This is a genomic window from Billgrantia hypersalina (genome assembly GCF_052584175.1).
Map to the genome: position 1 here is coordinate 224,838 of NZ_JBMIQI010000017.1, position 115,343 is coordinate 340,180.

Below are 115,343 nucleotides of genomic sequence, written 5' to 3' on the forward strand. Positions count from 1 at the left end.
GGTGCGGCTGCCCTGCAGGCAGAGCGCGGCGGCAACCGGCTGGTCGTCGAGGCGCGCCTGAATCAGCAGCAGAACCTCCGGCATCGTGCGGTACAGGCGACGAAAGAAATCGAGATTGAGATAACCATGCCGCCCTCGCTCGAGGTAGGTGATCTCGTAGCAGCGGAAGAAGTGCTCGATGTCGCGCTCGCTGATCGCCTCGCCCGTCAGGCGATGCAGACTGAGCCCCTGTTCGGCGACCCGCCGACGCTCGCGTCGGATCGTCTTGCGTCGCTTCGCCGTGAGTGAGGAAAGGAAACCCTCGAAGTCGCCGTAGCCGCCATCGTGCCACTGGAACTGCACGCCGTGACGCACCAGCAGATCGGGGCGCGCCGCGAGCCAGGCATCGACGTCGTCATCCTCGGCAAACAGCAGGTGCCAGCTCGACAGCGAGCGATCTTCCCACGCTTCGGCCAGCAACTCGCGCGCCGCCAGCGGGTCGATGTCGGCAGCCAGTCCTAGCCGCGGCCCCGGCACTGGGGAAAAGGGGATCGCCGCGAGCCCCTTGGGGTAGTAACGCCCCCCGGCCCTTTCCCAGGCATCGGCCCAGCTCCAGTCGAACACATACTCGCCGTAGGAATGGAACTTGTGGTAGTGCGGCATGACACCCACCAGCGCTTCGCCACGCCACAGCGTCAGGTGGCGCGGCACCCAGCCGGTCGAGGCGCTGACGGCCCCGCTCGCCTCCAGGGCATGCAGGAATTCGTGGCGTAGAAAAGGGTGATCGTCGCCGATCAGCGCATTCCATTGCGTGGCCGCCACCGCCTCGATGGCAGGCAGCGGCTTGAGAATCAGCTCGGACATGGTGTTCCTGTCGGAAGGTAACCGAAGCGCCAGCCTGACAACTGGCCGGCGGCCGCCTACATTGTGCCCAGACCCACCCAACCTTTTCCATCGCTGTAATAAAACTACGCACTTTCGGCAAGCTGCCTTCAATTTTGCCATGCGATGGGAGACAATTGTGTAAACTTACATCCTCACCCAACGACGCGAGGTGCTACCATGGCTCGCCCCACCGCACTAAATACCACCGTCGAGCAGGTGACCGCCCGCATTCGCGACCGTTCACGCGAGCGCCGCAAGCTCTACGAGGCCCACATGGCCGCGCAGCACCAGCATGGCGTGCATCGCGGCGAGCTCTCCTGCGGCAACCTGGCCCACGGCTTCGCCGGCTGCGACCACGCCGGGGACAAGGACCGCCTCAAACTGACCAACAGCGCCAACCTGGGGATCGTGTCGTCCTATAACGACATGCTTTCGGCCCATCGGCCGTTCGAGAACTATCCCGAGATCCTCAAGCAGGCCGCCCGCGGCATGGGTAGCACCGCCCAGTTTGCCGGTGGCGTACCGGCCATGTGCGACGGGGTTACCCAGGGCATGCCGGGCATGGAGCTGTCGCTGTTCTCGCGTGACGTCATCGCCATGGCCACCGCCGTGGCACTGTCGCACAACATGTTCGATGCCGCCCTCTACCTGGGCATCTGCGACAAGATCGTGCCGGGACTGTTCATCGGCGCCGCCCGCTTCGGCCACCTGCCGGCCGTCTTCGTACCCGGCGGCCCCATGCCCAGCGGGCTGCCCAACGACGAGAAGGCCCGCGTACGCCAGCTGTATGCCGAGGGAAAGGTGGGCCGCGAAGAGCTGCTCGAGGCCGAATCGCGCTCCTATCACAGCCCGGGCACCTGCACTTTCTACGGCACCGCCAACTCCAACCAGCTGATGATGGAAATGATGGGCCTGCACCTGCCCGGCGCTTCCTTCGTCAACCCGGGCACGCCACTGCGCGAGGCGTTGACCCGCTACGCCGCCGAACAGGCAGTGCGCAATACCGAGCAAAGCGGCAATTATCGTCCTTTCTACCGCCAGGTCGACGAGCGCGCGATCGTCAACGCCATGGTCGGCCTGCTGGCCTCGGGCGGCTCGACCAACCATACGCTGCACCTGGTGGCGATGGCTGCTGCCGCGGGCGTCACCATCGACTGGGACGACTTCACCGCGCTCTCGGCGGTGGTCCCGAGCCTGACGCGGATCTACCCCAACGGCAGCGCCGACGTGAATCACTTCCAGGCCGCCGGCGGCATGAGCCTGCTGATCCGTGAGCTGCTCGGCGCGGGGCTGCTGCACGGGGATATCCCCACCGTGTTCGGCACCGACCTGACCGCCTATACCCAGGAGCCCTTCCTCGAGGAGGGCAAGCTCACCTGGCGCGAGGGGCCGACCGAAAGCCTCGACCGCGACATCCTGCGCCCGGTCGAGGACCCCTTCGCCCCCACCGGCGGGCTGGTGGTGCTCGACGGCAACCTCGGCCGCGGCGTGATCAAGATCTCGGCGGTCAAGCAGGCCCATCGCGTGGTGGAGGCGCCGGTGCGCATCTTCGACGATCAGAGCCAGGTCAAGGCCGCCTTCGAATCCGGCGAGCTCGATCGCGACGTGGTGGTCGTGGTGCGCTTCCAGGGCCCCAAGGCCAACGGCATGCCCGAGCTGCACAAGCTGACCCCTTTCCTCGGCGTATTGCAGGACCGTGGCTACAAGGTAGCCCTGGTCACTGACGGGCGCATGTCCGGTGCCTCGGGCAAGGTGCCGGCGGCCATCCACGTCACACCGGAGGCGGTGGACCGCGGCCCGCTGGCGCGGCTGCGGGACGGCGACGTGGTGCGCCTGGACGCCGAGCGCGGCGAGCTGACCGCTATGATCGACGCGCGCGAGTTCGCCAGCCGCAGCATCATCGAGCCCAACCTGGAGCGCTACCACTTCGGCATGGGTCGCGAACTGTTCGGCGGTTTCCGCCACCTGGCGGCTGCCGCCGAGCTGGGTGCCGGCGTATTCGGCGGCTTTGAGGCCGAGGTCCTGTCGCGGGAACTGGAAAAGATCGAGCAGGAGGACCAGTGACCCGCCCGGCCCTGATCGGCGATATCGGCGGAACCAACGCCCGCTTCGCCCTGGTCACTCCCGGCGAGTTCGCGCCCCAGGACATCCAGGCACTCCCCTGCGCCGACTATCCCGGCCTGGTCGAGGCCGTGCGCGACTATCTGGCCCGGGTCGGGGTCAAGGCCGAGACAGCGCCGCGAGAGGCCTGCCTGGCCTTCGCCTGCCCTATCGGCGACGACCGCGTGACGATGACCAACAATCACTGGTCGTTCTCACGCCGCGACGCGCAAGCGGCGCTCGGCCTCGACCGGTTCAAGGTGATCAACGACTTCACTGCCCAAGCCCTGAGCGTGCCGCACCTCGCAGCCGACGAACTGGTCGAGGTCCAGCGGGGAACGCCGCACGAGCACGCCGCCTGCCTGGTCATCGGCCCGGGTACCGGGCTTGGGGTAGGCGGTATATTCCCTGGCCGGCGGGCCTGGATTCCGTTGCCCACCGAGGGCGGTCACGTCACTTTTGCCCCCACGGACGAGCGCGAGCAGAACCTGCTGCGCCACTTCCGCAACCGCTACGGTCGGGTCTCGGTGGAACGCATCCTGTGCGGCCAAGGGCTGCTCGACCTCTATCTGGCTCACTGTTCGCTGAAGGGCGTCAACCCGGCCTACCAGGCACCGGCCGAGGTGACCGCGGCTGCCACGGGCGGCGATGCCATCGCCCGTGATACCCTGCTACGGTTTCTCAAGATCCTCGGCGATGTCTGCGGCGATGCCGCCCTGACCATGGGGGCACGGGGCGGCGTCTACCTGTGCGGCGGTATCCTGCCGCGACTACTCGAGTGGCTGCCCCAGAGCCGCTTTGTGGCGGCCTTCACCGACAAGGGCCGGATGAGCGACTATAACCGCACCATCCCGGTGCGCGTGGTCACCGCACCCTGGCCGGGACTGCTGGGCGCCGCCGAGGCCCTGCGCAACGAAGAAGTGGAATGAAGTGAAGCAAGGATAAGGAGAGCGAATGATTCCCCAAAGCCTGCGCACCCTGCTCGACGAGACCGTGGGCCAGCGCGAATCCGAGTGGGCCGGCCGCCGCGTGTGGCTGGCTCGCGAGCCCTGGGGCGAGCTGGCCGTCAGCCTGCAGGGTGCCCAGGTGCTTCATTATCGTTCCGCGGCCACCTCCGCGCGAGCTGAAGAGGCCTTACCGGCATCTGAGGCCACGCCGCTCTCTAACACGCCCGAAGCCATGGGCGGTGGGGAAGAGGCGCTGGTACCCGGCGGTTGGCTGTGGGTCACGCCCACGCCCCAGGCGCTGCCTGGGGCCATTCGCGGCGGCATCCCGCTGTGTTGGCCCTGGTTCGCCGATGAGCGCGGCGCCGACGAGAGCCCGGATCGCTCCGGCCCCATGCACGGCACGGCACGCAAGGCGCTGTGGCAACTGGAAGCGGTCGACGAGCACGAGGGTGGCGTCGAGCTGCACCTCTCCCCCACCGAACGTCTGCACAGCCAACTGGCCCCCCGCGCCGTGATCCAGGCCAACGCGCAACGCCTTCACGTGGAACTGCTCACCGAACACGTCGGCGAGACACCGGTCAAGCTCAGTGGTGCCCTGCATAGCTACCTGGCTGTTTCCGACAGCTTTGCCTGTCGTGTCGAGGGGCTGGCCGGCGCACGCTACCTGGACAAGCTGGCCGGCTTCGCCGAGCGCGAGCAGCAGGGTGAACTGGCCGTGCGCGGTGAACTCGACCGCATCTACCACAGCAACGCCGAAGTGATCCTCGACGATGACAACCGCCGCCTGCGCATCGCCCGCCAGGGCAGCGACTCAGCGGTCGTGTGGCACCCGGGCAAGACGCTACCCGACGACACCTCACCGGCAGCCGCCCGTCGTTTTCTCTGCGTGGAATCGGCCAATACCCGCCTCGACCCGGTATGGCTGGTGCCCGGCGCCCAGCACCTGCTGGGCACCACGCTCTCACGGGAGAACGCCTCATGACGCCCGTGATCGCCTTCGGCGAAGCCCTGGTCGACATGCTCTCAAGCTGCCTCGGAGAGGCGACCACCGAGGCCCCGGAAACCTTCACGCCTTATGCCGGCGGCGCCCCGGCCAACGTGGCAGTAGCCTGTGCCCGCCTGGGCGTACCCAGCCGTTTTCTCGGCATGCTCGGGGCCGACCACTTTGGCGACTTCCTTGCGTCAGAGCTTGCCGCGCACGGGGTCGACCTTTCCGGTGTGGTACGCACGCACGAGGCGCGCACGGCTCTGGCCTTCGTCTCACGGGATGCCCATGGCGAGCGCACCTTCGACTTCTATCGCCCCCCGGCAGCCGACCTGCTCTACCGCCTCGAGCATCTGCCAGCCGGCGTGTTTGCCGAACCCGCCATCGTACACTTCTGCAGCAACAGCCTGACCGAGCCGGAAATCGCCGACACCACGCTGGCCCTGGCCGACATGGCAGGCCGCGCCGGCTGTCTGGTCAGCGTCGACGCCAACCTGCGCCATAACCTTTGGCCTGGCGGCAGCGCCGACATCGCCTTGGTTACTCAACTCATCGATCGTGCCGCTTTGGTCAAGCTGTCGAGCGATGAACTTGAGTACCTGCGCGCCGGCCATCCCGCCGACGCCTGGCTCGCCGAGCGCCTCGCTTCCGGCGTCAGGCTCGCGGTGATCACCGACGGCCCCGGCGAAGTCCGCGCCGTTGGCGTGGGCAAAGCGCTGTACCACATGCCCCCGGCGGTCGAGGCAGTGGATACCACCGCCGGCGGCGATGCCTTCATCGGCGGGCTGCTTGCCGAGCTGGCCACCCGCCTCGAAGAACAGGGCTTGGAGGGAGACTGGCACCAGGACGTCGCCTTCCTGCGCCGCGCCCTGGCCACTGCCGCCAACTGCGGTGCCCACGCCGTGACCCGCCCCGGCGCCTATGCCGCCCTGCCCGATCGGGAGGATCTGGCCAGGCTGCGCGGCTAACGGTTCATGTGACGAATCGGAGCGGCAATCTCCGCCTGAGACTGCGCGGCACGACCTGCTGCCCCACCCGATAGTCGCCCTGCGAGGCTGCCAGGGCGCAGGCCAGTGCCATCGAGGCCATGCGGTCATGGTCCTGTACCGCCGAATTCACCGGCAACGGAAGGAAGTCGAGCAGTCGGTTGTCGCCGAACGTCGCCATGCGCAGCGTTTGCGGCAGCCCCCCCTCCTCGACGAGTACATCGAACACGCCATCGAGGAGAGTATACGAAGCCGTGACCACGGCGTCGGGCAGGCCATGACGGTCGAGCAGCTCCCGCATCCGTTGGGCGCCATCGGCCCGGTCATAGCGCTCGGCGCCATAGACCAGCGGCTCAGCCGCATAACCCGTTGCTGCCTTCAGGAAGCCGGCCCTCCGCTCACGACTGATGGAGAGTGCCGGCACCGCATCGAGCCAGGCGATACGTCTCACCGAGTCGTCGAGCACCGAGCGGGTCAACTGCTCGGCGGCCTCGCGATCATTACTCACCACGCTGGCGAAGTACTCCGGGTCGAAGCCGCGGTCCACCGCTACTACCGGCAGGCCACCATGTAGCAGTTCCCCATAGAAGGGATCGTCCACCGGCAGACAGCTGGCGGTGATCAGCACCTCGCAGCGCTGGGCACGCAGCGACAACGCCAGATCGCGCTCGGTATCCGGCTGGTCACCAGAACCGACGATCAGCAATTGGTAGCCTTGCTCACGCGCGCCGCGCTCCAGCCGCTTGGCCAGACGCGCGTAGCTGACGTTTTCCAGGTCGGGAACGATCAGTCCCAACGTGCGGCTCGAGCCGCGTCGCAGCGCCGCGGCCTGGGCATCGACCCGGTAGTCGTGCTCGCGGACGACTGCCATTACCCTGTCCACGGTATCCTGGCTGATGCGACGCTCGGCGGCCTTGCCGTTGATGACGTAGCTGGCGGTAGTCCGCGACACCCCCGCCAGGCGGGCGATTTCGGCGAGTGTCATGTGAGCCCTCTTTGGTGTTGGGCCGATTCTACGGCACTGCGCGCCACCTTGCCCCCTGCGAAAGTCTAAGAACCGATGTCTTGCGCACGGCAATGAATCGATCCAGCATCTCAAATATGCTAGCTGACACGATTCAGCCACACAGAACATGTCGCCTTTGAGGCTGCATGTCGCTAATGCGACCGGGAGATCATCGATGCTCATCCTACGCCCCGAGGACATTCGCCTCGACTGCCAGGCGACCGACTGGCGCGCTGCGCTGGATCAGGCCGCCGAGTCGCTGCACCAGGCGGGGCTGACCGACGCCGCCTATCGCGACGGCCTGTTCCATCGCGAGGCCCAATCCTCCACCTACCTCGGCAATGCCATCGCCATCCCCCACGGCACGCCCGAGAGCCGTGAACACGTGCGCACGACCGGCGTGCGTGTGCTGCAGTTCCCGGCCGGCGTCGAGTGGCACGACGGCCAGCGCATCCATGTGCTGGTCAGTATTGCCGCCCAGAGCGACGAACATCTCGGCATCTTGCGCCAGCTCACCCATGTGCTCGATGACGACAGCGTCGGCCAGCGCCTGGCCGAAGCCCGATCCACCACGGAAGTGGCCACGCTCCTGTCGCAGACAGCGATAGAGGCACGCCTGGACGCCGAGACCCTGTGCCTGGGCTTTCCCGCTCGAGATATCAACGAACTGGCCCTGGCCGGCGCTGCCCGGCTAAGACAGCTCGGCTGCGTCGGAAGCCACTTTGTCGCTGCGGTGGCTGAGAGCGAGCCCGTCCGGCTCGGCCAGGGGCTATGGCTGGCCTCGAACGAGCAGGGCGTGGAGATACCGGCTCTGGCGCTGGCCACTCCCGAGGGGAAGCTAGAGCATGCCGGTGAAAGCGTGACGGGCGTATTCAGCCTGGCCGCCAAGGGGAATGCCCACCGCAGCCTGCTGGAGCGCATCCTGGCCCTTCTCGACAGCGGCACTGCAGCGGAGCTGCCCAACGCCGATGCCGCTACCGTGCTGGCGCGCCTGGCCGGTGAATCGGCAAACGCCCATACGCGGTTCGCCCGGGTGCTCAACGCTCACGGCTTGCATGCTCGTCCGGCCAAGCAGCTGGTTCAGGTGGCTCGCCAGCAGGGCCTGGCTATCCATGTGCGCCTGGCCGAAGGCGGTGGTGCGGCGGTACCTGCCACCAGCCTGACCAAGGTAATCAACCTCGGTGCCCGGCGCGGCCAGCAGCTGGCCTTCTCCGCCGAGGGAGAGCAAGCCGAGGCGGCCCTCGACGCCGTGTGCCGGGCCGTGGCGGACGGCCTCGGCGAGCAGGTGCTGCCGTTCGACGAGAGCCGTGAACGCAAGGTGCCACTGGAAAATGCCGCACCTGTCGAACCGCTGCCCGACGACACTCCCCACCAAGGCGTGGCGGCCTCGCCGGGGCTCGCCATCGCTCCGGTCTTCGTGCTGCAGACGCCGCGCTTCGCCTATCCCGAGCATGCCACCGACCCTGCCGAACAGCAGCGCCGCCTGGAGGCTGCCATCGCGGAGGCCATCGCCCAGCTCGAGATGCTTGAACACGAGGCCCGCGGCGGCGAGGTGGCTCAGATTCTCTCGATGCACGAGGAGATGCTGCGTGATCCCGAGCTGTTCGAGGCGGCCCGCGAGGGCATACACGAGGAGCGCTCCGCCGAGGCCGCCTGGTGGGAGGCCATCGAAACCGCCGCCCACGCTCAGGAGATGCTCGCCGACCGGCTGCTCGCCGAGCGCGCCGCCGACCTGCGCGACGTTGGCCGCCGCGTGCTCGGTAATCTGTGCAACGTGAGCCTGCCGGATCCGCCGGAAACGCCTTACATTCTGGTAACCGACGATATCGGCCCCTCCGACGTGGCACGGCTCGACACGCGTCGGGTACGTGGCCTGCTCACCGCCCGTGGTGGTGCCACCGCGCATAGTGCGATCCTGGCCCGGGCACTGGGTATCCCCGCCGTAGTGGGCGCCGGCGCCAGGGTGCTGACCCTTGCCAACGGCGCTGAGCTGATCCTCGATGGCGAACGCGGCCGAGTGATTCCGGCACCTTCTGCCGAACGTCGCGCCGCTGCAGAGCAGCGCCTGGCCGAGCACCGACAACGCGAGGCCGAGGCGTGGGAAGCGCGCTTCGAGGAGGCGCGGTGCCGCGATGGCCATCGTGTCGAGGTGGCCGCCAACCTGGGGAACACGACACACGCCGCCGACGCCGTGGAACGCGGCGCCGAGGGTATCGGCCTGCTGCGTACCGAATTCCTGTTCATGGCCCACGCCAAGCAGCCTGACCTCGATACCCAGATCGCTGAGTATCGCGAGGCCCTGAACGCCTTGGATGGCCGCCCACTGGTGGCTCGCACCCTGGACGTCGGCGGCGACAAACCGTTGCCTTACTGGCCGGTGCCGAAGGAGGACAACCCCTTCCTCGGCCTGCGCGGAATTCGCCTGACGCTGACCCGCCCCGAGGTGCTCGAGACCCAGCTGCGCGCGCTGCTGATGGCCGCAGCGCCCGACGCGGAAGGGACGCCAAGACCGCTGCGCATCATGCTGCCGATGGTTAAGGACGTAGGTGAATTCCGCACGGCACGGACCATCTTCGAGCGACTGCTGGTAGAGATTCCCGAAGCCGAGCGCACCACTGACGTGCAGCTCGGCGTCATGATCGAAGTGCCTTCGGCCGCCCTGCTGGCGCCGAGCCTGGCCGCCGAGGTGGATTTCTTCTCGGTGGGCACCAACGACCTGACCCAATACGCACTGGCGATCGACCGTGACCACCCCGCCCTTTCTGCCCAGGCCGATGGCCTGCACCCGGCGGTGCTGCGGCTGATCGAAATGACCGTTGCCGCGGCACACATTCACGGCAAGTGGGTTGGCGTATGCGGCGAGCTGGCGAGCGACCCCATGGCCGTGCCGGTATTGGTCGGCCTCGGCGTCGACGAGCTTTCGGTGAGCGCGCGTCAGGTACCGCTGGTCAAGGCACGGCTGCGCGAGTTCGACCTGGGCGAAGCCCGCGCCCAGGCCGAGCTGGCCCTGGCCCAGGCCACCAGCGAGGCGGTCCGTGACGCCCTGGAGGTGCGCTGATGGCACGCGTACTCACTCTCACTCTCAACCCCGCACTGGACCTCTCGGTGAGCCTGGAGCGCCTGGTACCCGGTGAGGTGAACCGTACCCGCGAGACCCACCTGACGGCGGCCGGCAAGGGGGTCAACGTCGCCCGAGTGCTGGCCGATCTCGGCCACGACGTCACGCTGTCCGGTTTTCTCGGCACCGATAATGACGGCCCTTTCCTGCGCGCCTTCGAAGCCATGGCCGTGGAAGACGCCTTCCTGCGCATCCCCGGCGAGACCCGCATCAACGCCAAGCTCGCCGAGGCCGACGGCCGTGTGACCGACATCAACGGGCCCGGTGCCACCATCGACGCCTCGGCCTGGCAGCGCCTGCTCGACGGCCTGGCTACGCGGATCGGCGACCCGCGCCGCCGACCCGAGGCCGTGGTGATCGCCGGCAGCCTGCCGCCCGGCGTGACGCCGGACGATCTCGCCGAGCTCACCGCTCGCTTGCGTGGGGCCGGGCTCCCAGTGTGGATCGACACCAGCGGCGAGGCATTGACTCGCGCCATCGAGGCCCGCCCCACCGCCGTCAAGCCCAACGAGCAGGAGCTCAGCGCCTGGGCCGGCGAAAGCTTGGAAACCGCCGAGGCGCGTCTGAAGGCAGCGCTGCTGCTCTACGCCGCCGGCATCGAGGAGTCCATCGTCTCAGCCGGCCCCGCCGGGGTGCTCTGGGTCAGCTGCCGCGGTGCCTGGCAGGCAACGCCGCCGCGCCTGACGGTCCATAGCACCGTGGGCGCCGGCGATACCCTGCTCGCCGCTCTGCTGCATGGTGTCCTCTCGGGTCACCCTCCCGAACAGACGCTACGCCTGGCCACCGCCCTTTCCGCCGAATCGGTTCGTCACCTGGGTGTGGGCGATGTCCACGCCGACGACTTCCCGCAACTCCAGCAACAGACCCGCGTTCGTCGCCTCAATGACGTGGACGCAGGGGGAGCTCTCGCATGAACGTGATCCTCGTTACCGCCTGTCCCAGTGGCATGGCGACAACCTTCCTCGCTGCCCGTCGCCTTGAACAGGCCGCCCACCGCCTCGGCTGGCAACCCAGCGTCGAGATGCACAGCCAGCTCGAGGCCGTCGAGCCCGTCTCGACCTCGGCCATTGCCGACGCCGAGCTGATCGTGGTCGCCGCCGACCAAGTCCCCGCCGCCGAACGTTTTCGCGGCAAGCGTCTGTTCCAGGCTGCCATCGGCGAGGCACTGCCCGACCCCGAGGCCTTTCTCGCCCGCGCCCAGCGCGAAGCCGGCGACTACACGCCGCCTGCCACGAGTGCGGCCCCGAGCGACGCAACTGCAGCCGGGGGCAGCCGCATCGTCGCGGTGACCGCCTGCCCCACCGGCGTGGCCCATACCTTCATGGCCGCCGAGGCGCTGAGCGAGGCGGGCAAGAGCCTGGGCCACGCCATTCGCGTCGAGACCCAAGGTTCCGTCGGCGCTCAGGACAAGCTGACCGACGAGGAGATCGCCGCGGCCGATGTGGTGATACTTGCCTGTGACATCGAGGTCGACCCGACCCGATTCGCCGGCAAACCCCTCTACCGCACCTCCACCGGAAATGCGCTGAAGCAGCCGCGCCCCACTATCGAGGCGGCCCTGTCGCAGGCCGAGGTGGAAGACGCCTCCGCCGCCCCGCACCAGGGTGGCGAGGCGAAGAAGAGCCTCAAGGAAAAGGGCGTCTACAAGCACCTTCTCACCGGCGTCTCGTTCATGCTGCCCATGGTCGTGGCCGGGGGGCTTCTGATCGCGCTTTCCTTCGTCTTCGGCATCGAGGCCTTCGAGCAGGAAGGCACACTCGCCGCGGCGCTGATGCAGATCGGCGGCGGCACCGCCTTTGCCCTGATGATCCCGGTGCTGGCCGGCTACATTGCCTATTCCATCGCCGATCGTCCCGGCATCGCCCCGGGGATGATCGGCGGCATGCTGGCGTCGGAGATCGGGGCCGGCTTCATCGGCGGGATCCTCGCCGGCTTCCTGGCCGGCTACGTGGCGCTGGCGGTGACCCGTCACGTCCGGCTGCCGTCGAGCGTGGAGTCGCTCAAGCCGATCCTGATCATCCCGCTGATCGCCAGCCTGGTGACCGGGTTGACCATGATCTATGTGATCGGCGAGCCGGTGGCAGCGCTCCTCGAAGCCCTGACCGGCTTCCTGGCCGCGATGGACTCGACCAATGCCATCCTGCTTGGCATCCTGCTCGGCGCCATGATGTGCTTCGACCTGGGCGGCCCGGTCAACAAGGCCGCCTATACCTTCGGCGTCGGCCTGCTTTCCACGCAGACCTACGCCCCGATGGCGGCGATCATGGCTGCCGGCATGGTACCTGCCATTGGCATGGGCATTGCCAGCTTCGTCGCCCGGCAGAAGTTCTCCGAGCCCGAGCGTGAGGCGGGGAAGGCCTCCTTCGTGCTGGGCCTGTGCTTCATCAGCGAGGGAGCGATCCCCTTCGCCGCCAAGGATCCGCTGCGAGTGATCCCCGCCTGCATCGTCGGCGGCGCGGTGACCGGTGCGCTCTCGATGCTGGTCGGGGCTAAGCTCATGGCGCCCTATGGCGGTATCTTCGTGCTGCTGATCCCCAACGCCATCACGCCGGTACTGCTCTACCTCGGGGCCATCGTCGTCGGCTCACTGATCACTGGGCTGGGCTATGCGGCGCTCAAGCGCGGCGCCGCGCCGGTCGCGGTTGCGGCAAACGCCTGACCGATCCGCTGGCGCGGCCCACGATGACAGGCCGCTCAGCCAGGCAATGCCCCGGTGATCGAGCCCCAGGTCCGGACGCCACAGTGGTTAGCTGCCGCATGCCCCCTCTCCCGCAAGGACGAACCGATAAAAAAAGCCCGGCCAGTGGCCGGGCACAACGACAGCAACTGGCTGCCGAGAGAGCACAAGAAGAGGTTCGGCGAAGCCGCTCAGCGATGAAAACGCTCAGCGACCTCCCTGGCGAGCTGGCGAATGCCGTTCCAGTCCTCGGCTTCGACCAGCGACTTCGGCGTCAGCCAGGAACCACCCACGCACATCACGCTCTTCAGCGCCAGGTAATCCTCGGCGTTGTCGAGGTTGATTCCCCCGGTGGGGCAGAAGCGCGCTTCGGGTATGGGACCGGCAAACGCCTTGAGGGCCTTGACGCCGCCACTGGCTTCGGCGGGAAAGAACTTGAAGCGGCGATAGCCGTACTGCCAGCCGGTCATCAGTTCGGATACGGTGGCAACCCCCGGCAGCATCGGTACCGGGCTGCTGACACCGTAGCGGTAGAGCGCTTCGGTGGTACCCGGGGTCACTACGAAATCGGCACCCACCTGCTCGCTCTGGCGATACTGGGCCGGCGTCAGCACGGTGCCCACGCCAATGCTGGCCTGGGGCAGTGCCTCCTTGAGGCGGCGTATCGCCTCGAGGGCGCAATCGGTGCGCAGGGTCACTTCAAGCACGGTGAGCCCGCCTTCGACCAGGGCGCGGCCCAGCGGTACGGCATCCTCCACCCGCTCGATGGCCAGCACGGGGATGACCTCGGCCTTGTGGCAAATGCTGTCGAGTTCGGTGGTACGCGTGGACGGCAGCTGTTTCTCGATGGTCATGATCAGACTCCTGTCAGGGGGCCCAGTAGACGGCCAGCGGGCAAGAAAGGAAGGCGCGGATGGGCAATTCGCGCGAGTCGTCGCCGGACATGGCGCGAGCCATCACGCTGCGCTTGTCGTCACCGGTGATGTGCAGTACATGGCGCCGCGCCTGGTGCAACCGATCGGCGCTCAGCGTTATTCGCGCCTGGGGCTGGCTGGGCGTGCGCACGGCCAGCACCGGGGCGTCGGTGGTGAGGCCCAGTTCCAGCTCGCGGCTGTCGGGAAACAGCGAGGCGGTGTGGCCATCGCCGCCCATGCCCAGCACCACCAGGCTGGCGGGCCAGGTCAGCGCCTCGATGCGTCGGGTAACCGCCTCGACGCCCTGCTCCGGCGTCTCGTCGTCGGTGGTCAGGGAGACGAAGCTGGCCGCGGCCGCCTTGTCGCGAAGCAGGTGGCGTCGCACCAGGCGAGCATTGCTCGCCTCGTTCGTTTCGGCCACCCAGCGTTCGTCGGCGAGCGTCACGTCAACCCGCGACCACGGTAGCGCCTGCGTGGCCAAGGCCTCGAAGAAGGGAACCGGCGTCGAGCCGCCGGAGAGCACCAGCAAGGCGCGCTCCTGCTGCGCCAGATCCTGTCGCAGCGCTTCGGCCACCGCCTCGGCGAGCTGCTCGGCGAGTTGCTCGCGCGGCTTGGCATTCAGGTTCGTCATGTCAGTAGTCCTCGTACCAGCTGCGCCCATCCTGCGTGATCATGGCAATGGATGCCACCGGCCCCCAGGAGCCGGCCGGGTAGCGCCGCGGCGGCTCGCCCATCTCCCTCCAGGCGGCCACGAGACTGTCACACCAGTGCCAGGCATGCTCCACCTCGTCGCGGCGTACGAACAGGTACTGGCGCCCTTTCATGACTTCCAGCAGGAGACGCTCGTAGGCGTCGGGAATACGCTCTTGGGGAAAGGCGCTGCTGAAGTCCAGGTGTAACGGCCCCCGGCGAAGGCGCATGCCGCGATCCAGGCCGCTGTCCTTGGTCAACACTTCCAGGGCGATGCCCTCGTCGGGCTGCAGACGGATGACCAACTTGTTGGCTGCGAGGTTGCGCTGGTCGGGGTCGAAGATGTAATGCGCCTGCTGGCGGAAATGGATCACGATCTGCGAAAGTTTCTCCGGCATGCGCTTGCCGGTGCGCAGGTAGAACGGCACGCCGGCCCAGCGCCAATTCGAGACGCCGGTCTTCATGGCAACGAAGGTTTCGGTCTCGCTCCCGTGGTTGGCTCCCTCCTCCTCGAGGTAGCCGGGCACGCCCTTGCCATCGATGGTGCCGGCAATGTACTGGCCACGCACCACGTCGCGGTGGAGCCGGGCTTCGCTGAACGGCTGCAGCGCCTTGAGCACCTTGACCTTCTCGTCGCGAATGGCATCGGCATCGAGATTGGCCGGCGGGTCCATGGCGATCAGGCAGACCAGTTGCAGCAGGTGGTTCTGCACCATGTCGCGCAGCTGGCCGGCACGGTCGAAGTAACCCCAGCGGCCCTCGATGCCGACCTTCTCCGCCACGGTGATCTCCACGTGGGAGATATGATTCTGGTTCCACTGGGTACCGAACAGCGGATTGGCGAAGCGCAGCGCAATCAGGTTCTGTACGGTTTCCTTGCCCAGGTAGTGATCGATACGATAGATGCGGGATTCGGGGAAGACGTCGCCGATGGCGTCGTTGATCTCGCAGGAAGAATCGTAGTCGTAGCCGATCGGCTTCTCGACCACGACCCGGGAGAGCTCGTCCAGACACTCACCGGCGTTCAGGTTGCGGCAGATGTCACCGTACAGGCTCGCCGGGACGGCAAGGTAGACGACCAGCGGGCAGACGACGGTGTCATGGCGTACCGCCTTGCGCCATTCGGCAATGCCCCGATAACCCTCGGCGTCGGCGAAGTCGAGCTCGAGATAGTCGAGACGTGCGATAAAGCGCTTGATGGCCTCGCGGTCGTACTCGGCGGGCTTGACATAGGTCTGCAGGGTTTCGGTGACTCGCTGGCGGAAGGCCTCGGTTTCCAGCGCTTGGCGAGCCAGCCCCAGAATCCGCGTATCGTCATGCAGCAGGCCCTCGCGGTCGAGGTGATAGAGCGCCGGAAAGAGCTTGCGTAGCGACAGGTCACCCAAGGCGCCGAACAGGGCAAGATCGATGACCGGTTGACTATCGTCCTCTGTCCGTCTGCTTGCGTTCATGCCCGCCCCCATCTGGTTAAATTACACAAAAAATACGGAAAAACGGCTCTCCCAGCAACTAATATTTGTAATATTACTCGCAAAACAACCTCTCCCGTCACCTCGATTCGCACCGCCCCCGCCTCCGCGATAGGATAGCGACGATTATGTCGTTAAATCACTACATCACCTATTTAGGAGAGTCTCAACCGCCATGGCCCACGACCTGCTGCAGCGAATTCGTCAACGTCTCGATGAGCTCAACCGCTCCGAGCGCAAGGTAGCAGACGTCATCCTGGCCGACCCGGCCCGGGCCACCGGCCTGAGCATTGCCAGCCTTGCCCAGGCAGCCTCGGTCAGTGAGCCCACCGTGAACCGTTTCTGCCGCAGCTTCGATGCCAAGGGCTACCCCGATTTCAAGATCAAGCTAGCGCAGAGCCTGGCAGGGGGCACACCCTATGTCAGCCAGTCGGTAGAGCCCGGCGATTCGGCTGCGGATTACACGCGCAAGATCTTCGGCGCCACCATCGCCGCCCTGGACGAAGCCAGCCGCACCATCGACCCGACCCGCATCGAGCGGGTGGTGGACTACCTGATCCAGGCCAAGCAGATTCACTTCTTCGGCCTGGGAGCCTCAGGTGCCGTGGCCCAGGATGCCCAGCACAAGTTCTTCCGCTTCAACCTGCCGGTCACCTCCTACGTGGACGTGCTGATGCAGCGCATGATCGCCTCGGCCTGCCATACCGGGGACGTGGTGGTGGTGATCTCCTGGACCGGCCGCACCCGGGAGCTGGTCGACATTGCCCAGCTGGCACGCGAAAGCGGCGCCGTGGTGCTGGGCATTACCGCCCCGGGCTCGCCGCTGACCGCGGAGTGCACCGAGACGCTCGAGGTTCCCACCCCCGAGGACACCGACGTCTATATGCCGATGACCTCGCGCATGATCCAGCTCGCCCTCATCGACGTGCTGGCCACCGGCGTCACCCTGCGCCGCGGTGAAGGCTTCCTGCCTCACCTCAAGAAGATCAAGGACAGCCTGCGCGAGACTCGCTACCCGCCGGGCAAGCGCGACTGAACGTCACTTGTCTGCTTCAATTCCTGCGGCCTGCCAGGCCGCTACCAGCGCTCTGGCCTGCTGACCCACCTGAGCGGGCGACTGCCCGGGACGGTACAGCGCGCTGCCCAGCCCGGCACCGTTCACCCCGGCGCCACGCCAGGTCGCGAATTCGTCCGCTCCGATGCCGCCAACGGCATAGAGCCTTGTCCCGACGGGGAGCACCGCTCGCAGCGCCTGCATCCCTGCGATGCCCATCTGCACGGCGGGGAAGAGCTTGAGGCCGGAGGCACCGGCATCCAGGGCATCGAAGGCTTCCGAAGGCGTCAGCACGCCGGGCCAGCTCTGCATGCCGAGGCGCCGGGTCTCCTCGATAACCGATGGGCGGCAATTGGGCGACACCACCAGGCGCCCCCCGACGGCATGGACAGCGCGCACCTCGTCCACGTTGAGCACGGTACCCGCACCCACCACAGCGCGGTCGCCCAGGGCCTCGACCAGCCGATGAATGCTGGTAAGTGGATCAGGGGAATTGAGCGGGACTTCCAGCGTCGTGATACCGGCAGCAATGGCGGCTTCGCTCACCGCCACTGCCTCCTCGGGGGTGACACCGCGCAGAATGCCGATCAGGGGTAGGGTCATAGTCGTCTCCATAAGTCGTCACGCACCGGCCCGTGCCAATCCCAGGCCGGCCAGTACCGCCGCTTCGCCATCGAGACGCCGGCTGGGGTGGCCGAGCGCCTCCAGGGCCAGGGCATAGCGGGTGCACAGCGCCTCGCTGCCGACCAGGGTGATGGGCGCTTTCGATAGCGCTCTGCGCATGCCGGCAAGTTCCATGCCGATGACCATGCCCGAAAGGTGGGCCCCCAGCCGGGAATGCCGCGCCTCGCCTGTGGGCAGCGAGTCATCGAGCAGGTCAGCGGCACGCAGGCCGAACAGCCGCTGGCCGAAGCATTCGGGCGCGTCGCTGGCCTGACGCACCGCGGCGACGAACGCTTCGCGGTGGCCGGGCTCGGCGAGCTCGGCATCGGTCACGGAGTGCTTGAGTACGGACTGGGTGGCCAGCAATCGATAGAGTTCGCCGGTGAGATGGGTCGCGAAGCGTGTCACGGCGCCCTCCTCCAGCCAGACCCACTTGGCATGGGTCCCCGGTAGACAGACCACTCCCGTATGGTCGGGCTGCCGTGCCACCAGCCCGGCCAGCTGGGTCTCCTCACCGCGCATCACGTCGAAGGCGCGCTCCGCCGCATCGGCATACTGGCAAAGCCCGGGCAGCAGGCGTACCTCCAGGCGCGGGTCACGGACGTCAGGCATCACGGCACCCAGCGCCAACTCCCCCAGGCGCGCCGGCACCGGCAGGTAGGCCGCCTCGCGCCAGCCCTGACGGGCACCGGCCATGCCGCATACCCACACCGGTACGCGGCCGGAGGCGGGCAGCCAATCACCAATCGTCTCGAGTAGCGCAGGTTCGTAGGCTTCCGGCACCAGGCTCAGCATGCCCATGTCGCTGCCATTCTGCGCCAGTACCTCGTCGCGCCCTCCCATGGCCCAGGCGCGTAGGTTGCTCGAGCCCCAGTCCACGGCGACCCATGCCAGACGTTCCCTCACCTCGTCGCCCATGTTCGCTCTCCTCACCACTCGGCGATGGAGCCGTCCTCATGGCTCCAGACCGGGTTGCGCCAGCGATGTCCTATCCTGGCCCGCTCCTCGACGAAGGCCTCGTCGATCTCCACGCCGAGCCCGGGGCCCTGGGGAATGGCACAGAAGCCGTTCTCGATGGCCAGCGCCGACTTGTCGACCAGGTAGTCGAGCACATCATTGTCGCGGTTATAGTGGATGCCCATGCTCTGCTCCTGGATGAAGGCGTTGTGGCTCACCGCATCGAGCTGCAGCGAGGTCGCCAGGGTCAGCGGGCCGAGCGGGCAATGCGGTGCCATGGCCACGTCATGGGCCGAGGCAAGCGCGGCGATCTTGAGACCTTCGCTGATACCGCCGCAGTGGGAAAGGTCGGGCTGGATGATGTCGATCATGCCGTCGGCGAGCAGGTCGCGGAATTCGAAGCGGGTGTGCAGCCGTTCGCCGGTGGCAAGCGGGTAGCCAAGTCCGCCGGCGATGTGCTTGAGGCTGGGCAGATGCTCGGGTGCCACCGGTTCCTCGACAAACATGGGATGGTAGGGCTCCAGTTCCCGTAGCAAGGCCTTGGCCATGGGGCGATGCACCCGGCCGTGGAAGTCGATGGCGATACCCACCTCGGGCCCTACCGCCTCGCGCGCCTCGGCCACGCGCGCCACCGCCTCGTCGACCTTGCGGTGCGAGTCGACGATCTGCACCTCGGCGGTGCCGTTCATCTTGAAGGCGGTGAAGCCTCGCTCCACCAGCGCCCTGGCTCCCGCTCCCACGTCGCTTGGCCGGTCGCCACCCGTCCAGGCGTACATGCGCATTCGATCGCGCACCGCGCCGCCCAGCAGCTGGTGCACCGGCACGCCCAGGTCGCGCCCCTTGAGGTCCCAAAGTGCCTGGTCGATACCGGCAATGGCGCTCATCAGAATCGGTCCACCGCGGTAGAAGCCGGCGCGGTAGAGCGTGTTCCACAAGTGCTCGATGCGGTGCGGATCCTGCCCCACCAAGTAGTCGGCGAGTTCATGCACCGCCGCCTCGACAGTGGCGGCACGCCCCTCGATGACCGGCTCACCCCAGCCATAGCAGCCCGCGTCGGTCTCGATCTTGAGAAACAGCCAGCGCGGCGGTACCTGCCAGGTCTTGAGTCGTGTGATTTTCATTCCGAACGCTCCTTGGCGTGATTGTCATTTCCGGCCTGCCGCATATTGGCCAGGCGGGATTCCCCTTCGCCGGCGATACCCAGGTCTACGGCAGTACGCCGCAACACCGCAGCGGCGGCCGCTTCGGCGGCATCCGCATCACGGCCCCGGATCGCCTCGAGCAGGCGGCCATGGCGTGCCAGGCTATCGTCCAGCTCATGCTCAAGCGGCTGGAGCCGTGCCTGGGAGCGCTGGATCAGGGCAATGATCGAGGGACGCAGCAGGTGCCCCATCTGGCGCCACACCAGGTTGTGGCTGGCTTGGTAGATCGCCTCGTGAAAGGCCACGTCATACTCCGCATGCTGGGCGCTGGCATTCGGCTTGTCTGCCGTGCGCTGCATGCCGGCGTAGGCCGCCTCCAGGCGCACGATATCCTCCGCCTCGGCCGCCCGGGCCGCCAGCCGGGAGACGGTCGGTTCCGCCGAGTAGCGAAAGGCAAAGATCTCGCGCAAAAGCTGCGTATCGGGCGTGTCGATATCGGCCATCCAGGCACTGACCAGCGGATCGAGCAGGTGCCACTCGCCGATATCACAGACCACGCTGCCACGTCCCGCCGTGCGTTCGACCAGGCCGATGCCCACCAGTGTCGCCAAGGCGTTGCGCACCTGATTGCGGCTGACCGCGAAGTGCTCGCAGAGGTCGCGCTCGCGCGGGAACGTCTCACCGGGCTGCCAGTGGCCGGCCAACAACGCTTGACCCAGCAGCCTGGCCAGATCCTCGGCACCGCCGTGGTGTCGTGGCAGCGAAGCCAGTGTCATGCCACTCTCTCCCGAAAAGAAATGTCTGACATTTCATGTCTCAGCATGATAGTCCATCTACCTGTCCGTGTCCCAGGGGAGTAAAGCGGACCTGACATCCAGGCCCGCCCGGAGCGCGGCTAGCTGCCCGCGAATGCCGCGTAGATCAGGACTACCAGGACCACCAGCACGAAGCCGACGGGCACGGCACCCCGCCAGGGCGTGAGATCGACATCCCCCGAATATTCATGGACCCAGTCGGTCTCGCGCGGGCGCAGCTTGCCGATCCAAAGCATCAGGGCGACCAGCAGCACGAACACCCCGGCGACGAAGTGAAACTCGTGCATGACCATCGGCAGCCGGTTGAACGGTGGCACGAAGTAGCCGGCGGCGATCAGCAGGCAGCCCCCTACCAGGGCGATCTTGGCCGCCATGGGCGGCACGCGCTTGGTGAGCAGGCCGACGATCACCACCGCCAGGATGGGGATGAAATAGATCGCGTTCATCTTCTGCAGGTAGTCGAACAGGCTCTCCTGCCCGGCCAACAACGGCGCGATGGTCATGGTGGTGAAGGCCATGATCCAGCCGAATACCTTACCCGACCTGACGACTTGATCTTCGCTGGCCTCCTTGTTGAGTACGCCTTTGTAGAGGCCCAAGCTGAAGATGGTAGTGGTGCTGTTGAGCGCCGAGTTGAATGACGACAGGATGGCACCCACCATCACCGCGGCGAAGAAGCCGGTAAGATAGGGTGGCAGCACGTGAAAGACCAGATGGCCGTAGGCTTCGTCGGCCTGCACGCCCTGGTCGGCGTAGAGGTGGTAGGCAATGATGCCAGGCAGCACCAGGTACAGCGGGCCGAGCAGCTTGAAGAAGCCGGTCAGCAGGACCCCCTTCTGTCCTTCGGCGAGGTTCTTGGCGGCGAAAGTACGCTGAATGATCTGCTGGTTGGTGGTCCAGTAGAAGAGGTTGATCAAGAACACGCCGGTAAAAAGCGTGGAGAACGGCACCTGCTGGTCGGCACTGCCGATGGAGTTGAGCTTGTGCGGATCGCTCTCCTTGAGGATATTCCAGCCCTCGAGCAGGCCGCCGTCACCGCTGACCGCCTGCAGGCCGAAGTAGACGATGATGAAACCGCCGACCAGCAGGCCGACGCCGTTCAGCGTATCCGATACGGCAACCGTCCGCAGCCCGCCGAACAGGGCGTAGATGGAGCCGATGAGGCCCACGACCCATACCGTGAGCCACAGCAGCAGCGTCGGCGACTCGATGCCGGTCAGGCCGGAGAGATCGAGCATGCCCTGCAGCCCCATGGCGCCGGAATAGAGGATGATCGGCAGCAGGATCACCGCATAGGCAAGAAGGAAGATGACGTTGCAGATCAGCTGGGTGCCGGCATCGAAGCGGATGGCCAGCAGCTGCGGCAGGGTAGCGATACCGCTGCGCAAGAAACGCGGCAGGAAGAACAGCGCCAGGGCCACCAGGGCAATGACGGCCACCACTTCCCAGGCCATGACACTCAAGCCATCGCTGTAGGCCGATCCGTTGAGCCCCACCATCTGCTCGGTGGAGAGATTGGTCATCAGCAGCGAACCGGCGATCAGCGGGAAGGTCAGCGAGCGACCGGCGAGAAAGTAGCCGCTGGTGCTCGCATGATCGTCGCCGCGAGTCAGGCGCCAGGTGATCAAGGCCACCAGACCGGTGAAGAACAGGAACGACAGCAGGGTCAAGGCATGCATGAAGTTACACTCCCTTGCGTTTGGCCGGCAATCCTTCATGCCAGCAACAAAATGTCAGACATTGATGAATTCACGACATTCTAGGCAAGCGAAGCGTAACATGCATGCGACTTTGGTCGTGTTTCATGACGAGAATTTGGAATTATTACATCACTCGTTCAGGACATGACCCGACTGGCTCCGCGGTCGCGCTGGGGTTGCCAGCAGGACGCCTCGGCACAACAATAGCGGCTTCGTCGTCGCCCCCCTGCCGAAGGAGCCCTCATGCGCCGGATCGCACTGACTGCTGTTGCCCTACCCGCCATCGCCTTGACCCTGTTCGCTCAGGGCGCGGTTGCCGAGACCTTCCGCTTCACCGCCATTCCCGACGAGGACCAGGCCCGCCTGGTGGAGCGTTTCTCCCTGGTCGCCGACTATCTGGAGGCGCGTCTCGGCGTCGAGGTGGAATACTTACCGGTGAAGTCCTACAGCGCTGCGGTCACCGCCTTCCGCAACGACCAGGTGCAGCTGGCCTGGTTCGGCGGGCTCTCGGGGGTGCAGGCACGGCGCCTGGTGCCGGGCTCCCAGGCACTGGCCCAGGGCAGCGAGGACAATGCCTTCGTCAGCTACTTCATCGCCCATGAATCGACCGGGCTCGAGCGCGCCGACGAATTGCCCGACGAACTCGAGGGCATGAGTCTGACCTTCGGCTCGCGTACCTCTACCTCCGGTCGGCTGATGCCCGAGCACTTCTTCCGTGAGCGCTTCGACGGCACCGACCCGGAGGATTTCTTCTCCCGGGTGGGCTACTCGGGGGATCACTCCCGCACCATCGCCCTGGTGGAAGCCGGCACCTACGATATCGGCGCGGTCAACTACACCGTATGGGACGCTGCGGTGGAGGACGGCCGGGTGGATACCGGCAAGGTCGGCGTGATCTGGGCGACACCGCCCTACCCGGACTACAACTGGACCCTGCGCGGCGATGCCGACGAGCGCTTCGGCGAAGGCTTCAGCGACAAGGTCCAGGCCGCTTTCCTGGAGATGGACGACCCGGCGCTGCTCGCCACCTTCCCCCGCGAGGCGTTCATCCCTGCCGATAACGACCTCTACGCCCCTATCGAGGAGGTGGCCGAGGAGCTCGGCCTGCTGCGCTGATGGAGGGAGAGCAACGTCGCCCGCTGGTTCGCTTCGACGCCGAGGATCTCGGTCACGGCGCGCGGGTCGTCCTGCGGCGTCTCACACTCGCCCTGCAGGAGGGCGAACGGGTCGCGCTGCTCGGCCAGAGCGGTGCCGGCAAGTCGACGCTGCTCGGCGAGCTACGCCGCAGGCTCGGACGCCAGGCTGCCTGGTGCCCCCAGCATCATGGCCTGGTGCCGCAGCTTGCCGTTTATCACAACGTCTTCATGGGCCGCCTGCCGGAGCATTCGGCGCTGGCCAACCTGTGGAACCTGGTGCGTCCGCTACAACGCCCCTGGCACGAGGTCGCCGCGCTGTGCGACGAACTGGGCCTGGCCGGCCTGCTGCGCCGGCCAGTGGGGGAACTTTCCGGTGGCCAGCGCCAGCGCGTGGCCATCGCAAGGGCACTCTACCAGGCCAGGCCGCTGTTTCTCGGCGACGAGCCGGTAGCCAGCGTCGATCCCCACCAGGCATTTCGCCTGTTGGGGCTGATCGACACCCGCCACACCACCTCCGTGATAGCCTTGCACCAGCGCGAGCTGGCGCTGACCCACTTCGACCGTGTCTGGGGGCTGCGTGAGGGCCGCCTCGTCATTGACGCCCCCGCCACCTCGCTCACCCTGGCCGAGCTGGATGCCCTCTACCCCGACGCCGATGCCATGGGCAGCGACCCGGCAGCAGCTGACAGCGGCCCGGACGTGCCCGATCCCGAAGCCCTACCCTGTGCCCGGGGGCGGCCATGAGCAAGGGCCTGACGCAGCACCGCGAAGGTGCGGCGTCGATCTGGCGGCGCGGCGACTCGCCCGGCCTGCGCCTGGCCCGTCACGCCCTGTGCCTGGTGGCCCTGGCTGTCCTGCTCGTCCCCTTTGCCGACCTGGCCGTTCACACCCGCGACCCCTGGAGCGAACTCGGACGCATGGCAGCCGGCCTGGCCTGGCCCGCCTGGGGTGCGCTGGAATCTCCCTTCTCGGCGCTCGGCCTGACCGTGGCGGTGGCCCTGTGGGGCACCCTGGCCGGGGTGATGCTGGGCTTCCCCCTGGCGCTGCTGTTCGCCCGCTCGCGGCTGGTGCGCGCCGGCTGCGCCTTCGTGCGCGCCATCCACGAGCTGTTCTGGGCACTGTTGTTCCTGCAGGTCTTCGGGCTCTCGGCGCTCACGGCGCTGGCGGCCCTGGCGATTCCCTACGCCGGCATCTTCGCCAAGGTCTATGCCGAGATCCTCGAGCAGACCCCGAGCGCGCCGCGCGATGCCCTGCCCCCCGGCAGCGGAAGGCTGGCGCGCTTCGTCTACGCCGAGCTGCCGCTGGCGTGGACCCAGCTCGCTGCCTATACCCGCTACCGCTTCGAGTGCGGCCTGCGCGCCAGCGTACTGTTGGGCTTCGTCGGCCTGCCGACGCTGGGCTTCCACCTCGAGACGGCCTTCCGCGAAGGCCACTATCACGAGGCAGGTGCCCTGCTGTGGCTGTTCTACCTATTGGTCGCCAGCTTGCCGTGGTGGGGCCACAAGCGGCTGATTCCGCTCTTGCTGATGGGCGGTGCCTGGCTGCTCGGCCCCTGGCCGAGCGTCGATGGCACGCTGCTGTGGCGTTTCGTCTCCGCCGACGTCTGGCCTGCGGCACTGCTCGCCGGCGACTGGGCGGGGTTGGTGGAGTGGTTGGCGCGCATCCCGGCGCTGGGGCCGGCCATCGGCAACACCCTGCTGCTGGGCTTGCTCGGCACCGTTGGGGCGCTATTGGTCGCGATGGTGCTATGGCCGCTGGCGAGTCGCCACTTCGGCAACCGAGGTACCCGCCTGGTCGGGCAGGGTCTTCTGGTCTTCCTGCGCTCGACGCCGGAGCTGATGCTGGCGTTCGTCTTTCTGCTGCTGCTCGGCCCTTCGCTGCTGCCCGCCTGGCTGGCACTGGCGCTGCACAACGGCGCGCTGATCGCCTACCTCGTGGCACGACACGCCGACGCCATCACGCCTGGCATGCCGGGGCTTCCCGCCAGTGGCAGGCTCGCCTACGAGCTGCTTCCGCGGGTCTTCCCGGGACTCCTGGCGCTGCTCTACTACCGCGCCGAAGTGATCCTCCGCGAAACGGCGATTCTCGGCATGCTGGGGGTTGCCACCCTGGGTTACTACATCGAGGAGGGCTTCGACTACCTGATGTTCGACGTGGCCTTCTTCCTGCTTCTCGTGACTGCCGCGCTCAACATTGCCGTGGACGCCCTCTCGCGACGGCTGCGGCCGCGAGAGGGGCCACTCGAGGATCCCTGCGTGCGTTGAACGTGTCAGACGCCGCCAGCGACGACTGCAGCCGCAACAGTGATTTCCACCCTGAGTTCATCGGCGGGCATCGGTGCGCAGACGCAGGTGCGCGCCGGCGCGTGCCCGGTCGGCACCCAGGCGTCCCACACCGCATTCATGGCGGCAAAATCACTGCCGTCCTTGAGGTAGATCGTCGCCGTGAGCAGATGTTCGCGATCGGAACCCACCTCGGCCAGCAGCGCATCCACCCGCGCCAGCATACTCTCGGTTTGTTCGGTGATGTCGCCTTGGCGCGCCTCGGGGCCGGCCACCTGGCCACACAGGTAGGCAATGCCATTGTGAATGACGGCGCGGCTCATGCGCGCCTTGGTGTCGTGACGAACGATGGTCATTTCTTCTCTCCTGAAACCGCCATGTACTGCGAAAGGGCTGCTCATAAGCAACAAGCCAGCCGATTCTACCGCATCAAGAAGTGCTGATGACGTCACGCCATGCGGCGAAGCTGCTATGATGCCGGGCTTCGATTCTGCCATTCATCTTGCCATCGCTCAGGGAGGGCGTCATGGGCTATCGCACGCTGCTGCGGGATCACCGGGGTTTGCTGGGCATCTGCTTCCTGGCCATGTTCACCTCGAGTCTCGGCCAGAGCTTTTTCATCGGCCTGTTCCAGGCGCCGATCAGCGAACGCCTCGGGTTCACTCCCGGACAGTTCGGCACGGCCTATGCCCTGGTCACGCTGTGCGCCGGCTTCGCCGTGCTGCGCCTGGGCCCCAGCCTCGACTGGGTGCCGCCGCGCCGTTTTGCCCTTATCGTGCTGGCGGCGCTTGCCACCGGTGTGCTGTTGCTGACCCTTTCGCCATGGTGGGGCCTGGGGTTGCTCGGCCTGGGGCTGGTGCGCTTCTGCGGCCAAGGCATGATGACGCACCTGGGCAATACCCTGGCCGGGCGCGAGTTCGTCAGCATGCGCGGTCGCGCTCTGGGCCTTGTCAGCATGGGCATCATGCTCGGGGAGACGCTGCTGCCGCCGGTGATGGCTGCGCTACTGGTGTGGCTCGGTTGGCGAGAGCTCTGGTGGCTGTTCGGCCTGGTGCTGGCCGCCTGCTGGCTGCCACTGCTGCTGCGCGGCCCCTGGCCCGCAGCGCCCGGGCAACGCCCCGCCCGTGGTCAACGCCCCGCCGGCCCCCGCCCCTTTCGCGACTCGCGCTTCTGGCGCCTGCTGCCGCTGCTGATGACGCTGCCGATCACCATGACGGGGCTGTTCATCTACCAAGCGGCGATGACCCGGGATCTCGGCAGCACCCTCGCCGTCTATGCCCTGGCACTGACCGGCATGGGCCTGGCCAAGCTGCCCGGTGCCCTGCTCGGGGGACGCTGGGTCGATCGCCTGGGGCCAGTGCGCCTGGCTCGCCTCTACCTGCTGCCCTACGCGCTGGCCCTGCTGGTCGCCATCGCCTTTGGCGGCAGCCTCGGGGTCTGGGCGTTGATGGTGGGCGGTGGACTCGCCATGGGGTCGCAGGAGTCGATCGCCACCAGCCTGCTGGTACGTATCTGGGGCGCCGAGCACCTCGGCACGGTGCGCGCCACGCTGAGCGCCGCCATGGTCTTCGCGACCGGCTTGGCTCCAGCGCTGCTGGGCGTCGCGCTCGACCTCGGCGCTCACTTCTCTCAGATACTGGGCGGTATGCTGGTCTTCCTCGCCTTCGGCTGGTGGCTGGCCCAGGACGTGCTGCGCAGCCCCGAGGCCCGCGGGGAGTGACATGACACCGCCGGCCCAGGGCCGGTGGTATTCACGAGAGGGAAGGAACGGCCAGGGAGTCTTAGCGCAGCAGCAGCACGGGCACGTTGGCCCGCCGCAGCATGGCGGTGGTGGTGCTGCCCACCAGCAGGTGGCGAATGCGCGAGTGCCCGTAGGCGCCCATCACCAGCAGGTCGATGCCATTCTCCTGCTGATACGCGCGCAGCGTCGCTTCCACCTCGCCGGCGCGGATCGCCCCCTCGGCCTCGTGGCCGACCTCGCGCAGCGCGGCCAGAGCCCAGTCGAGCTGAGAGCGGTTGTCGCCGGTCTCGGCGCCGACGATCACCACGTGCACCGGGACGCCGTTGAACAGCGGGCTCTTGGCCAGCATTTCCACCCCCTTGCGGGTGGTCTTGCTGCCGTCGAAGGCGAGCATTACCCGCTCGGGGCGCTTGAAATCGTTCGGCACCATCAGGATCGGCCGGTGCAGGGTGCGCACCACCCGCTCCAGGTTGGACCCCAGGTGCTCGCTGGCCTGGTGCGCGGTCTCGCCGCGCTTGCCCAGCACCAGCAGGCGAATCTCGTCCTGCAGGTCGGCCAAGGTCTCGACCAGTGTGCCATTGCGCTGGCGCGTGCCGGGCTCCGCCACGCCATCTTCGATGGCACGCTCCTTGGCCGCCGCGAGCATCAGCCGGCCCTGCTCCTGAGCCACCTTGGCGCGCTGCTCGTCGAGCTGCGAGAGCTCCTCGAGCAGATGCTCGCGGGAACCCAGCCCGATGTTGCCGGAAAGGTCCGCCTCGGCGGTCTGCGGGTGGTTGTCCACCACGTGCAGGAAGGTCAGCGGCGCCTCCAGCGCCAGGCTGGCCCAGGCGGCGTAGTCGCACACCGCGGGGGAGAACTGCGAGCCGTCGATGGCGGCCATCACCTGTTCGGTCATCGTGTCGTTTCCTGGCTGGCGTATGTCGTTATAAGTCCTTCCGTTTCTACCTCATGCCATGAGCCCTGGCCAGGTACCAGATCAACGAAGTCGGACTTTCACCCCAGATTCACCATTGAAGGAAAGGAGAAATTTCACCTGCATGCGTCAATGCCAACCGATGCATAGCTCGTGTGCAGGCGACGTAAAGCAGATTGCGCTCCATGTCGGTGGCGTAGTTCTTCGCGGTAGCCTCCGGCACGATAACCCGGTCGAACTCCAGCCCCTTGGCCAAATGGGCCGTGCATACGATGATGCCTGGGCCGAAGGCGACACTCTGCTCCCCAAGCAGTTGCAGCCGCTCGAAGCTGCCGTCGAAGGATTCGAAGATCTTGCGCGCCTGTTTCTGGGTCTTGCAAACAATGCCCAGCGTATTGTGCTCCGACTCGTCGAAATCCCTCGCCATGGCCGCAATGGTGTCGAGCTCGTCGCGCCGGCTTCGGCAGCGAATGATCCGCGGCTCCTCATCGTGGCGCTCGATCGCCTCGAGGTCGGGGTTGGGAGAGATCCGCTGGGCAAAGCGCACGATCTCGATGCTTGAGCGGTAGCTCTTGTTGAGCATGACGAAGGTAGCCTGGCGCAGAACGCCGCGTATCTCATCGGCCTTCGAGGCGCTGTAAGGATTCACCGACTGATAGGCATCCCCGAGCACGGTCTTCTTGCAGGAAAACAGTCGCCCTATCACCGCGTACTGCACCGGCGTGTAGTCCTGCATCTCGTCGATCAGCAGGTGCTTGACGTTGCGCCAGCGGGATTGCACACCCTCGAGGCGCATCTTGAGGTAGATTAGAGGAAAGACGTCGGCATACTCCAGGCGGCCGCGCGAGGCGGTCTTGAACAGCTCCGGCCTGCCCAGCCAGTCGTAAAAGCCCTTGTAGGTCTCGCGCAGGGTGGCCTGGCGCAGCATCTTCTTGATTTCCGCCTTGAGCGCTTTGCACTCCTCGGGCATGAGGTCGTAGTTGTACTGGTTGCCGATCTTGCGCTCGATCTCCCAGCTGACCTGCCTGAGTCGCTCGTTGGTGGGCAGGCTGCGATGCTTGCGAAACACCTCCTCGATCAGCCAACCAGGAACCAGGCGCCGGGCGATCCACAAGTCCTCGGCGGCGAAGCGGTTGGCTTCTACCTCAGCCGCGTAGCGATCGAGCTGTGCCAGGAGATCGGGCGACGCCTTGAAGCGCAGCCGTTCCTGCATCGCTTCGTCGTTCTTCTCGAGCAGGGTGCTGGTCTGCTCGAAGAACGTCTCGAAGCGATACTGACCACCCAGCAGCTCGTCGGCAAGATCCTCCATGCCCACCTGGTTAACGGTTTCCTCACCGAGTTCCGGCAGCACGTTACCGATGTAGTCGGAGAAGACTCGGTTGGGCGAGATAATCAGGATATCCTCGGAGCTCAGGGACTCCTTGAAGCGATAGAGCAGGTAGGCGATACGGTGCAGGGCGATGGAGGTCTTGCCCGAGCCCGCCACGCCCTGGATGATCAATACTTGGGCTTCGTCGTTGCGGATGATGGCGTTCTGATCGCGCTGGATGGTGGCGACGATGTTCTTCATCCCCTCGTCGCTGGCCCGACTCAGGTCCTCCTGCAGCACGTCGTCGACCACGTGAACGGCGCTGTCGATCATCAGTTCGATCTCGCCACCCTTAATGCGGAACTGACGCTTCAGCGTGATCTCGCCCGCCACCGTGCCCTCGGGACTTTCGTAGGCCGCGGGGCCCGTCTCGTAGTCGTAGAACAGCGAGGCAACGGGGGCACGCCAGTCGAAGACTCGATTCTTGCTGGCCAGGTCGTCGCGGAAGTGATGAATGCCGATGTAGATGGGCTCGGCCCGGCTACCCTGGGCGAAGTCGAAACGACCGAAATAGGGCGAGCGCTTCAACTTTTCCAACCGCCGGCGACGTACCAGGGCGTTGTCGCCCGTCATCACGGCCTGCTGGATCGACTCCCGGGCCGAGATCTTCTCGACATGGTCCATCTCGTCGCGGCTGGTCCACAGATACTCCTTCTGCTCCTGGATGTCCTGGGCGTAGGCCTGTAGACGCTGGTTGAGCTCCTCGAGGTTGGCCTCGATGCGCTGCATGGTGTCCTCGAGGTGTCGGCGCTCGGCCTGACGCTCGAAGCTTTCGGTTCTCTTGTCCATTGCGTTCCGGTCAAATCAGGATGTGGCCTGGCCGGGGCGAAACCGGCGTCACGTCGCTCCCACTTCTCGGGTGCCATGGAATTGGATATCGGGCCACTTCTCCATCGCCAGCTCCAGAACGGAGCGATTCGGCGCCATGTAAGCCAGAGCGCCGGCCGCATCGTAGGCGAGCCGGCTGGCGTTGGCCTGCATGAACTTCTTGAGCCGGCTGGCATCGTCTGCACCGATCCAGAGGGCCTTGTGGATAGGCACGCTCTCGAAACCGGCATCGATCTTGTATTCGGTCTGCAAGCGATGCGCCACCGTCTCGAACTGCAGCTGACCCACGGCGCCGAGTACCATGCCGGTCTTCTCCAGGGGATCGAATACCTGGATGGTCCCCTCTTCGCCGAGTTCCTTCAGCGCCTTGTTCAACTGCTTGGCACGCAGGGGATCGTGGAGCCTAGCCATCTTGAAGATCTCGGGGGAGAAGTGAGGTATGCCCTCCAGTTCGAGCAGCTCCCCTTCCGTGATGACGTCACCGATCCGCAAGCGGCCATGGTTGGGAATGCCGATAATGTCGCCGGCGTAGGCGGCCGAGAGCTGCGAACGCTCCTGGGCCATGAAGGTGATGGCATGATCCAGCTTGATCGGCTTGCCCGTTCTGACATGCCTTGCCTTGAGCCCATGACGATATGCTCCCGAACAGATCCGCATGAAGGCGATCCTGTCCCGGTGCAGCGGGTTCATGTTGGCCTGGATCTTGAACACGATGCCGGTGAACTTTCCGGCGCCCGGCTCCACCGTGCGCTGCCTCGCCTCGCGTGGTCTGGGCGATGGTGCCCACGATATCAGGGCCGCGAGAATGTCCTGCACGCCGAAGTTGTTGATCGCCGAACCGAAGAATACCGGGGAGAGATCGCCATCGAGGAAGGCCTGTCGGTCGAAGGGGTCCGCCGCCTCGCGGACGATCTCGACCTCCTCCTTGAAGGTGGCATGGGCAATGGGGAACTTGTCTCGCAGGTAGGGGTGATCCTCTCCATCCAGCACCTCGACCTCGCTGCCTGCCCTGTCCTCCCCGGGCGTGAACTTCAGCATCTGGTCCCGGTGCAGGTCGTAGACCCCGGCGAACTGCTTACCCATGCCGACGGGCCAGGTGACAGGTGAACAGGCGAGGCCCAGGATGTCCTCGATCTCGTCGATCAGCTCCAGTGGCTCCCTGACCTCGCGGTCCATCTTGTTGATGAAAGTGATGACCGGGGTCTTTCTCAACCGGCACACTTCGAGCAGCTTGATGGTCTGGGCCTCGACACCCTTGGCGGCATCGATCACCATCAGGGCCGCATCGACGGCGGTGAGTACCCGGTAGGTGTCTTCGGAGAAATCCTGGTGGCCCGGCGTATCGAGAAGGTTGATCACACAGCCCTCATGCTCGAACTGCATCACCGAGGAGGCCACCGAGATGCCGCGCTGCTTCTCGACCTCCATCCAGTCCGACGTGACAAACTGTTGACTCTTCTTGCTCTTGACGGTGCCCGCCGTGCGAATGGCGCCGCCATACATCAAAAGCTTCTCGGTCAGCGTCGTCTTGCCTGCATCCGGGTGCGAGATGATGGCAAAGGTACGCCGTCGCAGCACTTCTTCGCAAAGCGTGTTGCGCTGCACGTTTTCCGCTAGCGCTTCAACCATATATTGCCTTGATCGGGATTCGGATATTTACCGTCCGTGAGAACGAACTAACTCCACCAGCCTTCATCGAAAGTCAGGGTATCTTGTGAAGACTGAGCCATGTCATGCGGGCGCCAGTAGACCGACTCGATACCCGGCCCCGTGCCCAGTACCAGAGCAGCATCGATTGGGTTGATGGCATTGTCCGCCTCCAGGCTCAATCGAGGCAGGCGCTTGTGGCCTGAGACCCTCTGCCCCATGAAGAGAAGATCGTAATCGACCCAGGTTTCTTCCTCGGGCCGGACTTCCTCGATATGGCGAAAGCCGACTTCCTTGAGAACGGCATCGCGAGTGCTATCGCCATGCTTCATCGCTCGCGCTCCTGCATGAATCGCCAGGCCTTGACCCCTCGTACCAAGGCGCGATTGGTTTCGCTGAGGAAGCGTCCTCGCTCGAAGGAAGCCGACGTCACGCCAGCGCCATGAACATCCTGAAAGACAACCTGCAGGGTCTTGCGAGAATCGAGTGGAAGGAGTTGATGGACGCTGGTCCAGCCATCGGTGGCAGAGAGTTGCTCAATGCCGGGTATGAAGGCGCCTTGGCCGCGCATGCGTATATCCCCTTTTCTGTACGCTGATACCCTCGTGGGCTTAAGATACGAATGATAATCAGGCTCGCCCTGACTCCGTCATGACGAAGCCGCTAATCGGGACGAAAAGGGATGAAGCCTAGGGTGGACTGGGCAGGGTGTCGGTGAGTAACTGTGTCATCGGATCGCTCCTTTGCAGTTACCAGCGACCTCGTGAAGGTATCTGGAAAGGCAGGTTGGCAAGCACTTACGTTAACAAAAGCATTTAGGGGGCTTCAAGCCTGCTCCGCCCCGCATCCTGCGCTGCGACCAAAGGCAGCAACAATCATTCCGCACAGTGGATGCATTTCAACACGGTCGGATCCCATTCCAGCCGTTTTACGGCAATCCACTCACCGCATTCGATACACTCGCCGAACTCACCGCGGTCCAGACGCGCTAGAGCGGCATCGATACGACGCATGGCCAATTGCCGCCGCTCCTCCTCGGCCTTGGCCATGGCCTGGCCCTGCAGGGCATCCATGCGTGAAAGGCGACCGACCGATTGTTGGTCGAGCATCACCGTGGCCCGGCTCTCCTTGCTCTCGTCGCTCTGCTCGACCAGCAATGCCTTGGCATCCTCCAATTGGCGAGTGATCTTCTCGATATCGATATCCGGGTGGTTCACCTCGCATCCTCTTCATAACGCGCACAACGGGTTGAGCCATTAGCGATACGCCAGCTTGCTGAACGCTTCTTGCCAAGGGGCAAGCAGGCAACAGGTCAAGTCTAGCGCACGAAGGAGGGCTTTTATCTGGCTAAGAAAATTCGGATGCCGCTTCGCTCAGATTCAAGCCTGCTTATCAAAGACGATACGGACAAGAAATGGCTGGCTCTCCTTAGTTAGAAGCCGGCACACAAGGGTGCCGGCTGCTGCCACATCGACCCAGTCAAGGGCGGCGAAGATAATCAATGAGCGCGTCGGCGAAGGTGTCAGTCGTCCCCTTACCGCCAAGATCCGGCGTCACTTGATCGGAACCCGCCTCAAGCACGCCCCTTATGGCACCACGCACCCTGGCGGCCTTGTCCTGCATGTCCAGGTGATCGAGCATGTCGGCGGCGGCCAGCAATAGCGCACAGGGATTGGCGACGCCCTGGCCGGCAATGTCGGGCGCCGAACCGTGCACGGCCTCGAATATGGCCACGTCTGCACCGATGTTCGAGCCCGGTGCCAGCCCCAGGCCACCGACGAGCCCGGCGCAGAGGTCGGAGAGGATGTCGCCGAACAGGTTGGTCGTCACGATGACGTCGAACTGATGGGGGTTCATCACCAGCTGCATGCAGGCGTTATCGACGATCATCTCCTGCAATTCGAGCGCGGGATACTCCTTCGCCACTTCACGTGCCACGTCGAGGAACAGACCGGAGCTACTCTTTATGATGTTGGCCTTGTGCACGGCGGTGACTTTCTTGCGCCCGCGCTGGCGCGCCAGCTCGAAGGCATAGCGCACGATGCGTTCCGATCCCTTGCGCGTCACCCGGATCGTCGAGAGTGCCGTCTCGCCATCCTCCGACACGCTCTGCCCTTCCGAAAGATAGGCCCCCTCGGTGTTCTCTCGCACGGTAATGAGGTCGATGTCGTCGTAGCGTGAACGCGTGCCGGGAAAGCTGATCGCGGGGCGAACGTTGGCATAGAGATCGAAGTGACGACGCAGTTGCACGTTGATCGAGGAGAAGCCCTTCCCGATGGGAGTGGTAAGCGGGCCCTTGAGGGCGATGCGGTGCTTCTCGATGGCCTTGAGCGTCTCTTGGGGTATCAAGGTGCCGTGCTTGTCGAGCGCCTCCAGCCCGGCTTCGAAGAACTCGTAGTGAAAGCCGCATTCCAGCGCATCCAGCACGCGCAGGGTGGCATCCATGATCTCGGGGCCGATGCCGTCGCCTTTCAAAACCGCAATCGTCTGGCTCATCAAGCTTTTCCTCCTAGTAAGCAGTTTGGGACAGGACCTGATAAAAAGCCGGCGTACTTCCCGCAGGAAGGGCCGGCTCAGGTAAGCGTCAGCGCAGCAGCAGAATCGGTATTTCAGCCCGTCGCAGCATGGCGGTGGTGGTGCTGCCCACCAGCAGGTGACGAATGCGCGAGTGCCCGTAGGCGCCCATCACCAGCAGGTCGATGCCGTTCTCCTGCTGGTAGGTACGCAGCGTGGCCTCCACCTCACCGGCGCGGATCGCCCCCTCGGCCTCGTGGCCGGCCTCGCGCAGCGCGGCCAGCGCCCAGTCGAGCTGCGAGCGGTTGTCGCCGGTCTCGGCGCCGACGATCACCACGTGCACCGGGACGCCGTTGAACAGCGGGCTCTTGGCCAGCATTTCCACCCCCTTGCGGGTGGTCTTGCTGCCGTCGAAGGCGAGCATTACCCGCTCGGGGCGCTTGAAATCGTTCGGCACCATCAGGATCGGCCGGTGCAGGGTGCGCACCACCCGCTCCAGGTTGGACCCCAGGTGCTCGCTGGCCTGGTGCGCGGTCTCGCCGCGCTTGCCCAGCACCAGCAGGCGAATCTCGTCCTGCAGGTCGGCCAAGGTCTCGACCAGTGTGCCATTGCGCTGGCGCGTGCCGGGCTCCGCCACGCCATCTTCGATGGCACGCTCCTTGGCCGCCGCGAGCATCAGCCGGCCCTGCTCCTGAGCCACCTTGGCGCGCTGCTCGTCGAGCTGCGAGAGCTCCTCGAGCAGATGCTCGCGGGAACCCAGCCCGATGTTGCCGGAAAGGTCCGCCTCGGCGGTCTGCGGGTGGTTGTCCACCACGTGCAGGAAGGTCAGCGGCGCCTCCAGCGCCAGGCTGGCCCAGGCGGCGTAGTCGCAAACCGCGGGGGAGAACTGCGAGCCGTCGATGGCGGCCAATACGTGATCTGTCATGTCTCGTTCGCTCCTTGCTCCGCTCAGTGTCCGCCCATCAATTTCTCGACGGCTTCCGGGTCGTCGTGTACCGCATAGCGGTCTACGATGGTGGCACTTGCTTCGTTGAGGCCGATCAGCTCCACCTCGGTACCTTCACGACGGAACTTGATCACCACGCGGTCAAGCGTTTGCACGGCGGTAATGTCCCAGAAGTGGGCGCGCGACAGGTCGATGGTGACCTTCTCGACGCTCTCCTTGAAATCGAAGGCGTTGCCGAAGCGCTCGGAGGAAGCGAAGAACACCTGGCCCACCACCCGATAGATACGACGGCGACCCTCGTCGGCCTCTTCGGAGCCGATGTAGAGAATATTGCCGACCTTGTTGGCAAAGAACATCGCCGCCAGCAGCACGCCGACGAAAACGCCAATAGCCAGGTTATGCGTACCCACGGTGACCACCACGGTCGCCAGCATGACGATGTTGGTACTCAGCGGATGCTTCTTCAGGTCGCGAATCGAGGCCCAGCTGAAGGTACCGATGGCGACCATGATCATCACCGCCACCAGCGCCGCCATGGGAATCTGCGATACCCAGTCGGCGAGGAAGACGACCATCAGCAGCAGCACCACGCCGGCGATCAGCGATGAGAGCCGTGTGCGGCCACCGGATTTGATGTTGATCACCGACTGACCGATCATCGCGCAGCCGGCCATGCCGCCCAGCAGACCGGAGCCGATGTTGGCGATGCCTTGGCCCTTGCACTCGCGGTTCTTGTCGCTTGGGGTATCGGTCAGGTCGTCGACGATGGTGGCGGTCATCATCGACTCCAGCAGGCCCACCACGGTGAGCATGACCGAGGTCGGCAGGATGATCCACAAGGTCTCGAGGGTCAGCGGCACGTCGGGCCACAGGAAGACCGGCAGGGTGTCGGGCAGCTCGCCCATGTCACCCACGCTGCGGATGTCCATGCCGCTGATCATGTAGACGGCGGTGAGCACCACGATACACACCAGCGGCGAGGGGATCGTCTTGCCGATCTTGGGTACGTAGGGGAATAGGTAGATGATGCCGAGCCCGGCCAGGGTCATGGCATAGACGTGCCAGGTCACACCGGTCAGTTCCGGCAGCTGGGCCATGAAGATCAGGATCGCCAGGGCATTGACGAAGCCCGTCACCACCGAACGCGAGACGAAGCGCATCAGCTCGGCGAGCTTGAGGTAGCCGGCGAGGATCTGGAGCACCCCGGTGAGCAGCGTGGCGGCGAGCAGGTACTCGAGGCCGTGGTCGCGCACCAGGGTGACCATCAGCAGTGCCATGGCACCGGTCGCCGCCGAGATCATCCCCGGGCGACCGCCGGTGAAGGCGATCACCACCGCGATGCAGAAGGAGGCGTAGAGGCCGACCTTGGGATCGACGCCGGCAATGATGGAGAAGGCAATGGCCTCGGGAATCAGGGCCAGCGCGACCACGATGCCGGCGAGGGAGTCGCCCTTGAGGTTGGAGAACCAGTCTTGCTTGATGGATCGGAACATTCTTCGGTCCAATGGGATGGGTTGTTATGCCAGATGGCGCCAGGGGGTCGTGCGAGCGCTCTTTCAGCCACGCGCCATGTCGGCGCGATGTTGAAAGCGACGCTGGAAAGCTTCGGGTTCGGTCAGGCAGCCCGGAACATCATTTCGATGTCGAGCGGTGACGTGCCGATGACGGCAGCGTCCGAGGGAGGGAGCGCTAGGGCGGCGTAGCCAGCCCGGTCGGGGGAGTCAGCACGTTGCGTCGCATCCATGGCCAGAAAACTTGGGCGGCCTAGACTTTCGTCTAACGCACAAACCCGTCAGGAGGCCGAATACTAACAGAGTTCTCGTTTTACTGCATCCCGGCCCGCAGGCGCCGTTCCAGCCGGCGCTCATGCAGCCCCTTGACCAGCAGCGTACCGAGCACCAGGGCGCCGCCTGCCAGTGCCACCGGCGCCGGTCGCTCCCCGAGTATCCACCATACCCAAAGGGTGCCCACCACCACCTCAAGCAGCATCAACAGGCCCACCTCGGCAGCGGGCAGGAAAAGCGGTCCGCGCTGTATCAGGGTGAATCCCAGCGGCAGCAGTACCAGGCAGAGCAGGATCAGCAGCACCAGGCTGTCGGCGGGTGGCAGCGCCATGCCATCGCCGGCCAGGCCGAACAGCGCCGCCGACGCCGCCACGATCAGCCCGGAGAGCGTGAGCATGGGGCTCATGTCGACGCCGGGGCGGGTACGGCAGAGCGTAAAGTTGGCGGCCAGCGCCGTCGCCGCCAGCAGCGCGAAGGCGTTGCCGATCCACGAGCCCGCCCCGGCTTCGTCGAGCACGATCAATGAGGTGCCGAGCAGGCACAGCCAGATGGCGAGCCAGGTACGCCGCGGCAGCCGCTCGCCGAGAAACAGCCTGGAAAGCAGCGCGGCGAGCAGCGGCGCCCCGGCCAGGATCATCAGCACGTTGCCGCCCTTGGTGTACTGGTTGCCGAGCACGAAGCCGAAGGTGGAGAAGCTGAACAGCAGCGCCACGCCGATGCCGGTCCAGCCGCAGCGGCGATAGACAGCGGCGGTATTGGCACCGTGCCGCGCCAGCACGATGATGACGAAGCCCAGGGCGGTGAGCAGCCCCCGCCAGACCAGTATCTCGCTGTCGGGCAAGCCGATGAGCTTGATCAGCAGCGCATCGGGCGAAATGATCAAGGCACCGCCGCCGGTCATGAGAAGCCCCTGTTGGCGGTGCGAAAGGGAGTGTAACAAGGCGTCCTCGCTAACCGATGAGACGCCTCAGGATGCCACGATCGTCTGTTCCAGGCACGCTGGGCTCAGCCTTCGCCCAGGTCGTTCGGACGTGCGCCGGCACTTCTGGCCTGGGCTGCCGGCGAGGCCTGCATGTGCTTGAATGCCTCCATGATGTCCATCGGCAGCGGGAAGACGATGGTCGAGGCGTTCTTGTTGCTCATGTCGCTCATGGTCTGCAGGTAGCGCAGCTGCAGCGCAGCGGAATTCTCGGCCATGACGTTGGCCGCCTCGACCAGCTTCTTGGAGGCCTGAAGCTCACCCTCGGCATGGATCACCTTGGCCCGCCGCTCGCGCTCGGCCTCGGCCTGGCGGGCGATGGCGCGGATCATGCTCTCGTCCAGGTCGACGTGCTTGATCTCGACGTTGGCGACCTTGATGCCCCACTCCTCGGTCTGGGCGTCGATGATCTCCTGAATATCGTCATTGAGCTTGTCGCGCTCGGAGAGCATCTCGTCGAGGTCATGCTTGCCCAGCACCGAACGCAGCGTGGTCTGGGCCAGTTGGCTGGTGGCGACGGTGAAATTCTCGACCTGGATGATCGCCTTTTCCGGATCGACCACGCGAAAGTAGAGCACGGCGTTGACCTTTACCGTGACGTTGTCCTGGGAGATCACGTCCTGCTCCGGTACGTCCATGGTGATGACGCGCAGGTCCACCGTGCTCATTTGCTGGATGCCGGGAATGACGATGATCAGCCCCGGCCCCTTCACCGACTGAAATCGGCCGAGAAAGAAGATCACGCCTCGCTTGTACTCCGGCAGGATACGGATCGATGCAGCGACCAGCATGAATAGCAGCACTACCGGCACGAGATATGAAATCAGCATGAGCACTCTCCTTGATGTGTCGAAAACGGGGTGGCTTTCATGACGGCTCCGTCACGCCTGTTGCGCTGTCTCCTTCCATGGGTTCGACCTCGAGTGTCAATCCCTCGACCGCTACTACCCGAACCGCCTGGCCACGCTTCAAGGCAACGCTGCTTCGCGCATTCCAGCGCTCGCCCCGCAGCCGCACATGGCCCTCCTGCACGAAATCCTCCAGCGCTACCGCCTGGCTACCGACGAGCTGCTCCTGGCCGGTGCGGGCCGGACGTCGGCGCAGGCCGGCGAAGCGAATCACGACCCACAGCAAGATCCCTGCCGCCAGCAGGGCGATTCCGCCGATCAAGGGCAGCGACACGGCCAACTGATCGGAGTCCATCAGCAGCACCGAGCCGATCACGAAGGCGACGATGCCGCCCATGCCGAGAATGCCGAAACTCGGCATCAGGGCCTCACCCACGATCAGCCCCAGGCCCACCAGGATCAGGGCCAGCCCGGCATAATTGATGGGCAGCATCTGGAAGGCGAATAGCGCGAGCAACAGCGAGATGACGCCGATCGTGCCTGGCACCAGGCTGCCCGGGCTGGAGAGCTCGAAGATCAAGCCGTAGAAGCCGATGATCATCAGGAAGTAGGCGACGTTGGGGTTGGTAATGACCTGAAGCAGCTGGGTGCGCCAGTCGGGGTCGAAGCGCTCGATGGTCAGGCCGGCCGTATTCAGGGTGCGCTCGCCATGCTGCATGACCACTTCGCGGCCGTCGACCTGCTCGAGCAGCTCCTCGATGTCGTTGGCGACCACGTCGATCACGCCTTGATCGAGCGCCTCGCGAGCGGTCAGGTTGACCGCCTCGCGGACCGCCTCTTCGGCCCAGTCGGCGTTACGCCCGTGGCGCTCGGCCAAGCTGCGAATATAGTAGACGGCGTCCTCGAGCACCTTGCGCTCCATGGCGGTCTCGCCGCGCCTGGGGCTATCGGCAGGCGCAGCCTCGTCATCGCCGTTGGCCGTGTCTTCGCCGGCCTGTTCATCGCCGGCCTCGTCGTCGGCCGGCTCCTCTTCCTCGGCAGCTTCATCTTCCTCGGCGGGGTCCATGCCCGGTAGCCCACCACCGCCCATCTGCACGGGAGTGGCCGAGCCCAGGTGCGTCGCCGGCGCCATGGCGGCCACATGGCTGCCATAGAGCAGATAGGTACCGGCGCTGGCGGCGCGCGCCCCGCTGGGCGAGACGTAGATGGCAACGGGCACCGTTGATGTCAGCATGGCGCGGATCATGCTGCGCATGGAGGCGTCCAGCCCGCCCGGGGTATCCATCTGCACGATCACGAGCTCGGCCTCGCGTTCGGCAGCTTGGCGCAAACCGCGCTCGAAATAGTTACCGGTAGCCGGCCCGATGGCCCCGTCCACCGTCATAACCTGGGCGATGCGCTCGTTGTCCTGGGCCTGGCTTTGCCAGGCCAATCCTCCTAAGGCCAGGCACAGCAGGCTCGACCACAGCACGAGGCGACGCAAGAAGCCGGCACGGCGCACGCTCATGATGACCTGTCCTCGAGTCAGGATGAGGGTATGCTGGGGGAACTGCTCCTGTTTCAGCATCTTCTGAAATCAGGTTAGCAGGCCGAACACGGAAAGCCGAACCCACCGACAGGCCCACGATAGGAAGACAGCGATGCCGACCCGCGCCCTTGCCGCCGCCCTTGCCCTGGCCTTCACCACCTCGCTTCCCGCGGTCGCGAGCGACTGGCAGGCGGTGCTCGACGAAGCCCGGGGCCAGACCGTTTATTGGCATGCCTGGGGCGGCGACACGCGCGTCAATGATTACATCGGCTGGGTGAAGGGTCGCGTCGAGGACGAGCACGACATCGAGCTGGTGCATATCAAGATCGAAGACACCGGCTCCGCCGTCTCCCGGGTGCTGGCCGAACGCAGCGCCGGAAACCACGACGCGGGTAGCGTGGACCTGATTTGGATCAATGGCGAGAACTTCGCCTCCATGAAGGAGAGCGACCTGCTGCATGGCCCCTTCGCCGAGCAGTTGCCGAACTTCACCCTGACCCATCCCGAGCGCAACCCCGAGGTGGTCACCGACTTCACGCTGCCCACGGAAGGCTTCGAGTCGCCCTGGGGCAAGGCACAGCTCACGTTCTACTACGATGGCGAAGCGCTGAAGCAAGAACCACCTCGCAGCGTGGCGCAGCTTCTCGCCTGGGCCGAGGTCAATCCGGGACGTTTCACCTATCCGCGTAGCGCCGACTTTCTCGGCGGCACCTTCCTCAAGCAGGTACTGATTGCCTTGGTAGATGACGAGGATGCCCTGTACGAGCCAGTGGAGCAGAGCGACTTCGACGCCGTTACCGCACCGCTGTGGGATTATCTCGACGCCTTGCATCCTCACCTGTGGCGCAGCGGCCGGCAGTTTCCCGCCAACGGTCCCGAACTGCGTCGCTTGATGGCCGACGGTGAACTGGCGCTGGCCTTCACCTTCAACCCGGCGGAGCCAGCCGCCGCGGTAGCCGACTTCGAACTGCCCGAGTCGACCCGCAGTTTCGTCCTCGACGGCGGAACCCTGGGCAACGTGCACTTCGTTGCCATACCCTTCAACTCGCCCCACAAGGCGGGCGCCATGGCGGTGGCCAACTTCCTGCTTTCCTCCGAGGCCCAGGCCCGCAAGCAGGACATCTCGGTCTGGGGTGACCCCACGGTGTTGGACGTGGCACGCCTCGACGAGGAGGAGCGCGCGCGCTTCGAGCAGGCCGCCGAGCATCCCGCCATGCCATCGCCGGAAGCGCTGGCCGACATCCTGCCGGAGCCGCACCCCAGCTGGATGACGGCTTTGCAGGAGGCGTGGCAGGCACGCTACGTCGGCCGCTGACCCCACCACGGTCCGAGCGAACGATACGCCAATGCTACGTCTCGCCCCGCTGCTGATCGTCACGCTGCTGGTCGGCCCGATAGTCGCCGGCCTGTTCACGGCATTGTTGCCGGCCTTCGGCTATTTTCCTGCGCTGGGTGGCGAAGGCCTGAGCCTGACGCCCTGGCGCGACCTGTTCGCCCAGCCCGGGCTGGGCCGCTCGGTGGCTGTCAGCTTCGCCAGCGGCCTGGTCACCACGGCCGTGGCACTCGTCGTGGTATTGCTGTTTCTGGCCAGCGTAACGGGGAGCCGACTGGATCGCTGGATTCGCCGGCTGGTGGCGCCGCTGCTGTCGCTGCCCCACGCCGCCGCGGCCTTTGGCCTGGCCTTCCTGATCGCGCCTTCCGGGCTGCTGGCGCGGCTGGCCTCACCTGGGCTGACGGGCTGGGAAAGACCACCTGACCTGCTGATCGTCAACGACCCCTGGGGGCTTTCGCTGATGGCCGGCCTGGTCGTCAAGGAGATTCCCTTCCTGCTGCTGATGAGCCTCGCCGCCTTGCCCCAGCTCGACCCCGAGCGACACGTGGCCATGGCCCGCTCGCTCGGCTATCGTCCGTTGACGGCCTGGCTCAAGGTGGTGGCTCCGGCGCTATATCCACTGATTCGGCTGCCGGTCTACGCGGTAATCGCCTACGCCACCGCTGTAGTGGATGTCGCCCTGATTCTCGGTCCCACGCTGCCGCCGACGCTCGCCGTGTCAATTCTTTCCTGGTATCAGGATCCTGACCTCGCCCGGCGCTTCATGGCCTCCGCAGGCGCCGTGCTTCAGCTCGGCGTCACGGCAGCAGCCCTTGCCACCTGGTGGTGCCTGGAGCGTCTCGTCGCCCGGCTGGGTCGGCAATGGCTAGCCCGCGGTAGCCGCGGCCATGGCGAGCCGCCGCTGCGTGTGGCGGGCAAGGGATTGATCCTGCTGGCCTCCCTCGCCGCCTTCGTGGGCCTGGGCGGACTCGCGCTCAGCTCCATTGCGGGCTTCTGGCGCTTTCCCGATACCTTGCCCCAGGAATTCACCACGGCGCACTGGATGCGCGCCCTGCCCTCTCTCGCGACGCCGGTCGCCACCACGGCACTGGTCGCGATCGGCGCTACACTGCTCGCCCTGGCGCTGACCCTGGCGGCGTTGGAGAACGAACAGCGCAGCGGCCTGCACCCGGCTCAGGGTCGGCTGCTCTCGTCGCTGACGCTACTCTATCTACCGCTGATCGTGCCTCAGATCGCTTTCCTGTTCGGCCTTGTGGTGGTGATGGAGTCCCTGGGTACCCGGCCTCAGCTATGGCTGGTCATTTTCGGCCACCTGCTGTTCGTGCTGCCCTACGTCTTCCTGTCCCTCTCCGAGGCCTACCGCCGCTTCGACCCGCGCTGGTCGCAACTGGCCCAGAGCCTGGGCGCCTCTCGCCACGCCGTGTTCTGGCGCGTGCGGCTGCCGATGCTACTCGCACCGCTGCTCACCGCCGGCGCCGTGGGCCTCGCCGTCAGCATCGGCCAGTATCTACCCACGCTGCTGCTCGGCGCCGGTCGCATCAGTACGGTCACCACGGAGGCGGTATCGCTGGCCGCCGGCGGCAACCGGCGGGTCATTGGCGTATGGGCGCTGGTTCAGGCCGGGCTGCCGCTGCTGGGCTTCGTCATCGCCATGGGTCTGCCCCGACTGCTCTGGACCAACCGCCGCGGCATGCGAGGGACCTTATGAACGCCAATCACCACCTGACACTGAAGGACGTTCATCTCAGGCTGGAGGGAGCACCCCTGCTGTCACTCGATGCCGAGATCGGCCCCGGCGAGGTGCTCACCGTGATGGGGCCGTCCGGCTCCGGCAAGTCTTCCCTGCTGGCCTACCTGGCGGGTTTTCTCGCGCCGTGCTTCCAGGCCAGCGGCGAGGTCCTGCTTGACGGTCGCGAGCTCGGCCGGCTGCCGGCGGAGCGGCGCGGCATCGGACTGCTGTTCCAGGACCCGCTGCTGTTCCCGCACCTCTCGGTGGCCGGCAACCTGCGCTTCGGCATGCCCCGCGAGGCGACCGACAAGGCCGAGCGAATCGAGACAGCGCTGGAGCAGGTCGGCCTCGGTGGCTTCGGGCCGCGCGACCCCGCCACGCTGTCGGGCGGTCAGAAGGCTCGCGTGGCGCTCATGCGCCTGTTGCTCGCCGAGCCCTGCGCCGTGCTTCTCGACGAACCTTTCTCCAAGCTCGACAGGCCATTGCGCCACGACATGCGCCGGCTGGTGTTCGACCGGCTGCGCGAGGCTGGCCTGCCCAGCTTGCTGGTCACTCACGATAGGGAAGACGCCGAGGATACCGATGGACGGGTAATCGAACTGGGTCATGGAGCACTTTCGCCTTGAGATAGCCGACACGGCATGACGGGAACGCCATGCGGGATGGGTGAGACAATGCCGTGACGGCAGCCAGGGAACGAACTTACAGATGCCACGTTTTTTTGAGTCACCCTTTGTCTCGGCGTTATTTCGAAGGCGGCTTCCAACCCGAATCAACCGCTAGAGCGCTTCCGATTATTAGCGGTAGTCACCCATTTAATCGGTTTAATGGTCTTTCTTTATGACGTATTCCATACTTTGTCTTCCGTAAAATACGGGTACGATTCTCCTTGAAAATCGAGGGCGAGAGAATCCTTCACTCACATTCACGCCTTCCCCTTCTCTTGAGAACATCACGACTTTTTCAGTGTCGGATAGTGCAGAGACGGACTTGAGGCTGTGTGACGGCGAGTTACCTCTCTTAAGTTATTGTAAACAAAAACTGTCGAGCTCTTGCTGATAAAAGTGGTAGCGATTCGTCAAGCTCCTTAGGGCACCGCAACTTGACTTAGGTTATGTGAGCTAATTCCTTCGCCGAAGTAGTCTGCATCGGCTATAACTAGGAACGCCACCTTTGGCTAACGGCTCCTTTCGAGGCCAGGAAAAGCCCGGCCGGAGCCGAATCAGACAGTCAAGAGGTGTCGGAAGGGGCATTGTTGTTCATTGCCGATACAGGGAGGTCTTAGACCATGGGCAATGTGGCACTGAAGGGTTTCAATTCCGATACAGAAAGTGACAGAACCAGCCGCAAGAGCTATTCCGCTTCCGACGTCTTAGCGCTGGAAGATCCCGATGCTGCGAGACGTAGCGGTACTCATCGTAAAGCACCGGGAGTCGATACCCCGAACCTTCCGTCGCAGCGCATCCTGTTCGTTACCCCCGAGATTGCCGACTTCGTCAAGGTCGGTGGGCTCGGCGATGTCTCATCGGCCCTTCCCCGGGCATTGGCAGCCCATCATGATATTCGCATCCTCATCCCCGCGTATCGGGAGGTTCGCGCCTCGTCGAAAGCAATCCGCCACGTTGGCCACTTGCCGGCCTATGCCGACCTGCCGGCTTGCGATATCGGCGAGATGACCTGCGACGATGGGCTGAAGATCTACGTTCTGCTCTGCCCCGAGCTCTACGAGCGCGAAGGGGGCCCCTACGGTACCGGGCCGGGAGGCTACGGCAGTGGCGGCTGGGAAGATAACGATATCCGCTTCGCCCGGCTGTCGCTGGCCGCCGCCGAGATCGCCGCCGGCCGTGCCGGGCTTGACTGGTGCCCTCAGCTGCTTCACCTCAACGACTGGTCATGCGGCCTGGCACCGGCCTACCTGGCCTGGCAGGGTCTTTCGGTCCCCAGCGTATTCACCATACACAACCTCGCCTACCAGGGCCTTTACGAGGCGTCGCGCTGCACCGCCCTGGGTATACCCGAGGAAGCGTTTCATATCGAAGGCGTGGAATACTACGGCAAGCTCTCCTTCATGAAGGCGGGCATCGTCTATGCCTCCCACGTGACTACGGTGAGCGCCACCTACGCCCAGGAGATCACCACACCCGAGTTCGGCTGCGGCCTGGACGGGCTGCTGCGCTGCAAGGCCGAACAGGGGCGGCTCAGCGGCATCCCCAATGGCATCGACGACTCCTGGGACCCGCGTACCGATGCCCACCTGGTCCAGGCCTTCTCGGCCAATGACTGGCGCGGCAAGCGGGCCAACGCCGACTACGTGCGCCATCGTTTCGGCCTGGCGCCCAGCTCCGGCCCGCTATTCGCCATGGTGTCACGCATGGTGCACCAGAAGGGCGTCGATCTGGTCATCGAAGCGGCCCCCAGCATTCTCCAGGCCGGTGGGCAGCTGGTCTTCATCGGCAGCGGCGAACGCCGTGTCGAGGCGCAGCTGGACCGGCTCGCCGAGCGCTACCCCGGCGCCGTGGGCGCCTACATCGGCTTCGACGAGGAAGAAGCGCGCTGCATCTATGCAGGCAGCGACTTCCTGCTGATGCCGTCTCGCTTCGAGCCCTGCGGCCTCAGCCAGATGTACGCCCAGCGCTTCGGCTCCTTGCCCATCGCCCATCGCACCGGCGGCCTGGCCGACACCATCGAGAACGGGGTCACCGGTTTTCTCTTCGACGAGGTCAACCTGGCAAGCTTCATGCAGGCGATCCAGCAGGCCTTCTCTGTCTACCACTCCACGGAGCTGTTCTACGCCATGCGCCGAGCGGCAATGACCGGACGCTACCACTGGCGCCAGTCGATCGCGCCCTATACGCAGCTCTATCAGCGCATCAGCGAAGAAGTCGGTGTGGAGGTACGGAGTGAGGAATGAACGAGGCGCAGCGATTTGACTACACGTTCGGCGCCCAGGTCATCGGCCCGGACTGGACCCGCTTCGCGATCTGGGCGCCCAGCGCCAGCCGGGTCGATCTCGAGGTAGAGGGCCTGGCGCCCGTCACCATGACCCACGGCGGCGAAGGCCGCTTCGTCGGCGAGGCAAGCTGCGATCACGGCGCCCGCTATCGATATCGCGTGTTCATCGACGATGCGACCACGGGGCTTGCCATACCCGACCCTGCCTCCCGCGCCCAGGCGGGGGGCATCGAGGGATGGAGCCTGGTGATCGACCCTTGCCGCCATGCGTGGCGCCATGCCGACTGGCAGGGCCGGCCCTGGCGCGAGACGGTCCTCTACGAAGTGCACCTGGGTACGCTGGGCGGCCTGGCGGCCGCCCGGCGCCATCTGCCCTACTTGGTCGACCTCGGCGTCACGGCGGTGGAGCTGATGCCGGTGGCGGCCTTTCCCGGCGCGCGCAACTGGGGCTACGACGGCGTGCTGCCCTACGCCGTGGATGAAGCCTACGGCGACCCCAACGCGCTCAAGGCGTTCATCGACGAGGCCCATGGGCTGGGCCTGATGGTCTTTCTCGACGTGGTCTATAACCACTTCGGCCCGGACGGCAATTACCTCGGGCACTATGCCGGGGCCTTCTTCCGCGACGACCGGCAAACGCCCTGGGGGCCAGCCATCGACTTTCGCCAGCCCATGGTGCGCCGCTTCTTCATCGAGAACGCCCTGATGTGGCTAGGCGACTACCGTCTCGACGGCCTGCGCTTCGATGCGGTCCACGCCATCAGCGAACGCGACTTCCTGGTCGAACTGGCCGAGACAATACGCAACCATCTCGATGCGCAGCGTCATGTCCACCTGGTACTCGAGAATGAGCACAACGACGCCGAACTGATCGGCCCCGGTCGCTTCACGGCACAATGGAACGATGATTGGCACAACGTGATGCATGTGCTGCTCACCGGAGAGAGCGAAGGCTATTACGCCGATTTCGCCGAGGCATCGACCCAGAAGCTGGCGCGCTGTCTCGGCGAGGGGTTCATCTTTCAGGGTGAAGCCACCCGTCAGGGCACCTCCCGCGGCACACCGAGCGCCCATTTGCCGCCGACTGCCTTCGTTGCCTTTCTGCAGAACCACGACCAGATCGGTAACCGGGCCCTGGGGGAGCGCCTGTCGCGGCTTACCGATCCCGAAGCGCTCGCGGCCGCCAGGCTGGCGCTGCTGCTGTCCCCCATGGTGCCGCTGATGTTCATGGGCGAGGAGTGGGCCAGCGAACGACCCTTCCTGTTCTTCACTGACCACCGCGCCGAGCTGGCCGAGGCCGTACGCGAAGGTCGCCGATCCGAATTCGCCGCGTTCAGTGCCTTTCAGGACCCGGCCTCGCGTGCCGCCATTCCCGACCCCAACGACGTTACCACGTTCGAAGCCTCGCGCCCCGATTTCGAGGCGCGCGATGCCGCACCCCATGCCGACTGGCTGGCAGAGGTCCGACGCCTGCTGGCCATCCGCCACGCAGAGATCGTGCCGCGCCTGGACGGCGCCCGCGCCTTGGGCGCCGACGTGCTCGCCGAGGGAGCTGTCGTCGCTCGCTGGCAAATGAACGACGACACCCAGCTGGTGATTGCCATGAACCTGAGCGAACGGCCGGCGGCCACCAGCGCCTTCGGCGTCGGGCATCGCCTCCACGAGACCCGGGAAGGCGTGGCGATTTCCACCGAAAGCGGCAGTCTACCGCCACGCTGCGCCGCCGCCTGGCTAAGGCCAGAGCCAGGAGACGAGGAGATCAGCGCATGAGCGAGGAACGCCTGGCGCAGCTGGCCGACGCCGCCGGCCTGATCATCGAATGGGAGGACAGCGAGGGGCGTCCTTGCCGGCTGTCCGAAGCCGTCCAACGCAAGCTGCTCGCACGGCTCGGCTACCCGGCCGAAAGCGAGGCCGACATCGTGGCGAGCCTGGGACGACTGCGGGCGCCCGCCTCGCCCGAGCAGTGGCCGCCGCTTATCACCGCCGAGCAGGGCGCGAACGCGGCCTTGCCATCGCCACTTCCCCCTGGGACCCGCTATCGGCTCCAGTTGGAGAGCGGCGAGCGCCAGGAAGGCAAGCTGGACGGCAAGGGGAAGCTATCCGCCGTCGGCGTGATCGGCTATCACCGCCTTGAGATCGCCGATGCCGAGGTGACCCTGGCGGTGGCCCCGCCACGCTGTTTTACCTTGGCCGATGCCGAGGGCAGCGAAGCGCCATGCCTGTGGGGGCTGGCGGTTCAGCTCTACGCCCTGCGCCGCCCCGGCGACGGCGGCCTCGGCGACGCCCTGGCGCTGGAGCGGCTGGTGCGCCACGCGGGTGAAGCCGGAGCCGCGGCGCTGGCCATAAGCCCCACGCACGCCATGTTCAGCGCCGACGTGACGCACTACAGCCCCTATTCCCCCTCGAGCCGTCTGCTCTACCACGTACTGCACGCCGCACCCGAGGCACTGCTCGGCGAGGCAGCGGTGGCAGCAGCGGTCGAGCGCAGCGGACTGGGCGAGACCAGGGCACAACTGGAAGCGCAGGAGTTGATCGACTGGCCGCGGGCGGCACGAACCAAGCTTACCTGGCTGCGCGCCTTGTACGACGACCTGATGCAGCGCGACGACAATGACGCCCGTCAGACCAGGCAGACCCTGGCGGCGTTTCGACAACGGTGCGGCGATGCCCTGGAAACCCATTGCCGCTTCGAGGCGCTGCAACAGCACCTTGGCGAGCGCGACTGGCACCGATGGCCGACCCCGATGCGCGACCCGTCAAGCCCCGAGGTGGCCCGCTTCGCCGAGGAGCATGCCCATGAGGTCGGCTACCATGCTTATCTACAGTGGCTGGCGAGAGAAGGCCTCGCCCGAGCCCAGGCCGCCGCCCGCGAGGCCGGCATGCCGGTCGGGCTGATTGCCGACCTGGCCGTGGGCGCCGATGCCGCCGGCAGCCAGGCCTGGAGCCGCCAGGCCGAAATGCTGGAAGGGCTGTCGATCGGCGCCCCACCCGACACCTTCAACGTGCTTGGCCAGGACTGGGGGCTTGCGCCCTTCTCGCCTCAGGGCCTGGTGCGCTCCGGCTTCGCCAGCTTCATCGACATGCTGCGGGCCAGCTTCGCTCACGCCGGTGGGCTGCGCATCGATCATGTGCTCGGCCTGCTACGCCTGTGGCTGGTGCCCCACGGCGCGCCGCCCCAGGAAGGCGGTTACGTGCGCTATCCACTCGACGACATGCTGCGGCTGGTGGCGCTGGAATCCTGGCGTCATCGTGCCATCGTCATCGGCGAAGACCTGGGAACGGTGGCCCCGGGGTTTCGCGAACGACTGGCGCGCTGCGGCATCCTCGGCATGCGCGTACTGTGGTTCGAGCGCGACGACGAGGGCGACTTCCTGGCGCCGGAGCGTTGGTCGCGGGAAGCCATCGCCACCAGCTCGACCCACGACCTGCCCACCCTGGCCGGCTGGTGGGCCGGGCGCGATATCGAGTGGCGCAGCCGCCTCGGTCTTTACGGCGAAAGCCACGATGGAAGCAGCGAACGCGCCGAACGCCGCACCGACCGGGCGCGCCTGGCGCGTTCCCTGGGGCTGCTGGACGCCCGGGCGCCTGCGACGGCGCTCGACGCCGCCGACCTGGCCGCCTCGCAGGTGCTAGATGCCAGTGTACGTCGGCTTGGGCTCACGCCGGCCCCTCTTGCGTTGCTGCCAGTGGAGGATGCGCTGGGGCTGGAGGAGCAGGCCAATCTGCCGGGTACGCTCGCCGAGCACCCCAACTGGCGCCGCCGCCTGCCCGACGATGCCGAGCGCCTGCTCGCCTCACCCGAAGTGAAAAGCCGCCTGGCCGCACTGGCCGAGGCACGCCGGGAAGGACGCCACGACGCCCAGGGAGGGGGCACCCATGAGTGAGATTCGCGCCACCGCTCGCCTGCAGTTCCACCGCGGCTTCACCCTCGACGATGCCGCCGAATGGGTGGACTATTACGCCAGGCTAGGCATCAGCCATGTCTACGCCTCGCCGCTGCAGATGTCGCGCCAGGGCTCGCCCCATGGCTACGACGGCATCGATCCCACTCGCATCGACCCTGAACTCGGTGGCGAGGCGGCACTTGAGCGTCTGGTCGAACGGCTGCGCGAACACGGCATGGGGTTGATACTGGATATCGTACCCAACCATGTTGCCGTAGGCGGCTCTCAGAATCCCTGGTGGCAGGATGTCCTCGCCTGGGGCCAGACGAGCCCCTACGCCGACTACTTCGATATCGATTGGCACTCTCCCGATCCACTGCTGGCCGGCAAGCTGCTGCTGCCCTTTCTCGGCGAGCCCTATGCCGATGCGCTGCACTCGGGCGATCTCGCGTTGCGCCACGATGCGCAGACGGCAGGCTTCCAGCTCGTCTATCACGAGCATCGCTTCCCTCTCGATCCGCGCCATGACGGCGATGTCCTGCGGCTGGCCGAGCATGCGGCGCTGTGGGACCTGGCGCCACGCTTCGATGCCTTGCGGCAGCGCGACGATGCCTACACCGCCGTCGCCGAGTGTCGCCGCGAACTGTGCCAGGCGATGGCGGACCCCACGGTCGAGCGGGCGCTGCAGCAGGCCCTGACGCTGTTCGACGGTAGCACCCGTGCCGGTGCCATCCGCCTGCATGACCTGTTGGAGCGGCAGCACTATCGCCTGGCCTGGTGGCGTAGCGGCGCCGACGAGATCAACTGGCGGCGCTTCTTCGACATCACCGAGCTCGGCGGGCTGCGCATCGAGCAGCCCGAAGTGTTCGAGGCGGTACATGCACTGCCGCTGCGCCTGGTGGAGCAAGGCTGGGTCGATGGCCTGCGCGTCGACCATGTCGACGGTCTGGCCGACCCCCGCGGCTACTGCCGGCGCCTGCGTGCCCGCCTGGGCGAGTGTCAGAAGCGCCGCCCGGAACACGTCGTCCGACACGTGGCGATCTTCGTCGAGAAGATACTCGCCGCCGACGAGACCCTGCACCGCGACTGGGGCGTCGACGGTACCACCGGCTACGAAGTAATGAACGAAATTTCCGCCCTGCAGCATGACCCGGCCGGCGCCGAGCCGCTGGGCGACCTGTGGCGCGACGTCAGCGGTCGGGAGCCGGACTTTCCCGCCGAAGTACGCCAGGCGCGGCGAGAGACTCTCGATACTCTGCTGAGCAGTGAGTTCGATGCCTGCGCTCGCGCCCTGCATGCCGTGTCCCGCCACTCGCTGGCAACCCGTGACGTCACCCTGGCGGCGGTACGCCGGGCGCTGAGGTCACTGATCGTGCATTTCCCCGTCTATCGCACCTATGCCGATGACGGCGGTCGCCCCGAGCTCGACGCGCCCTTCTTCGACCAGGCCATGGCCGGTGCACGTCTCGAGCTGAGCCCGCCCGATGCCGGCGTGCTGGAATGGCTGGAACGCTGGCTGGGCGGCGAAGCGCCCGCCGATGCCGCGGATGCCCAGGAGCGCTGGCTGCGGCAGCGCGCCATCGTGCGCTTTCAGCAGCTCACCTCGCCGGTGGCGGCCAAGGCCGTGGAAGATACCGCCGGCTATCGCAGCGCAGTGTTGATCTCGCGCAACGACGTGGGCTTCGACGGCGAACACTTCAGCCACTCGCCGCGCCAGTTCCACGAGGCCAACGCCTGGCGGGCACGTCATTTTCCCCATGGCCTGGTCGCAACGGCCACTCACGACCACAAGCGCGGCGAGGACGTACGGGCACGACTGGCCGCGCTGAGCGAGAATGCCAGTCCCTTCGCCACTCGGGTCGAGCACTGGCGCGAACTGGCGGCTCCGCTGCGCCAGTCGCTGGCCGGCGACCCGGCGCCCTCCCCCGGGGATGAGCTGATCCTCTATCAGGTACTGCTCGGTGCCTGGTCACCGACGCTTGCACGCGACGACACCGAGGCCATGCAGGGCTTTGCCGAACGCCTCGCCGAATGGCAGCAGAAGGCCCTGCGCGAGGCCAAGCTGCGCACCCATTGGCTGTGGCCCGACGAAGCCTACGAGAAGGCCTGCCGCGATTATCTGCACGGCCTGCTGGCCACGCCTGAACTGTGCCGGGATCTCGAGGCGGCGGCCCGCGAACTCGATCTGTCGGGAGCGCTCAACGGCCTGGTCCAGACGACGCTGCGACTGACGGTACCCGGCATACCCGATCTCTACCAGGGCTGCGAATTCTGGGACTACAGCCTGGTCGATCCGGACAACCGTCGGCCAGTCGACCATGCGGCACGCCTGGCCGCACTTCAAGCGTGCCAAGCCGCCGCCACGGCGCTGGCCAACTGGCAGGACGGCTTTGTCAAACAGACCCTCAACGCCCGCCTGCTCAAGCTGCGCCACACCCACCGCGACCTCTTCACGCATGGCGATTATCGCCCCGTGCCGGTCGAAGGCGAGCACGCCGAGAAGGTGATCGTCTTCCTGCGCCAGCATGGCGAGCAGCAGTTGCTGGTGGTGGCACCACGCCTGGTCGCAGCACTGCTCGAGGGCACCGAACTCCCCCATGTGCCCCCGTCGCGCTGGGGCGATACCTGCGTGCGGCTACCCGAAGAGGCAGGCGCCGCTTGGCAAAATGCGCTGACCGATACCACGCTGAAGGTGAGCCACGGCAGCACTACCGTCACGGAACTGCTGACGGAACTGCCCGTCGGCGTCTACGTGCGAGACATGCATTGACGAAGGGAGAGCTAGGATGGCTGACGAAGAACGCGTACGGAACCTGGCCTACCAGATCTGGGAATCCGAAGGGCGTCCCGAAGGGCAGCAGCAGCGTCACTGGGACATGGCATTGCAGATCGTCGCGGCCGAAGAGGCCGAAGGTATCGACGCCGAGCTCGAGGAGGTCGGCGAGCCGGTGGACGAGCCGCCTATTCTCGAAGACGACCTGCCGCTGGAAGATGACGAGAGGGGAATCCAGGAGAACCGTTTGCCGCTGGATCCCCCCGACGGTGAACCCGACTTCGACGAGATTCCCTATCGCGATGACAAGGTCGCCGGGCAGGACGAACCGGTACAGGACCGCGCCAGCCCGCCTGCGGCCGAAGGCGACGAGGCACCCACCGCCGCTTCGCGAACCCCGCTGCCCACCGAAGAGGCAACCGGTACAGGCGCGCAGCATCAGGATACTGCCAATCGCGGCGGGCCAGACGCCCCGGCCACGTCGCCCGAGCCCGGTCCCGGGCCGATGGAGCCGCTGCCGCCGGCGTCGGCCACCGTCAAGCGCACCCGCAAGCCGCGGCGCGCCGACGATGGCCTGACCCAACCCGATGCTACCGACACTTCCCAGGTTCCGGGCAAGACGGCCAAGTCCACCGGCACCAAGCGCACTACCAAGGTAAGTAGCCGCGAGGCTCAGGCGAAGAAGTCGCCAACCACATCCCAGGCCGGCAAGAAAACCAGCCGAGGCAGCAAGACGAAACCCAAGGACTGAGTGACACGGAGCAAGACGCCCCGAAAGCATCAAGGACGAGTGCCATGAAAATGAGGGAAGGCGTGCAGGATAACGAGCGAGTCGTGGCCACGAATGAGCAGCCCGGCGTGATGCGCCGTTCCCGGGTGCGCGAAGGCTGGCCGTTTCCGTTGGGCGCGACCTGGGATGGGCTGGGCGTCAATTTCGCGCTGTTTTCGGCCCACGCCACCAAGGTCGAATTGTGCTTGTTCGACGATAGCGGCACCCAGGAGATCGAACGCGTCGAACTGCCGGAATATACCGACGAGGTGTGGCACGGTTACCTGCCCGATGCCCGCCCCGGCCAGCTCTATGCCTATCGGGTCCATGGCCCCTACGCCCCGGAGGAGGGCCATCGCTTCAATCCAAACAAGCTGCTGCTCGATCCCTACGCCAAGCAGCTGGTCGGCGACCTCGAATGGGACGAGGCGCTGTTCGGCTATACCATTGGCCATCCCGACGGCGACCTCAGTTTCGACGAGCGCGACAGCGCACCGTTCATGCCGCGCTGTCGGGTGATCGACCCCGCCTTCACCTGGGGCCGTGCGCGTGGTATCCAGCAGCCTTGGGAGCGCACCGTCATCTACGAGACACACGTGCGCGGATTCACCATGCGTCACCCGTCGGTTCCCGAGTCGTTGCGCGGTACCTTCTCGGGCTTGATGGTCAACGAGGTGGTGGACTACGTCCGTTCGCTGGGCGTGTCCACGGTGGAGCTCCTGCCGATTCATGCCTTCGTCGACGACCAGCACCTGCTGGAGCAGGGGCGACGCAACTACTGGGGCTACAACACGCTGGGCTTCTTCGCGCCTCACTCGCGCTATCTCTCGGGCAACGACATCAACGAGTTCAAGCATATGGTGGCCCGCTACCATGCCGCCCAGCTCGAAGTGATCCTCGATGTGGTCTACAACCACACCGCCGAGGGCAACGAACTCGGCCCCACGCTGTCGCTCAAGGGTATCGACAACGCCTCCTACTACCGCCTGCTCCCCGACGAGCCCCGCTACTACATCGACGATACCGGTACCGGCAACACGCTGAACCTGAGCCACCCTCGCGTACTGCAGATGGTCACCGACTCGCTGCGCTACTGGGCCACCGAGATGCGCGTCGATGGCTTTCGTTTCGACCTGGCGACAATCCTGGGCCGGGAGCCCCACGGCTTCGACGAAGGCGGCGGCTTTCTCGATTCCTGCCGCCAGGATCCGGTGCTGAGCCAGGTGAAGCTGATCGCCGAACCCTGGGATTGCGGCCCCGGGGGCTACCAGGTCGGCGGCTTCCCGCCGGGCTGGGCGGAGTGGAACGACCGCTTTCGCGACAACACCCGCGCCTTCTGGCGTGGCGACGAGGGTCAACTGGCTGAATTCGCCTCGCGCCTGATGGGCTCGGCGGACCTGTTCGACCGGCGCGGCCGGCGCCCCTTTGCCTCGATCAACTTCATCACCGCCCACGACGGCTTCACGCTACACGACCTGGTGGCCTACAACGACAAGCACAACGAAGCCAACGGCGAGAACAACCAGGACGGACACGACCATAACCTGTCGTGGAACCATGGTGAGGAGGGCCCCACCGAGGACCCCGAGATTCGCTCGTTGCGCTTGCGTCAAATACGCAACTTCCTGGCCACCCTGCTGTTCTCCCAAGGCACGCCGATGCTGCTCGCCGGTGACGAACTGCTGCGCACCCAAGGGGGCAACAACAACGCGTACTGCCAGGACAACGAGATCAGTTGGCTCGACTGGAACCTTGGCGGCGACGCCCATGACATGATCGAGTACCTGCGCCGGCTCATCGAGCTGCGCATGCGCTACCCCATCCTGCGCCGCGGCCGTTTCCTCTCCGGGGAGTACAACGAGGAGATGGGCCTCAAGGAAGTCACCTGGCTCGCCCCCGACGGCAGCGAGATGGACGTGGAGCGCTGGGAAGACCCCGTCGCACGCACCCTCGGTGTGCTGCTCGACGGCCGCGCGCGCCCCTCTGGCATCCGACGCGCGGGCGATGACCGCTCCCTACTCGTGCTGTTCAATGCCAGCCCCGATCCGATCGCGTTTCATATGCCCGAGGTGCCGCGTGGTATTGGCTGGGTGTGCCGACTCGATACCTGTCACCCCAACGACGAAGCGCCCGGTTACTACCACTTTGGCAACGACTATGAGGTGGAGGGGCGATCGTTGGTCCTGTTCGAGCTGCTGCAGGAGACCGGCCCCATCATCCCGCAGGCATGAGGAGTGTCTGAAGGTCCAGCTGCAGGCTTAAGGTGAATAACGAAGAGGAGCATGCGATGAGTTCAACTCCGTACTCGGCGCCAGTCGCCGACCCGGCTCAGGAGCAGGAACAAGGCCATGTCCTGGCGGCCATCCATGCGCCTCGCATCGCCATTGAGTCGGTGCAGCCGACCCTCGATCACGGCCGGTTCGCGGCCAAGAGCATCGTCGACGAAGCGATTACCGTGCGGGCGAAGATCTTCGCCGACGGTCATGACATTCTGGCCGCGGCGGTCTGCTGGTACGACAGCGACGGCCAACAGCACCGCGAGCCCATGCATCAAGTTCAGCCGCTGGGCCTGGACCTCTTCGAGGGACGCTTCACGCCTCGCCTTGTCGGGCGACACAGTTTCTTCATCGAAGCCTGGTGGGACACCTACGCCAGCTACCGTTACGAGCTCTCCAAAAAGCATCAGGCCGGCGTGCCGGTCGGTCTCGAACTCGAGGAAGGCAGGCGCGTAATCGCTCGCGCCGTCGAGCGTAGCGAAGGCGATCTCAGGGACGCGCTCGAAGCCGTTCATGAACGATTCCAGCTGCTCGAGTCGGATGCCGAGAAGGTCGCCCTGCTTCTCGATGGTGATACGGCGCAGCTGATGCACGAAGCGGACGATCGCCCGCACCTGACCCGAAGCGATGCCCTTTACCCCCTGGACGTGGAACGGCTCCGGGCCCGTTTCTCCAGCTGGTACGAGCTGTTTCCCCGTTCGGAAACCGATGCTCCCCACCGCCACGGTACGTTCAAGGATGTCCACAAGCGCCTGCCGATGATCCGCGACATGGGCTTCGACGTCCTCTATTTCCCGCCTATCCACCCCATCGGGCGTACACATCGCAAGGGGCCCAACAATACGCTCGAGGCGGGGCCGGATGACCCCGGGAGCCCCTACGCCATCGGTAGCGAGGAGGGAGGACATGAAGCGATTCATTCGGAATTGGGCACGCGCGAGGATTTCCGCGCTCTGGTACGTGCTGCAGCCGACCATGGCCTGGAGATTGCGCTGGACTTCGCCATCCAATGCTCGCCCGACCACCCCTGGCTCAGGGAGCATCCCGGCTGGTTCTCCTGGCGCCCCGACGGGTCTATCCGCTACGCGGAAAATCCGCCCAAGAAATATCAGGACATCGTCAATGTCGATTTCTATGCAGAGGAAGCGACCCCGTCGCTGTGGATCGAACTACGCGACATAGTGCAGGGCTGGGTCGATGAGGGCGTGAAGATCTTTCGTGTCGACAACCCCCATACCAAGCCGCTGCCCTTTTGGGAGTGGCTGATCGCCGACATTCGCGGCCGCGACCCATCAGTGATCTTTCTTGCCGAAGCCTTCACGCGGCCGGCCATGATGCTGCGACTGGGCAAGCTGGGATTCAACCAGAGTTACACCTACTTCACCTGGCGCAATACCAAGGCGGAACTGACGGAGTACTTCACCCAGTTGAACGAGTCGCCGCTGCGCGAGGGGTACCGGCCCAACTTCTTTGTCAACACGCCAGATATCAACCCCTATTTCCTGCAATCCTCCGGCCGGCCCGGGTTCTTGCTGCGGGCGGCACTGGCCGCCATGGGCGCGGGCGCCTGGGGCATGTATTCCGGCTTCGAGCTGTGCGAGGGCAAGCCGGTACCGGGCAAGGAGGAGTACCTCGATTCGGAGAAGTACGAAATCCGCCCACGCGACTACAGCGCAGCCGGCAACATCACCTACGAGGTTTCCCAGCTCAACCGCATCCGCCGCGAGAACCCGGCGCTGCAGACGCACCTGGGCCTTGCCTTCTACCCGGTGCACAACGACCGGCTACTGTACTTCGGCAAGCGCACCGAGACGCAGGACAACTTCATTCTCGTCGTCGTCAATCTCGATCCGTTCGAGGCTCAGGAAGGGGCATTCGAGCTGCCTCTCTGGGAGTTCGATCTCCCCGACGATGCAGCATTGCATGGAGAAGATCTCATGAGCGGGCATAGCTGGACCTGGCATGGCAAGTGGCAGTCGGTGCGACTTGACCCCGCGCATCTACCCTTTGCCATCTGGCGCATTCGCCCAGTCCGCTAACCTTTGACGAACGCAGGGAGAGCACGCCAATGATGGATGCCAGCAGCGAAACTCATGCCGTGGAGGCCATCGATTTTCTCGACGATCCCCTCTGGTACAAGGACGCCGTGGTCTATCAGGTTCACGTCAAGGCGTTTTTCGATGCCAATGACGACGGCATCGGCGACTTCGAAGGGCTGATCCAGAAGCTGGACTATATCGTCAGCCTGGGGGTGAATACGATCTGGGTGCTGCCGTTCTACCCTTCGCCCCGCCGCGACGATGGTTACGACATCGCCGAATACACCGAGGTCAGCCCCGACTACGGCACGCTGGAGGATGCCCGGCACTTCATCGAGGAGGCACACCGACGCGGCCTGCGTGTGCTCACCGAGCTGGTCATCAACCACACCTCCGACCAGCATGAGTGGTTTCAGCGCGCCCGACGGGCGCCCCCGGGATCGCCCGAACGCGACTTCTACGTCTGGTCGGATACCGATCAGAAGTATCCCGGTACCCGCATCATATTTCTCGACACGGAATCCTCGAACTGGACCTGGGATCCGGTGGCAGGCGCCTATTACTGGCACCGCTTCTATTCCCACCAGCCGGATCTCAACTTCGACAACCCGCAGGTGCTGGATGAAGTCCTGAAGGTGATGGAGTACTGGCTCGACATGGGGGTCGACGGCCTGCGCCTGGATGCCATTCCGTACCTCGTCGAGCGCGAAGGGACCAACAACGAGAACCTGCCCGAGACCCACGAGGTACTCAAGAAGATCCGGGCAGTGATCGACGAGCGCTACCCCGACCGCATGTTGCTGGCCGAAGCCAACCAGTGGCCGGAGGACACCCGCCCCTACTTCGGCGACGGCGACGAGTGCCACATGGCGTTCCACTTCCCCCTGATGCCGCGCATGTACATGGCGCTGGCCCAGGAGGACCGCTTCCCGATCACCGATATCCTGCGTCAGACGCCCGAGATTCCGGCTACCTGCCAGTGGGCCATCTTCCTGCGCAATCACGATGAATTGACATTGGAGATGGTCACGGACAAGGAGCGTGACTATCTCTGGAACCACTATGCCGCCGATCGCCGGGCACGCATCAACCTGGGCATAAGGCGGCGCCTGGCGCCCCTGCTCGAGCGCGACAGGCGACGGATCGAGCTGCTCAACAGCCTGCTGCTGTCGATGCCGGGCACGCCGGTACTCTACTACGGCGACGAGATCGGCATGGGCGATAACATCTACCTGGGCGACCGGGACGGCGTGCGCACCCCGATGCAGTGGACGGTGGACCGCAACGGGGGGTTCTCCCGGGCCGATCCGGCGAGCCTGGTACTGCCGCCGATCATGGATCCGCTCTACGGCTACCAGACCGTCAACGTCGAGGCCCAGGTGCGCGACTCGCATTCGCTGCTCAATAACATGCGTCGTCTCCTGGCGGTGCGCAGCCAGCACCGGGGCTTCAGCCGCGGCACCATGCGACTGCTCTACCCGGCCAACCGGCACATCCTCGCCTACCTGCGCGAGATGACGCTGGACAACGGCGAGACGGAAACACTGCTGTGCGTAGCCAACGTGTCGCGCACCGCCCAGGCGGTCGAGCTGGATCTCTCGGCGTTCGCCGGCCAGGTGCCGGTGGAGATGGTGGGGGGGAGCGCCTTCCCCCCGATCGGCCGGGTGCCGTACCTGCTGACCCTGGCTCCCTACGGTTTCTTCTGGTTCCTGCTGGCGCCGGAAACCGCCATGCCGGAGTGGCACGTCCCGGTACCGGAGCCGATGCCGGAGTACGTCACCCTGATCATCAAGCAGCGTCTCGAGGAAATCTTCCAGCCGACGCCGAGACAGCTGCTGGAGCGCGACACGCTGCCCCACTATCTTCCTAAACGTCGCTGGTTCGCCTCCAAGCAGGCGCGGATCGACAAGGTGCGCATGCTCTATCTGGCCCGCCTCGAGCACCAGGAGCGCACGCTGCTGATCAGCGAACTGGAAGTCACCCACGCGCAGCAGGGCAGCGAGTGCTACCAGCTGCCGCTGGCGTTCCTCGGCGAGGAAGAGCAGACCAGCGCCCTACCGCAGCAGCTTGCCATCGCGCGGGTGCGCCGCTTCCATGAAGTCGGGCTCCTGACCGACGCGCTGACGCTGGATGCCTTCGCCCTGGCGGTCCTGGATGCCATGCGCCGTGAGGCCAGCCTCCCCTGCGAACTCGGCGAGATCCGCTTCCTGCCCACCTCGACTCTGGCCGAGGTGGAGCTGCCAGAGCATCCCGACGTGGCGCAACAGGCCGCGGAACAGTCCAACAGCTCGGTGATCATCGGCCACCAGCTCGTGCTCAAGGTGTTCCGTCGCCTGGAGCAGGGGTTGCATCCCGAGGCGGAAATCGGTCGCTATCTCACCGAGCTGGGTTTCCACCACATCGCACCGCTGCATGGCGAAGTGACCCGCTTCGACGATCAGGGAACGCCGCAGACGATGATGGTGCTGCAGGGCTTCATCGACAATCAGGGCGATGCCTGGTCGTGGACCCGAAATACCTTGGGGCGAGCCATTCGCGAAGCGGTCACCGACAGGGAGCAGGGTCGCACGACGAGCCACGACGAGACCGGCTACGGAGCCTTCGAGGAGCTCGAGCGGTTGGCCATCACCTTGGGAAGCCGGTTGGGTGAGTTGCACATGGCGCTGGCCACCCCCACCGACAACCCCGCCTTTGCCCCGGAGGTTGCGGGGAGGGCACACGTGGCGCACTGGACGCAGCGCGTGCGCGAGCGTATCGAGGAGGCGCTGGAGCTGCTCGAGCGACATGCGAGCACCGCTGGCGAGGCCGAACGCCAGCTGGCCAACGCCATCCTGGCCAAGCGTCATGTCCTGATGGAATCCGTTCAGGCCATGGCGGAGCTTGCCGAGGGCAGCCTGATCACGCGGATACATGGCGACCTGCATTTCGGCCAGGTGCTGGTGGCCCATGACGATACCTACTTCATCGACTTCGAAGGCGAGCCGGCCCGACCGCTCGAGGAGCGTCGCGCCAAGGACAGCCCGCTGCGCGACGTGGCGGGAATGCTGCGCTCCTTCGATTACGCCTATGCCAAGACAGAGGAAGTGCAACCGGGCAACGAAGGCGACGACACGCAGACCGACACCGGCCACGAGGTAGCGGAGCAATTCCTGCTGCGGGGGCGCCAGGCCTTCCTGAACGCCTACTGGCAGGCGACGCTCGACATGCCGCACGAGTGGAAGCAGCCGGAGGGGGCCGCGGCAGCCGTCGATCTGTTCGTGCTGGAGAAAACCGCCTACGAAATCGCCTATGAAGCCGCCAACCGTCCCACCTGGCTGGGCGTTCCGCTGCGCAGTCTGTCAGCCCTCGTCGACCAATTGAGCACGGGAGAGCCAAATGAGTGATTTTACTACCCGGCCCAGGCTGGATCGCGCGCTCTGGCTAGCGGAGCACGATGCCGAGGCGCTGGCGCGCGGGACCCATCGCAACCCCTTCTCGGTGCTCGGCATTCACGAGACGGAGGAAGGCAGCATCCTGCGGGTCTTTCTGCCTGGCGCGCTGGGCGTCGATGTCCTCGATCGCGAAGACGGGACCTTGCGCTGCTGCCTGACATCCCTCCAGATCCCCGGCCTCTTCGCCGGGCTGCTGCCGCATGCCGCCCCCTATACGTTGCGCATCCGCTGGCCTCGGGGCGAGCAGATCACCGAGGACCCCTACAGCTTCGGCCTGCTGCTGGGCGAGATGGACCTCTATCTGATCGGCGAGGGAAACCATCGCAACCTGGGACACTGCCTGGGAGCCCAGCCCATGGAAGTGGAGGGCGTGGAAGGCGTGCGCTTTGCCGTCTGGGCACCCAATGCACGGCGGGTCTCGGTGGTGGGCAACTTCAATGGCTGGGACGGGCGCCGACACGTCATGCGGCTGCGCCATCCCGCCGGGGTATGGGAGCTGTTCGTGCCGCGCATCGGGCCGGGTGAATCGTACAAGTACGAGATTCTCGACGCCCAGGGCGCACTCGGTCTGCGCGCCGACCCCGTGGCGCTCGCCACCGAGACGCCGCCGAATACCGCCTCGGTGGTGGCCGATACCCGCCCCTTCGACTGGCATGACGACGAGTGGATCGCCAGGCGCGGCGAAAGGCACGAGCCGGACCGGCCCATCAGCGTCTACGAAGTGCACGCCGCCTCTTGGCGCAAGCACGGCGGTGACAGCGGTGAACTCTATCATTGGCGGGACCTGGCCGAGCACCTGATTCCCTACGTGGTGGAGATGGGCTTCACTCATGTCGAGCTGCTGCCGATCATGGAGCACCCTTTCGGCGGCTCCTGGGGCTACCAGCCGCTGAGCCAGTTCGCCCCCAGCGGGCGCTTCGGCACGCCTGCCGACTTCGCTTACTTCGTCGATGAATGCCATCGCGCGGGACTCGGCGTGATTCTCGACTGGGTGCCGGCCCACTTCCCCACCGACGCCCATGGCCTGGCACGCTTCGACGGCACCGCGCTCTATGAGTACGAGCATCCGTACGAGGGATTTCACCAGGATTGGGATACCTATATCTACAACCTGGGCCGGCGCGAGGTGCATGGCTTCATGCTGGCCTCGGCGCTGCACTGGCTGCGACACTTCCATGTCGATGCGCTACGCGTCGATGCGGTCGCCTCGATGCTCTATCGCAATTACTCGCGCAAGGAGGGCGAGTGGATACCCAACAAGTACGGGGGGCACGAGAATCTCGAGGCGATCGACTTCCTGCGCCATCTCAACGAGGTCGTCGCCGAGGAGGTTCCCGGGGCGGTGGTCATCGCCGAGGAGTCCACGGCCTGGCCCGGCGTTACCCAGCCCACCGAGGAGGGCGGACTGGGCTTCGCCTACAAGTGGAACATGGGTTGGATGCACGACACGCTGGAATATATTGCCAAGGACCCGGTGTATCGCTCCTATGCGCACCACGACATGACCTTTCCCATGGTCTACGCCTTTTCGGAGCGCTTCGTGTTGCCGATTTCCCATGACGAGGTGGTGCACGGCAAGGGATCGCTGATCGGCAAGATGCCGGGTGACGAGTGGCAGCAATTCGCCAACCTCCGCACCTACCTCGCCGTCATGTGGTCCCAGCCTGGCAAGAAGCTGCTGTTCATGGGCTGTGAATTCGCCCAGTGGCGGGAGTGGAGTCATGACCGGGAGCTTGACTGGTCGCTGCTCGGCGAGGCTCGTCATGCCGGCATCCGGCAGCTGCTTGCCGATCTGAACCGACTCTATGTCGAGCAGCCCGCGCTCCACGAAGGCGACTGCGAGCCACAGGGCTTCACCTGGGTCGTGGGTAACGACAACACCAACAGCGTCTTTGCCTGGTTGCGGCTGAGCGCCTCGGGCGAACCGCTGCTGGTGGTCGCCAATATGACCCCGGTGCCCCGCGAAGGCTACCGTTTGGGCGTGCCACACACCGGCGATTGGGAAGAGATATTCAATAGCGACGCCGAATGCTACGGAGGATCGAACGTGGGCAACATGGGGCGCGTCACGGCCGACGACGCCCCTCTGCATGGTCAGAGCGCCAGCCTGGAGCTGACGCTGCCCCCGCTGGCCGCCCTGCTGTTGCGTCCCGTCGAAGCGACCTGACACCCCTCCAGCCAATCGAAGGCGCCAGCCAGGCCCCGCCCACGCTGGCGTCTCCCCTTGAACGCGATCCGCAAACAGCTAAGGAGCAATAATGCGGGCAATGCTGCAACCGGTCCTTTCCCTCCTCTTCAGCGTGACTTTCCTGCTACTCGGCAACGGCCTCATCAACACCCTGCTTACCCTGCGCGGCACCGACGAGGGCTTCTCGTCGACGTTGGTGGGCCTGATCATGTCGGCCTACTTCATCGGCTTCACCTGTGGCACCTGGGTCAGCAGCCGGCTGATTCGGCGAGTGGGCCACATTCGCGCCTTCGCCTTCTGTGCGGCGCTGTGCGCTTCGGTTGCCCTGCTGCATATCATCTTCGTCGATCCCTGGGTATGGATGCTGCTGCGCTTCTTCTATGGTCTGTCCTTCGTCACCCTGATGACGGTGGTCGAGAGCTGGCTCAACGGCCAGGCGGCCAGCCATGAGCGCGGCCGCATCTTCGCGATCTACATGCTGGTCAACCTGGGGGCGATCGCCGCCGCCCAGCAGATCCTGCGCCTGGACGCACCGGGCAGCTTCCTGCTCTTCGCCGTGACCACGATCCTGATCAGCTGGGCACTGCTACCGATCACCCTGACCCGGCGCGAGCAGCCCAGGGCACCCGAGAATGCCAAGAGCAGTCTCAAGGCACTGCTCGGGTTCGCTCCGCTACCGGTGGCAGCCTCGGTGCTGTCGGGCCTGGCCATGGGCGCCTTCTGGGGCATGACCCCGGTATACGCTCGCCAACTGGGCTGGAGCGCCACCGACGTAGGGACGCTGATGAGTGTCACCATAGTGGGTGGCGCGCTGCTGCAGCTGCCCATCGGCCGCTTCTCCGACAAGCACGACCGTTCGCAGGTGATGACCTGGGCGGTCATCGCCGCCGCGGCGCTCGCCGCCATGATTCCCTTCGCCCCCAACCAGGCGGTCCTGATAGTCTTGTTCTTCCTGTGGGGCGGGTTCTCGTTCGCCATCTATCCGCTGGCCGTGGCCCAACTGATCGACCAGCTGCACCCGGAAGAGGTGGTGTCGGCCTCGGCGGACATGCTGGTGACACAAGGGGCAGGCAGCGCGCTGGCCCCGATTCTCGCCGGGGCACTGATGAGCGCCTTCGGCGCGCAGGCGCTGCCGCTCTACATCGCCGCCGTCCTCGCCCTGCTCGGCGCCTATGCCCTTTATCGCCGGCAGCGCGTCTCCGCGCTGGTACAAGGCCGTCCGGCACACTTCGAGCCGATGACCCAGACCAGCCCGTTGGCGCTCGAGATGCTCTTCGACGGCAGCCAGCCCGACCTGTTCGACGACCCCAGCTTTTATGAACAGCGCGAACGCGAGCGGCTGGTCGAGGAGTACCGCCAGCGATACTCCTCCTAGGCGAGCCTGTCGCCGAGTGCGTCGAGGTCGGTCACGGTCAGGTCCGGTTCGATGCCCCAGTGGTCGAAGGGGGCATCGAGGCTGCGCCGCACCCAGGCGGCATGCAGCCCGGCATGGCGGGCGCCGATCACGTCGAAAGGGTTGCTCGAGATCAGCCAGGTATCGCCCGGGGCAACGTCGAGCCGGTTGCGCAAATGGGCATAGACGGCGGGGTCGGGCTTGAAGCGCTTGACTTCGTCGACGCTGATCACCGCCTCGAAGCGCTCGAGTATGCCAGCCTGTTCGAGCAGGCCATTTACCGCCTCCAAGGTGCCGTTGGAGAAGGCCACGCAACGCATACCGGTGGCAGCCAGGCGTTCCAGGGCATCGGCGGCCTCCGGGAAGGCCGGCAGACGGGCATAGACCGCCATCAGGTGGTCCTTGTCGACGTCGGACAGCTGCGTTTGCAGGGCGCGATCGGTGAAGTCCAACGCCTCCTGAGTACATTGGCCGAAGGGGACGTAGGCGCCCATCAGGCCGCGCCGGAAGCTGTACTCGAGCTGCTTGTCACGCCAGCGACGCGAGAACTCGATAGCCATCCCGTCCTTGCCGCTGCGGCCGAGCCGGCTCTCCAGTTCGGTGACCACGCCGTGGGTATCGATCAATGTACCGTAGACATCGAAGGCAAGTACTGTTGCCATCAACTGCGCTCCTCGTTTCGATTGACCTTCCACAGCATGGGTGCTGCCGCGCCCGGGCTCAAGGCGACGGACAGCGCAGCGTTGTTCATCCTTCCAGCCGTGACAGTGCGAAGCTGGCGATGGCGGTATCCTGCACCCCGGTACCGGTCAGGTCGCACACCGTAATGGCGGTGTTCGAGACCCGCAGCCGTTCGCCGCGTTCGATCACCCGCCCCAGTTCGTGCACCTTGAACGGCGCTTCACGCTGCTGGTTGGCAAAAAACTTGAGTTCGCCATTGTGTTCGCTCTGGGCCCGAGTGTCACAGACGAAGGCGTCGGCCCGGGTCAGCACCGATTCATCGAGCTCACGCTTGTCGGGGCTGTCCGAGCCCATGGCGGTGACGTGCACCCCCTCGGGGAAATCCCGCGCATGCAGCAGCGGCTCCCGCGCTGGGGTGGCGGTGATCACGATGTCCGCCTGCTCGCAGGCGGCGTGGACACTGTCACGCACGGTCACGGTATAGCCCTGGCTGCGCATGCGCTCGGCATAATCCTCGGCACCTTCCCGACGCCGAGCCCAGACGTCGAGCGTGTCGATATTGCGCACCAGGCGCAGCGCCTCGACCTGCCGCTGCGCCTGTTCGCCGGCACCGATCACCGCCACCCGCCGGCTATCCTCGCGGGAGAGATGCTTGGCGGCGATCGCTCCCGCCACGGCGGTACGCACCAGGGTCAGGTAGCCCTCGTCGAACAGCACCGCCTCGACCTGCCCGGTCCTGGCGGAGAACAACATCATCAGCCCGCTGAGGCTCGGCAGGCCGCGCTTGGGATTGTCGAAGGAGCCGCTGCTGACCTTGATGGCGAAGCGCTCCCAGCCCTCGATGTGCGCCGTCTTGACATCGACCTCGCTATTGAACTCTTCCATCGACATCGACAGGATCGGCGGCTGTATGGCCGCGCCGCGGCCCAGCGCGGCAAAGCCCGCCTCCACCTGGCGCAGTGCCGCTTCGTCGATCCCGACGACAGTCTCGATCTCGTCACGTTGATAGAGCTTCATTCCGTTACCTCCCGGTGCTTCACCAACTTCAGATGACACCTCCACGCGCTCGGGCCGGAGACGGCGAAGCCGCCTAGCCCTCGATCATGGCCCGCGCCCGATCCAGCGTCTCGAGCGCCACCCCATTGCCGGAGAGAATCAACGCCACTCGCTGGCCGTGCACGTCGATGCCGTGCTCGGCGAGCGCGGCCAATCCCACCGCGGCGGCACCCTCCACCAGCAGCTTTTCGTGCTCGAGAATATCGACCATGGCGCGGGCGATGGCCGCCTCAGAAACCTGCCAATGGTCGTCCATCACCTCGCGAACCAGGGCCAAGGTACAGCGGTTATCCAGACCGATGCCGCCACCCAGCGAATCGGCCAGACTCTCGACCTCCTCCACCGCCACCGGTCGGCCCGCCTGCAGGCTCTCCCACATGGCCGCCCCACGCGAGAGGCTCACGCCGGTGACTCGCGTCTGGGGCCGTATGGCCTTCACCGCCGCCCCGATGCCGCCCAGCAGCCCACCGCCGGAGAGTCCGACGATGACCCGGTCGAGATCCGGCGCGTCCTCCATCAACTCCAGGCCGATGGTGCCCTGGCCGGCGACGATCAAGGGATCGTCGAACGGGGGGATTAGGCTCATGCCGCGCTCGCGCACCAGCCGCTCGACCTCACCGAAGGCCTCGTCCTGGCTCTCGCCCACGCGTTTCACCTCGGCGCCCAGCGCCTCGATGGCCGCCACCTTGTTGGCCGGCACCAGGCGCGACAGGCAGATCGTCGCGGGCACGCCGAGCCGTCCGGCGGCATAGGCCACCGCACGGCCGTGGTTGCCGGTGGATGCCGTGGTCACGCCCGCAGCCAGAGCGTCGCGGCCGTGGCGTTCGAGCAGCGCGGCGATCATGTTGGCGGCGCCGCGCAGCTTGAAGGCGCCGGTCGGCTGCTGGGTTTCCAGCTTGAGCAGGATCTCGGCGTCGAAACGCCCGGAGAGCGCATGGGAACGAATCAGCGGGGTACGCATCGCCTGCCCGGCGATGCGGCGACGCGCTTGGTACACGGAGGCGAGGGAAACACCGTGATCGGGTTGCGACATAGCGATGCAGACTCGAAGGCTCGTGGCAAGGTTGAGGTTTTTCCAGACTAGAAAAGGTTGCCGGCAAGGGCCAAGAAAAAGGCCGCGGGTTCGATCCCCGCGGCCTTTGAGCTCAGCGTAAACGGATTAGCCGACCGACATGCTGGCCTTGACGACGCCTTCGCGGACCAGCTGGTCGGTGACCTTGTTCACCGCGCGCTCGGCCCGGGCGACGATCTCGTCGACCTCGGCGCGAGTCGCCACCAGCGGCGGCGCGAAGCCGAGGATGTCGCCCTGCGGCATGGCACGGGCGATCAGGTTCTCGTCCAGTGCCGCCGCCGCGATGCGCGGGCCGACCTTGTGCGCGGCATCGAAGTGCTTGCGCTTGGCCGGATCGGCGGAGAACTCGAGGGCGGCCAGCATGCCCACGCCGCGCACGTTGCCGACGATGGGATGGTCGCCGAAGGCGGCCTGCATCCGCTGCTGCAGGTAGGCGCCGGTCTCGGCAGCGTTTCGAGTCAGCCCCTCGCGCTCGATGATCGCCAGGTTGGCCAGTGCCGCGGCGCAGCCCAGGGCGTGGCCGGAGTAGGTCCAGCCGTGGCCGATGGGACCGTACTCGGCAGTCCCCTGCTCCAGTACGCTCCATACGCGGTCGCCCACGATCACGCCGGAGAGCGGCTGGTAGGCGCTGGTCAGGCCCTTGGCGACAGTGATCAGGTCCGGCTTGATACCGTAGAAGTGGCTGCCGAAGTCGGCGCCGATGCGACCGAAGCCACACACGACTTCATCGGCGATCAGCAGCACGTCGTACTTGGCCAGCACCGCCTGGATCGCTTCCCAGTAACCGTCCGGCGGCGGCACGATACCACCCGTGCCGAGCACCGGCTCGCCGATGAAGGCGGCCACGGTGTCGGGACCTTCGGCCAGGATCATCTCCTCGAGCTTACGCGCGCAATGCTGTGAGAACTCACGCTCGCTCATGCCCTCCTGCTCGGCGGCGCGGTGGTAGTAGTACGGCGCCTCGGTGTGCAGGATGCCGGCCAGCGGCAGGTCGAACTGGTCGTGGAACGCCTTGAGGCCGGTCAGCGAGCCGGTGGCCAGGCCGGAACCGTGGTAGCCGCGCTGGCGCGAGATGATCTTCTTCTTCTGCGGACGGCCCAGCACGTTGTTGTAGTAGCGCACGATCTTGAGCTGGGTCTCGTTGGCGTCACTGCCGCCCAGACCGTAGTAGACCTTGGACATGCCGGGGCCGGCGAGCTCGATGATCTTCTCGGAGAGCGCGATCTGCGGCTCGTTGGAGTGGCCCACGTAGGTGTGGTAGTAGGAGAGCTCCAGCGCCTGCTGATAGATCGCCTCGGCCACCTCGGTGCGACCGTAGCCGATGTTGACGCAGTACAGGCCGGCGAAGCCGTCAATGAACTCGCGGCCGTCCTTGTCGACGATATGAATGCCCTTGCCGCCGGTGATCACCCGGCCCGGCGCGTCGCCGTGGGCGAAGTCTCGCAGGTGGGTGGAGGCGTGGAAGGTGACCTTGCGGTCGCGCTCGATCAGATCGCGGTGCTGCTGGCTCATTGTGTTCTCTCTTCTCTTCAGGTCCCCGCCGCGGCGGGGAGATTTCATGTTCGTTGGTACCGCTCAAGGTTGGGTGCCGAGGCGGGAGCTCTGCGAGCAAAGGCCAGACAAGGCGGATCTTGACGAGAACAGCGGAGTTTACGTTCTGTAAATGAGCATGTACGAGTCAAGATCCAAGGCCGTATGGCCGAAGCGCAGCTAGCTCCCCGAAACGGAGCCCAAGGCGCCCAGGCAGTAGTACTTGGTTTCGAGATACTCGTCGATCCCGGTGATGCCGCCCTCGCGGCCCAGCCCCGACTGCTTCACGCCGCCGAAGGGTACCGGTGGGCCGGTCATCTTCACCGAGTTGACGCTAACCATGCCGTACTCCAGCGCTCGCAGCAGCTTCCAGATGCGGCGGATATCGTGGGTGTAGACGTAGGCCGCCAGGCCGTACTCGGTATCGTTGGCCATCGCGATCACTTCGTCGTCGTCGCGGTAGGCGGTCACCCCCGCCACCGGGGCGAAGTTTTCCTCACGCCACACCTTCATCTGCGGCGTCACGCCGGTGAGCAGCACGGGCATGAAGAAATTCTCGCCCGGCGCCTGGGTCTGGTCGCCGGCTACCAGCGTCGCGCCACGGGAGATGGCGTCGTCAACGATGGCAGCGGCCTTGTCCACCGCCTGGCGGTGAATCAGCGGCCCCAGGTCGATCTCGCTCTCCATGCCGTTGCCCACGGTGAGTGCCGCCATGCGCTCGGCGAAATGGGCGACGAACTCGTCGTGGATCGACTCGTGCACCAGGATGCGGTTGGCCGCCAGGCAATCCTGACCGGCGGTCTGGAACTTGGCCGCCACCGCAGCAAAGGCCGCTTCCTTGGGGTCCATGTCCGGGCCGACGATAAAGGGGGCATTGCCGCCCAGCTCGAGCGACACACGCTTGACGGTGCTGGCGCTCTGCTCCAGCAGCAGCCGGCCGACGCGAGTGGAACCGGTGAAGGATAGCGCCTTGACGCGTTCCTCGGCACACAGAATTTTCGATACCTCGGCGGGCTCGCCCAGCACCACGTTAAAGACCCCGGCGGGAATACCGGCACGCTCGGCCAGCTCGGCCAGCGCCAGCGCCGAGAACGGCGTCTCGCCGGCCGGCTTAACCACCACGGTGCAGCCCGCCGCCAGGGCGGCGGCAGCCTTGCGGGTGATCATCGCCAGCGGAAAGTTCCACGGCGTGATCAGCGCGGCGATACCCACCGGCTCCTTGATCGTGCCCAGCGCCGCATTGGGAATATGGCTGGGGATGGTCTCGCCAAAGGTGCGCTTGCCCTCCTCGGCGAACCAGCGCACGAAGCTGGCACCGTACTCCACCTCGCCGCGGGCATCGGGTAGCGGCTTGCCCTGCTCCAGCGTCATGATGGTGGCGAGATCCTCGCGGTTGGCCTGCAGCAGGTCGTGCCAGGCCAGCAGACGCTCGCAGCGCTCGTCGGCGCGCAGCGCACGCCAATGGCCGAAGGCGGCGTCGGCGGCATCCACCGCCTGGCGGATCTGGTGCGCCTCGAGCCAGGGAATATGGCCGATGGCCTCGCCGGTAGCCGGGTCGTAAACCGCCTCTTCGCGGCCGCCCTCGCCGTGAGTCCACTTGCCGTTCACGTAGGCATGCTGGCGGAACAGGCGCGGATCGTCGAGCTGAGCGGTCAGCGTCTTGGACAGTTTCATTGGGCACCTCCCCTGACATCGGCTTACTCACTGCGAAGCCGAGTGTGGCAAAAACGAGAGAGCAGCCAGGGGCTGCTCGATGGGTACAGGGTAAGGGCAAAGCCAGGGTGGGACTTTTCGTTAGCCGGCGTAACCAATACGGTTTTTTTTGTCCTTGCCGGGGATGTTGCGTTTTTTTCTTCCGTCCGGGTCAGGACAACCGATCGGGTGTCACGTGAGGGGTCTTCTGCTTGACCGTCTTGGTCACGATGTAGGTGAAGTAGCGCTCGATACCGGCATCGGAGGTCAGCCACTCGTCGATCAGGCGCTGGTAGGCGTCGACCGAGTCGGCCTCCACCTTCATGAGGTAGTCGACGCCGCCGCCCACCGCCACGCACTCGGTGACCTCCGGCGTCTCGTGTACCAGGGCTTCGAAGCGGGCGAAGCTCTCGGCATTGTGCTGCTTGAGCTCGATCTGGACCCATACCGGGGTGCGCTTGACCAAGACCTCCGGATTGATGCGGGCGCTGTAGCCCTCGATGACCCCGGCTTTCTCCAAGCGCCGTACCCGCTCCCAGCAAGGGCTGACCGAGAGGTTGATCGCCTCGGCCAGCTTCGACTTGGTGATGCGCCCATCACGGGACAGGATTTCGAGGATCTTCAGGTCATAGCGATCGAGCTTCATGGTTTTCTCTATTGTCAGCTCATGGTTTTCGGGCACTAACCCAACGAATCGACGACCTCGGCAATCACCGCAATGGTGTCACCCATGTTGACCAGGGCCGGAAAGCGGCGTGCGGCGAGAATGCCGTCGCGGCTTGCGCGGTACTCCACCGGTGAAGCGCCGCTGCGAGTGGGGTCGTAGACGCGAGCGATGACCTGCCCCTTCTCGACCGTGTCGCCCAACGCCAGGGTCAGTTCGAGCAGGCCGGTATGCTCACTCTGCACGTAGCAGCTGGCATCGGGCATATCGAGATAGACCTGGGGCTCGGCGGGCATCGCCACCTCCCCCTCGATCAGCCCGAAATGGATCAGGAAATTACGCACGCCGCGCTCGGTGAGGGCCAGGCTCGCCGGAGTCGAGGTACCGCCACCGCCCAGTTCGGTCGCCACGAACACCTTGCCCTGGCTCTCTACCGCCGTGTCGAACAGCGCCGCGGCATCGAGCTCGAACATCATCATGGCGTAGGGCGCGCCGAACGCCTTGGCGCCTTCAAGGGCCTGACGCTGCTGCTCGGGGTTCTCCAGCACGTGGGAGGCACCGAAGGGGATGATGTCGAGGGTACGTCCGCCGGAGTGAAGGTCGAGCACCACGTCGGCAAGCGGCACCAGCACCCGGGTGAAATAGTCGGCGATTCTCTCGGTCACGCTGCCGTCGGGGTCGCCGGGAAAGCTCCGGTTGAGGTTGCCGCCATCCATCGGCGAGGTCCGCTTGCCGGCCATGACTGCCGGCATGTTCATCATGGGCACGATGATCACGCGCCCGCGCACGTCCTCGGCGCGCAGCTCGCTGGTGAGCTTCAACAAGGCGGTGATGCCCTCGTACTCGTCGCCGTGGTTGCCGCCGGTCAACAGCGCCGTGGGACCTTCGCCGTTCTTGATCACGGTGACCGGAATCATCACCGCCCCCCAGGCCGACTCGTCGGTGGAGATCGGCAGCTTGAGGAAACCGTGCTGGACGCCCTCGGCGTCGAAGTCCACGGTGGCGCTGATCGGGCTGGGGCGCTTGTTCATGTGGCTCTCCTGTTGCATGGCGGCTGGCCTTACTTGACGAACAGCTGGCGCGGAAAGTTGGCCAGCGACTCGCAGCCGCTCTCGGTGATCAGAATGCTCTCGGTGATCTCGAGCCCCCAGTCGTCCTGCCACAGGCCGGGCATGAAGTGGAAGGTCATGCCGGGCTCGAGGATGGTTTCATCCGAGGGGCGCAGGCTCATGGTGCGCTCACCCCAGTCCGGCGGGTAGCTGATGCCGATAGGGTAACCGCAGCGTGCACCGCCACGATCGAAGCCGTACTTGTCCATCGCCGCGCCCAGCGCCATGGCGATATCGGCGGTGCGATTGCCCGGCTTGGCCACGGACAGGCCGTTCTCGATGCCCTCGAGAAGCGCCGATTCGGCACGCACGAAATCCTTCGGCGGTCGACCCAGGAACACGGTACGCGATAGCGGCGCGTGATAGCGCTTGAACACCCCGGCGATCTCGAAGAACGTGCCCTCCCCGGTGCGGAAAGGGGTATCGTCCCAGGTCAGGTGAGGCGCCGCGGCATCCTTGCCGGTGGGCAACATGGGCACGATGGCAGGATAGTCGCCGCCATGGACCTTGCCGTTGTCGTCGACCCAGCCCTCGATGCCCACACGGTAGATTTCCGATACCAGCTTGCTCTTGGGCAGGCCGGGTTCGATCACTTCCAGGATACGCGAATGCATGCCCTCGACGATCTTGCCGGCGACGCGCATGTAGGCGATCTCCTGGGGAGACTTGATGGCGCGGCACCAGTTGACCAGGGAGTTGGCGTCCATGAAGCGAGCGTGGGGCAGTTCGCGCAGCAGGCTCTGGTAGGCCTTGGCGGAGAAGTAGTAGTTGTCCATCTCCAGCCCCACCACGCCCTGGTGCCAGCCGCGATCAGGCATGATCGACTGGGCCAGATAATCCATGGGGTGCATGTCGGGGTTCTGGACGTAGTAATCGGGATAATAGGTGATGTTGTCGGGATCGATCCAGCAGGTACGCAACGCCCCGTTGGCATCCATGCGGCGCCCATACCAGACGGGCTCGCCCTCCAGCCCCACCAGCACGCACTGGTGCACGTAGAACGACCAGCCGTCGTAGCCGGTCAGCCAGGCCATGTTGGAGGGATCGCTGATCACCAGTACGTCGATCCCTCGACTGGCCATTTCGGCCCGCACCTTCCATAGACGGCTTGCGTATTCCTCACGAGTGAAGGACAGGGATACCTGGGTCATGGGCCACTCGCCATAAAATCACCAAGAACCGGCCGTCTTCCAGGGGAAGAGGCCGGGCCATCGGGTAGCCGGACATTATCGGTCAGGGGGCAGGACCGCCGCGGAATTGTCATGATCTATTTGATGGAAAGCATGACAATTCCGGTTCAATGCCGCTAAGCTGATAGTAGCACCACCTCTTGGCTGGCGGTCAAAGGCTTTATTGAATCATGACAATTGATCTAACTCCGTATCTGACGGACACGGGACCCAAGTACCTGGCAATCGCCCGTGCGCTGTCGGAAGCGGTGCGCCAGGGAGAGCTCCTGCCCGGCACGCGCCTGCCCCCTCATCGCCAGCTCGCCGAGAGCCTGGGCGTCAGCGTGCAGACCGTGTCGCGCGCCTACGCCCAGGCCGAGAAGATGGGGCTGGTTCAGGCACGGGTCGGTAGCGGCACCTGGATCAACGCCCTGGACGACGCACGCGAATCGGCCTATCTGCGTGGCCATGAGACGCGTCAGGAAAGTCCGCTGATCGACCTGTCGATCGCCCATGCGGTCTGCCCGCCGGGCCACCACCTGCGCTTTCGCCAGGCGCTTGCGGAACTCGCCGAACTGGCCAGCCCCGAGGTGGTCAGCGCCTGCCGTCCCATCGCCGGCCTCGCCCATCAGCGCGAGCGAGCCAGCGCCTGGTTGCAGTCGCGCCTGCACGTTCCCGGCGACATGGACGACAGGATTCTTTGCAACGGTGCCGCCCACGGCCTGATGCTGGCGATCTCGAGCGTGGTCCAGCACGGCGACCTGGTCCTCACCGAGGCGTTGACCGACCACGGGCTGATCGCCCTGTCGCGCACGCTGGGCTTTCAGCTGCGCGGCATTGCCATCGACGATGAGGGCATCGTCCCCGAGGCCCTGGAACTGGCCTGCCAGCGCTTCAAGCCGCGCGCACTCTACCTGACGCCGACCCAGCTGAATCCCACCGGGGCGACCATGAGCGAGGCGCGTCGCGACGCCGTGGCCGAGGTGCTGGCCCGGCACCGGGTGTGGCTGATCGAGGACGACGTGCATGCGCTGCTGGAAACGCCGGGCCTGGTGCCCGTCACTGCGCGCATTCCGCAGCTCAGCTTCCATGTCACCAGCCTGACCAAGGTGACCGTGCCGGGGCTGCGCGCGGGCTACCTCACCGTGCCGCGTGGGCAGTTGCACCATGTCTTGCCTCGCATGCGCGCCACCACCTGGATGGCCACCCCGCTGATCTTCGAGATCGCCGACCGCTGGCTGGCCGACGGCACTGTCGAGGCCCTGGCCGCCGAACAGCGCAGCCTGCTCGGCGAGCGCCAGCAGCTCACCCGGCGGCTGCTGGGGCACCACTCGCTGGAGTCGCGCCCCACCAGCCTGCATGTATGGGTCTCGCTACCCGACGCCTGGCGTGCCGAGGAGCTGCAACAACAGGCCGAGCAGGAGGGACTGGCGATCACCACCGCGGTGCCCTTCATGGTGGAGCAGACCCCGCCGCCGCGACGCATCCGCGTGAGTCTCGGGGCCGAACAGGACATCACTCGTCTCGAAGCGGGCCTCAAGCGCTTGGCCGTGTTGCTCGACGAGGCGCCGCCGCCCATGATGCAAATCGTCTACTGATCGTATGAGCCAACCGCCCACAAGGGGAGCCGCATGCGCATACTGCTGCACATCGATGACATCGAGGCCTGGCGCGACGCGCTGGCCCAACGCCTGCCCGAGGCCGAGATCGTTACCGCCGACGACCCCGCCGAGCGGCGCCGTGACGCCGACTACCTGGCGGTATGGAAACCGCCCGAGTCGTTGCTTGCCGAGCAGACCCGCGCCCGCGCCATCGTCAATTTGGGGGCCGGCGTCGACGCCCTGCTGAGCAACTCCGCCCGCCCCGAGGGCGTGCCCATCGTCAAGCTGCGCGATGCCGGCATGGCCGAGCTGATCGGCGACTACGTGCGCTACGGTATCCTCCACTTTCAACGTGACTTCGATCGCTATCGCCGCCAGCAGGCGAGCCAAGAATGGCGCGAGCATACCGTGACCGACAAGCGCGACTGGCCGGTGGGCGTATTGGGCCTCGGCGCCATCGGGGCCAAAGTGGCCGCCATGGTCGCTGCCGATGGCTTTCCCGTCCATGGCTGGAGTCGCGCGCCGAAGTCGCTGAAAGGCATTACCTGCCACCATGGCGACCGGGGCCTGACCGAGCTGCTCGGTCAGGTTCGCACCCTGGTGCTGCTGCTACCCGGCACCCCTTCGACCCGTCATATCGTCGATGCCGAGGCGCTGGCGGCGCTGCCCGAGGGCGCCAGCCTGATCAATCCCGGCCGTGGCAGCCTGATCGACGAGGCGGCGCTGCTCGAGGCCCTGGGCGATGGCGAGCGCGAGGGCCGGCTGCGCGGCGCGCTGCTGGACGCTTTCCCCGAGGAGCCGCTGCCCGCCGATAGCCCGCTTTGGGCGCATCCCCGCATCTGGGTGACGCCGCACATGGCCGGCCCCACGCCGCTGAACGAAGCGGTCGATCAGGTCGCCGAGGCGATCCGCGCCTTCGAGGCCGGCGAAGAGATCGAGACCGTCGATCCCGAGGCCGGCTACTGAACCGGGAGACCGGAACAGGTCAGCTCCAAAGCAAGCGGCGATCCAAGGCCCGCCGCTTCGCCATTCCAGGGGCGCCTCACGTCATGCCGGTTGCGGCAGCCGCTTGAGTTGCCGGTAGTCGAGTTCGGCAACGTCCTCCAGCTCGACCCGCTCACGCTGCGCCAAGCCTTCGCTGACGTGGAAGCGTTCGATCAGCCGGGCCATCTCCCCTGCCTGGTCATCCAGAGAGCGGCTGGCAGTCGCGACCTGTTCGACTAGCGCCGCGTTCTGCTGCGTGGTGGCTTCCAGCTGGGCCACGGCCTGGTTGATCTGCTCGATCCCCGCCGACTGCTCGCCGCTGGCCGAGGAGATCTCGGCCACCAGGTCGGCGACGCGCCGCACCCCCTGTGAAATCGCTGCCAGCGCTTCGGAGGTCTGGCCTACCAGCCCGTTGCCCGCCTCCACCCGCTGGGTGGTGTTGCCGATCAGCTGGCGAATGCGCTCGGCCTCCTCGGCACTGCGGCTGGCCAGCTTGCGCACCTCGCCGGCCACCACGGCGAAGCCACGCCCGTGCTCGCCGGCACGCGCTGCCTCCACCGAGGCGTTGAGCGCCAGCAGGTTGGTCTGGAAAGCGATGCTGTCGATGGCTTCGACGATGGCGGTGACCTGACGGTTGGCCTCGAAGATCTGTTGCATGGCCTGGCGCGCTTCCTCGGCGACCCGGCTGGCCTGCTCCGCCTGCGCCACGGCCTGTTCGCTCATGGCGCTGGCCTGGCGCGCGTTGTCCGCCGACTGGCGCACCGTGGACGTCATCTGCTCCATGCTGGTGGCAGTTTCCACCAGTGAGGCGGACTGCTCCTCGGTACGGCTGGCGAGGTCCTCGTTGCCCTGGGCGATCTCGCCGCTGGCCGAGCCGACACCGCGAGCGCCCTGCTGTATCGAGGCGACCAACGCCTCCATGCTGGCAGTCGAGGCATTGAAGGCGCGGTAGAGCTGGGAAAGCTCATCACTGCCGGGCTCCGCCAGGCGCTGGGTCAGATCGCCGCCGCGCGACTCGATCTCGGTCAGCGCCAGGCGCAGCGGTCTTACCATGCTGCGCACCAGGACGAGGGAGAGGAGTACCGCCACCACGATAGCCAACGCCGCCAGACCGGCAAAGGTCGCCAACCCCAGGCGCGCCTCTGCGGCCATGGCATGGGCGCGCTCCTGCAGGTTCTGCGCCTGGGCGAGCTCGACGTCACGCAGCCGCTCGAGCTTGCCGGTCTGGGCCTCGAACCAGCGCTCTGCGCGGATGCCGTAGCCGCCATCGATGCCCTGGCGCATCGCGATCTGGCGCATCATGTACAAGCTGGAGTGAGCTTCGTGCTCGCTCGTGGCGGCCAGGTAGCGCTCGGCCAGCTCCCCATCGCTGAGGACCGTGAAGCTCTCCTCGAACGCCTCCTCCTCGCCCAGCAGCCTGAGGAAGCGGTAGTAGACATCCGGCGACATGCGGTTGGCGGCAAAGGCGCTGGCCAGCAGTGCACGCTCGATCCCGGCGGCCTCCTTGATTTCCAGCAGGGCGTAGTAGGCCCCCAGGCTTCGGGTCAGCTCGCCGGCATTGCCCAGCGAGGTAAGCCGCCCCACGGTCTCGACCAGGCGCGCGTTGATCTCGGTGTAGTACTCGAGGGCATCCAGGTCGCTGAGTTCGAGCCCATCGACCTGCCGGCGCTTGGCACTGAGCTCGGCCAGCAGCGTCCCGATCTCCTCGAGGCGGCTCCCGATGACGGGATCGCCGCTGACGTCGACCCCCTCCCAGACCGTACCGTAAGCGGCCAGTTGCTCGTCCACCCGTGCGCGCTGGGCGGCGAGACGGTTGCCGAAGGTTTCCCCCCGGCTGCCGAGGAAGCCGACCGAGAGGCCGCGTTCGACCTGCACCTCGTGTACCAGGCCGCCCAGTTGTGCCGAGAGCGCGGTGAAGCGATCGACCTGCAGCATGTCGTTGGCCAGCCGCTGGCGCTCCATGATGCCGTTGGCGGCCAGCCAGACGATGATGCAGACGGGAAGCGCCAGCGCCAGCATGAACTTGCGCGACACCGGAATGCGGTGAAGAAGATTTTGCATGATAGGAACCCTGCCGAGCTCGTTGGTAACGGAAAGACGTGACGTGGCTGGCGTAGCTTGCCGTTGTTGTTGTGATATCCGTCGGCTTTTATGCGAATGAACTTCATCAGCAATCGCGAACGCTTCTTCGGCCGCATGCGGCAAAGCTTGAGCCCAGCGTCTCGTTCAATCGTTCGTTTATGATCCACGTCATTCTTTCCACCGCCCTGCAGGCGCTTTCGCAACCGTGGAACAATCGTGCAGCGTGGAACCCATGCGCGTGGCAAGGCTCACACATACTGTCGCCTTTCAGCCAAGCGGTGTTCCCGACATGAATCGACTTGCAAGAGCGCTGCCTCGCCTGCCTCTCGTTTTGCTTCTGGCCTGGCTACCCGTCACGGCGGCCTCCTCCGTACCGGAACCCGAAGCCGTGCTGCAGCCCTTCACCGCCCACTACCGCCTGGAAGTGAAGGGCTGGCCCAACGCCCGTATCGAACACCGACTGAGCCGCGAGGGCGGCCACTGGCAGAGCCGCATGCAGGCCGCCATCGCCGTGGCCCGCGGCAACGAGCGCAGCCGGTTCATTGTCACACCGGAGGGGGTACGCTCGGTGAACTACGCCAGCGGCTACTCGCTGCTGGGGGTGGGTGGCAACTATCGCCTGGGTAGCGGCGAGCTCGCCGACTTGCCCGACCGCCAGGCGGCCCTGATCGAACTCTCGCGACGCGCACTCAACGGCGGCTGCGGCAACGACGCCTGTCGCCTGGTCTATCAGGATCATCGCGGCCGTGAGGAAACCCTCGATTACCGGCTGTTGGAAATGGCGACGCTGACCCTCCCCGCCGGGGAGTACGAGGCGGTCAGCGTCGAGGTCAACGACCCGGAAACACCCGAGCGAAAGATGCTGTTCCACTTTCATCCCCGCTATCCGGGTCTGTTGCTGGCGCTGGACTACCACCGTGACGGCGAGCGCACGACCCGCCTCACGCTCACCTCGTTGCAAACGGAGGCCCACTGAACGCGCCTTAACGAGGCTCGGCGCGGCGCAACGAATGAAAGCCTGCTAGAGTTGGCGGCTTTCGCCGCCATGGGCGGCCTCGGTGAAGGAAGTGCAATGCTGTCGGGGCTCTTGATCGTGCTGCTGCCACTGCTGCTGGGCTATCTGGTACCGGTACGCCACACAGCGGTCATGAATGGCATCAACCGCGGGGTCAACGCCTCGGTCTATGTCATCCTGATGCTCATGGGCATCGGTCTGGCGGGCCTCGACGGGCTCAGCCGCGAGCTGTCGCGCATGGGTGGGCAGGCCCTTCAACTGTTCGCGGTGATTACCGCCTGCAACCTGATGGCACTGGGGTGGCTGTCGCATCGCCTGGGGCTGCGCATGGGTGCCTCGCCGGTGGTGGCAAACGCTCCCACGACCAAGCTGGCCGCCCTGCTCGGCTCGCTGTCACTGGTGGCCGTGGTCGCCGCCGGCGTGGTGCTCGGGCTGGCACTCGCCTGGCTGGGTGGCGACGCCGTCTTCCGGCATGCCGAACGTCTGGCCGAGTGGGTGCTCTACGTGCTGCTGGCGTTGATCGGTTGCCAGCTGCGCAACTCGGGGATGCCGCTGCGCCAGATTTTGCTCAATCGCCACGGCCTGGCCATTGCCTCGGTGCTCGCGGTCAGCTCGCTGATCGGTGGGCTGATCGCCGCCCCCCTACTGACGTTGCGCTGGAACGAAGGGCTGGCGCTGGCCTCCGGCTTCGGCTGGTATTCGCTCTCGGCGATTCTGGTCGGCGACCGGCTCGGCCCGGTGCTGGGCGGCGTGGCCTTCTTCAACGACCTTACCCGCGAGCTACTGGCCTTCATCCTCATTCCTCTGACGATCCGGCGCCATGCCCCGCTCGCCATCGGCTACGGCGGCGCTACCTCGATGGACTTTACCCTGCCGGTGATCCAGCAGCATGGCGGCGTGGCCTGCGTGCCCATCGCCGTGGTCAGCGGCTTCCTTCTCTCGCTGCTGTCGCCGCCACTGATCCTGTTCTTCCTTTCGTTTTAAGACGGGGCGTGAGCTGGACTATGCTCCAGAATTTCCCCAGGCGGCCGATCTAGTCTCATGTGGTGCCGCGAAAGGCTGAACCTAGGCCCGACCGTCACTGTCCACGGCGACTGGTATCCAACTAAGCCGAACCATCGAGGCTCGACCAGGGGAAACCTATGCAAGACAATACCTTCTGGTGGCGCGGCGGCGTCATCTACCAGATCTATCCACGCAGCTTAATGGACAGCAGCGGCGACGGCGTAGGCGACCTGCCCGGCGTGATCGAGCGGCTCGACTATGTCGCCTCGCTGGGCGTGGACGGCATCTGGCTGTCACCCTTCTTCACCTCACCGATGCGCGACTTCGGCTACGACATCAGCGACTATCGCGGTGTCGATCCGCTATTTGGCACGCTAAAGGATTTTCAGACACTGCTGGATCGTGCCCATGCGCTCGGTCTCAAGGTGATCATCGACCAGGTGATCAGCCATACCTCGGACCAGCACCCCTGGTTCAGGGAGAGCCGCATGACCCGCGACAACCCGCGGGCCGACTGGTACGTATGGGCCGACCCCAACCCCGACGGCACGCCGCCCAACAATTGGCTGTCGATATTCGGCGGACCGGCGTGGACTTTCGACAGCAGGCGCCAGCAGTACTATTTGCACAATTTCCTGTCGAGCCAACCGGACCTCAACTTTCACCATCCCGAGGTGCGCGCCGCACAACTCGACAACATGCGCTACTGGCTGGAAATGGGAGTGGACGGCTTCCGCCTCGATACGGTGAACTTCTACTTTCATGACCCGCACCTGCGCAGCAACCCGGCGCTGACCATCGACGCCACGCGTACCCTGGGGGCGCCCAAGGAGAATCCCTATACCTGGCAGCGCCACCTCTTCGACATCAGCCAGCCCGAGAATGTCGATTTCCTGCGTGAGCTGCGCGCCCTGATGGACGAATACCCCGATACCACCACGGTGGGCGAGATTGGCGACGACAACCCCCTCGAACGCATGGCCGAGTACACCTCGGGCGGCGACAAGCTGCACATGGCCTACACCTTCGACCTGCTCAACTCGCCGCGCTCACCGCGTTATATCCGCAACGTGCTGCAGCGTTTTCAGCAATACGCAGGCGACGCCTGGCCGTGCTGGGCGCTGTCCAATCACGACGTGGTGCGTAGCGCCACACGCTGGGGCAGCGAAGAATGCGCCTTCGCCTATCCTCGTGTGGCCTTGGCCCTGCTTTTCTCGCTGCGCGGCAGCGTAAGCCTCTACCAGGGCGAGGAACTCGGCCTGCCCGAAGCCGACGTGCCCTTCGAGCGCATTCAGGACCCCTACGGCTTGCCGCTGTGGCCCGACTTCAAGGGGCGTGACGGCTGCCGCACGCCCATGCCCTGGGACGATACGCCGCTCGCCGGGTTCTCCCGTTGCGAGCCCTGGTTGCCGGTGGCCGAGTCGCATCTGCCGCTGTCGGTGGCACGCCAGGAGGCCGACCCGGAATCGATGCTCAACGCCACGCGCCGGCTGCTACGCTTCCGCAACCGGCACCCCGCGCTGTTCGACGGCGACATGAACCTGATCGAGCTGGGCGAGTCGCTGGTCGCGTTCACACGCCAGCGGGGAAGCGACACGCTGCTGTGCGCCTTCAACCTCACCGGCCAGCCTCAGACCGCAACGCTGCCCGAAGTCCGCGAAGCGCTGCAGGAGCACGGCTTCCAGTATGAGGTGAGTGGCGGCACGCTGCACCTGCCGCCTTACCAGGCCGCGTTCTTCCGGTTTTGAGCCTGGTATCGGCATCGCGACAGGACCAGGACCGGCTGTGAGCCAACCTGATTTCGCGTATAGCAAGCATGAGCTCTCGGCAAGCCCGGCAGCCGACCGGCTGCTGGGCGAAAGCTTCGCCTGAACCACCACCGGCCTCGCTTGCACACTGCTTGCACGCTTCGTGACCATTGGCTGCATCGCCCTGTGCCATCCTGCTCGAGCCTCCAGTCGCCGCGAGCCTTCGATGTCTGCCACCAATAACAGAGTCACCTTCCCTCCAGGCGGCGCCGTCGCTTATCAGCGCGGCCGCGTCTCCCTCGGTGCCCTGCTTGCCGTGCTGGTTCTGGCTGCGGCAGCGGCCGGCGCCTGGTGGCTGGTCTCGCAGCCGCCACGCATCGAGCGCCGCGCGCCGGTGGAGACACCGGCCCCGCTGGTCGACACGGTACTGGTTCAGCGTCAGGCCGCCGCCCCGGAATTGCACGGCTTCGGCCGGGTCATTGCCGAGCGCGAGGCGCGCCTGGCCAGCCGGGTCGCCGGGGAGCTGGTCGAGTTTACCGCCGAGGCCCTGCCCGGCCGCGTGGTGGAGGCCGGCACCCCTGTCGCGCGACTCGACGATGCCGACCTGCGCCTGGCCTTGCGCGAAGCGGAGGCGGCGCTGGCACAGGCCGAAGCAGCGCTGGCCATGGAGCGCGGCGAACAGCAGCGCGCCGAAGCCGAATACCGCAGCTTCGGCCGTGAGCTTACCGCCGAGCGCCGCGCGCTGGTGCTGCGCCAGCCGCAGCTGCGACAGGCCGAAGCCGAGCTGGAGCGAGCTCGAGCCGCTCGCGACCGGGCCCGGCTGGAACTCGAGCGGACCACTCTCCTCGCCCCCTGGCGCGGCATGGTACAGGCGCGCCTGTTGGGCGCGGGCAGTAGCGTCGCCAACGGCACCGAAATCGTTCACCTTGTCGACGTTTCCCGCTTCTGGGTGCGCGTCTCGCTGCCCAGCGAGGCGTTGGGCTGGCTCACGGTCGCCGATGCCGACGGTCCCGGTAGTTCGGTACGCCTGTCGACGCGCACCTGGGCCGCTGGAGAAAACCGTCACGGGGAAGTGATCGCCACCCTTCCCGCCCTGGAGGAGCAGGGACTTCAGGCCCAGCTGCTGGTGGCGGTCGACGACCCGCTGGGCCTGGAGAGCGACGCGCCGGCCCTGCGCCTGGGCGACATGGTGCGCCTGTCATTCGATACCCGCCCCCGCGAGGGGCTGATCGTCCTGCCTGCCGCCGCCCTGCGTCCTGGCGATCAGGTCTGGGTGCTGGACGAGGAGGAGCGCCTGCGCCGACGCCAAGTGGAGGTGGTGCACCGCGGTGAGGCGCAGGTGCTGGTCGACACCGGCCTCGAGCAAGGGGAACGGGTGGTCGTCTCGCCGCTCGGCCAGCCGCGCGAAGGCATGACCCTGCGGCCACGCATTGCCGACGACGAGCGTCCTGCCGGGGAGTATCTGGAGTCACGCTCATGATGCGCCGTGGCCCTATCGCCTGGATGGTGCATCACGGCGTCGCGCCCAACTTGCTGATGGTGCTGCTGATCGTCGGCGGTCTGTTGGCATCGCTTGCGATCAAGAAGGAGGTCTTTCCGGAGTTCGAACTCGAAATCGTGCATGTGGCGATCGGCTATCCCGGGGCGACGCCGGAGGAAGTCGAGCGCAGCCTGCTGCTGCCCATGGAGGCGGCCCTGGCCGATGTCGACGGTATCGACGAGATGACCGCCACCGCCAACGAGGGGGCCGGGCGCGTTTCCCTCAGCCTGATCGACGGCGTCGACGTGATGCGCGCCTACCAGGAGATCCAGCAGGCCATCAATGCCATCACCCACCTGCCCGCCGCCGCCGACCCGCCACGCTTCAGCCTCGCCGGTCGTGCACGTAGCGTGATGAGCCTGCAACTGCACGGCTGGGTAGACGAGCGACTGCTGCACGACGTGGCCGAGCACCTGCGCGCCGAGCTGCAAGCCGCCCCCGGCATCTCGCGTGTCGAGCTTGCCGATAGCCGCGAACGCGAAATCCAGGTGCTGCTCGACGAGGAGGCGATGCGCCGGCATGGCCTCGATCACCGCAGCCTGGCGACACGCATCGCCGACGAGGCTTTGGATCTCGCCAGCGGCCGGTTGACCACTGCCGAAGGCGAGTGGCTCGTACGTTACCAGGGCCGGCGGGACGGGACCCGCGAGTTCGCCGAGCTGCCGCTGCTGGGTACCGCTGACGGCGGCCAGCTGCGCCTGGGCGACATCGCCCGGGTCGTCGACGGTTTCGCCGAGAGCGACCGGGAGGTGCTGTTCAACGGCGCACCGGCGCTGAGCCTGGAGGTCTACCAAATCGGCAACCAGACACCGATCGGCATTTCCGATGCCGTGCAGGCCCAGCTCGATCGACTGCGCGCCGGCCTGCCGGAAGGCATCAGCCTGAGCGTCTCGCAGGACAGCTCCGAGATCTACCGTGACCGTCTCGACCTGTTGCTCAAGAACGCCTGGCTGGGCCTGGCGCTGGTGATGGTCCTGATGGCCCTGTTCCTCGAGGCGCGCCTGGCACTCTGGGTCACGCTGGGCATTCCTACCGCCTTCCTCGGTGCCATGCTGTTCCTGCCCTGGCTCGGCGTGTCGATCAACATGATGTCCATGTTCGCTTTCATCATCGCGCTGGGTATCGTGGTCGATGACGCCATCATGGTCGGCGAGAACATCCACAGCTACCGCGAACAGGGCCATTCGCTGCGCGAGGCCGCCGTCCGCGGTGCCCGCGAGATGGCGATGCCGATCACCTTTGCCATTCTCTCCAACATCGTCGCCTTCCTGCCGCTGCTGTTTCTGCCGGGCTTTCTCGGCATGATCTTCGCGGTGGTGCCGCTGGTAGTGGTTACGGTGTTCCTGGTGTCGTGGCTGGAGGCGCTATTCATCCTGCCCGCTCACCTGGCGCATCGCGCCGGCGGACGCCAGCCGAGCCCCTGGTTCAGACCCCTGGACCGCCTGCGACGCGCCATGCAGGATGGGCTTGCCCACTTCACCCAGCAGCGCTTCGAGCCCTTCCTGCAGCGTGCCCTCGACCAGCGGATGTTCAGCGTGAGCCTGGCCGTGGCCGTGCTGGCCCTGGCCATCGCCTGGAGCCTGAGTGGCCGCATGGGGTTCTCGCTGATGCCCCGCGTGGAATCCGACCGGGTGCAGGCCACGGTGACCCTGCCGGTGGGCAGCCCCATCGCCGAGGATCGGCACATTCGCGACCGGCTGCTGGATGCCGCCACGACGCTTGCCCAGCGCGACAACGGCCCGCGCTTCACCGACACCCGAGCGCAGATCGACGGCGATCGACTGAATGTGCGGCTGACCATCGCCCGAGACAGCCTCGCAGACTGGTCGCCTTCACGGGTGGCGCGGGCATGGCGCGAAGAGACCGGCGACGTCCTCGGCGTCCAGGCGGTGCGCTTCGAATCGGACTTCGGTGGCCCGGGCGCCGGCGCCGGCCTCACGCTGCGCCTGTCTCACCCCGACAGCCGCGCACTCGAGGCCGCCGCGACCCGGCTCGCCGACGAGCTGGCCGCCCTCGAAGGGCTGACCGATATCGACAGCGGCCTGGCTGACGGCAAGCCGCAGCTCGAACTGCGCTTGTCGCAGGAGGGTCGCGCGCTGGGCCTCACCGGCGCCGATCTCGCCGCTCAGCTACGCGGCCCGCTGCAGGGGGCCACGGCCATCGAGCAATTCGTCGGTCGTCACGAAATCAGCGTTGCGGTGCGCCTGCCGAGCGAGGAGCGCGACAGCCTGGGACACCTCTACCAATTGCCGATTCGTACCGCGGACGGTCTGGAGGTGCCGCTCTCGCGGATCGCCGAGGTCCACCTCGGCCATGCCGCCACGACACTGGAGCGACTCGACGGCCGGCGCCAGATCAGTGTTACTGCCGATACCGACGGCGACGCAAGGATCAACCAGGTGCTGGCGACGCTGCAGGCGGATGTCTTTCCCGCCCTGCAGGCTGCCTGGCCGGGGCTCGAGCTGACCCTCGGCGGTCGCCAGCAGGAGACGACCGAGAACGTCTCGGCGCTGGGCCAGGCCACCTGGCTCACCTTGATCGCGCTTTACGCCCTGCTGGCGATTCCGTTTCGCAGCTACCTGCAACCGCTGCTGGTGCTGGCGGCGATTCCCTTCGGCATCATCGGTGCCATGGCCGGCCATGCCTTGATGGGCTTCGGCCTGTCGGTAATCAGTCTGATGGGCATGCTGGCGCTCTCCGGCGTGGTGATCAACGACGCCCTGGTGCTGATCGACTACGCGAACCGTCGCCGGCGCGAAGGCTTCGGTGCCCGCGAGGCGATCGTCGCCGCAGCGACCCGCCGCCTGCGCCCGATCCTGATGACCACCATGACCACGTTCCTGGGTCTTGCGCCGATGATCTTCGAGACCTCACGCCAGGCGCGCTTCATGATCCCGATGGCCATCTCGCTGGGCTTCGGGATGCTGTTCGCCACCCTGATCCTGCTGATACTGGTACCCTGCCTCTATCTGATGCTGGAAGGCCTGCGCGAACGATGGGGACACCCGACCCACGCCGAACCCACTCAGGAGCCGACACGATGAGGTCTCGCCTGCCGCGCCCCCGCTTCTCGCACCTGGGCGTCAAGCTGTTCGTCATCATACTGTCGGTCAACGTGGTGATCGCGGGGTTGGTGTTCCTGGCCGTCTCTCGCAGCCTCGATCGTGGCTTCCTCGAATACCTCGAGACCACCCAAACCCATCGCGCCGAAACCCTGGCCGATGGGCTGGGTCAGGAGTGGGCACGCCACGGCGGCTGGGAGTGGTTGCGCGGCTCGCCGCGCACCTGGGAGCGGGTGGTACGCCAGCAACTGTGGCCCGGCGAGCGACCGCCCCACGGCATCGAACGCCGCCTGGGCGATGCCAGGGAGTTCGTGCTGCACGACGCCGAGGGCCGGCAGGTCATCGGACCACCGCCCCACGAGCGCGATGGGGACGAGGCACTGCGCTGGCTGCCTATCGTGTACCGGGACCAGCAGGTCGGCACCCTCGGCTACCGGCCTCCCGAGCAGCTGATGGCGCGCATGGACCGCATCTTCCTGTCGCGCCAGCAGCGCAACCTGGGCATCATCGTCGCCGCCCTGGGCCTGGCATCGCTGCTGCTGGCAGGCGGCCTGGCCTGGTGGCTGGGCAGGAGGACGCGCAGCATGGCACTGGCGACACGCCGCCTGATCGAAGGCGACTACAGCGCGCGGCTGCCGGAGCGCGGTCGCGACGAACTGGCGCGCCTGGCCCGCGACTTCAACACGCTGGCGGCAACGCTGGAAGCCAGCCGAGAAGCGCGCAGCCGCTGGGTTTCCGACATCGCCCACGAGCTGCGTACGCCGCTGGCCGTGCTGCGTGGCGAGATCGAAGCCATGCAGGACGGCATCCGTCCGTTGAACGAGGACAACCTGCATTCGCTCTCCCAGGAGGTCGGTCAACTCGAACGGCTGGTGGCCGACCTGCGCCTGCTGTCGCAAAGCGATGCCGGCGCGCTCGAGGTACAGCTGGCGCCCCTTGACCTGGCGGCAAGCCTGACCTCGCGTCTAGAAGAAGCCGGCGGTTGGCTCGCAGACTGCGGTATGACGCTCTCCCCTTCGATTCAGGGGCCAGCCTGGATCCGCGGCGACGCCCGGCGGCTGCGCCAGCTCTGGACTAACCTGCTCGACAACAGCTGTGCCTATACCACTGCCCCGGGCAGGCTGGAGGTCAAGCTGGACACGTTGGCGGATCGCGTGCGGGTGATCTGGCAGGACAGCGCCCCGGGCGTACCCGAGGCCGCGCTAGGCCGGCTCACCGAGCGGCTTTACCGCGTCGAGGGCTCGCGCAGCCGTGCCAGCGGCGGCAGCGGCCTTGGGCTCTCCATCGCCAGCGCCCTGGTCAAGAGCCACGGCGGCACCATGCAGGCCTCACCCTCCCCCTTGGGTGGGTTATGTTGGACCCTAGAGTTTCCGGCCCTGGCAGCCGACGAGCGAACCCCATGAGGAAAGGCGCCCATGCACGACTCCGAAGCCCCACGTGACACCCTGCTGATCGTCGAGGACGAGCCCAAGATCGCGCGGCTGGTCGCCGACTACCTGGAGGGCAGCGGCTACGCCACCCGGCATATCGATCACGGCGACCAGGTTCTGCCCTGGCTGCAGGAGCGCAGCACCGCCGAGCAGCTGCCGGCGCTGGTACTGCTCGACCTGATGCTGCCCGGCACCGACGGCCTTACCCTGTGTCGCGAGATACGCCAGCGCTGGCCCGGCATTGCCATCATCATGCTCACGGCACGGGTCGAGGAGGTCGATCGCCTGCTGGGCCTGGAACTCGGTGCCGACGACTACATTTGCAAGCCCTTCAGCCCGCGCGAGGTGGTGGCCCGGGTCAAGGCGGTACTGCGCCGCAGCCAGGCGTTGCACGACCCCGCCGCGGCCACCGGAAGCCAGCTCACGCTGGACGACGAGGGCTGGCGGGCTCTGGCCGACGGCTACGACCTCGGCCTCACCGCGGTGGAGTACCAGCTGCTCAAGGTGATGATGCAGGCCCCCGGGCGTATCTTCTCACGCGACCAGCTGATGGATCGCATGTACCGTGACCACCGCATCGTCTCCGAGCGCACCGTCGACAGCCACGTCAAGAAACTGCGGCGCAAGATCAGCGACGTCTGGCCCGAACGCGAGATCATCCGCTCTGTCTATGGGGTGGGATACAAGTACCAGCCCGAAGAGTGACCTTGCTTCTTTCACGATTACTGCAAGTTGGTTGCACAGGGCCGTACGACACTGCACGCATCAACCCAACGCCAAGGAGTGACTTTCATGCGTCGTAACGCTACCCGGAAACTGCTGATGCCCGCCCTGCTCGCCGTGGCCATCGCGCCCCTGTCGCTGGCTGCCGTCGCCGCGCCCAGCGAGAGCCAGGGCGACTGGCAGGAACAGCGCCAGGAACGCTTCGAAGAGCGCCGCCAGGCCCTGTTCGAGCGTGCCGGCCTCGACGAGGAGACCCGCAGCGCCCTGGAAGAGGCCCATAGTGAACACATGCAGGCGCTGCGCGAGCTGCACGAGCAGCACCGCGAGCGCATGGATGACATCCTCGACGAGGAGCAGCGCGAAGCCCTGCGCGAGGCCAAGCGGGAAATGCGCGAGGAGAGGCACGGCGAGCACGGCGAACAACGTCGCCAGAACATGCAGGAGCGGCTGACCACCCTGGTCGACAGCTGGGAACTCTCCGACGAGGAGCGCGAGCGGCTGACCGAGCTTCGCGAATCCCTGTATGCCGACGTGCAGGAACTGCGCGAACAGGAGTTCGACTCCCGCGAGGCGCGTCGCGAGGCGTGGCAGTCACTGCGCGAAGCGCATCGCGAGGCACTCGGCGAAGTTCTCACCGACGAACAGATCGCCGCTCTCGAGGCCTTCATGCAGCCCCGCCATCACAAGGGTCATGGCAAGCATCACCGCGGTTGATCGCGACGCAACGCTCGTAATGGCATCGGGCCCGGCTTGCGCCGGGCCCGATGCGTTTCGCCGCTTCTTGCCGTCATGCCTCAGTTGTAGAGCACGCCCGGCAACCAGAACACGATGCCGGGCACCAGGTAGAGGATGATCATGGCCACGAAGACCAGCAGCAGGAACGGGGCGATACCGATGAAGATATCGCCCAGTTGGATCCCCTTGGGCGCGATGCCCTTGAGGTAGAAGGCCGACATCGCCATGGGCGGCGTGAGGAACGATGTCTGGATGTTGAGTGCCACCAGCACGCCGAAGAACAGCGGGTCGATGCCGAACATGTGGAGCAGCGGGAGGAAGATCGGCACGAAGATGATGATGATCTCGGTCCATTCCAGCGGCCAGCCGAGCAGGAAGATCATCAGCTGCGCCAGTAGCAGGAACTGCAGCGGCGTCAGCGACAGCCCGCTGATCCAGTGCTCGATCAGCGAGTGACCGTCGAGCAGCGAGAACACCGACGAGAAGATCCATGAGCCGACGAACAACCAGCACACCATCGCACTGGTGCGGGCGGTAAGGAACACGGCTTCGCGCAGCCGGGTAAAGGTCAACTGGCGGTAGGCGGCGGCCAGCAGGATGGCTCCCAGCGCGCCGATGCCGGCGGCCTCATGCGGGGTGGCCAAGCCGAAGAGAATGGCACCGAGTACCGCCATGATCAGCACGAACAGCGGTACGAAGGAGGTCAACAGGCCCCAGTAGACCTCGTTGCGTGGGACGTCGAGACTTTCTGGCGGCAGCTTGGGTGCCACCTGGGGATGCACCATGGCCCGGCCCATCACGTAGAGGATGTAGAGCCCCGCCAGCAGCAGTCCGGGAATCAGGGCGGCGGCATACAGGCGCACCACCGAGACCCCCGCCATGGCACCGTAGAGAATCAGCATGATGCTTGGCGGTATCAGGATACCGAGACAGCCCCCCGCACAGATCACTCCGCTCGACAGACGCTTGTCGTAGCCGGCCTTTAGCATCGCCGGCAGCGCGAGCAGCCCCATCAGCGTCACCACGGCCCCGACAATGCCGGTGGCAGTGGCGAACAGCGCACAGGTAATCAGGCTCGCCACCGCCAGCGAGGCCGGCATGCCGCGCGCAGCCAGCTGCAGGCTGCCGAACAGTCGGTCCAGGATGTTGGCCCTTTCCACCATGTAACCCATGAACAGGAACAGTGGCACGGCAATGAGCACATCGTTGGACATGACCCCATAGGCGCGCTGCACCAGCAGGGGGAAGATGATGTCGCAGATGGCGAAGTAGCCGAAGCCGATGCCCATGGCAATCAGCGTGAAGGCAATGGGGAAGCCGAGCATGATCAGGATGACCAGCATGCCCAGCATCAGGATTCCGATTTCCGGTTCGCTCATGGCTACTTGTCTCCCGACTCTTGCTGGGCGGCCTTGATTTCAGCCTCCTTGTTGACCGGTATGGCGATCTCCTCGACGTCCCCCAGCCGCCGTGGCCACTTGCCGTGCCTGAGGCAATGGAAGCAGCGCACCACCTCGGCCATGCCTTGTATGACCAGCAGTACACCGCAGGCGGGGATGACGAATTTGTAAGGCCAGATGGGCGGTCCGCCCGGCGTGAAGGAGCTATGCTCGTTCTGCCGGAAGGAAGCGGCGAAGAAATCCCAGCCGCTCCAGACCAGGGCCAGGATGCCGGGATAGAAGAACAGGAGATAGAGCGCCAACTCGATGCCCGCCTGCCAGCGCGGCGAGAAATAACGCGACACCACATCGGCGCGGACGTGAGCGTTGTGAGCCAGTGCGTAGGCCCCGCTCATCATGAACAGCGTACCGTAGAGCATGTAGCTGGTGTCGTAGGCCCAGGTCGTTGGCGACCCCAGGGCATAGCGCATGAAGACCTCGTAACTCACCACGAAGGTCAGGATCAGGATCGACCAGGCGAAGACCTTACCCACCCACGTGCTGAGATGGTCGATGAAGAAGACGAAACGCATGATCACCTCTCACCACCCCTGCTTGACCCGACTGGGCAACGCAGGGCGGAACAGAACCCCGGCCACGTCCTGTACCGGGGCAACAGGGTTGTCCGGGCCCACTGGGGGCCCGGCGACTCACAGAATGGTCGAGGTGTCGGTAGGCGACCTGCCGTAGAAGTGCTGGAAGGCAGGCTCCTTGGGGGTGTTGTTCTCCAGATGGAAGCCAACGACGCGTTCGCAGTACTCGCGCTGGTGATCGACGACTTTCTTGAAGAATTCGTCCTGGGACTCGTTCTCGATCACCTTGTCCCACGCATCGAGCTGCGCCTGAAGCACGGAATCGGGCGTGATGTAGGTCTGTACGCCCTGCTCTTCGCGCATGGCCTGGAGGTCCCGCGGGTAGCGCTCCATGGCCTTCCAGTACATCTCGGAAGAAGCCGCCTTGGCAGCGTATTGCAGGATGGCCTGGAATTCCTCGGGCAGGCTGTCGTGCTTGTTTTTGTTGAAGATGATCTCGAAGGCCTCGCAATCCTGATGGTAGCTGCGCAGCATCCAGGTCTTGCTGACATCGGGGAAGCCAAGCAGGCGATCCGAGGAAGGGTTGTTGAACTCGGCACCGTCGAGCAGGCCGCGATCCATGGCCGGCACGATGTCGCCGCCCCCCATGATGGTCACTGCCGCGCCGAACTCGCGCATCAGGTCGGCCCCCAGGCCCACGGTACGGTACTTGAGCCCGCGGAGGTCGTCGGCACTGGTAATCGGCTCCTTGAACCAGCCCAGCGCCTGGGTCGGCATGGGGCCGGTCTGGTAGCCGACAAGAGGCAGCTCGAGATTGGCCAGCAGTTCGTTGTAGAGCTCCATGCCGCCGCCTGTCCAGAACCAGGCCAGGAACTGATGGGCATCCCAGCCAAACGGTGGTGGCGTGCCGAACAGAGAGAAAGCCTTGTGCTTGCCGTACCAGTAGGCCGTTACGCCGTGGCCACCGTCGAGCGCACCGGAAATGACGGCGTCCTGCAGCTGCAGCGCGCCCACCACGGCACCGGCCGGCAGCAGGTTCAGACGCAGGCGTCCGCCCGACATCTCGTTGACGATGCGGACATAGTCGGCGGCAAATTCATGGAAGATGTCCTGATTGGGCCAGGTGCTCTGAAAGCGCAGCGTCGTGGTCTGAGCCACGGCAATGCTGGGAAAGCCGACCGCGGCTGCGGCACCGGCCCCCACGGCGGCTGCCGAACCGGTAAGGAAACGGCGGCGCGAGGTGTTGGTGGACTTGCTGTCGCTGACGCTTTGCCCTTCGGCCTGAGCCGCGGGCGTGTTCTTGTCTTTAGCCATCAGATACTCCGGAAGTTTTTATCGTTGTACTTCTCGCTGCCCTGACCGGAGCTGGCCGGTCGCGCAGTCATCCCGAATAGCCTCCCTGCCCGTACCGGCATGCGTGCACCTTCCCTGACGTGATGTCGGTTACATCAGATATAGCTGGCAGAGCGATAGGCGCAAGCCGACTTTGGTCCGTTTCGTTAACGCTGTCGGCCGATCTGTTAACGCAGGGTTGAAGGGGATGGGGAAAGGGCGTATTTTGTTTGAACGTTCATTCAAAAATAAAAGCGCCTTCCCGCCATGAGTCGTCAGCTCTGACATCCTCCCTGATGCCAAAGCGCCTCCGTCTCGACGACCGGCGACAGGTCAGGTCCGCACCTCGGGCAGTCACAGGTGTGCTTTCGATTGCGAGCAGCAATCCTCAGCGCGTCTCCTCAGGACTCGGCGGGAAGGTTCACACATTCGGAAAGGAGATCGCCTGCATGGCGCAGAACCTACCCCTGAACGAGCGACGCGACCGGCTCAACACCGTGGTGTTCCACGGCTCGGTGGCCGGCATTCTGGTTTTCCTCGTTCTCACCATGACCTTTACCGAAGAGGCAGGCGCCTTCTTCGACGCCGGCCTGGCCTGGGTCAGCGAAACCTTCGGCTGGTACTACATGCTGGCGGTCGTCGCCTATCTGGTCTTCGTGATTGGCATCGGCATGTCGCGCTACGGCCGCATCCGCCTCGGCCCCGACCACTCACGGCCGGAGTTCTCGACACTCTCCTGGGCGTCGATGTTGTTCGCCGCCGGCATCGGCATCGACCTGCTGTTCTTCAGCGTCGCCGAGCCGGTGGCTCACTACCTGGCGCCCCCGGATCTCGAGCCCGAGAGCCAGGCAGCGATGCGCAACGCCGTGGTTCAGACCTTCATGCATTGGGGGCTCTCCGGCTGGGGGCTCTACGTGCTGATGGGCATGTCGCTGGCCTACTTCAGCTACCGCCACCGCCTGCCGCTAGCCATCCGCAGTGCACTCTATCCGTTGCTGGGCAAGCGCATCCACGGACCCATCGGCAACGCCGTGGACATCACCGCGGTGATCTCCACCGTGTTCGGCATCGCCACCAGCCTCGGCATCGGCGTCATGCAGCTCAACTATGGGCTCAACTACATGTTCGGCGTGCCCGAGAGCCTCTCGGTGCAGGTGATCCTGATCGTGCTGGTCGTGGTGCTTGCCACTATCTCGGTGGTCAGCGGCGTCGAGAAAGGCATCCGCCGGCTGTCGGAGTTCAACATGCTGCTGGCACTGGTACTGCTGCTGTTCGTGCTGTTCCAGGGCCAGACGCTGAAACTGCTCGACATGGCGGTCAATAATGCCGGGGATTATCTTTCGAGCTTCGTGGCCAAGAGCTTCGACACCTATGCCTTCGCCGGCGAGGCGGCCAACGAGTGGAAGATGTGGTGGACCATCTTCTTCTGGGGCTGGTGGATCGCCTGGACGCCGTTTGTCGGCCTGTTCCTGGCCCGGATCTCGCGGGGACGCACCATCCGTCAGTTCGTGGCCGGCGCCCTGTTCATCCCGCTGGCCTTCATGATGGTGTGGATGTCGGTGTTCGGGAACAGCGGCATCGAGCTGGTCGCCAACCAGGGCGTGACCGAGCTCGGCCAGCAGGCGCTCGAAACGCCCCAGACCACCATGTATACGCTGCTCGAATACTATCCCTGGGCCAGCATCACTGCCGCCGTGGTGACCATCCTCGGCATCGTGTTCTTCATTACCTCGGCCGATTCCGGCGCCCTGGTCCTGGCGAACTTCACCTCGATCCTGTCCGACGTGAACCACGACGCACCGATCCGGCTGCGTATCTTCTGGTCGGCGGTGATCGGGTTGATCACCGTGGCCCTGCTGATGGCCGGCGGCCTGGCGGCGCTGCAGAGTGCCGTGGTCATCACCGCCCTGCCCTTTTCACTGGTGATCTTCGCCATCATGGTGGGCATGTTCAAGGCGCTCAAGCTCGAGGGCAGTAAGGCCGAGGCACGCCGTCATATTGCCGGCACCGCCCCGGGCGGGGACTGGCGCGAGCGTCTCGACCGGGCCCTGGACGTCTCCAACCGCGCGGGAGCTGCCGCCACCATCGAGCATGCCATTCGCCCGGCACTGACCCAGTTCGCCCAGGAGCTGGAGAGCCGCGGCCAGGAAGCCAGCGTGAGCGAAGCGCCGCTCGAGGGCGAATCCCTCCCCTGCCTGACCCTGCAGGTGGATCTGGAGAATTCGGCAAGCTTCGTCTATCAGGTTTACCCGCATCGCATGCGCACGCCCAGCTTCCTGCCGGTGGATGACGACTACTACGTACGGCTCGACGTCTACCTGGCAGAAGGCGGCCAGGAGAAGGACCTCAACGGCTTCACCCGTGGCCAGGTGATCGCCGACGTGCTCTCGGAGTACGAGCGCCATCTGCACTTCCTGGCTCTGGCCGGACAGGGCGGCAATGTACAGGCCATGCCGGGCGCGGTGGGCGAACCCCCGGCGGATGCCAGCCCGGCCTGACGGAACTCGTCTCGTCTCGTAGCGGCGGTGCCTTAGGGCACCGCCGCTTTTTTTATGCGTTAAGCACAATGGACCGCTTGTGGCGGCCCAATCGGCAGGAGTAACGTAATTGTTACTTTGCTTATCTTCCGGTACGGCCATGTCCCGCTCACGTCGCGCTTTCCCCCATCGTCCACCATGGCCCGGCAGCGCCCTGCGGGCGGCTTGGCGCCAAGGCTACGGCCTGGTCGAGCTCAAACGCGACCTGCTGGCCGGCTTGACCATCGGTATCGTCGCGGTGCCGCTCTCAATGGCGTTGGCCATCGCCACCGGCGTACCACCGCAGCACGGCCTGTACACCGCTATCGTGGCAGGGGCCATCATCGCGCTCACGGGTGGGTCGCGCTTCAACATCTCCGGACCCACCGCTGCCTTCGTGGTGATCCTGTTTCCCATCGTTGCCAGCTACGGCCTCGGCGGCCTGATGATCGCCACGCTGATGGCGGGATTGATTCTGGTAACCCTGGGCCTCGCACGCCTGGGTAACTTGATCCAATTCGTGCCCTACCCCGTGGTCCTCGGTTTCACTGCCGGCATCGCTGCCGTCATCGCCCTGCTGCAATTGCCCGACTTCCTCGGGCTCGAGGGCGTTGCGCTCGGCGACAGCACACTGCACAACCTGGCCAACATCGCGCGAGCCCTCCCCTCGCTGGCCCTGCCCGAGCTCGGTATCGGACTGGTCACCTTGGCCACGCTGATCCTGTGGCCGCGGCTGAAGCTGCCGCTGCCGGCCCCTCTGGCAGGCCTGGCAGTAGGCACGCTGGCAGCGCTGGCCGTCGCACCACTGGGCGTGGAGATCGACACCATTGCCTCGCGCTTCGCCTGGGAGCATAACGGCCAGGCCGGTAGCGGCATTCCGCCCTTCGCCCCAGGTCTGGTACTACCTTGGCAACTGCCGGGGCCAGGTGGCACGTCGCTTAGTCTCGATTTCACCCTGATCCGCGAGCTGCTTGGCCCCGCGTTGGCCATCGCCATGCTGGGGGCGATCGAGTCACTGCTCTGTGCCGTGGTGGCCGACGGACTGACCCGCACCCGTCACGACCCCAATGCCGAGCTGATCGGACAAGGGCTCGGCAACATCGTCGCGCCTTTCTTCGGCGGCATTACCGCCACGGCGGCACTGGCACGTACCGCCACCAATATACGAAGCGGCGCCTTTTCGCCGATTGCCGCCGTCATTCACTCGGTAGTGGTTCTGCTGGCCGTGGTGGCGCTTGCCGGCGTACTTGCCCGGGTGCCGATGGCCGCGCTGGCCGCCCTGCTGTTCGTGATCGCTTGGAACATGAGCGAAGCACGCCACTTCGTGTACACCCTAAGGAGCGCGCCGGGCAGCGACGTGGCAATTCTGGTGATCTGTTTTCTGCTGACGGTGGTGTTCGACATGGTGTTGGCAGTGGCGGTGGGTATCGGCCTCGCCGCGGCGCTCTTCATCCGCCGCATGGCCCATCTGACCCACGCTCGACGCGTCGACCCCGCTACTGACGACACGTGTCGTGATCTGCCGCCTCAGGTAGCGCTTTATGACGTCAACGGCCCCCTGTTCTTCGGCGCGGCGGAGAAGGCGGTCTCTTCGCTGCGCGTGGTGGACCCCGAGGTGCGTGTAGTCATGCTCGACATGCGTGATGTGCCGAGCCTTGATGCCACAGCTATCGTCGCCCTGCGGTCACTCGTCGAGGAGCTGCGTGCACGCCGGGTGGGCCTGATCTTCATCGGCATGCCGGCGCGCATGGTGCTCAAGCTCAGGCGCGCCGGTGTTAGGCGACAGGCTGGCAGCCTAGCCGCCGTGCGTCACGTGTCTCGGGCCAAACAGCTGGCACTGCAATGGCTGGGAGTGCCCTAACGTCATCGCCGCCCAGCGCGGCAGAAGCGTGCCACAGACGGCCATGAGAGCCGAAGGGGACCTGCTACCTTTGATATGAGGCTGACAAGCACCGACCCCAGGAGGCCAAGCATGCCAGGGCAGATCAGTGAAGCCCCCCGCCAGGAACGAATCGCCGCCATCCCGCCCGTAGGCAGGCCCCTACCGGGCTACCGCAACGAAAAGAAGCGTACACATCATGCAGGATGACGAACGCTCGCGGACCCGACGGGCCATCGATGCAGAGCGGCTGGAGCTGCTCGAACAGCTACAGGACTGGCTCGAGTGGCCCATGCTGGTGTTGGCTTTCCTGTGGCTGACGCTATTCGTGGTGGAGACGCTCTGGGGTCTTAGCCCGCTGCTGGAACTGCTGGGCTACGTGATATGGGGCATCTTCGTGCTCGAGAGCGTTCTGGGCTTCGTGCTCGCACCGAGCAAGGTGGTCTATCTGCGACGTAACTGGCTGAAGGTGATCTCGCTGCTGGCACCTGCCCTGCGCACGCTGCGCATCGTCGGCCTGGTGCGCCTCTCGCGCGCTTCGCGTCTCGCCGGCATGTCGCGCGGCCTGCGCCTGTTGCGCCTGCTCAGCTCCCTCAACCGCGGCATGCGTGCGTTGGGCAAGAGCATGGAGCGGCGAGGCCTCGGCTACGTGATACTCCTGACGCTGATCATCACTCTGGTTGGAGCGGCAGGCATGTACGGCTTCGAGCGCGAAGGGATGGACAGCTATGGCGAAGCCGTATGGTGGACGGTCATGATCCTGGTGACGATGGGCACGGACTATTGGCCTCACACGGTAGAAGGACGCACCCTGTGCCTCTTCCTCGCTCTCTACGGCTTCGGCGTGTTCGGCTACGTGACGGCCACCTTGGCCACCTTCTTCATCGGGCGCGATGCCGAGGCCCCCGACACGGAAACCGTGGGACGCACCGACATCCGGGCCTTACGCGAGGAGATCGCCACCCTGCGCGACGAACTGCGCCAACGCAATGAATGAAGCGCATCGCCGGATAGCGTCACGCGTCGCCCACCCGCCCCGTCCGACCCCCACCTGTCTACTCGCCCTGTAGCGTGGCGATCAGCCGCCGCGCACCGCCGTGCTCGCGATGTTCACCGAGCCAGATACCTTGCCAGGTACCCAGCGCCAGACGCCCATCGCGCACGGCGAGGGTGAGCTGGGTGCCGAGCAGGCTGGCACAGACGTGGGCCGGCATGTCGTCGGGCCCTTCCAGAGTGTGGCGAAAATAGGGCAGATCGCCCGGGATGCGCTCGCGCAGGAAGGCGTCGAGGTCGTGACGCACGTCCGGGTCGGCGTTCTCGTTGAGGGTCAGCGATGCCGACGTATGCAGCAACTGCAGGTGCAGCAGACCTACTTCCGTCTTGCGCAGCTCGGCAACGGCCGAAACCACCTCGTCGGTGATCAGGTGAAAGCCGCGTGAGCGCGGCGTCAGGCGCAGTTCCTGCTGGTGCCACATGGCGATTTCCTCGTCTCGGGGTGAATATTCGCTCATGCTAGCGGGCCACGCCTTGGGTGCAAGTGAGCCGCGCGGCTTGCCACCGCGCGGCCCCGGTGCTCACTGGCGCGGGTCGTCCGACGGCTCGACGTACTCGATGCCCCACGGGCCGGTACCGTGCAGCTGGATGATGGTCTCCCCTTCGGCATAGCCGAACATGGCATCCCCAGGCGACATGATGGCATAGCCCCCCACCGGCAAGGCGTGGGTGGCCTCGCGCTCGAATTCCTCGCCATGGGCGAAGTGCAGGGTGCCTTCAAGCACCGTCACCCGCTCATAGGCCGGATGCACGTGAGGCCGGATTTCGTAGCCGTCCTCCATCCGCAGGCGAAGGGTGAAGGGCGCTTCGGCCGAGAGATCACCCTCGATGACCGCGATTTCGGCACCCTCGCCCATGGAGGCGACCGGCCCCCATTCGAGTTCGTCGGGTGTGCCGATCAGGTGGCCATCCCCCTGGTAAGGCTCCGCCCAGACCCCGGTGGACACAGTGCCCAGCACCAGGGTCAGCAGGGTGGCACTGAGGGAAGTGGTGATGCGTTTCATGATGGCTCCTCCTTCGTTACAGGCGGTGTAAGCCAGTCCTCGCCGATCAGCGCTTGATCGCCAGCAGCGAGATGCTCTTGACGCCATAGGTGGCGCTGGCGCCCTGGGCCGAGTCGGTCAGGAAGCGGTATTCCGGGTGCTCACGCCAGGTTTCGATATCAAGGCCGGCTGCCTCGATCGCCGCGCGATAGGCGTCCTGCTGCAGCGCGCCACCGATACATGCGGCCCATAGGGTGGCGTTGCACGAGACGCTCTCCGGCAGCGCCCTTTCGGTGACGATATCGGCCAGCGCCAGGCGCCCACCGGGACGCAGGACGCGAGACGCCTCGGCGAAGACTCGCGGCTTGTCGGCCGACAGGTTTACCACGCCGTTGCTGATCACCACGTCGATGCTGCCATCGGCAAAGGGCGGCGACTCAATGTAGCCCGCATGGAACGTCACCTGGTCGAAACCCGCCTCGCGCGCCAGTCGCTCGGCCTTCTCGCGTTGGGCCACCGTCATGTCGAGCCCCAGCACCTGGCCGCCGCTTCCCACTGCCAGGGCTGCCAGCAGGCTGTCCATCCCCGACCCGCTGCCCAGATCGAGCACCGTCTCGCCGGGCTGAATCGCGGCCAGGTCGAGAAAATGGCCGACACCGGCGAAGGAGTCGATGGCGGCGGCGGGAATACGATCCAGGGCGCCAGGGTCGTAGCCCAGCCGTTCCGCCAGGGCGCGGCCCATCTCGAAGTGAAACGCCCCCTGCGGCGCCTCGGCCACGTCGCGATACATCGCCTTGACGCGCGCTTCGAGCTCCTGTCGATCCACGCCGGTGGCCTGGAGTTTTGCTGTCACGGTCATGTTGTCTTCCTCCTCGGCTGGTTGACACGACACCAGGCGGTGCCGTGTGCGCCAGGACGCAACGCGAGGGCAAAGAGTTCCCGCCGGGAACCGAAAACGTCATTGCTGCGTCCCTGCCATGCCTGCCGCTTGCCCAGTGAGGGTGAGCGGACCATGCTCGAAGAGGTGTCGCCATGTCGCTGGCCGATCCGTTGCTTGACCGTTCGAGGTCGCAACCACGCGCCCGATACCGGGACGCCACGGGGGCGTTCATGCATTTCGACGAAGCCGCCAACCGGCGGGAATGGTTCGAGCAGCGCCTGGCACCGCTCATGGACCGTCTCTACGGGACGGCGCTGCGACTCACCCGTCACCCCGCCGATGCCGAGGACATCGTTGCCGAGGCGGTCATCAAGGCCTGGACGCAGCTCGACCGGCTGCGCGATGCCCAGCGCTTCGAGGGCTGGATGTTTCATATTCTCACCAACACCTATCTCAGCGAATGGCGACGACGCCGCTGTCGCCCGCAGGCAACCGATGGCGCAGCCGCCGAACCCGCCGAGCTGGATAGCGCCAGCTTCACGCTGTTCCAGCAGCTGCACCAGCCCTTCCTGCTGTGGTGGGGCAGCCTCGAAGACCAATTCTTCAACGGCCTGTTGCATGAAGACCTGGAACGAGCGCTGGACGCACTTCCCGACGCCTACCGGGTCGCGATTGTCCTGGTCGAGGTGCAGGGCTATACGTATGAGGAGGTCGCGAGTCTGCTGGGTATTCCGTTGGGTACCGTGCGCTCGCGCCTGAGTCGGGCTCGCTCCCACTTGCAGCAAACGCTGTGGGAGCAGGCCAGGGAAGCCGGCTTGGTTTCCGGGCAAGGTACGGGAGGGGCACAGGAATGAATCCGAGAGCCCTGAGCTGCGAAGAGGCCATCGAGCGTCTCTTCGACTACCTCGACCGTGAACTCGAGCCGCGAGAGGCGGCGGAGGTCGAAAGACACCTCGAGCGCTGCCGCGACTGTTTCACACGCGCCGAATTCGAACGACGGCTACGGGCCAGGGTGGCGGCCACCGGCACGGCGAAGGCACCGCCACGGCTGCATCAGCGCATCCGGACACTGCTCGACCGCTACGACGAGTCAACACCACCCGCTGACCCGTGAGGAGAGCGCCTCATGGTGGCAATACTCGGATATTCACGCCCGCAAATCCTGGCGGCTGTGCAGCACATGTACACGATCGTGGCGAAGGCACCGGATTCGCCCTTCCATTTCCCTGTGGGTGACGAGGCCAGCCGACGCCTGGGCTACTCTCCCGAACATCTCGCACCGCTGCCGGCCGACGTTCGCGAGGCCTTCGCCGGGGTCGGCTGTCCCTTTCGCGCCGATGCCATCCGCCGTGGCGACCGGGTACTGGACGTCGGCGCCGGGGCCGGTGGCGATGCCATCATTGCGCATCACCTGGCAGGTCCCCAGGGACGTGTCATCGCGCTGGATCTCACCGCGGCCATGACGCGCCGGCTGCGACAGGCCACGCAGCGGCACGCCATCGATCGGCTCGGCGTAATGCAAGGCTCCGCCGAACAATTGCCGCTGCCCGATGCCAGCATCGACAGTATCACCAGCAATGGCGCGCTCAATCTGGTGCCGGACAAGCGCCGTGCCGTGGCCGAGATGTTCCGCGTGCTCAAACCGCACGGGCGCGTGCAGCTGGCCGATGTGGTGATCCATCGTCCGGTGTCGGTAGATTGCCACGACGACCCCCGTCTATGGGTCGAATGCGTGGTGGGCGCCACGGTGAAGGAGGAGCTGGTGGCGCTCTTCGAGGAAGCCGGCTTTGAAGAGGTGAAGGTGGTCGGCACCCACGACTACTTCGCCCTGAGCCCAAGCGCGCAGACCCGTGAGATAGCCGCCGGCTTCGGCGCGCATTCGGTCGAGATCGGCATGCGCCGTGGTGCCGCGAAACCCTCCCCACTCTTGCGTTGGGGCCATCGCCTCGATCCGCGGCGTTGGCTGCGGTTGTGGTATCGCCGCGGCCTGCTCGGCATGCTGGCCTTCCTGCTTGCCCTGGCGAGCTGCTACGGCACCCTGGCACTGGTCGCCCTGCTGCCTCTGCTGGGAGTTCACCTCGCACTGGACGAGGGGCTCTGGGCCGGAGTCATCGCTGGCTTCGTGCTGGTCACCCTGGTGGCCGTGGCCAGCGGCGTACGACGATATGGTGCCTATTGGCCCGCCCTGCTGGCAGCGGGAGGCAGCGCACTGGTGCTGCATGCCCTGTTCATCGACTACCGGGTAGTGGGGGAGTTAGCCGGTTTCCTGCTGCTGCTGGCGGGTGCGGCCTGGGATCTCGTGCTGCGCCGGCGACATGAGGCGAGCCTCCTGGGCCTGACATGAGCGGCCATGACGCTCGGCTCGGCATGGTTCATCGCTTGAAAACGGCCAGGTGCGTTGGCTGGCCCAGCTCGGGATGCCATTCGCCGAATCCCGAGAGAGTGACCCGATAGCCGTTGCGATGGGCAACGCCGCGAGCCCAGTCACGAAAGCGATCCCGCGACCATTCGAAGCGGTGGTCGGGATCGCGGAACTCGCCGCGGGCCAGTCCGAACAAGGGGTTGTAGTCGTGGTTGGGGGTCGTCAGTACGAGCAGGCCGGGGCGCAATGTGCCAAAGACACTCCGCTCCACTTGCGACAGGGAACCCGGCGGCACGTGTTCGATGGTCTCGACCATGGCGGCCGCTTCGAAGCCCATGAGTACCGCATGGGGTTCCGTATAGGAGCCACACACCAGCGTGAGCCTTTCGCGCCGAGCGGCTGGCAGGCGTTCCAGGCGCAGCTTCGCCTGTGCGAGCAATTCCCCGGAAAGTTCCAGCCCCGCCACCTTATCGAACTGAGGCTCAGGCAGCAGGAACTGCAGCAAGCCGCCCGAGCCACAGCCGAGATCGAGGACACGGCGCGCTCCGCTGCTCTTGAGTAGCGCCGCCACGTGCTGCAGCCGCTCCTGATGCAGGTCGAGTCCATCCCGCGCCATTTCTATCCGCGATTCTGGAGCCGATTGTGAATGGCGGTGGCCGCAATCGAAGCCTGGCCGGTGGCCACCGTGATCTGGCTCAATTGGTTGGTCATGTCGCCTGCGGCGTATAGCCCCTCGATTCCCGTTTGCATATGCGGATTCACGACCAGGTAGCCCTGGGGGTTTCTCAGTGCCCCCATGTTCGTGCCGAGTTCGCTGCGTACCTGGGTCCCCAAAGCGCAATACAAGGCATCGAAGGTAACCTCCCGACCGTCGTCCATGCGAAGATGGATGCGCTGGCGTGCATCGTCATGCATGTCGCTCACTTTCCCCTGCACCAGCGCAATGTTTTCGCGAGCCAGGCGCTCGATCGAGGCATTGTCCAGGTAAGCGCCCCCTTCGATATCGATCAGCGTCAGATCGCCACTGAACCGCTTGATGAATACGGCCTCGTCAACGCCATGGGCATCGCGAGCAATGATACCGATGCGTTCTCTCGTGAATTCGAAACCATCGCAAATGGGACAGTAGCGGATCAAGCCCTTCTCTTTCACTGACTGGAAGCCTTTCAACGTCGGTTCGACGTCGACGACCCCACTGGCCAGTAGTACCGTCCGGGATCGGATGACCTCGGTGTCGGTCGTGACGTCGAACGTACCGTCCACGTTGCGCTCCAGCCGCACCACCCGCCCTGACGTCACATGGCCGCCATTGGCCTTGAGCTGGGCCCGGAGCCTCTCCAACAAGGCGAGGCCACTGATGCCATTGCCGAAGCCGGGGTAGTTGTGAGTGGACGGAATCAGTGCCGCACGGCTGCATCCATCGTCGATGATGCGGATGTCGCGCAGAAAGCGCTGAAGATTGATGCCGGCAGCCAGCCCGGCGGGACCTGCGCCGACGACCACGCAGTCGATCGCCTTCTCTTCCATGTCGGTCTCCTGGTATACGACGAATCCGGTGTCGTTACAGGGAGCCTAGAAGCTTTCTCAGAAAAGAGAGGAAAAAAGGCGCGACATGGGTCGCGCCTGAAAAGTCGCCTATGGCGTGCGACGAGACAACACGCTTATTCGCTGGCGAGATCGAGCACTACCCGCCCTTCTATCCGACCCTCGTGCAGTCGCTGGAAGACATTATTGATGTTCTCCAGCCGATCGGTGCTCACCGTGGCCTTGACCTTGCCCTCGCCGGCGAAATCCAGCGACTCCTGCAGGTCCTGGCGAGTACCCACGATCGAGCCGCGCACAGTAATGCCATTGAGGACGGTCTCGAAAATCGGCAACGGAAAATTGCCGGGCGGCAGGCCGTTGAGGGAAATGGTGCCGCCGCGCCGCACCATGCCTTGCGCCTGTTCGAAGGCTTTGGGTGACACTGCCGTGACCAACACGCCGTGGGCACCACCGATCTGCTGCCTGAGATAGCTCACCGGGTCTGTCTTCGCCGCGTTGACGGTGACGCTAGCGCCCAGGCGCTCGGCCAACGCCAGCTTGGCATCGTCGATGTCCACAGCCGCCACGTTCAGGCCCATGGCCTTGGCGTACTGCACCGCCATGTGCCCCAGCCCACCGATACCCGATATCACTACCCACTGGCCGGGACGAGTATCGGTGACCTTTAGCCCCTTGTAGACGGTAACGCCGGCACACAGTACCGGGGCGATCTCGATGAAACCGATGTTATCCGGCAAGTGCCCGGCGTAGTCGGCCACCGCCAGGGTATAGTCGGCGAAGCCGCCATTGACCGAGTAGCCGGTGTTCTGCTGCGATTCGCACAGGGTTTCCCATCCGCCCAGGCAGTGCTCGCAGTGGCCGCAGGCGGAGTGCAGCCAGGGCACGCCGATGCGATCACCCTCCTTGACGTGCTTGACGCCGGCACCCACCGCCGCCACATGCCCCACGCCCTCGTGTCCGGGAATGAAAGGCGGGCTGGGCTTGACCGGCCAGTCGCCGTGGGCGGCATGCAAGTCGGTGTGGCACACGCCCGAAGCGGCCACCTTGACCAAAACCTCTCCGGGGCCGGGGCGCGGTACCTCGACTTCCTCGATCGCCAGCGGTTGTCCGAATTCGCGCACCACGGCGGCCTTCATCGTCTTGTCCATTATCCTTTTCCTGGTGGCTGGCGGGCAGCGAAGGGCCGCCCGCGGGTTTCACGGAATCGCCAGGGGAACGGAGCGGTAGGCCGCTCTCGAAGATAGGAAGAGCCGCCCGCCCCAGCGGAGCGGGCAGCTGGGCTCAGAAGAATCCGAGCGGGTTGGTGTCGTAGCTCACCAGCAGGTTCTTGGTCTGCTGGTAGTGCTCCAGGGCCATCTTGTGGGTTTCGCGACCGACGCCGGACTTCTTGTAGCCGCCGAAAGCGGCATGCGCCGGATACTGGTGGTAGCAGTTGGTCCAGACTCGGCCGGCCTGGATGCCACGCCCCATGCGGAAGGCAACGTTGATGTCGCGGCTCCAGACGCCAGCACCGAGGCCGAACTCGGTGTCGTTGGCGATCGCCAATGCCTCTTCCTCGTCCTTGAAGGTGGTGACCGCCACCACCGGGCCGAAGATTTCCTCCTGAAACACGCGCATCTTGTTGTGCCCCTTGAGCAGGGTCGGCTGGATGTAATAGCCCTTGTCATAGGCGGGATCGAAGCTCTCCTTGTCGCCGCCGGTGAGGAACTCGGCGCCCTCCTCGCGGGCGATGTCCATGTAGGACATGATCTTGTCGAACTGCTCCTGGGAAGCCTGGGCCCCAACCTGAACGTCGGTGTCCAGCGGATTGCCGCGTTTGATCGTCTGTACCCGCTCCATGACCTTGGCCATAAAGGCGTCGTACATGCTCTCCTGAATCAGCGCTCGCGACGGACAGGTGCACACCTCGCCCTGGTTGAAGAAGGCCAGCACCAGGCCCTCGGCCGCCTTCTCGATGAACTCCGGCTCGGCGTTCATGATGTCGGCAAAGTAGATATTGGGCGACTTTCCGCCCAGTTCCACGGTAGAGGGGATGATGTTCTCGGCGGCACACTTGAGGATGTGCGCCCCCACCGGGGTGGAGCCGGTGAAGGCGATCTTGGCGATGCGCTTGCTGGTGGCCAGCGCCTGGCCGGCCTCGGCACCGTAGCCGTTGACGATGTTGACCACGCCCGGCGGCAGCAGATCGCCGATCAGCTCCATCAGCTTGAGAATCGAGGCCGGGGTCTGCTCGGCGGGCTTGAGTACCACGCAGTTACCGGCGGCCAGGGCCGGGCCAAGCTTCCAGCAGGCCATCAGGAGGGGAAAGTTCCAGGGAATGATCTGCCCTACCACGCCCAGCGGCTCGTGAAAGTGATAGGCAACGGTATGGGCGTCGATATCCGCGGCGGTGCCCTCCTGGGCGCGGATGCACCCGGCAAAGTAGCGGAAGTGGTCGACGGCCAAGGGAATATCGGCATTGAGGGTTTCACGTACCGCCTTGCCGTTGTCCCAGGTCTCGGCCACGGCCAGCATTTCCAGGTTCTGCTCGATGCGATCGGCGATGCGGAGCAGGATGTTGCTGCGCTCGGCGGCGGCGGTCTTGCCCCAGGCGGGGGCAGCGGCATGGGCGGCATCGAGCGCCTTGTCGATGTCCTCCGCCGTCGAGCGGGGGATCTCGCAAAAGACTTCCCCGTTGACCGGGCTGACGTTGTCGAAATATTGCCCCTTCACCGGTGGCACGAATTCACCGCCGATATAGTTGCCGTAGCGCTTGTCGAAGGAGACGACGGAATCGGGGCTGCCCGGGTTGGCATAGATCATGGCATGGCTCCTGACGTTATCGTTATGGGTAGGTGCTCCCCCAGTGTTGGTCAGAAATGCAAATTGCGACATACTGCCGTGGCAGGAGACGATCTCATCCCTTGGGAGGAGAGAGTGAAAGAAGGGAGGGCCGCGATGCCCCCGACACATACCCTGATGGTCGCCGACGACCATCCGTTGTTTCGCGAAGCCATCGCTGCCGTGATCGCGGCGGGGCTCCCGGCCTGCCGTCTCTTGGAGGCGGATAGCCTTGCGCGCGCCCTGCACCAGGCGCAATGCCACCCGGACATCGACCTGCTGCTGCTCGACCTCGACCTACCCGATGCGGCAGGCCTTTCGGGCCTGACGCAACTGCGCGAGACATTGCCGGAACTGCCGGTCGCCATCGTATCTGCCGAACAGGACCGGCGCGTCGTTCTGGATGCCATCAGCCTCGGCGCGGTGGGCTACATTCCGAAATCAACCTCACGCACCGCCCTGCTCAACGCCCTGAGCCACATGCTCGACGGGCAGGTCTATCTTCCGCCCGATATCATGCGGCGCCCTCCCGCTTCCGCGCCCCGGCCTCAGTCGGAAACTTCCCTCGCGACACACCTTGGCTCGCTGACCGAGAAACAGCGGGAAGTCCTGTTGCTGATGGTACGCGGCCACTCCAACAAGCAGATCGCCCGCGAGCTCGATATCGCCGAGACGACGGTCAAGACCCATGTCTCGGCGATCCTGCGCAAGCTCGGCGTCGCCAGCCGGGTGCAAGCCATCGTGGCAGCCGGTGCCTGGGAGCCTCAGCATGGGTGATCTACCCGGACACCGTCCGAGCTCGGTTTAAGGCGTCGCCGCGGCGAGACGCTGCAACAGCAGCATGCGCAGGCGCAGCGGCTTGAGCGGCTTGAGCAGGCAGTCGAATCCCGCGCGGCGCGCCCTGGCCTTGACGGCTGCGTCGTGGTTGGCCGTGATCAGTATCACCGGCAGCCCGGCATGGCGCCGGCGCAACCGATCGGCCACCGCGAGCCCGTCCGCGGCGTCGCTGTCATCGCTCAGGTGGTAGTCGATCAGCAGCGCATCGGGACGACAGGCGATGCCCTGCGCATCGAGCCCGTCCAGCGACGCCGCCGTGACGACTTGGCACCCCCAGCCACTCAAGAGCGCCTCCATACCTTCCCGTATGGCGTGATCGTTGTCGATCACCCAAACCGTGGCGCCGGCCAACGGAGCCGATGCGTCATTCCGCGATTCGGCGCCGGAACGACTCGCCACGATCCGCGCTGGCGCGGCATAGGGCACGAGAATGGAAAACAGAGCCCCGTGTCCCGGACGAGAAACCAACCGCAGCGGATGGCCCAGCATACCGCTGATGCGATCGACGATCGCCAACCCCAGCCCCAACCCGCGGTCCCGCTCGTCCGGGCTGATGCCGAGCCGGCGAAACTCGAGAAAGATCGCTTTCTGCTGCGCCGGCTCGATGCCGGGTCCGGTATCCCCCACCACGATCTCGAGCCCTTCGGGCCGGCGTCGGCAGCCCAGCAGGATACGCCCTTGCGGGGTATAGCGGATCGCGTTGGAGAGAAAGTTGCGCACCACTCGCGCCAGCAACGCCAGGTCCGACTCGATCACCGCATGGCTGGCCACATAGCGAAGCTGGAGACCGCCCGCCGATGCCATCTGGCGGTATTCCTCGGCCAGGACGTCGAGTAGCTCGCTGGCCCGGAACGGCGTCTTGTCGGGCCTGAGCAGTCCCGCATCGAGACGAGAGATATCCACCAGCGTGCCGAGCAGGGCCTCGACATCCTTGAGCGAACGCGCGACGTTGCCGACCAGACGGCGCGAGGGACCGGGCAGGTCGTGCTCCTTGAGAGCACAGGTGAACAGGCGCGCCGCGTTGAGAGGCTGCAGGAGGTCGTGACTCACTGCAGCCAGAAAGCGTGTCTTGGAGCGATTGGCCGCTTCGGCCTCAGCCTTGGCCTGGTGCAGTTCGAGCAAGGTCTGCTGCAGTGCCTCGGTGCGCTCACGCACCTGCTCGGCCAGCAGCACGGTGTGTTCGAAGGCGGCATAGGGGGCGCCACCGACGGTGCCGCCGGCCTCCACTCGCTCGATCAGCGAGGCACAGATGCGCCGCAGGCGATCGTTCTCCTGACGGAGAGCCGCCTCCCTCTCAGTGGGCGTGCCCACCGGCTCGGCGGGACGGGCGAGATCCAATGGCGACCCCGGTGAAGGTCTGGTTGAGGTGCATGCCATGGTACTGCTCCCCATAGGTGTTGAAACCGATGACGCCGGCCCGCCCCAGGAGTCGGGAGGCCTCGGCAACTTGTCCTCGGCTCTCCAGTTCGAGCCTGCGCAGGAAGCAGTCGCAGCCGAGTATCAGGGCCGGCTCTCCCAGCCGCTGGCGCAACCCGGCCAGAACGCCTTCGAGTTCTTCCAGCAGCGGAGCAGGCTGCATGGCAGTCAGTACGATGCCATTCTCGACGGCACAGTAGAAACTGAGACTGCCGTCCTCGTTCGCTCCCTGTATGGAGCGGACATAGTGCTGCCCGCCGATGCGGACGGCCAACGGATGCCGTGCGAATATCTCGGGCGTCAAGGACGCGGGTGACGTTCCCACCAGCCGTGCGTATTCGTCGGCCGCAGGCGCGGCATTGAGTTCCAGCACCCGGCGACGCTCGCTGTCGGCCCGAGTCACTACCAGCTTCGTCGTCTGCGGGCGCAGATGATGGGCCGTGAAGACTTCGAAAGGCACGGGTGTGTGGAACATCACCACGACGGCTGCATCGCGATGGAAGCGTCCTCCGCTGAAGACGTGGGTGTGCGCCAAGCGGTTGTCGTCACCGGCCGAACCGCCGAAGCTGGGAATGCTGCCCAGTGCGGTATCCAGCGTTGCAAGGACTTGCTCCTCGCTGCTGGAAAGCCCATCCAGCAAGGTCATGACGAAGCGTTTACCATCAGGCTCACCCGGGGCTAGCCCCCGACAATCCTCGAGCAGCCTGCCGGTAAGCTGCTGCGCCTGGATCAAATCGAAGCCCGCCAGATCGTCGATCAGCGCACAGGAAACGGAAAAGTCGCGGCGACCGAACCCTATCGCCACGATACAGCCCCGGCAGTAGCCCTTCGGCGTGATCTCCCCTGCCGTGGTGCATCCCGCCAACGGTACTCCTGGGAAGGCCTCACCCATGGCGCTTCCCAGCGTCTCGAGCGGATACTCTGCGCTGCAGAAGAACAGCACGAAGCCCAGCTCGAAGCGTACGAACGCTTCGGCAAGCTCGCGCGCCGCTACCGCAGGGTCTTGATGTGCGCTGAAAGCGGTTCGCACGTTCGGGCCGGCGTGGTGACGTTCCCATTCGGCAGGCTTGGCACAGGGCAGATCCATGGCGACCCTCCGCGATTTCGCTCCAGTGTAGGGCGGCGACGAGCCTCATCACAACGCAAGCGTGCCTAGCGAACGTCCAACCGCTCGTTCAGCCAGCTCTCGAGTGTCTCGATGGTAAGGGGTATGGTGGCCTGCAGTACCTTGAGTTCTATGGCGACGTCGTCGCTTTGTTCACCATGGGCGAACAACTCCAGTCGCCGTGCAACCTCGGCAAGCCGGCGCCCGCCGAGACTCCCCGACTCCCCCTTGATGCGATGCGCCCTTGCTGCCATTGCCGCCAGATCGCCACACTCGTAGGCCGCCTGCAGGGACTCGACATGCTGCTGCAGCTGTTCGCGATGCACGGCGAACAGCCGGGCAAGCGCTTCCGGCCCCAGCGACCCTTCGAGCTCCTTGAGTACGTTCTCGTCCAGCATACCCGCCGTAACGAACTCGTCCGACGTTTCTCCCCGGGATTTCCCGGGCAGGCCCTGCTTCAACGCCGTGGCGAGGTCGGCACGGCGCAGCGGTTTGACAAGATAGTCGGTCATGCCCGCTGCCAGACATCGCTCACGCTCGGCGCCCGGCCCCCCCGCAGTCATCGCCACGATCGGCACCCTGGCGGGCCAGCCCGGCATCGCCCGCAGGCGCCGAGTGGTTTCCAGCCCATCCATGCCGGGCATCTGCACATCCATGAAGATCATATCGAAGGGCGTTCGTTCGGCAAGCTCCAGCGCCCTGCTGCCGCTATCGGCCACGGTGACGTCGCAAGCGTGCCGTTCCAGCATCGCCACGGCCACCTGCTGGTTGACCGGGTTGTCCTCCACCAGCAGCACTTTGCTGCCCTCGGCGGGCTCCAGGATCGGGGGCGGTGCAGGCGGCTCCGGTTCCTCGGCGCCTACCGCTTTCAGTGGTAGTTCGATCCAGAAGCGGCTGCCCTGGCCGGGATGGCTGTCGACCCCGATCTTGCCGCCCATGGCTTCCGTCAGGCGTCGGCTGATTGCCAATCCCAACCCCGTGCCACCATAGCGTCTCGCCGTCGAGGCGTCGCCCTGGCGGAAAGGCTCGAAGAGCCATTCCCGATTGTCCGCCTCGATACCTGGGCCGGTATCTCGCACGGCCAGGCTCAAGCGCCCCTGACGGCTCACCGTTGCCTCGATGCGCACTTCCCCCTGCTCGGTGAACTTGATGGCATTGGAAAGCAGGTTGAGCAGCACCTGGCGCAGCCTGGCCGGGTCGCCTTGGATAGACTCCGGCAGTGCCGGTGAGATAAAGGTCACCAGCTCGAGTCCCTTGGCCTGGGCGCGCGGGCCAAAGAGACGACAGGCATCGCCGATAAGCGTCGCCAGGCGAATCGGGCGCTGTTCGAGCTCCAGCTTGCCGGATTCGATCTTGGAAAAGTCGAGGATGTCGTTGATCAGTTCCAGCAACCGGGCGGCACTGACGTGCAGGGTGCGGGCGAACTCTCGCGATTGTGCATCGAGGGGCCGATCCATGAGCAGGTCGCTCATGCCGATGACACCGTTCAGCGGCGTACGTATCTCGTGGCTCACGGTGGCCAGGAATTCCGATTTCGCCTGGCTGGCCGCCTCGGCCTGATGCGCAGTGGCTTGTAGCTCCCGACTCAGCGATTCGAGCGAACGACGGGCTTCGGCGTTGTCGCGCGCCTCTCGCACCAGGAAGCCGACCACCAGCAGTGCCGTCAGGCTCATGGCCAGGATCAGCGCCAGCAGCAAGGCGTAGAGTGTCTGCAACGCTTTACGGTCGCTCGTCGCCACCTCGGCCTGGTGCCCCTTGATGGCTACGATCAGCTGCTCGGTCAAGCCGCCAACTCGCTCGAGCCGATCCGACACGACCCAGCGTTCGCCCTGGCCGAGCCGCTCGATCTCCTCGAGCAGGGAGTCGGTGTCGTCCATCAACACGACCAGGTCGGACAGGAGCCGCTCGCCCATGCGCGTCTGGGCCAGCAGTTGATTGACGTCGCCCCGCTGGAGCAGGTTGATTCGGCTGTAGATCAGCTCGAAACGCAGCCGCAGCGCGTCCAGTGAACGGGCGTTGCCCACCTGCAGCGCCAGGTCGCTGCGCAGTTGAACGATGTCACGATCGAGCTTGTAGGCATGCCAGTCGGCGTCCCCGACCACACTCTTGTGTAGCGCCTCCTGGCGCCAGGCAGCAATGCCCACCACCACCAGGGCCGCAGTGAAGAACACCAAGGCTGCCGCCAGTCCCAGCTTGAGCCGCAGCGGATAGCGCAGCATGCTCAGCGCCTCGCGTACCGGGGTGGACGGAAGAAACGTAATACCTCACGGTACATGTACGGTACCCACGTGCCACACGGAGCGATGGCGGATGGTTTCGTTGAGCAGGTCCGGATGCTCGTCGAAGGGATAAAGCACGAAGACAGGGCCCAGGTCGCGTACCGCGATGGGCTCGCCGTCACGCTCAATGGCGAGGATCACCTCGTATTCTTGCAGGTCGCTGAGCGGTATCTCGATTTCGTATTCGTTCAAAGACTGGACGCGCACGCTCTCGCTGTTCACTCCAGCCGTCTCCAGCACGGCGCGAAAGAGAGGGCCTTCGAAGCGCCCGACACCTTCCGTCCAAGGGGTACTCGTCTCGATCACGTGCGGCGAGAGGGACATCATCTGTTCCCGGTCGAGGTGCAGCTCGTCGCCGACGTTGGGATGTTCGATATTACCCGTCACCCTGAGCAGCACCTCGCCTTCGGGTGCCGGCAGCGCCGCAGCCATGGCGGGCGGCAGGGCGAGATTGACATAGAGACCGAAAGTTAGCGCTGCACGACTTGGCCATGATCGAGGCATTGGGGGCAGTCCGTGGTCACGGGAAAGGGCCAAGCGTACTCGAATCTCAAGAAAAGTTCAGGTCGGGAGGCAAACGTTTTGCGGCAGGGGGCTGCCCCCTGCCGGTTCGGCTCGCCAGCCCGGCTTCAGCGCATATTTTCCGCTGGCTCACAGCGAACCAGTTCCTTGTAGGCGTGCCAACTGGCATGCCCCAGCACCGGCAAGATGACTGCCAGGCCGATATAGAAGGTCAGCATGCCGACGATGACGCAGGCAGTCAGGATGACGGCCCACAGCAGCATCGGCCGGAAATTGCGGGCCACCGCGCGAATGCTGGCCTCGATACCTTCCATGAAGGTCAGGTCCTGATCCATCAGCGTCGGAATGGCGACCACGCTGATGGTGAAGGCGCCGAAGGCCAGCACCGCCCCTGCCGCGGTGCCCACGGCAATCATGCCGAGTCCCTGCGAGGTGGTGAGCAGCATGGCGTAGAGTTCGACGGGCCCAGGCGCATCGAAGCCGAAGAACAGGGCGAAAAGCAACGTCGCCAGGCGAATCCAGACGAGAAAGAAGATCATCATCATCACGCCCATCATGGCCAGTTGACCGGCGTGCGGCCGCCAGGAACTGAAGGCGTTGCCCAGGTGCGGGACGCACTTGTCCTCCAGCGCCCGGCTGATGCCGTAGGAGCCAACCGCCACCAGCGGCCCCATGAACATGAATCCGGCAAGCATGGGCAGGAGCCAGTGCCATAAGTCGAGCGCTATGGCGCCTGCCGTAATGGCGATACTCAAACCTACCCAGAACATGCCGTAGGCGAGGCTGACGGCCGTCGCTTGACGAAAATCCTCGATGCCGGCCATGAGCCAGGCTCGCGGCCTGTCCATGCCGATGGCGTTGATGGTGATCTTGACGCTGGGAGCGGATGACGGTCCGGCGCTTCGTGTGGCTGCATTCATTGTTGTACCCCGTATGGTCGCCATGGGAGGGACGATTGGCGTCTTTCCGGCCGGGAGGTCCGGACGACGTCTTGTTGTCTTCCTACCGCTTCACTGTAGTTGAGCGCGCACAAGGCTGCCGAGCAAAGTTGTCAACGCAGCGAGCAACCGCTCTCTTCCCGCCCATGCCGCTTCAACGCTACTGTAGGGAACACGACATCGGCCGGCTGCCATGAACGTGCTGCACAGGGATGGGTCGTACATAGAAATGCAACCAGGGAGGCTGCAATGAAACGGATCCTTCAGAGGGTGGCCTTGGTGCTGCTCGGTACGTTGCCGCTCGTGGGAGCCGCCTCCCCGGGTGTTGCCGAGGAGGAGTTCCCCTCCGAACAAGTTGCCCTCATGGCAGGCGCCTGCGCCAACTGTCATGGCACCGACGGACGCCAGGTGGGCAGCGTGCCGACCATCGCCGGCAGGCCGGCCGTCGTGCTGGAAGCGCGCCTTCTCGAGTTAAAGCATGACCCCCAGAACGATGCCACCATCATGGACCGCATCGCCAAGGGCTTCAGCGATGCGGAGCTTGCCGCTCTTGCTGAGCATTTCGCCGCCATTCACCCCGCCGCAGACGCTGCTCCGGCAAGCGAAGAAGAAGCGCAGGAGCAAGACGCCCCATGAC

At 65.6% G+C, this 115,343-nt stretch carries 91 protein-coding genes (2 of these 91 cut by a window edge); 44 read left to right on the forward strand and 47 right to left on the reverse strand.

All coding sequences use genetic code 11. The annotated features are described in order from the left end of the window. Positions 1-843: the 5' portion of a GNAT family N-acetyltransferase gene (locus ACOJCM_RS14080; RefSeq protein WP_445212686.1), read on the reverse strand. It extends 291 nt beyond the left edge of the window; the window shows 843 of its 1,134 coding nt (coding positions 1-843); it begins with the start codon at positions 841-843; the stop codon falls past the left edge of the window. Between the two features lie 198 nt (positions 844-1,041). On the opposite strand from ACOJCM_RS14080, the gene edd reads away from it, so the two are divergent. Genes edd through ACOJCM_RS14100 form a run of 4 tightly spaced genes read left to right on the forward strand, consistent with a single transcriptional unit; the run spans position 1,042 to position 5,864 of the window. Continuing rightward, entirely contained in the window at positions 1,042-2,928 is a 1,887-nt protein-coding gene (gene edd / locus ACOJCM_RS14085; protein WP_445212687.1) for a phosphogluconate dehydratase, read from the forward strand. Next, the gene (gene glk, locus ACOJCM_RS14090; protein WP_445212688.1) at positions 2,925-3,893 is read left to right on the forward strand and encodes a glucokinase; all 969 of its coding nucleotides are present in this window, start codon (positions 2,925-2,927) and stop codon (positions 3,891-3,893) included. The genes edd and glk overlap by 4 nt, the downstream gene beginning before the upstream one ends. 25 nt (positions 3,894-3,918) lie before the next feature. Further along, a complete protein-coding gene (locus tag ACOJCM_RS14095) occupies positions 3,919-4,893 on the forward strand; it encodes a D-hexose-6-phosphate mutarotase (protein ID WP_445212689.1) in 975 nt (324 codons plus the stop codon). Further along, the gene (locus tag ACOJCM_RS14100) at positions 4,890-5,864 is read left to right on the forward strand and encodes a carbohydrate kinase family protein (RefSeq protein ID WP_445212690.1); all 975 of its coding nucleotides are present in this window, start codon (positions 4,890-4,892) and stop codon (positions 5,862-5,864) included. The genes ACOJCM_RS14095 and ACOJCM_RS14100 overlap by 4 nt, the downstream gene beginning before the upstream one ends. Positions 5,865-5,868: 4 nt before the next feature. On the opposite strand, the gene cra is transcribed toward ACOJCM_RS14100, so the two are convergent. Beyond that, positions 5,869-6,867, reverse strand: a complete 999-nt coding sequence (cra, locus tag ACOJCM_RS14105) for a catabolite repressor/activator (RefSeq protein WP_445212691.1) — start codon at positions 6,865-6,867, stop codon at positions 5,869-5,871. Positions 6,868-7,063: 196 nt separating this feature from the next. Here cra and ptsP point away from each other — a divergent pair, with 196 nt between their 5' ends. Genes ptsP through ACOJCM_RS14120 form a run of 3 tightly spaced genes read left to right on the forward strand, consistent with a single transcriptional unit; the run spans position 7,064 to position 12,665 of the window. Beyond that, entirely contained in the window at positions 7,064-9,946 is a 2,883-nt protein-coding gene (gene ptsP / locus ACOJCM_RS14110; RefSeq protein ID WP_445212692.1) for a phosphoenolpyruvate--protein phosphotransferase, read from the forward strand. Next, positions 9,946-10,920 (forward strand): 1-phosphofructokinase, encoded by a 975-nt coding sequence (gene pfkB, locus ACOJCM_RS14115; RefSeq protein ID WP_445212693.1) that lies wholly within the window; start codon positions 9,946-9,948, stop codon positions 10,918-10,920. Before ptsP ends, pfkB begins: the two co-directional genes overlap by 1 nt. After that, positions 10,917-12,665: a PTS fructose-like transporter subunit IIB gene (locus ACOJCM_RS14120; RefSeq protein WP_445212694.1), complete on the forward strand. Its 1,749-nt coding sequence runs from the start codon at positions 10,917-10,919 to the stop codon at positions 12,663-12,665. The genes pfkB and ACOJCM_RS14120 overlap by 4 nt, the downstream gene beginning before the upstream one ends. A 209-nt stretch (positions 12,666-12,874) precedes the next feature. On the opposite strand, the gene ACOJCM_RS14125 is transcribed toward ACOJCM_RS14120, so the two are convergent. The 3 genes from ACOJCM_RS14125 to zwf are packed head-to-tail and all read right to left on the reverse strand — an operon-like array spanning position 12,875 to position 15,738. Continuing rightward, entirely contained in the window at positions 12,875-13,537 is a 663-nt protein-coding gene (locus tag ACOJCM_RS14125; RefSeq protein ID WP_445212695.1) for a bifunctional 4-hydroxy-2-oxoglutarate aldolase/2-dehydro-3-deoxy-phosphogluconate aldolase, read from the reverse strand. A 13-nt stretch (positions 13,538-13,550) separates the two neighbouring features. Further along, the gene (pgl, locus tag ACOJCM_RS14130) at positions 13,551-14,228 is read right to left on the reverse strand and encodes a 6-phosphogluconolactonase (protein ID WP_445212696.1); all 678 of its coding nucleotides are present in this window, start codon (positions 14,226-14,228) and stop codon (positions 13,551-13,553) included. 1 nt (position 14,229) lies between these two features. Continuing rightward, positions 14,230-15,738, reverse strand: coding sequence for a glucose-6-phosphate dehydrogenase (gene zwf, locus ACOJCM_RS14135; protein ID WP_445212697.1), 1,509 nt, complete (start codon positions 15,736-15,738; stop codon positions 14,230-14,232). 193 nt (positions 15,739-15,931) lie between these two features. Here zwf and ACOJCM_RS14140 point away from each other — a divergent pair, with 193 nt between their 5' ends. Further along, on the forward strand, positions 15,932-16,792 hold the full coding sequence (locus ACOJCM_RS14140) for a MurR/RpiR family transcriptional regulator (protein WP_445212698.1): 861 nt from the start codon (positions 15,932-15,934) through the stop codon (positions 16,790-16,792). Positions 16,793-16,795: 3 nt separating this feature from the next. Here the strand turns inward: ACOJCM_RS14140 and ACOJCM_RS14145 are convergent, their stop codons facing one another. The 5 genes from ACOJCM_RS14145 to ACOJCM_RS14165 all read right to left on the reverse strand — a co-directional run bounded on the left by ACOJCM_RS14145 (position 16,796) and on the right by ACOJCM_RS14165 (position 22,066). Continuing rightward, positions 16,796-17,425, reverse strand: a complete 630-nt coding sequence (locus ACOJCM_RS14145; RefSeq protein WP_445212699.1) for a 2-dehydro-3-deoxy-6-phosphogalactonate aldolase — start codon at positions 17,423-17,425, stop codon at positions 16,796-16,798. Between the two features lie 6 nt (positions 17,426-17,431). Then, positions 17,432-18,391: a 2-dehydro-3-deoxygalactonokinase gene (locus ACOJCM_RS14150; protein ID WP_445212700.1), complete on the reverse strand. Its 960-nt coding sequence runs from the start codon at positions 18,389-18,391 to the stop codon at positions 17,432-17,434. 11 nt (positions 18,392-18,402) lie between these two features. After that, complete coding sequence (dgoD, locus tag ACOJCM_RS14155) at positions 18,403-19,551, reverse strand: galactonate dehydratase (protein ID WP_445212701.1); 1,149 nt, start codon at positions 19,549-19,551, stop codon at positions 18,403-18,405. Next, positions 19,548-20,348: a FadR/GntR family transcriptional regulator gene (locus ACOJCM_RS14160; protein ID WP_445212702.1), complete on the reverse strand. Its 801-nt coding sequence runs from the start codon at positions 20,346-20,348 to the stop codon at positions 19,548-19,550. Before ACOJCM_RS14160 ends, dgoD begins: the two co-directional genes overlap by 4 nt. 119 nt (positions 20,349-20,467) lie before the next feature. Then, complete coding sequence (locus tag ACOJCM_RS14165; RefSeq protein WP_445212703.1) at positions 20,468-22,066, reverse strand: solute:sodium symporter family transporter; 1,599 nt, start codon at positions 22,064-22,066, stop codon at positions 20,468-20,470. Between the two features lie 264 nt (positions 22,067-22,330). Here ACOJCM_RS14165 and ACOJCM_RS14170 point away from each other — a divergent pair, with 264 nt between their 5' ends. From ACOJCM_RS14170 to ACOJCM_RS14180, 3 genes are read left to right on the forward strand one after another with little or no spacing between them, the layout of a single operon-like run. Beyond that, on the forward strand, positions 22,331-23,203 hold the full coding sequence (locus tag ACOJCM_RS14170) for a putative selenate ABC transporter substrate-binding protein (protein WP_445212704.1): 873 nt from the start codon (positions 22,331-22,333) through the stop codon (positions 23,201-23,203). After that, entirely contained in the window at positions 23,203-23,967 is a 765-nt protein-coding gene (locus tag ACOJCM_RS14175; protein WP_445212705.1) for an ATP-binding cassette domain-containing protein, read from the forward strand. Before ACOJCM_RS14170 ends, ACOJCM_RS14175 begins: the two co-directional genes overlap by 1 nt. Beyond that, positions 23,964-25,487: a PhnE/PtxC family ABC transporter permease gene (locus tag ACOJCM_RS14180; RefSeq protein WP_445212706.1), complete on the forward strand. Its 1,524-nt coding sequence runs from the start codon at positions 23,964-23,966 to the stop codon at positions 25,485-25,487. Before ACOJCM_RS14175 ends, ACOJCM_RS14180 begins: the two co-directional genes overlap by 4 nt. Before the next feature lie 5 nt (positions 25,488-25,492). On the opposite strand, the gene ACOJCM_RS14185 is transcribed toward ACOJCM_RS14180, so the two are convergent. Next, on the reverse strand, positions 25,493-25,861 hold the full coding sequence (locus ACOJCM_RS14185; protein WP_445212707.1) for a RidA family protein: 369 nt from the start codon (positions 25,859-25,861) through the stop codon (positions 25,493-25,495). A 170-nt stretch (positions 25,862-26,031) separates the two neighbouring features. On the opposite strand from ACOJCM_RS14185, the gene ACOJCM_RS14190 reads away from it, so the two are divergent. Then, entirely contained in the window at positions 26,032-27,225 is a 1,194-nt protein-coding gene (locus ACOJCM_RS14190) for an MFS transporter (RefSeq protein WP_445212708.1), read from the forward strand. A gap of 61 nt (positions 27,226-27,286) precedes the next feature. Here ACOJCM_RS14190 and ACOJCM_RS14195 read toward each other — a convergent pair whose 3' ends face one another. From ACOJCM_RS14195 to ACOJCM_RS14250, 12 genes are all read right to left on the reverse strand, one after another. Next, positions 27,287-28,141: a universal stress protein gene (locus ACOJCM_RS14195; protein WP_445212709.1), complete on the reverse strand. Its 855-nt coding sequence runs from the start codon at positions 28,139-28,141 to the stop codon at positions 27,287-27,289. Positions 28,142-28,250: 109 nt separating this feature from the next. Then, positions 28,251-30,317, reverse strand: coding sequence for a HelD family protein (locus ACOJCM_RS14200; RefSeq protein ID WP_445212710.1), 2,067 nt, complete (start codon positions 30,315-30,317; stop codon positions 28,251-28,253). Between the two features lie 48 nt (positions 30,318-30,365). Next, on the reverse strand, positions 30,366-31,985 hold the full coding sequence (locus tag ACOJCM_RS14205) for a peptide chain release factor 3 (RefSeq protein ID WP_445212711.1): 1,620 nt from the start codon (positions 31,983-31,985) through the stop codon (positions 30,366-30,368). 47 nt (positions 31,986-32,032) lie between these two features. After that, positions 32,033-32,335 carry a hypothetical protein gene (locus ACOJCM_RS14210; RefSeq protein WP_445212712.1) on the reverse strand — a complete coding sequence of 101 codons (303 nt, stop codon included), beginning with the start codon at positions 32,333-32,335 and terminating at the stop codon, positions 32,033-32,035. Then, positions 32,332-32,574 (reverse strand): hypothetical protein, encoded by a 243-nt coding sequence (locus tag ACOJCM_RS14215; protein ID WP_445212713.1) that lies wholly within the window; start codon positions 32,572-32,574, stop codon positions 32,332-32,334. The genes ACOJCM_RS14210 and ACOJCM_RS14215 overlap by 4 nt, the downstream gene beginning before the upstream one ends. A 304-nt stretch (positions 32,575-32,878) precedes the next feature. Continuing rightward, entirely contained in the window at positions 32,879-33,220 is a 342-nt protein-coding gene (locus tag ACOJCM_RS14220; RefSeq protein WP_445212714.1) for a TraR/DksA family transcriptional regulator, read from the reverse strand. A 262-nt stretch (positions 33,221-33,482) separates the two neighbouring features. Next, on the reverse strand, positions 33,483-34,499 hold the full coding sequence (locus ACOJCM_RS14225) for an isocitrate dehydrogenase (protein ID WP_445212715.1): 1,017 nt from the start codon (positions 34,497-34,499) through the stop codon (positions 33,483-33,485). 88 nt (positions 34,500-34,587) lie between these two features. Then, entirely contained in the window at positions 34,588-35,442 is an 855-nt protein-coding gene (locus ACOJCM_RS14230) for a universal stress protein (RefSeq protein ID WP_445212716.1), read from the reverse strand. 23 nt (positions 35,443-35,465) lie between these two features. After that, positions 35,466-36,956 (reverse strand): SulP family inorganic anion transporter, encoded by a 1,491-nt coding sequence (locus tag ACOJCM_RS14235; RefSeq protein WP_445212717.1) that lies wholly within the window; start codon positions 36,954-36,956, stop codon positions 35,466-35,468. A 331-nt stretch (positions 36,957-37,287) separates the two neighbouring features. Next, positions 37,288-38,187, reverse strand: a complete 900-nt coding sequence (locus ACOJCM_RS14240; RefSeq protein WP_445212718.1) for a DMT family transporter — start codon at positions 38,185-38,187, stop codon at positions 37,288-37,290. A 65-nt stretch (positions 38,188-38,252) separates the two neighbouring features. Then, a complete protein-coding gene (locus ACOJCM_RS14245) occupies positions 38,253-39,056 on the reverse strand; it encodes a slipin family protein (RefSeq protein WP_445212719.1) in 804 nt (267 codons plus the stop codon). Positions 39,057-39,093: 37 nt separating this feature from the next. Next, positions 39,094-40,581 (reverse strand): NfeD family protein, encoded by a 1,488-nt coding sequence (locus ACOJCM_RS14250; RefSeq protein ID WP_445212720.1) that lies wholly within the window; start codon positions 40,579-40,581, stop codon positions 39,094-39,096. A 133-nt stretch (positions 40,582-40,714) separates the two neighbouring features. Here ACOJCM_RS14250 and ACOJCM_RS14255 point away from each other — a divergent pair, with 133 nt between their 5' ends. The 13 genes from ACOJCM_RS14255 (at position 40,715) to ACOJCM_RS14315 (ending at position 65,351) form a co-directional block, all read left to right on the forward strand. Beyond that, on the forward strand, positions 40,715-41,917 hold the full coding sequence (locus tag ACOJCM_RS14255; RefSeq protein ID WP_445212721.1) for an ABC transporter substrate-binding protein: 1,203 nt from the start codon (positions 40,715-40,717) through the stop codon (positions 41,915-41,917). A 31-nt stretch (positions 41,918-41,948) separates the two neighbouring features. After that, positions 41,949-43,643 carry an ABC transporter permease gene (locus tag ACOJCM_RS14260; protein WP_445212722.1) on the forward strand — a complete coding sequence of 565 codons (1,695 nt, stop codon included), beginning with the start codon at positions 41,949-41,951 and terminating at the stop codon, positions 43,641-43,643. Next, on the forward strand, positions 43,640-44,290 hold the full coding sequence (locus ACOJCM_RS14265) for an ATP-binding cassette domain-containing protein (RefSeq protein WP_445212723.1): 651 nt from the start codon (positions 43,640-43,642) through the stop codon (positions 44,288-44,290). The genes ACOJCM_RS14260 and ACOJCM_RS14265 overlap by 4 nt, the downstream gene beginning before the upstream one ends. Positions 44,291-44,952: 662 nt before the next feature. After that, positions 44,953-46,575, forward strand: a complete 1,623-nt coding sequence (glgA, locus tag ACOJCM_RS14270) for a glycogen synthase GlgA (RefSeq protein WP_445212724.1) — start codon at positions 44,953-44,955, stop codon at positions 46,573-46,575. Beyond that, positions 46,572-48,386: a malto-oligosyltrehalose trehalohydrolase gene (gene treZ, locus ACOJCM_RS14275; protein WP_445212725.1), complete on the forward strand. Its 1,815-nt coding sequence runs from the start codon at positions 46,572-46,574 to the stop codon at positions 48,384-48,386. The genes glgA and treZ overlap by 4 nt, the downstream gene beginning before the upstream one ends. Beyond that, positions 48,383-50,500: a 4-alpha-glucanotransferase gene (gene malQ, locus ACOJCM_RS14280; protein ID WP_445212726.1), complete on the forward strand. Its 2,118-nt coding sequence runs from the start codon at positions 48,383-48,385 to the stop codon at positions 50,498-50,500. Before treZ ends, malQ begins: the two co-directional genes overlap by 4 nt. Next, positions 50,493-53,270 (forward strand): malto-oligosyltrehalose synthase, encoded by a 2,778-nt coding sequence (treY, locus tag ACOJCM_RS14285; protein WP_445212727.1) that lies wholly within the window; start codon positions 50,493-50,495, stop codon positions 53,268-53,270. The genes malQ and treY overlap by 8 nt, the downstream gene beginning before the upstream one ends. A gap of 16 nt (positions 53,271-53,286) precedes the next feature. After that, positions 53,287-54,024 (forward strand): DUF2934 domain-containing protein, encoded by a 738-nt coding sequence (locus tag ACOJCM_RS14290; protein ID WP_445212728.1) that lies wholly within the window; start codon positions 53,287-53,289, stop codon positions 54,022-54,024. Between the two features lie 44 nt (positions 54,025-54,068). Beyond that, entirely contained in the window at positions 54,069-56,273 is a 2,205-nt protein-coding gene (glgX, locus tag ACOJCM_RS14295) for a glycogen debranching protein GlgX (protein ID WP_445212729.1), read from the forward strand. A 56-nt stretch (positions 56,274-56,329) separates the two neighbouring features. Further along, the gene (locus ACOJCM_RS14300) at positions 56,330-58,357 is read left to right on the forward strand and encodes an alpha-1,4-glucan--maltose-1-phosphate maltosyltransferase (protein ID WP_445212730.1); all 2,028 of its coding nucleotides are present in this window, start codon (positions 56,330-56,332) and stop codon (positions 58,355-58,357) included. Positions 58,358-58,386: 29 nt separating this feature from the next. Continuing rightward, a complete protein-coding gene (treS, locus tag ACOJCM_RS14305) occupies positions 58,387-61,740 on the forward strand; it encodes a maltose alpha-D-glucosyltransferase (RefSeq protein ID WP_445212731.1) in 3,354 nt (1,117 codons plus the stop codon). Further along, a complete protein-coding gene (gene glgB, locus ACOJCM_RS14310) occupies positions 61,733-63,955 on the forward strand; it encodes a 1,4-alpha-glucan branching protein GlgB (RefSeq protein ID WP_445212732.1) in 2,223 nt (740 codons plus the stop codon). Before treS ends, glgB begins: the two co-directional genes overlap by 8 nt. Before the next feature lie 91 nt (positions 63,956-64,046). Beyond that, positions 64,047-65,351, forward strand: a complete 1,305-nt coding sequence (locus ACOJCM_RS14315) for an MFS transporter (protein WP_445212733.1) — start codon at positions 64,047-64,049, stop codon at positions 65,349-65,351. Here ACOJCM_RS14315 and ACOJCM_RS14320 read toward each other — a convergent pair. The 8 genes from ACOJCM_RS14320 to doeA form a co-directional block, all read right to left on the reverse strand. Further along, positions 65,348-66,031: a haloacid dehalogenase type II gene (locus tag ACOJCM_RS14320; protein ID WP_445212734.1), complete on the reverse strand. Its 684-nt coding sequence runs from the start codon at positions 66,029-66,031 to the stop codon at positions 65,348-65,350. The genes ACOJCM_RS14315 and ACOJCM_RS14320 overlap by 4 nt on opposite strands. A gap of 85 nt (positions 66,032-66,116) precedes the next feature. After that, positions 66,117-67,067 carry a cyclodeaminase gene (locus tag ACOJCM_RS14325; RefSeq protein WP_445212735.1) on the reverse strand — a complete coding sequence of 317 codons (951 nt, stop codon included), beginning with the start codon at positions 67,065-67,067 and terminating at the stop codon, positions 66,117-66,119. Between the two features lie 73 nt (positions 67,068-67,140). Then, positions 67,141-68,139 (reverse strand): hydroxyectoine utilization dehydratase EutB, encoded by a 999-nt coding sequence (eutB, locus tag ACOJCM_RS14330; protein ID WP_445212736.1) that lies wholly within the window; start codon positions 68,137-68,139, stop codon positions 67,141-67,143. A gap of 126 nt (positions 68,140-68,265) precedes the next feature. Next, positions 68,266-69,690 (reverse strand): aminotransferase, encoded by a 1,425-nt coding sequence (locus ACOJCM_RS14335; RefSeq protein ID WP_445212737.1) that lies wholly within the window; start codon positions 69,688-69,690, stop codon positions 68,266-68,268. Positions 69,691-69,888: 198 nt separating this feature from the next. Continuing rightward, on the reverse strand, positions 69,889-71,382 hold the full coding sequence (locus ACOJCM_RS14340) for an NAD-dependent succinate-semialdehyde dehydrogenase (protein ID WP_445212738.1): 1,494 nt from the start codon (positions 71,380-71,382) through the stop codon (positions 69,889-69,891). Between the two features lie 190 nt (positions 71,383-71,572). Next, the gene (locus tag ACOJCM_RS14345; RefSeq protein ID WP_445212739.1) at positions 71,573-72,046 is read right to left on the reverse strand and encodes an Lrp/AsnC family transcriptional regulator; all 474 of its coding nucleotides are present in this window, start codon (positions 72,044-72,046) and stop codon (positions 71,573-71,575) included. Positions 72,047-72,081: 35 nt separating this feature from the next. Then, positions 72,082-73,095, reverse strand: coding sequence for a N(2)-acetyl-L-2,4-diaminobutanoate deacetylase DoeB (gene doeB / locus ACOJCM_RS14350; protein ID WP_445212740.1), 1,014 nt, complete (start codon positions 73,093-73,095; stop codon positions 72,082-72,084). Positions 73,096-73,124: 29 nt separating this feature from the next. After that, positions 73,125-74,324, reverse strand: a complete 1,200-nt coding sequence (doeA, locus tag ACOJCM_RS14355) for an ectoine hydrolase DoeA (protein WP_445212741.1) — start codon at positions 74,322-74,324, stop codon at positions 73,125-73,127. 209 nt (positions 74,325-74,533) lie between these two features. Here doeA and ehuR point away from each other — a divergent pair, with 209 nt between their 5' ends. Further along, positions 74,534-75,940 carry a MocR-like ectoine utilization transcription factor EhuR gene (ehuR, locus tag ACOJCM_RS14360; protein WP_445212742.1) on the forward strand — a complete coding sequence of 469 codons (1,407 nt, stop codon included), beginning with the start codon at positions 74,534-74,536 and terminating at the stop codon, positions 75,938-75,940. Between the two features lie 33 nt (positions 75,941-75,973). After that, positions 75,974-76,909 carry a 2-hydroxyacid dehydrogenase gene (locus tag ACOJCM_RS14365; RefSeq protein WP_445212743.1) on the forward strand — a complete coding sequence of 312 codons (936 nt, stop codon included), beginning with the start codon at positions 75,974-75,976 and terminating at the stop codon, positions 76,907-76,909. An 81-nt stretch (positions 76,910-76,990) separates the two neighbouring features. Here the strand turns inward: ACOJCM_RS14365 and ACOJCM_RS14370 are convergent, their stop codons facing one another. After that, positions 76,991-78,988: a methyl-accepting chemotaxis protein gene (locus ACOJCM_RS14370; RefSeq protein WP_445212744.1), complete on the reverse strand. Its 1,998-nt coding sequence runs from the start codon at positions 78,986-78,988 to the stop codon at positions 76,991-76,993. A gap of 310 nt (positions 78,989-79,298) precedes the next feature. Between ACOJCM_RS14370 and ACOJCM_RS14375 the strand changes: the two genes are divergently transcribed. From ACOJCM_RS14375 to ACOJCM_RS14410, 8 genes are all read left to right on the forward strand, one after another. Continuing rightward, on the forward strand, positions 79,299-79,985 hold the full coding sequence (locus tag ACOJCM_RS14375; protein WP_445212745.1) for a hypothetical protein: 687 nt from the start codon (positions 79,299-79,301) through the stop codon (positions 79,983-79,985). A gap of 96 nt (positions 79,986-80,081) precedes the next feature. After that, positions 80,082-81,008, forward strand: a complete 927-nt coding sequence (locus tag ACOJCM_RS14380) for a lysine exporter LysO family protein (protein WP_445212746.1) — start codon at positions 80,082-80,084, stop codon at positions 81,006-81,008. 158 nt (positions 81,009-81,166) lie between these two features. Beyond that, positions 81,167-82,777: an alpha-glucosidase gene (locus ACOJCM_RS14385; protein WP_445212747.1), complete on the forward strand. Its 1,611-nt coding sequence runs from the start codon at positions 81,167-81,169 to the stop codon at positions 82,775-82,777. Positions 82,778-83,003: 226 nt separating this feature from the next. After that, positions 83,004-84,257 carry an efflux RND transporter periplasmic adaptor subunit gene (locus tag ACOJCM_RS14390; protein WP_445212748.1) on the forward strand — a complete coding sequence of 418 codons (1,254 nt, stop codon included), beginning with the start codon at positions 83,004-83,006 and terminating at the stop codon, positions 84,255-84,257. Beyond that, the gene (locus tag ACOJCM_RS14395) at positions 84,254-87,361 is read left to right on the forward strand and encodes an efflux RND transporter permease subunit (RefSeq protein ID WP_445212749.1); all 3,108 of its coding nucleotides are present in this window, start codon (positions 84,254-84,256) and stop codon (positions 87,359-87,361) included. Before ACOJCM_RS14390 ends, ACOJCM_RS14395 begins: the two co-directional genes overlap by 4 nt. Continuing rightward, positions 87,358-88,782, forward strand: a complete 1,425-nt coding sequence (locus tag ACOJCM_RS14400; protein ID WP_445212750.1) for an ATP-binding protein — start codon at positions 87,358-87,360, stop codon at positions 88,780-88,782. The genes ACOJCM_RS14395 and ACOJCM_RS14400 overlap by 4 nt, the downstream gene beginning before the upstream one ends. A 12-nt stretch (positions 88,783-88,794) precedes the next feature. After that, complete coding sequence (locus tag ACOJCM_RS14405; RefSeq protein WP_445212751.1) at positions 88,795-89,514, forward strand: response regulator; 720 nt, start codon at positions 88,795-88,797, stop codon at positions 89,512-89,514. Positions 89,515-89,601: 87 nt separating this feature from the next. Next, positions 89,602-90,246: a hypothetical protein gene (locus tag ACOJCM_RS14410; protein ID WP_445212752.1), complete on the forward strand. Its 645-nt coding sequence runs from the start codon at positions 89,602-89,604 to the stop codon at positions 90,244-90,246. 80 nt (positions 90,247-90,326) lie between these two features. Here the strand turns inward: ACOJCM_RS14410 and ACOJCM_RS14415 are convergent, their stop codons facing one another. The 3 genes from ACOJCM_RS14415 to ACOJCM_RS14425 all read right to left on the reverse strand — a co-directional run bounded on the left by ACOJCM_RS14415 (position 90,327) and on the right by ACOJCM_RS14425 (position 93,553). After that, the gene (locus tag ACOJCM_RS14415) at positions 90,327-91,646 is read right to left on the reverse strand and encodes a TRAP transporter large permease (RefSeq protein WP_445212753.1); all 1,320 of its coding nucleotides are present in this window, start codon (positions 91,644-91,646) and stop codon (positions 90,327-90,329) included. 2 nt (positions 91,647-91,648) lie between these two features. Beyond that, the gene (locus tag ACOJCM_RS14420) at positions 91,649-92,239 is read right to left on the reverse strand and encodes a TRAP transporter small permease subunit (RefSeq protein ID WP_445212754.1); all 591 of its coding nucleotides are present in this window, start codon (positions 92,237-92,239) and stop codon (positions 91,649-91,651) included. A gap of 117 nt (positions 92,240-92,356) precedes the next feature. Further along, positions 92,357-93,553 (reverse strand): TRAP transporter substrate-binding protein, encoded by a 1,197-nt coding sequence (locus ACOJCM_RS14425; protein WP_445212755.1) that lies wholly within the window; start codon positions 93,551-93,553, stop codon positions 92,357-92,359. A gap of 467 nt (positions 93,554-94,020) precedes the next feature. Between ACOJCM_RS14425 and betT the strand changes: the two genes are divergently transcribed. From betT to ACOJCM_RS14440, 3 genes are all read left to right on the forward strand, one after another. Continuing rightward, positions 94,021-96,069, forward strand: a complete 2,049-nt coding sequence (betT, locus tag ACOJCM_RS14430) for a choline BCCT transporter BetT (RefSeq protein ID WP_445212756.1) — start codon at positions 94,021-94,023, stop codon at positions 96,067-96,069. A 139-nt stretch (positions 96,070-96,208) separates the two neighbouring features. Next, complete coding sequence (dauA, locus tag ACOJCM_RS14435) at positions 96,209-97,948, forward strand: C4-dicarboxylic acid transporter DauA (RefSeq protein WP_445212757.1); 1,740 nt, start codon at positions 96,209-96,211, stop codon at positions 97,946-97,948. 217 nt (positions 97,949-98,165) lie between these two features. Continuing rightward, on the forward strand, positions 98,166-98,963 hold the full coding sequence (locus tag ACOJCM_RS14440) for an ion transporter (RefSeq protein WP_445212758.1): 798 nt from the start codon (positions 98,166-98,168) through the stop codon (positions 98,961-98,963). A gap of 58 nt (positions 98,964-99,021) precedes the next feature. Here ACOJCM_RS14440 and ACOJCM_RS14445 read toward each other — a convergent pair whose 3' ends face one another. The 3 genes from ACOJCM_RS14445 to ACOJCM_RS14455 form a co-directional block, all read right to left on the reverse strand. Next, a complete protein-coding gene (locus tag ACOJCM_RS14445) occupies positions 99,022-99,441 on the reverse strand; it encodes a secondary thiamine-phosphate synthase enzyme YjbQ (RefSeq protein WP_445212798.1) in 420 nt (139 codons plus the stop codon). 99 nt (positions 99,442-99,540) lie between these two features. Then, the gene (locus ACOJCM_RS14450; protein WP_445212759.1) at positions 99,541-100,023 is read right to left on the reverse strand and encodes a cupin domain-containing protein; all 483 of its coding nucleotides are present in this window, start codon (positions 100,021-100,023) and stop codon (positions 99,541-99,543) included. A gap of 46 nt (positions 100,024-100,069) precedes the next feature. Further along, on the reverse strand, positions 100,070-100,861 hold the full coding sequence (locus ACOJCM_RS14455; protein ID WP_445212760.1) for a methyltransferase domain-containing protein: 792 nt from the start codon (positions 100,859-100,861) through the stop codon (positions 100,070-100,072). Between the two features lie 251 nt (positions 100,862-101,112). Between ACOJCM_RS14455 and ACOJCM_RS14460 the strand changes: the two genes are divergently transcribed. Genes ACOJCM_RS14460 through ACOJCM_RS14470 form a run of 3 tightly spaced genes read left to right on the forward strand, consistent with a single transcriptional unit; the run spans position 101,113 to position 103,226 of the window. Beyond that, positions 101,113-101,736 (forward strand): sigma-70 family RNA polymerase sigma factor, encoded by a 624-nt coding sequence (locus tag ACOJCM_RS14460; RefSeq protein WP_445212761.1) that lies wholly within the window; start codon positions 101,113-101,115, stop codon positions 101,734-101,736. Further along, positions 101,733-101,996, forward strand: a complete 264-nt coding sequence (locus tag ACOJCM_RS14465) for an anti-sigma factor family protein (RefSeq protein ID WP_445212762.1) — start codon at positions 101,733-101,735, stop codon at positions 101,994-101,996. Before ACOJCM_RS14460 ends, ACOJCM_RS14465 begins: the two co-directional genes overlap by 4 nt. A gap of 12 nt (positions 101,997-102,008) precedes the next feature. Further along, the gene (locus ACOJCM_RS14470; RefSeq protein WP_445212763.1) at positions 102,009-103,226 is read left to right on the forward strand and encodes a MerC family mercury resistance protein; all 1,218 of its coding nucleotides are present in this window, start codon (positions 102,009-102,011) and stop codon (positions 103,224-103,226) included. Between the two features lie 28 nt (positions 103,227-103,254). Here the strand turns inward: ACOJCM_RS14470 and ACOJCM_RS14475 are convergent, their stop codons facing one another. From ACOJCM_RS14475 to exaC, 4 genes are all read right to left on the reverse strand, one after another. Next, entirely contained in the window at positions 103,255-103,860 is a 606-nt protein-coding gene (locus ACOJCM_RS14475; RefSeq protein WP_445212764.1) for a methyltransferase domain-containing protein, read from the reverse strand. A 2-nt stretch (positions 103,861-103,862) separates the two neighbouring features. Continuing rightward, on the reverse strand, positions 103,863-104,771 hold the full coding sequence (locus tag ACOJCM_RS14480; protein WP_445212765.1) for an NAD(P)/FAD-dependent oxidoreductase: 909 nt from the start codon (positions 104,769-104,771) through the stop codon (positions 103,863-103,865). Between the two features lie 134 nt (positions 104,772-104,905). Next, positions 104,906-105,937 (reverse strand): alcohol dehydrogenase AdhP, encoded by a 1,032-nt coding sequence (adhP, locus tag ACOJCM_RS14485; protein WP_445212766.1) that lies wholly within the window; start codon positions 105,935-105,937, stop codon positions 104,906-104,908. Between the two features lie 133 nt (positions 105,938-106,070). Beyond that, positions 106,071-107,591, reverse strand: a complete 1,521-nt coding sequence (gene exaC / locus ACOJCM_RS14490; protein ID WP_445212767.1) for an acetaldehyde dehydrogenase ExaC — start codon at positions 107,589-107,591, stop codon at positions 106,071-106,073. Between the two features lie 135 nt (positions 107,592-107,726). On the opposite strand from exaC, the gene ACOJCM_RS14495 reads away from it, so the two are divergent. After that, entirely contained in the window at positions 107,727-108,386 is a 660-nt protein-coding gene (locus ACOJCM_RS14495; protein WP_445212768.1) for a LuxR C-terminal-related transcriptional regulator, read from the forward strand. A gap of 27 nt (positions 108,387-108,413) precedes the next feature. Here the strand turns inward: ACOJCM_RS14495 and ACOJCM_RS14500 are convergent, their stop codons facing one another. The 5 genes from ACOJCM_RS14500 to ACOJCM_RS14520 all read right to left on the reverse strand — a co-directional run bounded on the left by ACOJCM_RS14500 (position 108,414) and on the right by ACOJCM_RS14520 (position 114,688). Then, positions 108,414-109,784 (reverse strand): ATP-binding response regulator, encoded by a 1,371-nt coding sequence (locus ACOJCM_RS14500; protein ID WP_445212769.1) that lies wholly within the window; start codon positions 109,782-109,784, stop codon positions 108,414-108,416. Next, complete coding sequence (gene nosP / locus ACOJCM_RS14505) at positions 109,741-110,949, reverse strand: nitric oxide-sensing protein NosP (RefSeq protein WP_445212770.1); 1,209 nt, start codon at positions 110,947-110,949, stop codon at positions 109,741-109,743. Before nosP ends, ACOJCM_RS14500 begins: the two co-directional genes overlap by 44 nt. 65 nt (positions 110,950-111,014) lie before the next feature. Next, positions 111,015-113,186: an ATP-binding protein gene (locus ACOJCM_RS14510; RefSeq protein WP_445212771.1), complete on the reverse strand. Its 2,172-nt coding sequence runs from the start codon at positions 113,184-113,186 to the stop codon at positions 111,015-111,017. A 45-nt stretch (positions 113,187-113,231) separates the two neighbouring features. Beyond that, entirely contained in the window at positions 113,232-113,750 is a 519-nt protein-coding gene (locus tag ACOJCM_RS14515) for a molybdopterin-dependent oxidoreductase (protein ID WP_445212772.1), read from the reverse strand. 125 nt (positions 113,751-113,875) lie between these two features. Next, a complete protein-coding gene (locus ACOJCM_RS14520) occupies positions 113,876-114,688 on the reverse strand; it encodes a DUF2189 domain-containing protein (RefSeq protein WP_445212773.1) in 813 nt (270 codons plus the stop codon). A 267-nt stretch (positions 114,689-114,955) separates the two neighbouring features. Between ACOJCM_RS14520 and ACOJCM_RS14525 the strand changes: the two genes are divergently transcribed. Both ACOJCM_RS14525 and ACOJCM_RS14530 read left to right on the forward strand, forming a co-directional pair. Then, entirely contained in the window at positions 114,956-115,342 is a 387-nt protein-coding gene (locus tag ACOJCM_RS14525; RefSeq protein WP_445212774.1) for a c-type cytochrome, read from the forward strand. Then, positions 115,339-115,343, forward strand: partial view of an FCSD flavin-binding domain-containing protein gene (locus ACOJCM_RS14530; RefSeq protein ID WP_445212775.1) — the 5' end (the start) only. Its footprint extends 1,312 nt past the window's final position; the window shows 5 of its 1,317 coding nt (coding positions 1-5); it begins with the start codon at positions 115,339-115,341; its stop codon lies beyond the right edge, outside the window. The genes ACOJCM_RS14525 and ACOJCM_RS14530 overlap by 4 nt, the downstream gene beginning before the upstream one ends.

Coding starts and splice junctions, on each gene's coding strand:
- edd (WP_445212687.1), top strand. CDS start 1,042: ATGGCTCGCCCCACCGCACTAAATACCACCGTCGAGCAGGTGACCGCC.
- ACOJCM_RS14095 (WP_445212689.1), top strand. CDS start 3,919: ATGATTCCCCAAAGCCTGCGCACCCTGCTCGACGAGACCGTGGGCCAG.
- ACOJCM_RS14100 (WP_445212690.1), top strand. CDS start 4,890: ATGACGCCCGTGATCGCCTTCGGCGAAGCCCTGGTCGACATGCTCTCA.
- cra (WP_445212691.1), bottom strand. CDS start 6,867: ATGACACTCGCCGAAATCGCCCGCCTGGCGGGGGTGTCGCGGACTACC.
- ptsP (WP_445212692.1), top strand. CDS start 7,064: ATGCTCATCCTACGCCCCGAGGACATTCGCCTCGACTGCCAGGCGACC.
- pfkB (WP_445212693.1), top strand. CDS start 9,946: ATGGCACGCGTACTCACTCTCACTCTCAACCCCGCACTGGACCTCTCG.
- ACOJCM_RS14120 (WP_445212694.1), top strand. CDS start 10,917: ATGAACGTGATCCTCGTTACCGCCTGTCCCAGTGGCATGGCGACAACC.
- ACOJCM_RS14125 (WP_445212695.1), bottom strand. CDS start 13,537: ATGACCATCGAGAAACAGCTGCCGTCCACGCGTACCACCGAACTCGAC.
- pgl (WP_445212696.1), bottom strand. CDS start 14,228: ATGACGAACCTGAATGCCAAGCCGCGCGAGCAACTCGCCGAGCAGCTC.
- zwf (WP_445212697.1), bottom strand. CDS start 15,738: ATGAACGCAAGCAGACGGACAGAGGACGATAGTCAACCGGTCATCGAT.
- ACOJCM_RS14140 (WP_445212698.1), top strand. CDS start 15,932: ATGGCCCACGACCTGCTGCAGCGAATTCGTCAACGTCTCGATGAGCTC.
- ACOJCM_RS14145 (WP_445212699.1), bottom strand. CDS start 17,425: ATGGAGACGACTATGACCCTACCCCTGATCGGCATTCTGCGCGGTGTC.
- ACOJCM_RS14150 (WP_445212700.1), bottom strand. CDS start 18,391: ATGGGCGACGAGGTGAGGGAACGTCTGGCATGGGTCGCCGTGGACTGG.
- dgoD (WP_445212701.1), bottom strand. CDS start 19,551: ATGAAAATCACACGACTCAAGACCTGGCAGGTACCGCCGCGCTGGCTG.
- ACOJCM_RS14160 (WP_445212702.1), bottom strand. CDS start 20,348: ATGACACTGGCTTCGCTGCCACGACACCACGGCGGTGCCGAGGATCTG.
- ACOJCM_RS14165 (WP_445212703.1), bottom strand. CDS start 22,066: ATGCATGCCTTGACCCTGCTGTCGTTCCTGTTCTTCACCGGTCTGGTG.
- ACOJCM_RS14170 (WP_445212704.1), top strand. CDS start 22,331: ATGCGCCGGATCGCACTGACTGCTGTTGCCCTACCCGCCATCGCCTTG.
- ACOJCM_RS14175 (WP_445212705.1), top strand. CDS start 23,203: ATGGAGGGAGAGCAACGTCGCCCGCTGGTTCGCTTCGACGCCGAGGAT.
- ACOJCM_RS14180 (WP_445212706.1), top strand. CDS start 23,964: ATGAGCAAGGGCCTGACGCAGCACCGCGAAGGTGCGGCGTCGATCTGG.
- ACOJCM_RS14185 (WP_445212707.1), bottom strand. CDS start 25,861: ATGACCATCGTTCGTCACGACACCAAGGCGCGCATGAGCCGCGCCGTC.
- ACOJCM_RS14190 (WP_445212708.1), top strand. CDS start 26,032: ATGGGCTATCGCACGCTGCTGCGGGATCACCGGGGTTTGCTGGGCATC.
- ACOJCM_RS14195 (WP_445212709.1), bottom strand. CDS start 28,141: ATGACCGAACAGGTGATGGCCGCCATCGACGGCTCGCAGTTCTCCCCC.
- ACOJCM_RS14200 (WP_445212710.1), bottom strand. CDS start 30,317: ATGGACAAGAGAACCGAAAGCTTCGAGCGTCAGGCCGAGCGCCGACAC.
- ACOJCM_RS14205 (WP_445212711.1), bottom strand. CDS start 31,985: ATGGTTGAAGCGCTAGCGGAAAACGTGCAGCGCAACACGCTTTGCGAA.
- ACOJCM_RS14210 (WP_445212712.1), bottom strand. CDS start 32,335: ATGAAGCATGGCGATAGCACTCGCGATGCCGTTCTCAAGGAAGTCGGC.
- ACOJCM_RS14215 (WP_445212713.1), bottom strand. CDS start 32,574: ATGCGCGGCCAAGGCGCCTTCATACCCGGCATTGAGCAACTCTCTGCC.
- ACOJCM_RS14225 (WP_445212715.1), bottom strand. CDS start 34,499: ATGAGCCAGACGATTGCGGTTTTGAAAGGCGACGGCATCGGCCCCGAG.
- ACOJCM_RS14230 (WP_445212716.1), bottom strand. CDS start 35,442: ATGACAGATCACGTATTGGCCGCCATCGACGGCTCGCAGTTCTCCCCC.
- ACOJCM_RS14235 (WP_445212717.1), bottom strand. CDS start 36,956: ATGTTCCGATCCATCAAGCAAGACTGGTTCTCCAACCTCAAGGGCGAC.
- ACOJCM_RS14245 (WP_445212719.1), bottom strand. CDS start 39,056: ATGCTGATTTCATATCTCGTGCCGGTAGTGCTGCTATTCATGCTGGTC.
- ACOJCM_RS14250 (WP_445212720.1), bottom strand. CDS start 40,581: ATGAGCGTGCGCCGTGCCGGCTTCTTGCGTCGCCTCGTGCTGTGGTCG.
- ACOJCM_RS14255 (WP_445212721.1), top strand. CDS start 40,715: ATGCCGACCCGCGCCCTTGCCGCCGCCCTTGCCCTGGCCTTCACCACC.
- ACOJCM_RS14260 (WP_445212722.1), top strand. CDS start 41,949: ATGCTACGTCTCGCCCCGCTGCTGATCGTCACGCTGCTGGTCGGCCCG.
- ACOJCM_RS14265 (WP_445212723.1), top strand. CDS start 43,640: ATGAACGCCAATCACCACCTGACACTGAAGGACGTTCATCTCAGGCTG.
- glgA (WP_445212724.1), top strand. CDS start 44,953: ATGGGCAATGTGGCACTGAAGGGTTTCAATTCCGATACAGAAAGTGAC.
- treZ (WP_445212725.1), top strand. CDS start 46,572: ATGAACGAGGCGCAGCGATTTGACTACACGTTCGGCGCCCAGGTCATC.
- malQ (WP_445212726.1), top strand. CDS start 48,383: ATGAGCGAGGAACGCCTGGCGCAGCTGGCCGACGCCGCCGGCCTGATC.
- treY (WP_445212727.1), top strand. CDS start 50,493: ATGAGTGAGATTCGCGCCACCGCTCGCCTGCAGTTCCACCGCGGCTTC.
- ACOJCM_RS14290 (WP_445212728.1), top strand. CDS start 53,287: ATGGCTGACGAAGAACGCGTACGGAACCTGGCCTACCAGATCTGGGAA.
- glgX (WP_445212729.1), top strand. CDS start 54,069: ATGAAAATGAGGGAAGGCGTGCAGGATAACGAGCGAGTCGTGGCCACG.
- ACOJCM_RS14300 (WP_445212730.1), top strand. CDS start 56,330: ATGAGTTCAACTCCGTACTCGGCGCCAGTCGCCGACCCGGCTCAGGAG.
- treS (WP_445212731.1), top strand. CDS start 58,387: ATGATGGATGCCAGCAGCGAAACTCATGCCGTGGAGGCCATCGATTTT.
- glgB (WP_445212732.1), top strand. CDS start 61,733: ATGAGTGATTTTACTACCCGGCCCAGGCTGGATCGCGCGCTCTGGCTA.
- ACOJCM_RS14315 (WP_445212733.1), top strand. CDS start 64,047: ATGCGGGCAATGCTGCAACCGGTCCTTTCCCTCCTCTTCAGCGTGACT.
- ACOJCM_RS14320 (WP_445212734.1), bottom strand. CDS start 66,031: ATGGCAACAGTACTTGCCTTCGATGTCTACGGTACATTGATCGATACC.
- ACOJCM_RS14325 (WP_445212735.1), bottom strand. CDS start 67,067: ATGAAGCTCTATCAACGTGACGAGATCGAGACTGTCGTCGGGATCGAC.
- eutB (WP_445212736.1), bottom strand. CDS start 68,139: ATGTCGCAACCCGATCACGGTGTTTCCCTCGCCTCCGTGTACCAAGCG.
- ACOJCM_RS14335 (WP_445212737.1), bottom strand. CDS start 69,690: ATGAGCCAGCAGCACCGCGATCTGATCGAGCGCGACCGCAAGGTCACC.
- ACOJCM_RS14340 (WP_445212738.1), bottom strand. CDS start 71,382: ATGAAACTGTCCAAGACGCTGACCGCTCAGCTCGACGATCCGCGCCTG.
- ACOJCM_RS14345 (WP_445212739.1), bottom strand. CDS start 72,046: ATGAAGCTCGATCGCTATGACCTGAAGATCCTCGAAATCCTGTCCCGT.
- doeB (WP_445212740.1), bottom strand. CDS start 73,095: ATGAACAAGCGCCCCAGCCCGATCAGCGCCACCGTGGACTTCGACGCC.
- doeA (WP_445212741.1), bottom strand. CDS start 74,324: ATGACCCAGGTATCCCTGTCCTTCACTCGTGAGGAATACGCAAGCCGT.
- ehuR (WP_445212742.1), top strand. CDS start 74,534: ATGACAATTGATCTAACTCCGTATCTGACGGACACGGGACCCAAGTAC.
- ACOJCM_RS14365 (WP_445212743.1), top strand. CDS start 75,974: ATGCGCATACTGCTGCACATCGATGACATCGAGGCCTGGCGCGACGCG.
- ACOJCM_RS14370 (WP_445212744.1), bottom strand. CDS start 78,988: ATGCAAAATCTTCTTCACCGCATTCCGGTGTCGCGCAAGTTCATGCTG.
- ACOJCM_RS14375 (WP_445212745.1), top strand. CDS start 79,299: ATGAATCGACTTGCAAGAGCGCTGCCTCGCCTGCCTCTCGTTTTGCTT.
- ACOJCM_RS14380 (WP_445212746.1), top strand. CDS start 80,082: ATGCTGTCGGGGCTCTTGATCGTGCTGCTGCCACTGCTGCTGGGCTAT.
- ACOJCM_RS14385 (WP_445212747.1), top strand. CDS start 81,167: ATGCAAGACAATACCTTCTGGTGGCGCGGCGGCGTCATCTACCAGATC.
- ACOJCM_RS14390 (WP_445212748.1), top strand. CDS start 83,004: ATGTCTGCCACCAATAACAGAGTCACCTTCCCTCCAGGCGGCGCCGTC.
- ACOJCM_RS14395 (WP_445212749.1), top strand. CDS start 84,254: ATGATGCGCCGTGGCCCTATCGCCTGGATGGTGCATCACGGCGTCGCG.
- ACOJCM_RS14400 (WP_445212750.1), top strand. CDS start 87,358: ATGAGGTCTCGCCTGCCGCGCCCCCGCTTCTCGCACCTGGGCGTCAAG.
- ACOJCM_RS14405 (WP_445212751.1), top strand. CDS start 88,795: ATGCACGACTCCGAAGCCCCACGTGACACCCTGCTGATCGTCGAGGAC.
- ACOJCM_RS14410 (WP_445212752.1), top strand. CDS start 89,602: ATGCGTCGTAACGCTACCCGGAAACTGCTGATGCCCGCCCTGCTCGCC.
- ACOJCM_RS14415 (WP_445212753.1), bottom strand. CDS start 91,646: ATGAGCGAACCGGAAATCGGAATCCTGATGCTGGGCATGCTGGTCATC.
- ACOJCM_RS14420 (WP_445212754.1), bottom strand. CDS start 92,239: ATGCGTTTCGTCTTCTTCATCGACCATCTCAGCACGTGGGTGGGTAAG.
- ACOJCM_RS14425 (WP_445212755.1), bottom strand. CDS start 93,553: ATGGCTAAAGACAAGAACACGCCCGCGGCTCAGGCCGAAGGGCAAAGC.
- betT (WP_445212756.1), top strand. CDS start 94,021: ATGGCGCAGAACCTACCCCTGAACGAGCGACGCGACCGGCTCAACACC.
- dauA (WP_445212757.1), top strand. CDS start 96,209: ATGTCCCGCTCACGTCGCGCTTTCCCCCATCGTCCACCATGGCCCGGC.
- ACOJCM_RS14440 (WP_445212758.1), top strand. CDS start 98,166: ATGCAGGATGACGAACGCTCGCGGACCCGACGGGCCATCGATGCAGAG.
- ACOJCM_RS14445 (WP_445212798.1), bottom strand. CDS start 99,441: ATGTGGCACCAGCAGGAACTGCGCCTGACGCCGCGCTCACGCGGCTTT.
- ACOJCM_RS14450 (WP_445212759.1), bottom strand. CDS start 100,023: ATGAAACGCATCACCACTTCCCTCAGTGCCACCCTGCTGACCCTGGTG.
- ACOJCM_RS14455 (WP_445212760.1), bottom strand. CDS start 100,861: ATGACCGTGACAGCAAAACTCCAGGCCACCGGCGTGGATCGACAGGAG.
- ACOJCM_RS14460 (WP_445212761.1), top strand. CDS start 101,113: ATGCATTTCGACGAAGCCGCCAACCGGCGGGAATGGTTCGAGCAGCGC.
- ACOJCM_RS14465 (WP_445212762.1), top strand. CDS start 101,733: ATGAATCCGAGAGCCCTGAGCTGCGAAGAGGCCATCGAGCGTCTCTTC.
- ACOJCM_RS14470 (WP_445212763.1), top strand. CDS start 102,009: ATGGTGGCAATACTCGGATATTCACGCCCGCAAATCCTGGCGGCTGTG.
- ACOJCM_RS14475 (WP_445212764.1), bottom strand. CDS start 103,860: ATGGCGCGGGATGGACTCGACCTGCATCAGGAGCGGCTGCAGCACGTG.
- ACOJCM_RS14480 (WP_445212765.1), bottom strand. CDS start 104,771: ATGGAAGAGAAGGCGATCGACTGCGTGGTCGTCGGCGCAGGTCCCGCC.
- adhP (WP_445212766.1), bottom strand. CDS start 105,937: ATGGACAAGACGATGAAGGCCGCCGTGGTGCGCGAATTCGGACAACCG.
- exaC (WP_445212767.1), bottom strand. CDS start 107,591: ATGATCTATGCCAACCCGGGCAGCCCCGATTCCGTCGTCTCCTTCGAC.
- ACOJCM_RS14495 (WP_445212768.1), top strand. CDS start 107,727: ATGCCCCCGACACATACCCTGATGGTCGCCGACGACCATCCGTTGTTT.
- nosP (WP_445212770.1), bottom strand. CDS start 110,949: ATGGATCTGCCCTGTGCCAAGCCTGCCGAATGGGAACGTCACCACGCC.
- ACOJCM_RS14510 (WP_445212771.1), bottom strand. CDS start 113,186: ATGCTGCGCTATCCGCTGCGGCTCAAGCTGGGACTGGCGGCAGCCTTG.
- ACOJCM_RS14515 (WP_445212772.1), bottom strand. CDS start 113,750: ATGCCTCGATCATGGCCAAGTCGTGCAGCGCTAACTTTCGGTCTCTAT.
- ACOJCM_RS14520 (WP_445212773.1), bottom strand. CDS start 114,688: ATGAATGCAGCCACACGAAGCGCCGGACCGTCATCCGCTCCCAGCGTC.
- ACOJCM_RS14525 (WP_445212774.1), top strand. CDS start 114,956: ATGAAACGGATCCTTCAGAGGGTGGCCTTGGTGCTGCTCGGTACGTTG.